Origin of the sequence: Phenylobacterium sp., assembly GCF_036501465.1 — a bacterium.
GTDB lineage: Bacteria > Pseudomonadota > Alphaproteobacteria > Caulobacterales > Caulobacteraceae > Phenylobacterium.
Map to the genome: position 1 here is coordinate 1 of NZ_DASYAF010000146.1, position 107,825 is coordinate 107,825.

Genomic DNA, 107,825 nt, shown 5'->3' on the forward strand with positions numbered 1-107,825 from the left:
CAGTGGCTGATCTTCTCCCCCTCGGCCTGCAGCGCGGCGACCACCGCCTTGGTGCCATGGGTGGCGTGGCCCTCCTCGTCGCCGGTGATCAGCAACGAGAGCGAGCCCTTCACGGCGCCGGCGTCGACGGCCTCGGCGGCGGCGGCGGCGAAGGCGGCGATGGCCGACTTCATGTCCACCGCGCCGCGGCCGATCAGCACCCCGCCCGTCTCGGCCGCGTCGAAGGCGCCGCTGGTCCACGCCTTCTCATCGCCCACCGGAACCACGTCGGTGTGGCCGGCGAAGCAGAGGTTGGGGCCCTGCGTCCCATAGCGGGCGTAGAGGTTCTCGATCTCGCCGAACTTCATCCGGCGGCAGGCGAAGCCCAGGCCGGCCAGGGTCTTCTCGACGATGTCCATGGCGCCGGCGTCGGCCGGCGTCACCGACGGGCGGCGGATCAGCTCTTTCGTCAGGTTGATCGCGTCGATCAATCTCGCCCCCGCGGCCGCGCGGCCCTATCTCAAGGGCCTCTCCTAGACGGAAACGACCCCATGCCCAAGATCGACATTGCAAGCGCGCCCACCCGTTTCGGCACGGGCTATCCGCCGCCCTATGACGCGCCCTGCCTGGACCGCAAGCGCTGGAAGCTGGGCGACGCGGCGGGGCTCACCCAGTTCGGGGTCAACCTGCAGCGGCTGGCGCCCGGCGTCTGGTCCAGCCAGCGGCACTGGCACACCGCCGAGGACGAGTTCGTCTGGGTGCTGGAGGGCGAGGTGGTGCTGGTCACCGACGAAGGTGAACAGATCCTGCGGGCCGGCGACTGCGCGGGCTTCCCGGCCGGCCAGCCCAACGGCCACCACCTGCAGAACCGCTCGACCCAGGAGGCGGTGATCCTGGAGGTCGGCTCGCGACGTCCGGACGACGACGGTTGCGACTATCCCGACATCGACCTGGTGCTGAAGCCGGGCGAGGTGGAATACAGCCACAGGGACGGCGCGCCCTACGCCGACATCCGGACGGCGCGGAGCCGCTGACGGCCGGCCGCTCAGAGCCCGCCTTGGCGGCGAAGGGGTAATCGGCCTAGTTATCCGCCGATGACGACCTCGCTCGCGCAATTCATCGACCTGCCGGTGATCCCCGAACGGCGGGGGAACCTGTCCTTCGTCGAAGGCGGCGTGCACGTGCCCTTCGATATCGCCCGGGTCTACTATCTGTACGACGTGCCCTCCGGCTCGGTGCGGGCCGGCCACGCGCACAAGGCGTTGCAGCAGCTGGTGCTGCCGATCAGCGGCAGCTTCGACGTCAAGCTGTTCGACGGGCGGGTGTGGGAGACGGTGACGCTGAACCGCCCGAGCCGCGGCCTCTACATCGGCCCGGGCATCTGGCGGGAGATCGAGAACTTCTCGTCCGGCGCCTTTTGCGTGGTGCTGGCCTCGCTGCGCTACGACGAGGCGGACTACTACCGCGAGATGGACGACTTCATCGCGTCGCGGCCGTGGAATCAAACTCCAAGGCGCGGCGAACCGTGATCAGGTTCTACGACCTGGGGCTTTCCGACCCCGGCCTGCGCGCCGAGCTGGACGCCGCCTGGGCGCGGGTGGCGGACTCGGGCTGGGTGATCCTGGGCCCGGAGCTGGAGGCCTTCGAGGCGGAGTTCGCGGCCTATTGCGGCGCGGCCCACGCCATCGGCGTCGGCAATGGCCTGGACGCCCTGGTGCTGGCGCTGCGCGCGGCCGGGATCGGCCCGGGCGACGAGGTGATCGTCCCCAGCCACACCTTCGCCGCCACCTGGCTGGCGGTGGCGGCCACCGGCGCCAAGGTCGTCCCGGTCGAGCCGGACCCGCGGACCTACACCCTGGATCCGGCGGCGGCCGCCGCGGCGGTGACGCCGGACACCAAGGCGATCGTGCCGGTCTCGCTCTACGGCCATCCGGCGGACATGGACCCGATCCTGGCGCTGGCCGAGAAGCACAACCTGTTCGTGCTGGAGGACGCCGCCCAGGGCCAGGGCGCGCGCTATCGCGGGCGGCGCGCCGGCTCGCTCGCCCACGCCACGGCCTTCAGCTTCTACCCGACCAAGAACCTCGGCGCGCTGGGCGACGCGGGCTGCGTCACCACCGACGATCCGGTGATCGCCGAGCGCCTCAAGATGCTGCGCAACTACGGCTCGCGGGAGAAGTACCGCCACGAGATCGCCGGGGTGAACTCGCGGCTGGATGAGCTGCAGGCGGCCTTCCTGCGCGCGCGCCTGACGCGCCTCGATGCGAACAATGCGGCGCGCAGGGCGCTGGCGGCGGACTACGGCCACGCGCTCGCAGGCGTTGCCGGCCTGACGCTGCCGGCGCAGGCCAACTGGGCCGAGCCAGTCCACCACCTCTATGTCGTGCGCACCGCGCGCCGCGACGAGTTGCAGGCGGGGCTGAAGGCCAGGGGGGTTGAGACCCTGATCCACTATCCCATCGCCTGTCACCGCCAGGGCGCGTTCGCCGACCTGGGCTTTTCGGCCGGCCAGTTCCCGCTGGCCGAACAGCTGGCCGACGAGGTGCTGTCGCTGCCGTTCTGGCCGGGGATGCCGAAGGGCGACATGGACGCCGTGGCCGCGGCGGTGCGCGAGGTGCTGGCCTAGGCTGTCGCCGCGTAGGCCGTCAGGAAGTTGGCGACGATGTACTCCACCGCCGCGTCCGACAGTTCCTGGTGGTTGGGCAGGAAGTAGCCGCCGCCGCCGTAGTAGACGCTGGAGATCACGCCCATCTCGTACAGCCGGGGCTTCATGGCCATGGCGCGCGCCTGGTCGTCCATGGCCACGATGAAGGCGTGCGGCACGACGCCGTCGGCCAGCGCGAGCCGGGGCTTGAAGCCGGCGGCGGCGAAGAGCCGGGCGTAGAGACCGTACAGCTCGCGCCTGCGCGCATAGGCGGCCTCGATGCCGGCCATGTAGTGGTCGACCAGCACCGGCAGTTCGCGGCGCGCCTGGTCGCTGAGCGTGCCCGTCCCGGCGACGGGCCGCGGGGATTTCAGCAGGCCGCCGAACGACAGCGGCATCGACTTGGGGAAGCTGTAGACGACGTAGTCGCCGAGCCGGCCGACGGTCCCGTCCGGCGTCCGGCTGCCCAGCGCATAGGCCACGTCCTCGATCACCGGCAGGCTGAGTGTGGCCAGCTCCGGCGGCAGGCTGGCGGGGAAGCCGAACTCGTGGATCACCAGGATGGCGCGGGTGGCCGGGCCGGGCGTCCGCGACCAGCGGCAGCGCGCCTCGATGCTCTCGGTCACGCAGGCGCTGATGTAGGGCCCGCCAGTGGTGGTGAGGATCAACACCTCGGCCTCGCGCGGCAGGGCCAGGTCGTCCAGCGCCAGGCCGATCGCCTCGCGGCCGCTGAGCGTCAGGGTGAAGGCCTGGCCCGGGCCGAACCAGCGGCTCCAGTCCATCCGGTGATCGGCGGCCGCAGCGCGGACGATCTCCAGGTTGCGCTGCAGGGCCGGCGCCTCGAACGGGCCCATGCCCAGGGTCGGGCGCTTGAACTCGTCCGGGAACAGCGCCTCAGGCGATTGCTGCGGGGTCGGGGTCACAGGATGAGGGTCACGGGCGCTGGATGAGCAGGTCTTCGCGCCAGCGGGCGAACGGCAGGGCTTCGGACTGCGGCAGCAGATAGGCGTCGAAGCCCGCGAGCCGCGCCCGGGTCACCAGGCCCAGCACCACCCCGTCGTCGATGCGGTCCTTCAGCAGCGGGAAGGCCGGCACGTCCGGCGGCTGGTCGGTATGCATGTAGGCGTGGTGATGGGCGACGCCCGCCTCGCTGGACAGGAACCGGCGCAGCTTGGAAAAATTGGGCATGTCGCCGACCAGCAGCGCGCCGCCGGGCTTCAGCCGCGCCAGGGCCGCGTCGATGAAGGCGAACGGGTTGGCGTCGACGATCACATACTGCAGCACGCTGTAGGCCAGGATCACGTCATAGGCCTGGTCCGCTTGCGGCGAGGCGGCGAGGCCTTCGGGAAAACGTCCGGCGACCCGGGTCACGGCGGGCGAGGGCGGCAGCAGCGCCATCATCTCAGCGTGGTCGACCAGGGTCAGCCGATGGCCCTGGGCCTCGGCCAGCGCGATCAGGCTGTGGGCGACGCCGCCGCAGCCCGGGCCGATGTCCAGCACGTCCGCGCCGGGAGAGCCCAGGCGCGGTAAGGCCTGGCGGATCGCCGCCCAGATCGCGTCGTCATAGCCGTCGCGGCTGGCGTCGACGCCGTCCATCTTCTGGTTGATCGAAAGGCTCGGATCGAGCGCAAGGTCGCGGAACCGGTCGAAGCCAAACCGCTCAGGGGCCTTTGCCAAGGCGTTCCGTCCGTTCTCCGATCGCGCCGTCACGGGCGCGGGGCCGATAGTAGCGGGGGCCGCCACGGCGACGCAACGGCGGCGCGGGGGCCGCGTCCGGCCGGGCCGCGATTCCGCTTGAACCCACGATCCGCCCCGTTCAGTTAGGCGGATCGAAATTCGAGGACACTCCCGCGTGACCGACGCCGCCATCAACGAGGCCTATCAGGCGATCCTGGACACCATCGTCGCCAAAGACCTGCAATCGGCCGAGAGGACCCTGGGCCAGCGCATCCGCGCAGCGCCGATCCCCGACCAGGAGCTGGGCGAGAACGTGCAGCTCTTCCAGACGGTGCGGGCGATGAAGCGCCTGCTCTACATGAACGAGCTCTATCGCCAGATCCTGCCGGTGCATGGCGTAGTGATGCAGTTCGGCGTGCGCTGGGGCCGCGATATCGCCGCCTTCGAAGCCTTCCGCACCATCTACGAGCCATTCAACATCTCGCGCACGGTGATCGGTTTCGACACCTTCGAGGGCTTCCCTTCGGTGGACGTGAAGGACGGTGGCCACGGCATGATGGTGGAACAGGGCCTGTCACTGACCCAGGGCTATCTCGACAGCCTGAAGGGGCTGCTGGCCGAACGGCGCGGCCTCGATCCGCTGCCGCACCTGGAGCGCACCCAGCTGGTGCAGGGCGACGTGACCGAGACCCTGCCGGCCTATCTGGAGGCCAACCCGGGGACCATCGTCGCCCTGGCCCACTTCGACCTCGACCTCTATGCGCCGACCAAGGCCGGCCTGGAGGCGCTGAAGCCCTATCTGACCAAGGGTTCGATCGTGGCCTTCGACGAGCTCAACAGCACGCTCACGCCCGGCGAGACCGAGGCGCTGCGCGAGGCCTGGGGTCTGGACCGCTATGCGATCCGCCGCTCGCCCCTGCACTCGGGCCAGTCGTCCTACATCGTGATCGAGTAGGCCGTGATCGCGGTCGTCCGCAGCCAGGCGCCGCCTGACCTGGGCGGCCATCTGTACGTCGATCCGGCCTTCCTGGCCTACCAGGCCGATGCGCAGGGCAAGGCGCTGGAGACCTTCACCGCCTTGGACTCGCACGGCGCGGCGGTGGCGAGCCTGACGCTGGCCGGCAAGGCCGGCGCCTGGGCCTCGCCGATCACCGGCGCGTTCGGCGGCGTGGCGGCGGCGCCTGGGGCCGGAACCCTGGCGATCGCCGCGGTGGTCGAGGCCGCCAGCGGCTGGCTGCGCGACCAGGGCCTGCGCGCCGAGGTCAGGCTGGCGCCGGACGGCTTCGCCGACGCGGCGGCCGGGGCGGTGGAGAACGCCCTGTTCCGCAGCGGCTGGCGGCTGGCGCAGGTCGACCTCAACTACCACCTGGCGGCGGCGGGCCCGGACGCCTTCTTCACAAGCCTCGGCGAGACCAAGCAGAAGGAGCTGCGCCGGCTGAAGCGGTCCGGAGCCGCCTTCGTCCGCCTGGATCCGGCCGACGGCGAGCGGGCCTATGCGGTCATTGCGGCGAACCGGGCGGCGCGCGGCTTTCCGATGACCATGGCCTGGCCGCAGGTGCGCGCCCTGGCCGAGGCCTTCCCGGACCAGACCGGCTTCGCCATCGTCGGGCGCGACGGCCAGGCGCTGGCGGGCGCCATCAGCCTGGAGCTGACGCCGGCCTGGACCTATGTCTTCTACTGGGGCGAGGCGCCCGACAGCCGCAAGGAGTCGCCGGTGATGCTGCTGGCCGAGGGCCTGGCCGCCGAGCGCGCCGCCCGCGGCGGCGTGCTGGACCTGGGGACGTCGACCCAGGACTCGCAGCCCAATCCCGGCCTGATCGGCTTCAAGGAAGGCCTAGGCTGCCGCGCCACCGCCAAGCGGACCTATGCGTTCGGTGCGACTTGATCGCCGGCGCGGCCGCCTCTAAGCGCTGAGCGTCCAGCAGGAGAGTTCATGACAGCCCAAGGGCCAGAGAAGCAGGGGCCAGAGAAGATCGTGTTCGTCGGCGGCGCCCCGCGCTCGGGCACCACGGTGACGCACGCCCTGCTCTGCACCTCCCCGCGCGTCAGTCCCTACAACCAGGAAATCAGCTTCTTCCGCGGCATCCCGCAGAGCTACCGCCTGGGCCAGCTCTCGTGGAAGGAACACACCTCCACCTTCTTCGCCGATCCGGAGGACTTCCGCCGCACCATGCGCGAGGCCGCCGACGTGCCGCTGCGGCGCATCTGGCAGGCGCTGGGCCAGACGCCGATCCTCTGCGTGAAGGACCCGCTGCTCACGCCCTCCTTCCACGACTTGCGCGCGCTCTATCCGGCCGAGGCCTCGTTCGTGGTGGTGATCCGCCATCCCTATGAGGTGGTCCGGTCGCGCCAGGAGGTGCACGAGCGCGGCGGGGCCAAGCAGCCGTTCGACCAGGGCCAGGCCGCCATGGTGGCGCGGGAGTATCTCTCCACCTACCGCACGGTGTTGTCGCAAAGCTTCGGCGGGCGGCTCTACATGTTCCGATATGAGGATCTGCAGACCGAGCAGATCCAGCTCGGCCTCGCCCAGTTCCTGGGGGTGGACGACCTCGATCCGGGCCAGATGTGGGGCGACGCGCCCGAGGCCGATTCCGATCCCTGGGGTTCGCCCAAGTACAACAAGCCCATCGACCTCTCGCCGCGGCTCACGCCGCTGGCGCCCGAACTGGCCCAGACCGTCAAGACGATCTGCGCGCCGATGATGGAGCGGTTCGGCTACGACTAGGCGGATTATGCCTCTGGCGATTCTGGCCGCTCGCCGGCGACCCACCGGCCGAAGCGCTCGACCTCGCGGGCCCGCAGACGGGCGTGTTCCGCAGACGCCAAGGTGGGCTCCAACGCCAGCGCCTCCTCGACGGCCCTGGCGAAGTCCTTGGGTTCGGCGACGTCCACCCAGCCTGGCAGCGGCAGGCTGAACCGCAACAGGTTGGCCAGGTCGGCATCGGCCGGGGCGATCATCGGCAGGCCCATCAGCATGGCCTCCAGGTTGGCCTTGCCGCCGCCGAACGGATAGCTGCCGACGTAGATGTCGGTCCCGTGCTCGATCAGGGCGGCGGGCAGGCTGGGGGCCATGCCGGCGAAGACGTAGCGGGCGGGGTCGACGCCGGCGTCGGCCAGGGCCTTGTGGACCTCCTGCTGGAGGTCGTCGCTCATCACCCCGATGTGGCGCATCTCCGCGCCGGGCAGGCTGAGGGCGGCGACCGCCCAGTCGGCCCAGCGGAAGCGGCCTTCGCCCACGTACTTGCGCTGGTCGCCGCAGGTGGCCAGGCGCAGGCGGCCGGGCGCGCGGGCGTGGGCGGGCGCCTCGGTGACCGTCGAGGTCATGCCGGCGTAGATCGGCTCCAGCCCCGCCGCCCGGCAGGTCTTGTGGCAGGCGTAGGTCAGGTCCGCGTGCGTCGACCAGGCCATGGCCGCGCCAAGGGCCGGCACGTGGTCGGCGTGGTGCAGGAAGTCGACGATCTCGCGGAACGGCCAGCAGGCGGTGATCGCCACCACGTCGAAGGGATGGCACATCAGCACGATGCGGCTGACGCCGGTCGCCTTCAGCATCATGAACAGCTCGATGGTCCGATCGACCAGGGTGCGCGCCTGGGCGACCAGCAGGGCCGCCTCGTCGAAGGGTGTCTTCAGGCCGCTGTTCAGCAGGCCCTGATAGCGGACCGAGCCGTCGCCCATGTTGGTCAGGATGACCAACGGCCGGTTGTCGGGCCCGAGCGCGTCGGCCACGTCGCGGGCCACGCGGGTGTGGCCGCCGGTGGCGTAGAACTGGCTGGCGACGATGGCGACCTTGGCGTTGGACTTGGGCGGCGGGACGGCCGCCAGCTGCAGCGCGCGGGCGACCCGCTCCAGGCCCGCGTCCAGGCCGCGGGTGAAGAGCCGGTGGCCGAAGTTCTGCGGCTCGCGGATGCGCGGCGTGAGCCCCGCCACCTTGCCCAGCGCCGCCTCCAGGGCCTCGACCGTGCGGGCGGCCATCAGCTCGGCCGCCAGCTCTGGCAGTTCGAAGCTGAGATCGTCCGCCATCTCCACCTTGGGCCCTAGTCCCTGAGCAGCTCGTTGATGCTGGTCTTGGCGCGCGTGCGTTCGTCCACCGTCTTCATGATCACCGCGCAGTAGGTGGACGGCAGCGTCGGGTCGTGCGGGTTCGGCCGGCTGCCGGAGACCACCACGGAATAGGGCGGCACCTCGCCGGTGGTGACGACGCCGGTGCGGCGATCGATGATCGGGGTCGTGGAGGTGAGGAAGGTGCCCATGGAGAGCACGCTGCCCTCGCGCACGATGACGCCCTCGGCCACCTCGGCGCGGGCGCCGATGAAGCAGTTGTCCTCGATGATGGTCGGATTGGCCTGCAGGGGCTCCAGCACCCCGCCGATGCCCGCGCCGCCGGAGATGTGGCAGTGCCTGCCGATCTGGGCGCAGGAGCCGATGGTGGCCCAGGTGTCGACCATGGTGGCCTCGTCCACATAGGCGCCGATGTTGACGAACGACGGCGTCATCACCACGCCCTTGGCGATGTAGGCGCCCTTGCGCACCACCACGCCCGGCAGGCAGCGGAAGCCCGCGGCCTCGAACTGGGCGGCGGTCCAGCCGGCGAATTTCAGCGGGATCTTGTCCCAGTAGGGGCCGGGCGCGTCGGCCTCGACGATCTGGTTCGGGGTCAGGCGGAAGTAGAGCAGGATCGCCTGCTTGGCCCATTGGTGGGTGAGCCAGGCCCCGTCCGCCTGCCGGCTCGCGACACGCAAGGTTCCGGCGTCCAGGCGCTCCAGGGTCTCCAGCACGGCCTCGCGGACCGGCCCCTGGGTCTGCTGGTTGACGGCGTCGCGGTCGTCCCAGGCCTGTTCGATCACGCGTTGCAGGTCGGCGGTCATGGTCTTGCTGGTCACTGGGCGGCGTCCTTCAGAAGGGCGTCCTCCAGGAAGGACGATAGGTTGGCGGCTTTGTAGCGCACGAACGGCTGGCTGGAAGCTTCGGCGTGCGGCCCGACCAGCACGGTGGTCATGCCGAGATCGAAGGCCGGCGCCAGGTTGTCGGCGCGGTCCTCGAAGAAGCAGGTCGCGGCGGGATCGACGGCGTGGTCGGCGACCAGCTTGGCGAAGGTGGCCGGCGCAGGCTTCGGCAGGTAGTTGGCCGAGCCGATGTGGAAGACCTCGTCGAACAGATACGACAGCCCGAGCGCCTGCATCACGCGGCGGGCGTGCACCTCATCTGAGTTTGTGAAGATCAGCCGGCGGCCCGGCAGGCGCTCCAGCGCCGCGATCAGCCGCGGATCGTGCGCCAGGCTCTCCAGCGACAGGTCGTGGAACATGGCGTGGTAGTCGGCTGGGTCGACGCCCCAGTGCTCGATCAACCCGCCAAGGGTGAGGCCGTACTGCGCCAGGTACTGCTTCTGTAGCCTGTAGGCCGGCTCGCGCTCCAGGCCGGTGATGCGCTGGACATAGTCGGTCATCCGGGCCTCGATCTGGCCCATGAAACCGGAATCCATCGGGTAGAGGGTGTTGTCGAGGTCGAAGAGCCAGGTGTCGATGTGGGTGAGATCGGCGCTCATTCGTTTATGAGCGTCCCCGCCCCGTGCTCGGTGAACAGCTCCACCAGCATGGCGTGCGGGCGCCGGCCATCGAGGATGACCACCGCCTCGACCCCCGACTGGACCGCGGCCACGGCGGTTTCCAGCTTGGGGATCATGCCGCCGGTGGCGACGCCGTCGTCGATCGCCGCGCGAGCCTCGGCGACGCTCATCTGGCGCACCAGATCGCCCTTGGCGTCCAGCACGCCGGCCACGTCGGTGAGCAACAGCATGCGCTTGGCGTTCAGCGCGCCGGCCAGGGCGCCGGCCACGGTGTCGGCGTTGATGTTGTAGGTCTGGCCGTCCTCGGTGACGCCGATGGGCGCGATCACCGGGATGTAGTCCTCGTCGGCGTAGATCAGCGCCTCGATCAGCTTTGGATCGACCCGCTTGGGATCGCCCACGAAGCCCAGGTCGACCTCGGCTTCGATCATCGAGTCCGGGTCCTTCTTGGTGCGCTTGACCTTTTCCACGGTGATCAGCCGTGCGTCCTTGCCCGACAGGCCCACGCCGCGCACGTCGGCCTCGCGACCGGCGAGCGTGATCCAGTTGGCGATCTCCTTGTTGATCGCGCCGGAGAGGACCATCTCGGCCACCTCCATGGTGGGGGCGTCGGTGACCCGCAGCCCGTCGATGAAGGTCGACTTCACCCCGGCGCGCTCCAGCATGGCGCTGATCTGCGGGCCGCCGCCGTGCACGATCACCGGATGCAGGCCCAGCATCTTGAGCAGCACGCAGTCGGCCGCGAACTGCTTGGCGACCTCTTCCTGGCCCATGGCGTGGCCGCCGTACTTGATGACCACGGTCTCGCGATCGTAGCGCTGGATGTAGGGCAGGGCCTCGGCCAGGGTGTGGGCGGTGGCCCAGCCTTGCGCTTGGGGGTCGTCGGTCACGGGCGCGCCCTGAAAGTTGGAGTTCGGGTGGTTGGAGGCCAAAGGTCGGGCGTCCCGATAGCGGAGTGTACGCCCCCTGTCACGCTGGCCTGTCATGGGCGGATGGCCGTGCTAAGCCAAGGCCATCGGTTGGGGAGCGGCGTATGCGGATCAAGGGCGTTGTGGCGGCGGTTGCGGCCGCGTTGGCGGTGCTGACCGGGACGCTGGCCGATGCGAAGGACGTGGCGGTCAGCGCCGAGCGGCTGCTCGACGTGGCCACGGGCAAGTATATCGAGCATCCCGTTGTCCTGATCTCTGACGGCCGGATCGTCGGGATCAGCAATCCGCGCGAGCCGCTGCGGCCCGGAACCACCCTTGTGGACCTGCCAGGCGTGACCCTGCTGCCGGGCCTGATCGACATGCACGTACACCTGACGTCCTCGCCCCTGTTCGGCGGCTACAACCGCTTGCAGATGACCGACAGCTTCTGGCCGATCCTGGCGACCACCCACGCCAAGGCGACGCTGGAGGCGGGCTTCACCACGGTGCGCAATGTGGGCTCGCGCAATTTCGAGGACGTGGGGCTGAAGCAGGCGATCGACGGCGGCTTCATTCCGGGTCCGCGGATCGTGCCGGCCGGCTACGCCATCGGCTCGACCGGCGGGCATTGCGACAGCAATTCCTTCCCGCCCTCCATGCACCAGAAGGGCGATGCGGTGATCGACAGCCCCGACGAAGGCCGCCGCCGGGTGCGCGAGATGCACAAGTATGGCGCCGAGGTGATCAAGATCTGCGCCACCGGCGGGGTGTTCAGCCACGGCGACACGCCCGGCGCCCAGCAGCTCACCCTGGAAGAGATCAAGGCCATGGTGGAGGAGGCCCACCGGGCCGGCATGAAGGTCGCCGCCCACGCCCACGGCGCCGACGGCATCAAGGCCGCGATCCTCGGCGGGGTCGACACCATCGAGCACGCCTCCCTGGTGGACGACGAGGGGATCCGGCTCGCGATCGCCCATGGCAGCTACTTCGGCATGGACATCTACAACACCGACTACACCCAGGCCGAGGGCAAGAAGAACGGCGTGCTGGAGGAGAACCTGAAGAAGGACCGCGACATCGGCGAGATCCAGCGGGAGAACTTCAGGAAGGCCCTGAAGGCCGGCGTGAAGATGATCTTCTCGACAGACGCCGGGGTCTATCCGCACGGGACCAACGCGCGGCAGTTCGCGGTGATGGTCCGCTATGGGGCCACGCCCCTGCAGGCGATCCAGACCGCGACGCTGAACGCCGCCCAGGCGCTCGATCGGGTGAAGGACGTGGGCCAGGCGACCCCGGGCCACTACGGCGACCTGGTGGGCGTGATCGGCGACCCGCTCTCCGACGTCACCGTCCTGGAACATCCGGTCTTCGTCATGAAGGGCGGCGAGGTGGTGAAGAAGGCGCCGTGAGGAGGCTGGCCGTCCTGGGGATCGCGCTCGCCGTCCCGCCGGCCTACGCGGCCTTCGTCTACGGCTGGAAGCTCGCCGAATTCATGGGCTTCGCGGTCCGCCTCGACCAGAACCTGCCGCTTCTCGCCTGGGCCCAGGTGGCGCTTACCGCCGCCCAGATGGTGGTGATCGCGGGCGGGCTGGCCATGACCTGGCAGTTCGCCTCGCTGGGCCGAAGGCGGGCCGCGGTGATCGCCATGACGGTGGCCTGGCTGACCGCCGCTCCGCTCTATGTGCTGCTGCTGTTCGCGCGGTCGGTTTGAGGCTTCAAAAACCTCACCCGCTTGTGGGGGAGGTGGCAGCGAAGCTGACGGAGGGGGCGTTGGCGACGTGCGTCGACCGTTCCGCCGCGGATGGGGCAGCGCCCTCTCCACCACTTCGTGGTCCCCCTCTCCCGAAATCGGGAGAGGTTTTTAGAGGGAGCGCGCCACCACTTCCTTCATGATCTCGGAGGTGCCGCCGTAGATGCGCTGGACGCGGGCGTCGCGCCACAGGCGCGCGATCGGGTACTCGTTCATGTAGCCCGCGCCGCCATGCAGCTGCAGGGCCGCGTCGCAGACTTCCCACTGCAGCTCGGTGTGGAACAGCTTGGCGGCGGAGGCTTCGGCGGCGGTCAGCTTCTTCTCCAGGTGCCGGGCGATCGCCCAGTCGATGTGCGCCCAGCCGGCCTGCAGCTTGGCCTTCAGGAAGCCCAGGGTGAAGCGGGTGTTCTGGAAGTCGAAGATGGTCTGCTTGAACGCCTTGCGCTCCTTGGTGAACTTCACCGCCTCGTCGAAGGCCCGCTGCGCGCCGGCCTGCCCGGCGATGGCGATCTGCAGCCGCTCCTGCGGCAGCTGGTTCATCAGGTAGGCGAAGCCCTTGCCCTCCTCGCCCAGGCAGTTGGTGATCGGCACCCGCACGTCCTCGAAGAACAGCTCCGAGGTGTCGGCGGAGTTCTGGCCGACCTTGTCGAGGTTGCGGCCGCGCTTGAAGCCGGAGCGGTCGGCCTCCACCAGGATCAGGCTGATGCCGCGCGAGCCCTGGGCTGGGTCGGTCTTGGCGACGACGACGATCAGGTCGGCGCTCTGGCCGTTGGTGATGTAGGTCTTGGAGCCATTGACGACGTAGTGGTTGCCGTCGCGCACGGCGGTGGTGCGCACGCCCTGCAGGTCGGACCCCGCGCCCGGCTCGGTCATGGCGATGGCGGTGATCACCTCGCCCGAGACCATGCCCGGTAGCCAGCGCCGCTTCTGCTCCTCGGAGCCGTAGTTGATGATGTAGTCGACGACGATGTCGGACTGAAGCGTGATGCCCGCCGACGAGCCCGCGTAGGAGAGCTCCTCGCCGATCACCGCGTTGAACCGGTAGTCGACGCCCAGGCCGCCGTATTCCTCGGGGACCTGTGGGCAGAGGATGCCCGCCTCGCCCGCCGCCAGCCAGAAGCCGCGGTCGACCACGCCCTCCTCTTCCCAGCGGTCGAGGTGGGGGATCAGCGCCTTGTCGTAGAACTTGCGGACCTGGTCGCGGAACAGGTTGAGGTCGGCGTCGTAGACGGTGCGGGTGTCGGTGCTCAGCATGGCCCCCGCTTTATCAAGCCGGTCATCGCGGCGAAAGCCGGGACCCATGGGGCGTTTTGAACTGGCGCGGCCCCCGGTCAGCGATCCGGCTCAGCTTGGGCCCCCGCTTTCGCCGGGATGAGCGGGCGTGAGATCCTCCCGAGGCGTCAGACGGCGCAGGCCTGCAGGATTTCCGCGCGCAGTTCCGGAATGCCCGTCCCCTTCTCGGCCGAGGTGGCGAGCACGCGCGGGAAGGCGGCGGGGCGCTTGGCGATCCGGGCCAGGGTCCGGGCCACCACCGCGTCGACCTCGGCGGTCTTCAGCTTGTCGGCCTTGGTGAGCACGATCTGGTAGGAGACGGCGGCGATGTCGAAGGCGTCCAGCGCCTCGGTGTCCACCTCTTTCAGCCCGTGTCGGGCGTCGATCAGCAGGAAGGCCCGCTTCAGGTTGGGCCGGCCGCGCAGGTAGTCGCGGCCCAGGTTCTGGAACTTCCTCACGTCCTTGCGGCCGGCGCGGGCGAAGCCGTAGCCGGGCAGGTCGACCAGCCGCAGCTTCCCATCGGCGACGAAGAAGTTCACCTCCCGGGTGCGACCGGGCTCGTTGGAGGCCCGCGCCAGGTGGAGGCGGCCGGCCACGGCGTTGATCAGCGAGCTCTTGCCCACGTTGGAGCGGCCGGCGAAGGCCACCTCCGGCAGGTCGGCGGGCGGCAGGCCCGCGATCTGCACCGCGCCCATCATGAAGCTGACGTCGTGGGCGAAGAGGACGCGGGCAGCCTCCAGCTCGTCCGCGGAGAAGACCGGCTCGGTCACCCCGCCGGGGCTTTCTTGCCGCCCAGCCGGGCGAAGAAGCGGTCGATCGGGTTGTCCACCTTGAAGCGGCGCATCATCACATACTGCTGCAGCGTCGTGAGCACGTTCGACCAGGTCCAGTAGATCAACAGGCCCACGGCGAACGGGGCCATGATGAACATGAAGAACAGCGGCATGAGCTGGAAGATGCGCTGCTGGGTCGGGTCCACCCCGGTCTGCGGCGACATCGAGGTCGTCAGGAACATGGTGAAGCCGTAGGCGAGCGGCAGGATGCCGATGTGCAGGCTGGTGTCGAGGATTCCACCGATCAGCGGCGCGTGCGCCGGGTTCCAGGGAATGGCGCCGAACAGGTTCCAGATGGTCGTCGGGTCGCGCGCCGACAGGTCGTTGAAGGCCAGGAACGGCGCGTGGCGCATCTCGATGGAGATGTTGAGCACCTTGTAGAGAGAATAGAACACCGGGATCTGCAGCAGGATCGGCAGGCAGCCGGCCAGCGGGTTGACCTTCTCGCGCTGGTACAGCGCCATGATCTCCTGCTGCTGCTTGGCCGGGTCGTCCTTGAAGCGGCGGCGCAGCTCCTCCATCAGCGGCTGCACCTTCTTCATCTTGGTCATCGACTCGTACTGCTTGTTGGCGATCGGGAAGAACGCCAGGCGCACGACGACGGTGAGCATCAGGATGGCCACGCCGAAGGTGCCGACCCGCTGGTAGATGAAGGTCAGGAACAGATAGATCGGCCGGGTCAGGAAGAAGAAGAACCGGCCCCAGTCGATGGCGTCGTCGAAGTGGGCGATGCCCAGGTCCTTTTCATAGGCCTGCAGCAACGGCAGCTTCTTGGCCCCGGCGAACAGATGCTGGGAGACGGTGATCTGGGTGTTGGGCGCGATGGTCCGGGCCGCGCCGGTGTAGTTGGCCTCGTAGACGTCCAGGTTGCCGGCCTTGGCGTCGCGATAGACGGCGTGAACCTGCTCGGCGGCCGCGGGGATCAGGGCGGTTAGCCAGTAGCGGTCGGTGATCCCCGTCCAGGCGCCGGCGCTGTCGAACTGCTGGGTCTGGCCGGCGTCCTTCGACAGGTCCTTGTAGGTGAAGGCGCGGTCGTGGCCGGCCAGATAGCCGATGACGCCTTCATGCACGACGCCGGTGCGGCCGGGCTCGGGCGGCACGCCCTGGCGCTGCACCGTGCCGTAGGGCGCGAGCGTCACCGCGCCCGCGCCGGTGTTGGCCACCGTGTCGGTGACCGTGAACATGTAATGCTGATCGACCTCGATCCGGCGCGTGAAGGTGAGCCCCGCGCCGTTGGAATAGGTCAGCGTCACCGGCGCGCCGGGGGCCAGGGTCGCGCCCTGGCTCAGCGTCCAGACGGTGAGCGGGCCGGGCAGGTTCGGCACGTTCTGGCCCACCCAGCCGAAGTCCACGAACCAGGGAAAGGCCGTGCCTTCGGGCTTCAGCAGCTCCTCGGGGGGCGAGTTCTTGTCGGTGGTCTGGGCGTATTGGGTCAGGAACAGGTCGTCGATGCGCGCGCCGCGCAGGGAGACCGAGCCCTTCAGCGACGGGGTGGCCAGCGGCACGCGCGGGCTGGCGGCCACGGCCGCGGCGCGGGTGGCGACCGGCGGGGCGCTGAGGGCGGGCGCGCCGGCGTGGGCGGCCGCGGCGGCAGGCGGATGGGCCTTCGCCTCGGCGGCCTTCTGCCTCTGGGCGGGCTCCAGCACGAAGACCTGGTAGACGATGAAAAGCGCGAGCGCGCACACGAGGAAGATGATCGTGTTGCGGCCGGAGTCGTCGTTCATGGAGCGGGCGCAGTCCGGGTAAGAAGCATTGGCCCTAGGTCGCAGGGCGGTCGCGGTCGGCGGCGAGCCTTATCAGCGCGCTTTTCATATCGTCAAGCAACCGAGGCCACGGGCGGGTGGTCACACCGCCGCGGGCGATGAACACATAGTCGAAACCTGGGGAGCCCAATTCAGGAAGCAAGAGGCGTGCGGCCTCGCGCAGGCGGCGCTTGGCGCGGTTGCGCTCGACGGCCCCGCCGATCCGCTTGGTGGCGGTGAAGCCGGCGCGGACCAGCGGCGGCGCCGCTTGCTGATCGGGGTCGCGGCGGCGCTCCTGCACCAGCACGGCGCCCCGCGCACAGGCGGGCGCACGGGCGCAGGCCAGGAAGTCCGGGCGTTTCTTGAGGCGTTCGATGCGGAAGGCGGCGTCGGACATCAGCCGACACCCTAGCTTAAGCGCGAGGCTTAGGCGCTGAGGCGCTTGCGGCCCTTGGCGCGACGACGGGCCAGGACCTTCTGTCCATTCTTGGTGGACATGCGCAGGCGGAAGCCGTGGCGGCGGGCGCGAACGAGGCGCGACGGTTGGAAAGTCCGCTTCACGGGGTGGCTCCGGGTCGAAAATCGAGCGGCGGTGGATAGTGGAAGAGGGCCGTGGTGTCAACTGACGGCTGTCCTCTTTACCGCATTCCTCGCGAAGGCGCGCACCCAGGTGTCATCCCGGTTTCGCCAGAGGCGAAGACCGGGACCCATAGACTCCGCCCTTCAGGGCGCCGCGCGGCGCGGACGCCGCGCTCCTTCCGGCGGCGCGGCGCTTATGGGTCCCGGACAAGCGCTGCGCGCTTTCCGGGATGACACGCCTGCGTGGCTCAGAGATCCGGCCGCACCACGGTCTTGCCGATCACCTGGCGGTCGGCGAGGGAATCGAAGGCTTTCCGCCAGTCCGCCAGCGGATATTCCGCGTCGACCCGCGGCCGGACTTTGCCGTCCTCGGCCAGCTTCCAGATGGCTTCGTGGTTCTGGGCGCCCTTTTCGGGGAACTGGCGGCCGTATTCGCCGGCGCGCACGCCGATGACGCTGAAGCCCTTGATGAGGGCGATGTTGACCGGCAACGTCGGCAGGCGGCCGGAGGTGAAGCCGATGGAGAGGATGCGGCCACCGAAGGCGATGCAGCGGAGGCTCTCGTCGAAGACGTCGCCGCCCACGGGATCGTAGATCACGTCGGCGCCCTTGCCGCCGGTCAGCGCCTTGACCCGCTCGCGGAAGCCCTGCGTGACGTTGACCGTGGCCTCGGGCGCGTACTCCTGCTCGATCACCGCCAGCTTGCGGTCGGAGGCCGAGGCGGCGATCACCTTGCCGCCCATGATCTGCGCCAGGTCCACGGCGGCCAGGCCCACGCCGCCCGCCGCGCCGTGGATCAGCACCCACTCGCCGGGCTGCAGGCGCGCGCAGCGCTCGAAGGCGACATAGGCGGTCAGGTAGGCTACCGGATAGCCGGCCGCCTGGCTGAAGCTCAGTGTCTCGGGCTTGCGGCGCAGGCCCGCCGCCGGCAGCACCGCATATTGCGCCATGCCGCCCCGCCCGCCGCCGCAGACCGGATCGCCGACCGCAAAGTCCGTGACGCCCTCGCCGAGCGCGGCGACCACGCCCGCCAGCTCCATGCCGGGGACGAAGGGGACCTGCGGCTTGTGCTGGTGCTCGCCTCGCGTCTGCATGAGGTCGGGGAAGTTCACCGCCGCGGCGCGGACCTCGATCAGCACCTCGCCGGGTCCGGGCCTGGGCGTGGGGATGTCCTTCACCAGGCAGCCGGCGTAGCCGGGCGCCAGACGCTCGACCACGAGCGCCCTCATTGGGGGGCCTTCATCAGGAAATCCGGCCTTCGAAGCCCTCGCGCACCAGGCCCGCCACCTCGCGGCAGGCGACGTCGGCGCAGGGGACCGCGCCGGTGAAGGCCGTGAAGCCGTGGGCCAGCGCGTCGTAGCAGCGGTAGACCACCGGAACGCCGGCCTCCTTCAGCCGGCGCGCATAGGCCTCGCCCTGGTCCAGCAGGGGATCGAAGCCGGCGGTCACCACCACAGCCGGCGCCAGGCCGGAGACGTCCTTGGCCCGCAGCGGCGACAGGCGCGGGTCGGCGGGGCTGTCGCCGGGGCCCATGTAGTGGCCCATGAACCAGTCCATCATCGCCCGGGTCAGCGGGAAGGCGTCGGCGTAGGTGGTCATGGACGCGCTCTCGCAGGCCACGTCCACGCAGGGGTAGATCAAGAGCTGCAACGCCGGCTGCGGCTCACCGGCCTTCTTCAACTCCTGGCAGACGACGGCGGCGAAGTTGCCGCCCATGGAATCGCCGCCGATCGCCGCCTGGGCCATGGGCGCGCCGAAGTCCGGCGCATGCTCGCGGCCCCAGCGGTAGGCGGCGGCCACGTCCTCCAGCCCGGCCGGGAAACGGTGCTCGGGCGCCAGGCGGTAGTCGACGCTGAGCACCGGCCCGTGGGTCGTCGCCGCCAGGATGGAGCAGAAGGCGTGGCAGGTTTCCAGGCCGCCGATCACCCCGCCGCCGAAGTGGGCGAAGACCATCAGCGGGGTCTCGGGGTTCTGCAGCGCCGGGCGGTAGGCGCGCGCCGGGATCATGCCGCCGGGGCCAGGAATGGTCACCGGCTGGAAGGTGACGCCGGGCTCCGGGTCGCCGGTCATCACCGCCAGCGCCGCGTCGTTGGCGCGCCTGGCCTCCTCCGGCGAAAGCGTGGTCATGGGCGGCGCGCCGCGCGACTGGGCGGCGAGGTACTGCAGGCGCGGGTCCAGGGTGCGGCCGCCCTGGTAGACCACGCCGCCGCCCGCCATCAGCCGCAGCATCGGCGTCGGCAAGCTCAACAGTTTGCGGACCACCATGCGCTGGGTGGCGGGGCTGGCCATCCTCTAGTCCTGAGCCTTGGGCAGGCCCTTCAGGCCCCCCAGGATCATGGTGACCACGAACTCGGTGGCGCCGGCGGTGTCCACGGGTCGGCGCTCGAGCATCTTCTCGCCCACGTCGCGGGCGATGGCGATGCAGGCGGCGGCCATGTAGTCGGGGTCGGCGAAGGGCCCCTTGCGCTCGGCGATATCCTCGGCGAGCGCGTCGCGGATCTCGGCGAAGACGGCGGCCATCTCCGGGGTCTCGCCATGCACGTGCGGATGGGGCTCGCCGGCCGGCCGCCGCTCGATCCACACCCGCTGCTCCTCGGCGATGAAGCTGAAATAGGCGCTGATCGCCTTGTGGACGAAGTCCTCGAAGGAATAGCCCTTGCCGCGCAGGCCCTTCAGGATCGGGGCGAAGCGCCGCGCGCCGTCGTCGGCCAGGGCGGCGAACACCTCCTCCTTGGAGCGGTAGTAGTTGTAGAAGGTGCCGGCCGCGAGGCCCGTGCGGCGGATGATGTCGCGCACCGTGGCGGTGTCATAGCCCAGCTCGCCGAACACCTCGCGCGCGGCGTCGAGGATCGCCTGGCGGTTGGCGACCTTGGTCTGCTCGCGCTTGCCGGGGTTGAGGTAGGCGACCTGTGACACGAAGGCGGGATCCGTCGACGGTGAGACTCAAAAAGTGACGCGCGTCACTGTACGGTTCCCACCGCCGAAATCAAAGGTCCGCTGAAGATCACACCGTGCGCTTGGCCCGGTCCTTCTCGTTGGCGGACTGGATCGAGGCCCGGGCCGCGGCCCATTCCTCGTCGCCCCATTCGGACAGCCGGGCGAAGCCGCCGGCGCCGCGCAGGTGGCCGCCGCCGTCGATGGCGATCGTTTGCCCGTTCACATAGGCCGAGCCGGGGTCCAGCAGGTAGACGGCGAGGTTGGCCAGCTCGCGCATCTCGCCGTTGCGGTTCAAGGGGATGGTCGCATCCTTCTTCTCGCTGGCCGTGCCCGCGCCGGGGTTCAGCCGCGCCCAGGCGCCCTCGGTCGGGAAGGGGCCGGGCGCGATGGCGTTGAAGCGCACGCCGCGGTTGCCCCACTCCACCGCCAGCGACTGGGTCATGACGTTGAGCCCGGCCTTGGACATGGCCGACGGCACCGTGAACGGCCCGCCGTGCCAGACCCAGGTGGTCAGGATCGAGACGACCGAGGCGTGCCTGCCTTCGGCGAGCCAGCGCTTGCCGCACTCTTGCGTGACGAAGAACGAGCCGCGGAAGACGATGTTGGCGATGGCGTCGAAGCCGCGCGAGGACAGGTCCTCGGTGCGGCTGATGAAGTTGCCGGCGGCGTTGTTGACCAGGCCGGTCAGCGCCCCGCCGTCGGCCCAGACGGTGTCGACCATGTCGGCGATCGCCTCCGGCACGCGGATGTCGCAGGCGATGCCCACGCATTTGCCGCCGCCCTGGCTGGCCGGATGGGCCTCCATCAGCTCCTTGGCGGCGTCTTCGACCACCCCGCCGCGCCGGCCGCAGATATAGACGTCGGCGCCCAGCATCATGGCCCCTTCGGCCATCACCTTGCCCAGCCCGGTGCCGCCGCCGGTGATCAGGATGCGCTGGCCCTTCATCAGGCCCGGCTTGAACATCAGGTCTTCGAGGGAAAGCTCGGCCATCGGGGCGTCCTCCTTTGTGGCTGGCCGCCAGCCAAGCGCCCTGACGCCGGGGCGGTCAAGGCGGCCCGCGGCGCGGCGTTTGCAGACCAGCTCACCCAGCGTGCGTCCGACCGGGGAAAGTGTCCCGGATTGGCGCTAAGAGCCGCGGACGGTTGGGGGACAATGGCCGTCCGCAAGGGCTTCGCCCAAGGGCCACGAGTACGGCCCGTGGACGACCACGCGGCGGCGCCCCTTCTTCGCCGAGGGGCGCCGTTTGCGTTTCGGGGTCAGACCTTCGCCTTCTCGATCATCGCCATGGCGGCGGCCGGCGCGCGCACCTTCCCCTCGTGGATCACGAAGGCGTAGACATCGCGCGGCTTGACCGGCGCGGGATCCTTCGGCGCGGCCATCTTCAGGTCGCTGGGCGCGCCGCCCGCGGCATAGGTGCGCAAGCGGCTCACCCAGGCGTCGAGGTCGGCTTCCTTGTAGGCGGTGGGATTGTCGTCCGAGCCGGTCTGCAGGCGGGCGTAGACGACCTCGCCGGAGACGTCGGCGATCATCGGATAGTTGAAGTGGTCGGCCAGGCAGATGGTCGCCCCGTGCTTGCGGGCCAGAGCCACGAAGGCCGGGTCGACGAAGCTCGGGTGGCGCACTTCCAGGACGTGGATGAGCGGCAGGCCGTCCTGCCTGGCGGGCAGCAGCTTCAGGAAGCCCTCGAAGTCGTCGGCGTCGAACTTCTTGGTGGGCGCGAACTGCCACAGGATCGGGCCCAGCCGGTCGCCGAGTTCGCTGAGGCCCTGGTTGAGGAACTTCGCGACGCTCTCGCCGCCGTCGGCCAGCGCCTTGCGGTTGGTGCAGAAGCGCGAGGCCTTGACCGCGAATTTGAACCCGTCGGGCGTGGCGGCCCGCCACTTGGCCCAGCTGTCCGGCTTGAAGCTGGAATAGTAGGTGCCGTTGATCTCGATGGCGGTGAGCTTGGCGGCGGCGTAGCTCAGCTCGTCGGCCTGGCGCAGGCCCTGCGGATAGAACACCCCGCGCCAGGGCTCGAAGGTCCAGCCGCCGATCCCGAAACGAAGCTTGCCGCTCTCAGCCATGAGGTCCTCCCGCGCGAGGGCGCACCCTAACGGCGGCCAGCCGCGTTCTCAAGATGTTCCAACCGGCTGTCCCGGCGAAAGCCGGGATCCAAGCGGCCGTTCCAAAGCAAAAGCGCTTCGGAGTGGTCCGAAGCGCCCTTGCAAACGACCCATCTCAACTTGGGTCCCGGCTTCCGCCGGGACGAGCGGGCAAAAGCGCAGGCCAAGCCTATTTCCGTAGCCCCGCCGTCTTGTCCCGCGCCGCCTTGAACTCCGAGCCCGCTTTCCAGGTCGGCCACTCGCGGCTGTTCGCCAGGTCCGTGCCGAGGTCGTAGAGGATCGACAGGTCCTGGGCCATGCCGGTCAGGTCCCAGTTGGGGTCGAACTCGTCGGCGGGCTGGTGGTAGCGGTCGCGGGTATAGGCCTCGGCGGCGGCGCGGCCGGCGGCGGTCCCGCCCTTCACCAGGTCCAGGCCGGAATGGAAGCTGAGCGCCGGCGTCCCCTGCTTGGCGAAGGAGAAGTGGTCGGAGCGGAAGAAGCTGCCCGCCTCGGGCCGCGCGTCCGGGGTGAAGTAGCGGCCGTGTTCCTTGGCCACCTTGATCAGGTCGTCCTGCAGGGTGAGGCCGCCGTCGCCGGAGACGCTGATGTCCTTGGCCGGGCCGTTCACCGCCCCGCCGTCGGTGTTGATGTCGGCGACCGTGGTGGCCAGCGGATAGAGCGGGTTGGTGGCGTAGTATTCGCTGCCCAGCAGGCCCTTCTCTTCCGCCGTCACCGCCATGAACTGGACGGTGCGCTGGGTGCGCGGGCTATGGGCGAAGGCGCGGGCGAGCTCGATCAGGCCGGAGACGCCGGAGGCGTTGTCCACCGCGCCGTTGTAGATTCGGTCGCCCTTGGCGTCGGGCAGGCCGATACCCAGGTGGTCCCAGTGGGCGGTGTAGATGATCCGCTCATTGGGATGCTTGGTCCCCGGCAGCACGCCCACCACGTTGTGCGAGATGACGTGCTTGGCGGCCACCTTGAAGCTGGTCGAGAAACTCACGCCCTTCAGCGTCACCGGGTGGAAGGCCCGCGTCTGGGCCTCCTTCTTCAGGGCCTCGAAGTCGAGCCCGGCCTTCTTGAACAGACTCACCGTCTGGTCGCGCTGGATCCAGGCCTCGATGGGCGCGTGGTCCTTGGTCGGATCCTTGCGGATGATGTCGAAGACGGCGTTGGTGTTGGAGTTCTTGACCGTGTTCCAGCCATAGCTGGCCGGGCCGGTCTCGTGGATGACGATGAAGCCCAGGGCGCCCTGGCGCGCCGCCTCCTCGTACTTGTAGGTCCAGCGGCCGTAGTAGGTCATGGCCTTGCCGCCGAAGACGCCGACGCCGGTCTCGTAGTCGGGGTCATTGACTAGGACGAGAGCCAGCTTGCCGTGCAGGTCGACGCCCTTGAAGTCGTCCCAACTTCTTTCTGGAGCCTTGACGCCATAGCCCACGAAGACCACCGGGGCGTCCTTGATGTCGATGTGGTTCACGCCGGTCTCCGGCGCGCGGATGGCGATCTGGTCGCCCTGTTTCCAGCTCTCCGTCTGGCCGCCCGCCTTCACGGTGAAGCTGACCGGGCCAGTGATATCGAACTCGGCCAGCGGCACGTTCTGGGTCCAGGACCGGGCGCCGGTCTTCAGCTTGTCGCCGCCGGGCTGCAGGCCGACGGCTTTGAACGCCTTGGTGATGTAGGCGACGGTCTTGACCTCGCCCGCCGTCGCCGGCCCGCGGCCCTCGAAGGCGTCGGACGACAGCACCTTGATGTGCTCGGAAAGCAGCTTGGGATCGAACTTGGAGTCGCTCGGAGAGGCGGCGTAGGCGGCGGCGGACAGGGCGCAGACGGCGGCGGCGCTCAGGAGAAGCTTTTTCATCGAACTCTCGGGATAGGGGATGATTTGGCGCGGACCGTAATGGTCCGGGGCCGATCCGGCTAGCGTCGCCCCGAGATGTAGGCCTCGACGCCGTCCAGCACGCGCTGCAGGCCGAACTCGAAGTTGCTCTCGCGGTCGCCTCTCGGGATCTGGCCGGCCTTGTAGGCCTCGCCGATGCGCACGGTGGTGGGATAGCGCGAGGGGTCGATCAGGCCGGCCAGCAGGGGGCCTTGCTGCGACCACCATTCCTCGTCGGTCATGCCGCTCTCGCGTTCGGCCTCGGCGGCGTCCAGGGCGCCGCGCACCGCGCCGCGCACATAGTTGGCGACCAGGGCGGTGACCTGGTCCATCTCGCTCTCGCTGAGGCCGATGCCGTCGACCGCGCGCAGGGCCGCCTCGGCCTTGGCCAGCACATTGGGGCCGAGCGGCGGGCGGCGCATGCCGGCCTGCAGCAGCCAGGGGTGGCGCTGGGCGATCAGCCAGCGCTGGCGCGCCAGCTGCGTCACCTGGGCGCGCCAATCGCCATCGCCGGCCTTGGGTTCGGCGATCTCGCCCACCACATGGTCGAGCATCAGATCGAGCAGCTCGGCCTTCGAGGGGACGTAGGTATAGAGCGACATGGGGGACAGCCGCAGCATTTCGGCCACCCGGCGCATGGACAGGGCGTCGAGCCCTTCGGCGTCGGCGAGCGCGATGGCCGCCTGCACCACCGCCTCGACGGAGTGCCGCGGCTTTGGCCCGCGGCGCGGCGCGGCGTCGGGATCCGGCGCGCCCCACAGCCGCGCCAGGCTGCGCGCACGGCTCTCCGGCCCAGGGGCGTCGGAATCGCCACGGTCGGGAGGCTGCGCGGACATGCGGCCAAACTACACGGCGGAAAATACTTTACAACATACGGAGTTTATATCAGAGAAGCGCCGGCGAGGCGCCCGGCGTAGAGGCGCCCGTGTGGGATGCCGTCCGGGAATGTGCGCATGCGACGGGCTGCGGGGCGAAGCCTGCGGCGCCGTCATCACTGGGCTTGTGTGTTCATGTCGCTAGACCTCCGTCGCGGGGCGCCGCACCCAAGGCCGGGCCTGCATCCGAACTTGCATCCGTTCGGGGGCGGCGCGGCGACTAGGGACAGCCGCCCCGTCCTCCCCGTTGTGATCCGGTCCCCTCGCGCCCGCATGCGTTCCACCGCACCCGCCGTACTCCTTGCCTGCCTCGCCCTGGGCGCCTGCGCCCACGTGCGCCCGGCCGACACCGCCATGCCCGCCGCCTTCGAGGGTGCGAAGGGCGGCCCGGACCGCGTCCCGCCCGGGTCGATCGACCTGGACCGCTGGTGGCTGTCGTTCAACGATCCGCAGCTCACCCAGCTCGTCGACCAGACCCTGGCCCGCAACCCGGACGCCCGCAGCGCGGCCGCGCGCCTCACCGAGGCCCGCGCCAACCGCCTGGAGTCGCTCACCCACTACCTGCCGCAGGGCGATGCGTCGGGCGGCTCCAAGCGCACCGACACCCACCAGCTGGCCGGCACGGTGTTCAACTTCCCGGGCTTCTCCTCCAGCGGCGTCTCCGACGCTTCGCAGGCGGGGCTGAACGTCTCCTGGGAGGTGGATGTGTTCGGCCGCTTCCTGGCGACCCGCAAGGCGGTGAACGGCGACCTGGCCGCCGCCCGCTTCGACTACGAGGGCGCGCGCGCCAGCCTGGCGGCCAATGTGGCCGACAGCTACTTCCAGGCCCGCGGCCTGGCCATCCAGCTTGCCGACGCCCGCGAGAGCCAGCGCATCGAGCAGGAGCTCTACGATACGGCGACCAAGCGCGCCCAGCTGGGCCTGGCGGCGACCTCCGACGCAGACCGCGTGGCCGGTGACCTGGCCCAGGCCAAGGCCCAGGCCGAGGGGCTGGAGGCGCAGCTGCAGGTGGAGCGCCGCACCCTGCTGATCCTCGCCGGCCGCATTGTCGAGCCCACCAGCCACGTCACCGTCGACGCCAGCGTGGGCGCCCTGCCGCCGGTGCCCGACAGCCTGCCCAGCGACCTCCTGAAACGCCGCCCCGACGTGCGCGAGGCCTCGGCCAAGGTGGCCGCCGCCTCGGGTCGCAAGCAGACCGACATCCTGGCCTTCCTGCCGACCGCCGACTGGACGCCGGGCCTGGCCTGGCAGAAGCAGTCGCAACCCGGCTTTTCGGTCACCGCCCAGTCGGTGATCAACGGCTTCTCGATCACCCAGCCGATCTTCTCGATCCCGCGCCTGCTCACCGAGCTGAAGGCGCAGGACGCGCGGACCGAACAGGCGGTGATCGCCTACGAGAAGGCCGTCCAGACCGCCTTCGCCGATTCCGAGTCCGCGCTCGTCAACCTCGACGCCGACCGCAAGCGCGTGGCGCTGCTGACCGACGGCGAGGCCCGCGCCTCGCGCGGCTACAAGGCCATCAAGTTGGGCTATGACCGGGGCCTCAACGACCTGCAGACGACGCTCAGCGCCGAGCAGTCGTGGCGGGCCACCCGCGCCCAGCTCACCGCCGCTCAGGTCCAGGCCGCGCGGCGCACCATCCAGGTCTACAAGGCGCTCGGCGGCGGCTGGCCCGCCGAGCGCTTCACCACCGACAAGCAGGCCCGCTGAACGAGACCCGCATGAAGCGCATCCTCCCCCTCATCCCGCTGCTGGCGGCGCTGGCCCTTACCGGGGCCCTGGCCGGCTGCAGCAAGCCCAAGCCCAAGACCACCGCCGAACAGAACGCCCGCGCCGTGCGGGTGGTGAGCCTCGGCGCGCACCCGATCTCCGGCGCGCTCGCCGCCTCGGGCGACCTGGTTCCGCGCGAGGAGGCCGCCGTGCTGCCGGAAGTGGGCGGCTATCGCGTGTCCAAGGTGCTGGTCGATGTGGGCGACACGGTGAAGAAGGGTCAGACCCTGGTGGAGCTGGATCCGGCGCTGATCCAGGCCCAGCTCGCCCAGGCCGAGGCCAACGCCGCCCAGTCCCAGGCCAATGCCGCCCAGGCCGCCGACCAGGCGAACCGGGTGAAGGACCTCGACAACGCCGGCGTGCTCTCGCAGGAAGCCATCGACCAGCGCCGCTTCCAGGCCCGCGCGGCCCAGGCCGGCGCCGCCGCCCAGGCCGCGGCGCTGAAGGACCTGCGCACCCGGCTTTCCAAGCTGCAGGTCACCGCGCCGGTCTCCGGCGTGGTGCTCGAGCGCACCGTGCGGCCGGGCGACCTTTCCGCCCTCAGCGGAACACCCTGGTTCCGGCTGGCGCGCGACAACGAGATCGAGCTCGCCGCCCAGCTTTCCGAACCCGACCTGTCCAAGATCCGCCCCGGCCAGCACGCCCAGGTGACCCTGCCGTCCGGCCTGACGGTGCAGGGGACGGTGCGCCTGGTCAGCCCGCAGATCGATAACACCACCAAGCTCGGCATCGTCCGCGTCCAGCTGCCGGTGAACCGCGACATCCGCGCCGGCGGTTTCGGCCGCGCGGTGTTCGACGAGGTCAGCGGCGACGTGCTGGCCGTGCCGGAGACGGCCGTGCGCTACGACGCCGACGGCGCCAGCGTGATGGTCGTGGGCTCCGATAACCGCGTGCACCACGCCGCGGTGGTCACCGGCCAGCGCGGCGGCGGCTACGTCCAGCTCGTCAAGGGCCCGCCGGCCGGTTCGCGCGTCGTCGAGAACGCCGCGGCCTTCCTGCTGGACGGCGACCTGGTCAAGCCCGCCGATCAGGCCGGCAACCTCGCGCCCACCGTGGCCTCGGCCAACCCCGCGCGTCCCAAGGTCGCCCAGCGATGAGCGAGAAGCTCGAGACCCGCCACTTCGCGATCTCCGCCTGGGCGATCCGCAACCCGATCCCGGTGGCGGTGCTGTTCATCGGCCTGATCATGGCCGGGCTGATCACCTACACGGGCCTGCCCATCAAGCAGTACCCGAACATCGAGCTGCCGGTGATCGCGGTGACCGTCACCCAGAACGGCGCCGATCCGGGCGAGATGGAGACCCAGATCACCCGGCCCGTGGAAGACGCGGTCGCCAGCGTCAGCGGCATCAAGACCCTGCAGTCCAGCGTCACCGACGGGGTGTCCACCACCTCGATGCAGTTCGAGATCGGCGAGGACCTGCAGAAGAAGACCGACGAGATCCGCACCAAGATCGCCTCGGCCCGGGCCATCCTGCCGCGCGACATCGACGAGCCGATCGTCCAGCGGATCGAAATCGACGACACCGCGCCGATCATGACCTATGCGGTCGCCGCGCCGGGCATGAGCGACGATGCGCTCTCCTGGTTCATCGATGACGAGATCTCGCGCACCCTGCAGACCGCCAAGGGGGTGGCGCAGATCAGCCGCGTCGGCGGGGTCAGCCGCGAGATCAATGTGGTGGTGAACCCCGACCGCCTGGCCGCCCGGGGCCTGACCGCCATGGCGGTGAACAATGCGCTGCGCGGCTTCGTCACCGACAGCCCCGGCGGGCGGGTGAACGTCGGCGGGCGCGAGCAGACGCTGCGGGTCTATTCCAACGCCGCCAGTGTGAGCCAGATCCGCGACCTCACCATCCCCACCGGCGGCGGGCGTTTCGTGCGCCTTTCCGACGTGGCCGACGTGGGCGACGGCGCCTCGGAGGTGCGCGGCTTCGCCCAGCTGAACGGCCGGCCGGTGGTGGGCTTCCAGGTCTCCAAGACCAAGGAAGCCTCCGACGTGGTCACCGAGGACGAGGTGGTCAAGGCGGTCGCCCAGATCGAGAAGAAGCATCCCGGCGTGAAGATCACCAAGATATTCTCCTCGGTGGACGACACCCGCGAGAGCTTCAAGGCGACCCAGCACGTGCTCACCGAGGGCATGTTCCTGGCGGCGCTGGTGGTGCTGATGTTCCTGCGCGACTGGCGCGCGACGATGATCACCGCGGTCGCCATGCCGATCTCGCTGATCCCGACCTTCTTCGTCATGAAGCTGGCCGGCTTCTCGCTGAACGTGGTGACCCTGCTGGCGCTGACCCTGGTGGTTGGAATCCTGGTCGACGACGCCATCGTCGAGATCGAGAACATCGAGAAGCGGGTCGCGCGCGGCCTGCGGCCCTTCCAGGCGGCGTTGGAAGGCGCCGACGCCATCGGCCTGGCGGTGGTGGCGACCACCATGGCCATCGTGGTGGTGTTCACTCCCGTCAGCTTCATGCCGGGCATCCCCGGCCAGTTCTTCAAGGAGTTCGGCCTCACCGTCTCGGTGGCCGTGCTGTTCTCCCTGGCCGTGGCCCGCCTGGTGACGCCGCTGATGGCGGCCTACCTGCTCAAGCCCACCGCCACGCCGCATGAGCGCAAGCCGTTCGAGGGCTTCTACCGCAACGTGCTGGAATGGGCGCTGGCCCACCGGATCATCGCCGCGATCATGGGCTTCGTCCTGTTCATCGCCTCGCTGACCCTGTTCCCCCTGTTGCCGCAGGGCTTCCAGCCGGCCGGCGACCCGGACCTGCTCTATGTGGACATCCAGGGGCCGCCCGGCTCCTCGGTGGCGGACATGCAGGACACCGCCCAGCGGATCAACGCCCTGTTCGGGCCGCAGCCCTATGTGCGCGGCGTCTTCGTGCAGATCGGCTCCAACGTCACCGCCTTCGCGCCCGGCTCGGGTGGTGGCGGCGGCGGCGACCTGAGGAGCGGCACCGCCACCATCCTTCTGAAGACCGGCTCCCGACCTAGCGGCGACCAGATCCGCGCCCAGCTGCGCGACCAGCTGAGGGCGATCCCCGACGCGCGCCTGACCTTCCTCGACTTCCAGGGCGTGGCCGGCTTCCAGCAGATCCTCACCGGCGACAATCCGGACAACCTGAACCGCGCCGCGCTTGAGCTGGAACGGGAGATGCGCGGCCTGCCGGAACTGGCCGACCCGCACCCGTCCAAGCCGCCAGAGGCGCCGCAGATCGTCATCAAGCCGAAGACCGAGGAGGCCGCCCGCCTGGGGATTTCCTCCGACACCATCGCCACCATCGTGCGCGTGGCCTCGGTGGGGGACATCGACGCCAATGTCGCCAAGTACAACGAGGGCGAGCGGCGGATCCCGATCCGGGTGCGTCTGCCGCTCGACGCCCGCGCCGACATCCAGCGCATCGCCAACCTGCGGGTGCCCACGGCCAACGGCTCGACCACCACGCTGGACAGCATCGCCGACATCAGCTTCCAGGCCGGCCCTGCGCGCATCAATCGCCTGAACCGCGAACGCCAGCTCACGGTGCTGGCCGAACTCAACGGCGTGGAGATGGGCCAGGCGCAGAAGGCGGTGAACAACCTGCCGATCATGAAACACCTGCCGCCCGGCGTGCGGCCGGCCGCCATCGGCAACCAGGAGGCCATGGCCCAGCTGTTCGGCGGCTTCCTGCTGGCGATCTTCGCCGGCGTCTCGATGATCTACGGCGTGCTGGTGCTGCTGTTCCGCAGCTTCTTCAAGCCGGCGGTGATCCTCTCCGCCCTGCCGCTGGCGGTGGGCGGCGCCTTCCTGGGCCTGCTCGCCTTCCACCTGTCGCTGTCGATCCCCTCGCTGATCGGCTTCCTGATGCTCCTGGGCCTGGCGGCGAAGAACTCGATCCTGCTGGTCGAATACGCCATCGAGCGCGAGCGCGAGGGCATGACCCAGCATGACGCGATCATCGAGGCCTGCCGCGAGCGGGCGCGGCCGATCATCATGACCACGGTGGCCATGGCCGCCGGCATGCTGCCCACTGCCTTCGCCCTGGAGAAGGGCTCGGAGTTCCGCCAGCCCATGGCCGTGGCGGTGATCGGCGGCCTGATCACCTCGACCATGCTGTCGCTGGTTCTGGTGCCGGTGGTCTATCGCTTCGTGGACGACTTCGAGCAGTGGCTGAAACCCCGGCTCGCCAGGATGATCACCCCGCGCCACGCCGTGCCGCAACTGGCGCCGGAGGACCGGCTCTAGGCCCTCGGGGGTCTTGCGTCCCGCGCGCGTCGCCCCCGTGCGCCCAGCGCCAGGGGGCGGTTCAGCGCCGCCCGGTACTCGTCACGCTTCTCGTGGATCGAGGCGATGACCAGGCCCATGGGCACGCCCAGGTCGACCAGCAGGCTTTCGGATAGCTGCAGGCTGGCCTCGATGGTCTCCGGCACCGCGTCGGTGACGCCGAGCTCATAGAGGCGTGCGGCGTGGCGGGCGTCGCGGGCGCGGGCGACCACCATCAGGTCGGGCCGCAGGTCGCGGGCCGCGGCCACCACCGCCTCGGCGCCGTCGGGGCTGTCCATGGTCACCACCAGGGCCGGCGCGCGGTCGAGGCCGCAGCGGCGCAGCAGCTCCGGCCGCGCGGCGTCGCCGAAGTAGAGCGTCTTGCCCTCGCGCCGCGCCGTCTCCACCAGCCGGGTGTCGCGCTCGATGGCGGTCCAGCCGATCTCGTGGCGGCTCAACATGTCGGCCACCAGCCGGCCGACCCGGCCGTAGCCGACGATCAACACCGCGGGTTCGCCCTTGTCCGCGTCACCTGCATCCGCCTCCAGCCCGGGTGGACGCTCGGCGGGCAGGGTCTCGCCGCCGCGGCCGAGGCGCGCGCCCAGCGCGGTCAGCGCGGGGATGGCGAACATCGACAGCGTCACCGCGGTCAGCGACGCCTGGCCGGTCCCCTGCGGCAACAGGCCCGCGCCGATCGCCTGGTTGACGACGATGAAGGCGAACTCGCCGCCGGCCGCCAGCGCCAGGCCGGCCTCCAGGGCGCCGCGCGCCTTCAGCCCGAACAGCCGCGAGAGGCCGGCGACCGATACGGTCTTCAGCGCCACCAGGGCCGCGGCGATGCCCAGCACCAGCAGGGGCTCGCGGACCAGCAGCGACAGGTCGAGCCCGATGCCCATGGACAGGAAGAACAGCCCAAGCAGCAGGCCCTTGAACGGCTCGACGGTCACCTCGACCTCGTGCCGGTATTCGGTCTCGGCCAGCAGCAGGCCGGCCACGAAGGCGCCCAGGCCCATGGAAAGCCCGGTGGCCGCGGCGATCAGGCCCGCGCCGATCACCACGAGCAGGCAGGCGGCGACGAACAGCTCCTCGCTCTTCGCCCGGGCCACCGAGCGCATCATCGGCCGCAGCAGGAGACGGCCCGCCAGCGCCAGGACGATCAGGCCGATGGCGCGCGGCGCCAGCGCCTCCAGCACCTCGGGCCCCAGCCCGTTCGCCCCGCTGCCCAGCACGCTCAGCACCACCAGCAGGGGCGCGACCGCCAGGTCCTGGAACAGCAGCACCGAGAAGACGGCGCGGCCGGCCGGCGAGGCCAGCCGCTTGCGCTCCGCGAGCGCCGGCAGGGCCACGGCCGTGGACGACAGCGCCAGCGCCAGGCCCAGCACCGCGGCCACCAGCGGGCTCAGGCCCAGCACGGCCATCCCGCCCGCCATCAGCAGCGCCGCGCCGACCAGCACCTGGCCAGCGCCCAGGCCGAAGACCATCCGGCGCATGGCCCGGAGCCGCTCCCACGACAGCTCCAGCCCGATGGTGAAGAGCAGGAAGACCACGCCGAACTCGGCGAGCTGGGCCACCTCCTGCGGCCGCGCGACGGTGAAGGCGTCCAGCCAATGGACCTGGCCGGCCAGCGCGCCCAGGCCGCTTGGCCCCAGCACCACGCCGGCCCCCAGGAAGCCCAGGATCGGCGAGACCTTCAGGCGCTTGAACAGCGGCACGACGATCCCGGCGGTGACCAGGAACAGGACCAGGTCCTTGTAGTCGCCTGGAGAAACGAAGGGGGGCGAGACGGCGTGCGGGTCGCTCATGGCAGCAACTTAAGGGCCTAGCCGAGTTTCTGGAACGGGGCCTATCGTGGCCGCTTGGGCGAGACTCGGAGGGGACTTAGGGAATGGCGGTCTTTTCGGTGGAGACCGCGCTCAGCGCCCCATTCCAGGTGATCCGGCGAAAGCCGCTGGCGCTGCCGGCCTGGGGACTGGTCTACCTGCTGTTCGGCTTCGCCCCGTCGACGGTGATCTCGTCCCGGCTCGAACCGGTGTTCCTCGCCCAGAGCCTGCATCCGGGCTCCGGCGATCCCCAGGCCTTCCTCGACGCCCTGACACCCATCGCGGCCTGGCTGCCGCTGATCTGGCTTTCGGCGTTCGTGACCACGGCGGTGATCTATGGGGCGGTGTTCCGCGCGGTGCTCACGCCCGACGACGACAGGTTCTGCTACCTGCGGCTCTCGACGCGGGAGATGTGGCTGGCGTTGACCACGTTCGGCCTGGTGATCGTTCTGGGACTGGGGTTCGCCGTGCTCACCGCGGTGCTCTCGCTGGTCGCGGCCAACGCACCGCCGATCACGAGCTTGCTGGCGGTGATCCTCACCGTCGTGGCGCTCGTCTGGCTCGCGACGCGGTTCTCGCTCTCGACGGTGATCGCCTTCGCCGAGAAGCGGTTCGTCTTCGTCGATTCCTGGCCCCTGACGCGCGGTCATGCGCTGACCCTGTTCGGCGTGGCGCTGGCCATCCTGGTGATGCTGATGATGGGTCAGATCGTGTTGGCCATCCCGCTCGCCCTGGGGTTCGACGTGAACGGCGTCTACGATCATATCGCCAGGGACCCCGCCTTCCTCGCCCGCAACGCGCCGATCATCGTGGTGACCGCGATCCTGATCGGCCTGGTCGGGGCGGTGACCCACGCGATCCTGGGCGCGCCCTGGGCCAGCATCTACCAGCAGATCACCGGCGGCGGGCCGCCGAAGCGGCCGGCGCACAGCGTGGGCGAGGCGGTCCCGCTGGACGACTAGGGGCCTAGACTTCGCCCTTGAGAATCCGGGCGAAGAGCTCGGGGTCGACGTTGCCGCCGCTCACCACCACGCCCGTGGTCTTGCCCTTGGCGGCGACCTTGCTGGTGAGCAGGGCGGCCAGCGCCACCGAGCCACCGGGCTCCATGACCAGCTTCAGGGTCGCGAAGGCGTAGCGCAGGGTCTCGGCCACCTCGGGGTCGGTGAGGCCCACGGCGCCGGCCAGGTTGCGCTTGAGGATCGGGAAGGTGATGTCGCCGGTCGACGGGCTCTCCAGCGCGTCGCAGAGGGTGCGCACCGTGGGTTTCACGCTCACGCGCTCGCCCTTTTCCAGCGACTGGGCGAGGTCGTTGTAGAGGCTGGGCTCGGCGCCCCACAGCGCCGTGCGCGGCGACAGTTCCTTGCTGACCAGCGAGATGCCGGAGAGCAGGCCGCCGCCCCCCACCGGCGAGACGATCTGGTCGAGGTCCGCGCCCGCCGCCCTGGCCTGGGCCAGCAGCTCCAGGCCCACCGTGCCCTGGCCGGCCACGATGTGCGGGTCGTTGTAGGCGGGCACAACGGTCGCGCCGCGTTGCTGGGCGATCTCGGCGGCGATGGCCTCGCGGCTCTCGGTCAGGCGGTCGTAGAGCCGAACCTCCGCCCCATAACCCCTGGTGTTGGCGACCTTCAGGGCCGGCGCGTCGGAGGGCATGACGATCAGCGCCGGCAGGCCCAGCAGCTTCGCCGCGAGCGCCACGCCCTGGGCGTGGTTGCCGGAGGAGAAGGCCACGACGCCGGCCTGTTTCTGCGCGCCTTCGAGCTGCACCAGCCGGTTGTAGGCGCCGCGGAACTTGAAGGCGCCCACCCGCTGCTGGGTCTCCAGCTTCAGCAGCACCCGGCCGCCGACCCGCTCGTTCAGCGCCGGGCTTTCCACCAGCGGGGTCTCGACGGCCAGGCCCTTGATGCGCGCGGCGGCGGCCTGGACATCCTTGAAGGTGACGGAGGGAACGGGGATCGCGTTCATTTCGCAAACACCATGGCGTCATCGGCAAAGGCCTTGAACTCCAGCGCATTGCCGCTGGGGTCGAGGAAGAACATGGTCGATTGCTCGCCGGCCTCGCCTTTGAAGCGGGTGTGCGGCTCGATGACGAAGCTTGTGCCGGCCGCGGTCAGCCTGGCCGCCAGCGCGTCCCACTGAGCAGGCTGCAGGATCGCGCCGAAATGGCGGACCGGCACCTCGTGGCCGTCGACGGCGTTGGTCGCCTTGTGGCCGATCTCCGAAGGCGCGAGGTGCGCCACGATCTGGTGGCCATGGAAATCGAAGTCCACCCATTCGTCGCTGGAACGGCCCTCCGGGCAGCCCAGGAGGTCGCCGTAGAAGGCGCGCGCCTCGGCAAGGTCGCGGACGGGAAAGGCGAGGTGGAAGCGCGGGATGTCCATGGCCCAGCAGATAGCGCGCCGCTCGCCTTTGCGCGAGGGGTTGAGGCGATGAGCGGCTTGGTCTAAACGACCGCCGGCTCCGGTGCGCCTGAGCCTTGCAGCATGATCCAAGCCAGTCGCCGAGCCCCTGTCGAAGGGCGGCTGGTTTCCTCCGGCAGGGAGAGGGATCGTACCCGATGGCCAATGTGACCGTGATCGGCGCCCAGTGGGGCGACGAGGGCAAGGGCAAGCTCGTCGACTGGCTTTCCAACCGCGCCGACGTGGTGGTGCGCTTCCAGGGCGGCCACAACGCGGGCCATACGCTGGTGGTCGGCAACCAGGTCTACAAGCTGTCGCTGCTGCCGTCGGGCGTGGTGCAGGGCAAGCTGTCGGTCATCGGCAACGGCGTGGTCGTCGATCCCTGGCATCTGCTGGGCGAGATCGAGAAGCTGCGCGGCCAGGGCGTGGAGATCGGGCCGGACCTGCTGGTGCTGGCCGACAACGCCTGCCTGATCCTGCCGCTGCACCGCGACCTCGACCAGGCGCGCGAGGCCGCCGCGACCCAGAAGATCGGCACCACCGGGCGCGGCATCGGCCCGGCCTATGAGGACAAGGTGGGCCGCCGCGCCATCCGCGTCGCCGACCTGGCCGACCGCGAGGCCTTGGAAGCCAAGATCGACCGGCTGCTCTCGCACCATGTCCCGCTGCGCCGGGGCCTCGGCTTGCCGGAGGTCGATCCGGCCGCCCTGCTGGCCGAACTGGAGACGCTCGCCCCGAAGATCCTGCCTTTCGCCAAGCCCGCCTGGCGGCTGCTGGACGAGCAGGTGAAGCGCGGTCGCCGCGTGCTGTTCGAGGGCGCGCAAGGCGCGCTCCTGGACGTCGACCACGGCACCTATCCGTTCGTCACCTCGTCCAACACCGTGGCCGGTCAGGCGGCGGCGGGCTCCGGCCTGGGGCCCAAGGGGCCGGGCTATGTGCTGGGCATCGTCAAGGCCTACACCACCCGCGTGGGCGAAGGCCCGTTCCCGACCGAACTCACCGATGAGGTCGGCAAGCACCTGGGCGAGGTGGGCCGCGAGGTGGGCACGGTGACCGGCCGTTCGCGCCGCTGCGGCTGGTTCGATGCGGCCCTGGTGCGCCAGTCGGTGGCGCTGAACGGCATCAGCGGCGTCGCGCTGACCAAGCTCGACGTGCTGGACGGCCTGCCGACCCTGAAGATCTGCACCGGCTACCGCACCGCCGACGGCCAGGAGATCGACTACCTGCCCGCCGGGCTGAAGGCCCAGGCGGCGCTGAGCCCGGTCTACGAGGAGATGGACGGCTGGAGCCAGACCACCCATGGCGCGCGCTCCTGGCGCGACCTGCCGGCCAATGCGGTGAAGTACGTGAGGCGTGTCGAGGAGCTGATCGGCGCGCCGGTGGCGCTGCTCTCCACCAGCCCGCAACGCGAGGACACCATCCTGATGCGCGACCCGTTCCAGGATTGATCGCGCACTGACTAAACCACTGGTTGAAAAGGGCTTCACGTCAAGGCGTTGTTTACATGCAGGAGCGATACCTTCGGTCTCTGCCCGGAGCGCCCCCTTGTTCAACGCCGACGCCAAGATCATCCAGCGGATGTGCCCGCTGCTTCAACGGGTGATGATCGTCGATGCGCACCCCGCCGGCGCCAAGCTGGTCGGCGACCTGATGCGCGACATCGCGCGCTCGCAGATCTGGGTGGCCGAGACCAACGAGAAGGCGCTGCGCCTGGCCGGCAGCTACGATCCGCACGTGATCTTCGTGGAGATGGGCCCGGCGCCGCTGGACGGCATCGCCTTCACCCGCCAGCTGCGCCGCAGCCACATCGCCGCCCGCTACGTCCCGGTGATCATGGTCACCGGTCAGGCCACGGCCGCCGGCATCCTGGGCGCCCGCGACGCCGGCGTGCACGAGTTCCTGCGCAAGCCCTTCACGCTGAAGGACCTGCTGCGCCGCCTGGAGGCGGTGACGCTGCGCCAGCGCGACTGGGTCGAGGCGGTGAACTATGTCGGCCCGGACCGCCGGCGGTTCAATTCCGGCGACTACCAGGGCGCGCTGAAGCGCCGCTCCGACAGCCGCGCCACGCCCGACAGCGAACGCCTGGCCCAGGCGCTGAAGATCCTGCGCTCCGCCATCGCGGCCGTGAACGCCGATCCGATGCAGGCCATGCGCGCCATGCAGGCCCAGGTGGGCGAGCTGCGCAAATGCGGCATGAGCGTCGCCGACCTGAAGCTCACCACCGCGGCCATCGACTTCGGCCAGCACCTCGATGCGATCGAGAAGAAGGGCGCGCCCTACGACGGCGCCGAACTCGAGGCCAAGGCCGCGACCCTGCTCGCCTACATGCCCAAGGACGCCGAGGCCTTCGCGGCCTAAGCTGAGGCGCTCCCTTCTCCCCTCGCGGGAGAAGGCGTCGGCGACAGCCGACGGATGAGGGGCGCACCGCTTGCTTCATCATCGACGCGTCGCCGACAGGTCACCGAAACCCCTCAACCGACCTGCTTCGCAGGCCACCTTCTCCCGCAAGGGGAGAAGGAAGCTTTCGCGCCTGCCCAATCCCGGTCTATCCCTGCGGGCTCAGTCGGGTCGGGGATTCCGTATGCTGCGTTCCAAGCTCTTCGCGCGCGCCGTCGCACTGGCCGTCGCCGTGGGCTCGCCGGCCCTCGCCCAGCAACAGATGGACCCCACCTTCGCCGCGCACCAGAAGGCCTGGACCACCAAGCCGGAGTTCTCGAGCCCGCTCGTCGACCACCTGCCGGCCTCGACGCCCGGCGGCGTCCCCAGCCCGCGCGACGTGCTGGGCCACGACATCGGCGCGCCCAAGGTGCTGGACCACTACGCCGACCTGTTGAAGTACTACCGGGCGCTGGCCGCCAAGTCCCCGCGGGTGAAGATCGTCGAGACCGGCAAGACCGAGGAAGGCCGGCCCACCGTCGTGGTGCTGATCTCCGCCGAAGACAACATCAGGACCGTCGAGGCCAACCGCGCCAACCTGGCCAAGCTGGCCGACCCGCGCGGGCTCTCCGAGGCCGACGCCAAACAGATCATCGGCAAGACCAAGCCGATGTACGTGCTGATGGGTGGGCTGCACTCGGCCGAGACCGGCCCGCCGGAGATGCTGATGGAGCTGGCCTATCGGCTGGTGACGGAAGACAGCCCGGTGATCGAACGCATCCGCAACAACGTCATCGTCGGCATCAATCCGGCCACCGATCCCGACGGCCGCGACCGCTACACCGACTGGTACCTGCGCAACAAGATCGACGACACCGACGACCTGAACCCGGTCCCCGGCGCGCCCTACTGGGGCAAGTACATCTTCCACGACAACAACCGGGACATCAACTACACCGGGTTCAGCGCACGGAATCTATTGGACTTTTATCTCCAGTGGCATCCGCCGGTGATGCACGACCTGCACGAGTCCGTGCCCTTCCTCTACACCTTCTCCGGCCAGGCGCCGCAGAACCCGACGCTGGACCCGATCCTGTTCGGCGAGATGCCCTGGATCGCCAACTTCGAGATGAGCCAGCTGACCAAGTACGGCATGCCGGGCGTCTGGACCCACGGCTACGTGGACGAGTGGTCGCCCGGCTACGTGGGCTTCATGTCCACCAACCACAACGGCCTGTTCAAGATGTACGAGACCTTCGGCAACGGCGGCGCCACGACCGAGCTGCGCCACGTGAGCCCGGTGCGCGGGCCGGGCCAGGGCGGCGGCGACGACAACGACCAGACCAAGCGCGACTGGTTCCGGCCGAGCCCGCCCTACAAGGTCGTCGAATGGTCGATGCGCAACAACACCAACTACATGGAGACCGGCGTGCTGACCGGCCTCACCGCGGTGGCGCAGAACCCCGAGACCATCGTCGAGAACTTCTACCGCAAGAGCCGCAACTCGATCGAGGCGGGCCGGAAGGACGCGCCCCACGCCTTCCTGATCCCCGGCGACCAGCCGGACATGACCAAGGCCGCCCTGGTGGTGAACCTGTTGCGGATGCAGGGGATCGAGGTCGGCCGCACGACGGCCGAGGTGACGCTGAAGGAGGGCAAGTTCCCGGCCGGCTCGTTCATCGTCAAGCGCGACCAGCCCTATGGCCGCCTGGCGAAGATCCTGCTGGAGAAGCAGGTGTTCCCCGACAGCAAGCTTCGGACCTACGACGACAGCGCCTGGACCATGGGGATGATGGCCCATGTGAAGGTGACGCCCAGCGCCGACCTGAAGGCGCTGGATGTGGCCGCGACGCCGGTGGACAAGGACGTGGTCACCGGCTCGATCGACGCGGCCGGCGCGCCGCTCTACGCCGTGCTCGACCACGGCGCGATCAGCCTGGCGACCCTGCGCTATCGGCTGAAGGGCGAGCCGATCAGGATCGCCGAGGCGGCCTTCAAGGCGGGGCCGACCGACGTGCCGGCCGGCTCGTTCATCGTCGAGGGCAAGGCCTATGAGGCGCTGAAGGCCGCGGTGGTCCCGCTGGGCCTGAAGGCGGTGGCGCTGAAGGAGAAACCCGGTGTCGCCACCCACGAGGCGGCCAACCCGCACGTGGCGGTCTATTCCACCTGGGGCTCGACCCAGAACGTCGGCTGGGTGCGCTACGCCTTCGACCAGTTCGAGACGCCCTACGACCTGATCTTCAAGGACGAGGTGAGGAAGGGCGGCCTGCGCGCCAGGTACGACGTGATCGTCGTCCCCAGCCAGGGGCGGTCGACCAAGAACCTGGTGTTCGACATCCCCGTCACCGGCAAGCCGCTGCCCTACACCAAGACGCCCGAGTTCCCGACCCAGGGCGCCTATGGCTCATCGCCCGACATCCGCGGCGGCATGGGGCTGGAGGGCGTCAGCGAACTGCGCAAGTTCGTGGAGCAGGGCGGGACCCTGATCACGCTCGGCGACTCCAGCGCCCTGCCCGGCGAGTACGGCATCGCCCCGGACGTGGAGGTGAGCCGCGCCGCCGCCGGCTTCTACGCGCCGGGCCCGATCGTCGCCGCCAAGATCGAAAAGCCCGCCAACCCGATCTTCTACGGCTACACGGGAACCGAGACGACGGTGCGCTGGGCGTCCACATCGTTGCTGTCGCTGCCGATCCGCGACCAGCAGGACGTGCTGATGAGCTTCCCGGGCGGCGACAAGGCGGTGCAGTCCGGCCTGATGAACGGGGCCGCCCAGATCAAGGACCGCCCGGCCATCGTCGACCTGCCGGTCGGCCAGGGCCAGGTGCTGATGTTCGCCACCAACCCGGTCTACCGCTGGCAGAACTTCGGCGAGTTCCGCATGCTCTACAACGCGCTCTTCTCCTATCGCGACCTGCGCCAGGGCCTGGGCGGCGCGCCGGTGATCCCCGACCCGAACGCCAAGGCGGACGAGAAGAAGGACGGGGACAAGAAGGACGAGGCGGAGAAGAAGGCGGCGGGCTGACGCCGTCGCCTAAGGCGGCGCGCCTTGCGGTTGGGCCTGCGGCGGGTTCAGGGGCGCGATCGCCGAGATGTGGCCGCTGTCGAGGTTGAAGCGCACCTTCTCGCCCACGGTGGCGGCCGAGAGCATGGCGGTCTTGGCGACCGGGAAGGGCTGGGTTCCGGCCGGCCAGTTGATCGCCTCGACCGGCTCGTAGGCGATGGTGATCCGCCCGGTGGCGACGTCGATGGCCTTCACCACCCCGGTGAACTGCAGCTGATTGACCGGCGTTTCAGGCTTGCGCGGCGGGGCGGGCCCACCGGCGGACGGCGCACCGCCGGAGCCGCCGCCGCCACGACCGCCACCGCCGCGGCCGCCTCCACGTCCGCCGCCGCCGCCGTACTGAGCGTGGGCGGCGCCGGCAACCGTCGCCAGGATCAGGGCCAGGGCGGTGCGTCTGAGCATGGTCCGCTCTACCGCAGGATTGAGCCGGGCGCATCACGATCCGGCCACGCGCGGTGCAATAAAGTCCGGACGCGGCTTAGCCGTCGGTCTTCGCACCGGAGGCGGGTCGGGGCGAAAGCTCCTGCAAGGTCAGGGTCGCTTTGCCCTCCGGCTTGAAACTGATCGACCGTTCGGCGCCCTGGTCACGCACCCGGATCGTGTAGGTCTCGCGGGAGTCGCCGAACTTGCCGGCCTGGCGGCGCAAATAGGTCATGCCGTCGCGCAGGCCCGCGGCATAGGCGGCGGAGTCCGGCCGCACGCCCCTCACCGCCTGGTCGGGCGCCGCGCGGGTGGCGTCGTAGTCGAAGCCGATGTCGAACGCCGGCACGGTCAGGGTGCGGACCTCGAAGCCGGGGAAGGCGTTCGCCGGCAGCAGGGCCGGGCCGCCCCGGTCGATCACCGCGGCGATCTCCGGGCGCGGGTCCAGGCCGAAGCGCAGGGCGGTCTCGACGAACAGCTGCGGCGCCTTGGGCGCGCGCGGGCCCAGGCGTTGGGCGCGCTCGCGCATGGCGCGCACCACATAGTCGAGGCCGACGCGGCCATGCGACCGTTCGCGCAGCCGCTGGTCCCAGACGGCGGCCAGGATCGCGCCGCGCTGGTAGGGCAGCTTTTCCACGGACCGGTCCTTCCAGAAGCCCTCGACGATCTGGGCGCCGGGCGCCGAGCGCGCCGGCGAGCCGGCATAGGCGAGCAGGGCCTCGTTCCAGTCGCCGGCGAAAGCCTTGGCGTCGAACTCACCGGAGCGGAGCAGAAGCCGGCGGCCGAAGAAGTCGGTGAAGCCTTCGGAGAACCAGTAGTCCGCCCGCTCCGCGTCGCCCGGATGCATGCCACCCAGCCGATCGGGGTTCCAGGTGTGGAAGTACTCGTGCGCCAGGGTGACCTTGAGCGTGCTCTCGCGGACGTTGGCGGTGGTCATGATCGAAAAGGCGTCGCCACGGCCTTCGCCCTGGGTGGACTGGTGGTTGGGCGTCGTGGCGAGGGGCGCCAGGGCCACGAGGAACGGGCCCTCCTTCGCCCGCCAGAAGGCCCGCTCGGCGCGGACGATCCGCGTCGCGGTGTCGGCGAAGGCGCCGCCGGAAAACGGAAAGGCGCCGATCACGGCGATGCGCAGAGGCCCTTGCGCATCGCGCCGATAGATCGACAGCTCCGGGCCGCCGACGGCGACGCTTTCGCGAAGCTGGTCCAGGCTCATCGGCCGCCCGGCGGGGTGCTCGAGGTCGGAGGCGAAGGGGAAGCCCTTGGGCCCCGCCCAGCGGAAGCGCGCCTTGCGGCGATCGTCGTCGGGCCGGACGAACAGGGCTTCGCCATAGGCCCAGAACCACTGCGGGCGGACGGCGGGCTTGTAGGGGTCGAAATTCACCCCGTCGGGGTCCTGCGGGAAGGCCGAGACCACGCGATAGCGGACGGTCAGCGGCGCAGCCGGCCGCGACCGGACGATCCGGACCGCGGGCGCGGGGGTCGAAACCGACTGCGCGCCGTCGACCTGAACGTCGTCCAGATAGCGCCACAGATCGGACGTCCCGGCCTCCCGGTCGGGCAGGTCCAGCCGGGTGACGCCGCTGGAGTCCGCGGTCAGCCGCAGCGAGACGTCGAGGGCGATCAGCGCCCCGTCCTTCAGCTCCGGTGACAGGGTGTAGTCGAGGGTCGGGGGCTGACGTGCTGCGGCCGGACAGGCCAGGGCGGCGGCGGCCACGAGGCCCGCGCCCATAGCCTCAGGGAGCTGGAGCCGATGACGCATTGCCAAGCCCTGCAGCCGGGGAGCCCGGTTCTCCCGCCGCCAGTTTGGGGCGCACGGCCGGCGTCTCAACTTAATCATCCGTAATAGTAATAGGATGCGCCCGGGCGCCGGGGCGGCGGCCAAACGAAAAGGGCCGCCTTTCGGCGGCCCTCTCGTCGGTCTGCGGACCGTCGTCAGGCGTCGACCAGATGCTTTTCGGCGGCGGCGGCCTTCATCGACTTCTGCAGCTTCTCGAAGGCCCGGACCTCGATCTGGCGGACCCGCTCGCGGCTCACGCCATATTGCGAGGCGAGCTCCTCCAGGGTCGTCGGTTCGTCCTTCAGCCGCCGCTCGGTCAGGATGTGGCGCTCGCGGTCGGTGAGTTCCGTCATCGCCTCTTCGAGCAGGCTCATGCGGATGGTCTTCTCCTGGGCGTCGGCGACCACGCTCTCCTGTGAGGGCGTCTCGTCGTCGGCCAGCCAGTCCTGCCATTCGCTCTCGCCGTCGGCGCGCATCGGCGCGTTCAGCGAGGCGTCGCCGCCGGACAGCCGGCGGTTCATCGACACCACTTCCTCGTCCAGCACGCCCAGCTTGGTGGCGATGGTCGAGACCTGGTCGGGGTGCAGGTCGCCTTCCTGCAGGGCGGAGATCTCGGACTTCGCCTTGCGCAGGTTGAAGAACAGCTTCTTCTGCGCCGCGGTGGTGCCCATCTTCACGAGCGACCAGGAACGCAGGATGTATTCCTGGATCGAGGCTCGGATCCACCACATGGCGTAGGTCGCCAGGCGGAAGCCCTTGTCCGGATCGAACTTCTTCACCGCCTGCATCAGGCCGACGTTGCCTTCGGAGATCACCTCACCGATCGGCAGGCCGTAGCCGCGGTAGCCCATGGCGATCTTGGCCACCAGGCGCAGGTGGCTAGTCACCAGCCGATGGGCGGCTTCGGGGTCTTCATGCTCCTGCCAGCGCTTGGCGAGCATGAACTCCTCGTCCTTCGCCAGCATCGGGAACTTACGGATTTCAGACAGGTAACGGCTGAGTCCGCCATCAGGCGACATCACAGCCAGGGCGCTAGCGGCCATTGGTATTATCCCCTTCCTTCCCGGACGTCTGAACCGGCGCCATTCGGCGCACAGGGTCCATCGCCCCCCTTTGGCTTCTAGATAGGAACGAAACCGAGGAGCGAAAGGCCGCGTTTGGGAGACGGCTCAAAAATATCCGACTGCTCTAGTAGGACTTTCTAATCCTGCAGAACGTTCTCATCAAGGCGATGGTTTCTCACAAGGTCTGCAGCATTCCTGCACGGACCCGCGGCGTCCTGCGACAAGACGCTGCGAGCGGTCAGGTTCCTGAGGTGAACAGCTTGCGGAACTCGATGCGCCAGGTGCGGCCCAGGGGGTCGAGGTAGGCCGGCTGGAAGTTGAACGGGGTCGCGCCGGTGGGGTCGGTCACCTTCTGGCGCTGGTCGAAGAGGTTGGAGACCGAGACCGAAATCCGCACCCCCTTCAGCCAGGGCTGTTCCTGGACCAGGGTCTTGCGCTGGTTGAGGTCGGCGAACACCCGCGCGCCCACCTTGAATAGGTCCGAGAAGTTGAGGTCGCCGCCGTTCGCCGCCCCGCCGATCACGCTTGAGCCTTGCTTCCAGTCGGCGTTCAGCTCCGCGCCATAACCGCGCTCGGCGATGTTGATCTGGGCCTGGACCTCGTTGCGCACCTGGCCGGCGCCGCCGTTGAGCGGCGCGCCGTTCAGGAAGTCGATCTGCGGCCCGCCCGGGCGCACCAGGAACTGGTCGGCGAAATAGACGGTGTGGAACAGGCTGATGCGCAGCCGCCCGTCCTGGTTCCCGCCGCCGCCCCGGCCGCCGCCACGACCGCCGCCGAAGCCGCCGCCGCCGGGCCCGCGCCCACCGCCGAAGCCCCCGCCGCCCGCACCATCCGGTCCGCCGGCGGGCCTAACGAAGACCGCGCCAGGCGTCGGGCCGCCAGGGCCCGCCGGCTGCGCGCCTTCGGGCGGCGCGCCAGGAGCGCCCGGTCCGGCCGGGCCGCCGGGGGCCGGGGCGTCCGGCGCTGCGCCAGGCGGCGGGCCGTTCGGGCGACGGCCCAGCTGGCCGGCGATGCCGGCGCGGCGCAGCTGCTGGAAGACCGCGTTGCGCGGCGGCGGCTGGGCCTGGATCTTGGGGCCGATCGGCATCGACCAGTCGAAGCCCCAGCGGAGCGAACTCACCTGCTGGCTGGTGAAGTTCACCGGCCGGTAGTCCACCTCGGTCAGGTCGCCGTCGGCGTCGCGGAGGAAGCGGTCGGGGAAGGCCGCCTCGATGGCGGCCGTGGCCGCCGGGAAGCTGGTGATCGGGTTCTTGTAGCGGATCTGGTTGTAGTCGGCCCGAACGATGAACTGCCGGGCCTGCCACGGCTGCCAGGTGATACGCACCGAGTTGCGGTAGCGGTCGTCGGCCACCAGGGCCGGGTTGCCGCCGGTGACCTCGGTCACGTCCACCGTCTGGCCGGTGGCGAAGTCGAAGATGCGGGTGTTGGGCGTGAACAGCAGCGGCGCGCTGGTCTGCTGCTGGCTGGGCGCGGCCTGGTCGTGCAGGCGGTTGACCAGGATCGACAGCCCCTGGACCGGCGTCCAATGCAGGCCGTAGCCCAGGGTCTGCAGGGTCCCGAAGCCGGAGACCTGCTGCAGGCCCACGTGGGTGTTGACCGTCACGTCGCCAAACATCGGCAGAACCTTGTTCCTGGCGCTGGTCAACGGCACGTCGATGCTGCCCTGGAAGTTGCCGCCGCCCTGGGTGAAGGTCGCCTGCTGGGCCAGGCCGCCGCGCGTGGAGAGCGAGTCGAAGCTGGAGCCCGTGGCGCCCAGGCGGACGCTGGTGCGCACCTCGCCGGCCGGGATGGTGAAGATCGGCCCGGAGGCGATGAACTGGGCGTTGAAGGTGTCGGACTTCGAGCGGCTGTCGTCCCGCGGGCGCGCCGTCAGCAGGTTGGCCGGCAGGGCGCCGAGCGGGTTCACCGCCCCGGCCAGGACCGCGGCCTGCAGCGCGGTGGCGTCGAGGCCGACGTCGTTTTCGTTGCGGGTGTCGGCGTGGTCGTAGTTGCCGGTCATCGCCAGCCGCCAGCGGGAGATGTCGCGGTTCAGGCTGAAGCCGAGATGCCCCGTCCAGACCTGGGAGTCCTGGTCCAGCGGCCCGAAGCCGGTGGCCAGCCGGTCGACCGCCTGGGGCCCGGCGGGCGACGGCGCGAGGAAGCCGACCTCGGGCAGGCCGCGCTCCGCCTCGGTGGTAGTGGCCTCGAAGGTGCCGTTTATGGTGGCGGAAATCCCGGCGAACACCGGCCGGGTGTAGACGCCGTTGAGGGCGATCTTCTGGCTCTCCGGGACCAGGGTCCGGAACGGGCGCGGGTCGGCGGGGTTTCCCGCCAGATCGACGGTGGGGCTGCCCGGCAACGGCAGGATGCCCCGCTGCGCCTCGGTGAGCGACGCCACCGGCGTGTATTTCAGGTCGAGGTTCAGCCGGCGCTCGCCGGTGATCCGGGTGACCCCGGCCTCGGCCTGGCCGCTGGCGCCGCCGCCTTCGGTGGCCATGCCGCCCTGCAGGTCGGCGAGCACCGCGTCGACGTGGTCCTTCAGCACGATGTTGACCACCCGCTGGTTGGCGGTGAAGCCGTACTTCAGCGCCGCCTCCTCGGGCAGGATATCGACGCGCAGGATCGCCTCGGTGGGCAGGTTGCGGATCTCGTTGATGCCGCTGATCCTGCGCCCGTTGACCAGGATCGCCGGGCCCTCGCCGCCGCGCCCGGAGTTGGAGCCGATCTCCGGCGCCAGCTCGCTCAGCAGTTCGGTGATGGTCGAGACGCCGTAGGCCTGCACGTCCTCCGGCTGCAGCTGCAGGTCCGGCTTGATGTCGCCGACCACCGCGCCGGGCTCGATCTTCGGCGGGGCGGTGACCGTGACCTCCGAGACCGTGGAGCCGGACTTGGGCGCGGGCGCCGGCGCGGCCGCCGCGGCGCCCGCGCAGGCCATCAGCGGCGCCGCGAAGCCGGCCGTGGCGCACAGGATCAGGCGCAGGGGCGAGGTCGGGGGTCTCAGGATCACACGTCGCTCTTCCGCTCGCGAAGCCGCGCGCGGCTCGCCCTGGTCCCCGAAACTCATGGCCGCAGAGGTGGCCTTGGAGCCCGGCCAAAAGAGGGCGCCATTGTTGCGTGGCGATTGCCCCGCTTCCGGCGCGTCCTGCGCGGTTGAAATATCAGAGGTCTTCGAGAAACGCCTGAAGCGCCGCCATGTCGGCCGGTGGCGGACTCTCGAAACGCAGTGTCTCGCCGGTTACCGGATGGCGAAAGCCCAGCACCGCGGCGTGCAGGGCCTGGCGCCTCAGCCCGGCCTGGGCGATCGCCGCGCGCACCCGCTCGGCCGGCGGGCCGGAGCCGTAGAGCGGGTCGCCCAGGCAGGGCGCGCCGATCGAGGCCAGGTGGACGCGGATCTGGTGGGTGCGCCCGGTCTCCAGCCGGCAGGCCAGCCGCGCCGCCAACGGCCGCTCGGCGGGACCGTAAGCGCGCTCCGTCACATAGTGCGTCACCGCGTGACGGCCGCCGGACTTCACGATCGCCATCTTCTTGCGATCCGCGCTGGAGCGGCCGATGGCGGCTGCGACGCTCCCCCGGGCCTGGCGCGGCGCGCCGCGGGTCAGCGCCACATAGACCCGATCGATGTCGTGGGCCGCGAACAGGGTCGACAGTCCGTGGTGCGCCGCGTCGGTCTTCGCCGCCACCACGATCCCCGAGGTCTCCTTGTCGATCCGGTGGACGATCCCCGGTCGCGCCACCCCGCCCACGCCGGACAGGCTCGCGCCGCAATGGGCCAAAAGGGCGTTGACCAGGGTGCCGGTCTCGCTGCCGGGCGCGGGGTGGACGGCCATGCCGGCCGGCTTGTCGACCACGATCAGGTGCGCGTCCTCGAACAGCACCGTCAGCGGAATGGCTTCGGGCGCCGGCTCGGCGGCCACGGGCGGCGGGACGTCCACGCGATAGGCCCCGGCCTGGGCCCGGGCCGAGGCGTCGGCCACCGCCGCGCCGTCCAGGCTGACCCGGCCTTCGGCGATCAGCGCCTGCAGGCGCGCGCGCGACAGCTGTGGCAAGGCAGCGGCCAGCGCCTTGTCGACGCGCCCGCCGGCCGCCTCGGCGTCCACCGTGGCCCAGCGGACCTCGCCGGCCTCGTCTTCGTCACTGTCGGCGTCCGGCCCCGACCCTTCAGTATCCATGCGCCTTGCTGACGGCCTCCTCGCGGCCGGTGATCGACCCCGAGGAGAACAGATACGACTTTAGCTGCGCGCCCGCCTGCTTGTCGTTGCGGCGGATCCACTCCAGCACCATGGCGGCGTGCTCCAGCTCCTCGCCGGCATTGTGCAGCAGGATGGCCCGCAGGCTCGGGTCGTCGCAGTCGTCGGCCCGCTGGCGGTACCAGTCCACCGCCTCGAGCTCCTCCATGAGGGAGGCGATCGCGTAGTGCAGGTTGAGGGTCTCGCGCCGCAGCTTTTCGCGCGGGACATGAAGGCTTTCACTGGGCACGGTGTGGGAGGCTCCTGTGCTATGCTGCCGACTCTGAGACGCGCAGGGCGGGCGTGAGCCGGGGACGACCGATGCGAGTGGATAGACGCAAGGCGCTCGCCCTCCTTGGCCTGGGCGCCGCCAGTTCCCCCCGAGCCGCCAACGCGCGTGACAAGGTATCGTTCCAGCACGGCGTGGCCTCGGGCGATCCGCTGCAGGACCGGGTGCTCATCTGGACCCGCATCACCCCGCGCGGCGGGCCGGACACGATCCGCTATAACTGGCGGCTGGATCCGGTCGACCGCAAGGGCGGCGGCAAGCGCGGCTCCGGGGTGACCGGCGCCGACCGCGACTTCACCGTCAAGGTGGACGTGGTCAATCTGGAGCCGGGGCGGGCCTATCAGTTCCAGTTCGATTGCGAGGGCGTGGCCTCGCCGATCGGCCGCACGGCGACCCTGCCGGACGGGGCGGTGAAGGACGTGGTGCTGGCGGCCTGCACCTGCGCCCTCTATCCGAACGGCTACTTCAACGCCTATGGCGCCATCGCGCGCCTGCCGCGCGTCGACGCGGTGATCCACCTGGGCGACTACATCTACGAATACGGCGGCCCGGGCTCCTACGGCATGGATTCCCCGGTGGCGAACGAGCGGCCGCACGACCCGGGCCATGAATGCATAAGCCTGGCCGACTATCGTCGCCGTCACGCCCAGTACAAGACCGACCCCCAGCTGCAGGCGGCCCACGCCCGCGCGCCCTGGATCTGTGTCTGGGACGATCACGAGACCGCCAACGACAGCTGGATCGGCGGGGCCGAGAACCACCAGCCGGCCACCGAGGGCGACTGGAACGTGCGCAAGGCCGCGGCGATCAAGGCCTATTACGAATGGATGCCGATCCGTGAGCCGCAAGGCGGCGGCTTCGCCATCTACCGCAGCTTCGACTTCGGCGACGTGGCCAGCCTGTTCATGCTGGAGACCCGGCTGACCGCGCGCGATCACCAGCTCTATCCCGAGCAGGAGCTGCCGCCCCAGCCCACGGCGCGCGACGTGGCGGTCTGGCGCGAGAAGCTCGACAACCCGGCGCGCAAGATGATGGCCCCGGCCCAGGAGGCTTGGCTGGGCCGCGAGATGGCCGCCTCGGTGAAGTCGGGCGTCCCCTGGCAGGTGCTGGGCAACCAGGTGGTGATGGCCCGGCTCTTCACCCCGCCGGTGCGCCGCTACATGACGCCCGAGGCCTATCAGGCCGTGCGCGCCGAGCTGCCCAAGCCCGCGCTCGAGCGGCTGCGCAAGCTGGAGCAGAACGCCGCCCTCGGCCTGCCCTGGGGGGCCGACATGTGGGACGGCTATCCGGCCGACCGCCAGCGGCTCTACGCCCTGATCGAGAAGGCCAGGGCCAACATGATCGTGGTGAGCGGCGACAGCCACGCCTTCTGGGCTAACGAACTGTGGACCGCCGAGACCGGCGGCAAGCGCGTGGCGGTGGAGTTCGGCACGGCGGGTGTCACCAGCCCGGGCCCGGGCGAGGCCTATCCGCAGGTCCCGCTGGGCGAGGCCTTCGCCAAGTACAACCGCGAGGTCCTGTTCAACCAGCAAACCGCCAAGGGCTTCATGCTGCTGACGCTCACGCCCACCGTCGCCACCGGCGAGCTGATCGCGGTCAGCTCGATCAAGGACAAGGGATACGCGACCCGCGTGCTGGCCGCCTATCGGGTCACCCAGAGCCGCGACGGCATGTCGGGGCTGAAGCCGCTGGAGGGCCGGTCGGCCTAGCGCCGCGAGAGCGCCAGCTTCACGCCGAAGCCCAGGAACACACCGCCGGTGATGCGGTCCAGCCAGCGGACCACGGCGGCGCGCTGCAGCAGGCCGCTGATCGGCCGCGTCGCGCCGATCAGCACCGCGAACCAGACGAAGCTCATCAGCACGTGCAGCGCCGCCAGCAGGAAGATGAAGGGCCCCGGCGCGACCCCGGCCGGCAGGAACTGCGGCAGGAAGGAGATGTAGAAGACGCCGATCTTCGGGTTCAGCAGGTTGGTGAGAAGCCCCTTCCGCAACCAGCCCAGATCGCCGGCGCCCGAGGCGGCGGCCTCGCCCATCTCGAAGCGGTCGCGGGGCTTGCGCAGCAGGCCGATCCCCAGCCAGACGAGGTAGGCCGCGCCGGCCCACTTCAGCGCCGTGAACGCCAGCGCCGAGGCTTGCAGCAGGGCCGCCAGGCCCAGCGCCACGGCCGCGCCCCAGACTAGGCAGCCGGCGCCGATCCCCAGCGCCGCCAGCGCCGCGCGCTTCGCGCCCTCGACCGCGGCGGTGCGCAGCACCAGGGCGGTGTCGAGCCCGGGCGTGATGGTCAGCAGGCCCGCGGCGACGGAAAAGGCGATCAGCGCCTGGACGAGGCTCATGGGCGTTCCTTGAGCTTCCGGTCCTCGATCACCCGGTAGAAGCAGGATCGCGCGCCGGTGTGGCAGGCGCCGCCGTCGCCGCCGGGGCGCACCTTCAGCCACACGCAATCCTGGTCGCAGTCGATGCGCGCCTCGATCACCGCCTGCACCTGGCCGCTGGTCGCGCCCTTATGCCAGAGCTCGCCCCGCGAGCGGCTCCAGTAGTGCGCCTCGCCGGTGGACAGCGTCTTCTCCAGCGCCTCGGCGTTCATCCAGGCGAACATCAGCACCTCGCCGGTGTCCGCGTGCGTCGCCACCGCCGCGATCAGGCCGTCGGCGTCGAAGCGGGGGCTGAGCGTTTCGCCATGCTCCAGGGCGTGGGTGTCGGGGGCGGTGGGGAAGGCCATGCGCTCCATATGGCGCCGCTCCCCCGCCGCGCGCTAGCCTTCCGCGATGAGTCTGAAGGACCGGATCAAGGGCCGCGTGCTGGCCATGGACGCGGCGGTCCGGCCCTGGGCCGCCCGCTCGCGGGGCAACGCCTTCGCCTATGAGTTCCTGCTGTTCGGGCTGAAGCAGGCCTGGGCCTGCCTGTTCGGCGGGGCGATGCTGGGGCTGATCATCGCCACCCACTACCTCTGGCCGGCGCATGCGCCGCTCGCCCGCTACGACTTCCTGGTGCTGGGCGCGGTGGCCATCCAGGCCCTGCTGCTCGCCACGCGGCTGGAACGCTGGGACGAGGCGGCCGTGATCGCGATCTTCCACCTGGTCGGCACCGGCATGGAGATCTTCAAGACCGCCCACGGCTCATGGATCTATCCCGAGCCCAGCCTGCTGCGGATCGGTGGCGTGCCCTTGTTCTCGGGCTTCATGTATGGGGCGATCGGCTCCTACATCGCCCGCGCGCTTCGCCTGTTCGAGATCCGCTTCATCCGCTGGCCGCCGCACGGGTTGGCCTGGACCCTGGCGGTGGCGAGCTATGTCAACTTCTTCACCCACCACTATGTGGTCGACATCCGCTGGGGGCTCTACGCGGCCTCGGCCCTGCTGTTCGCCCGGTCCTGGTTCACCTTCACGCCCGACCGGAAGCCCAGGCGGATGCCGGTGCTGCTGGGCCTGGTGCTGGTGGCGCTGTTCATCTGGTTCGCCGAGAACATCGGCACCTTCACCGCAGCCTGGATCTATCCGAACCAGCGGCGCGGCTGGCATGCCGTGCCCATCGACAAGCTGGGCGCCTGGTACCTGCTGATACTGCTCAGCTTCGTGCTGGTGACCATCGTCCACCCGCCCCGCGCGCCGGGCGAGGGCGAGCCGACCAACCCGCTGACCAGTTGAACCGTCTTCCTCCGGTCAGCCGCGAGGCTGATGAGGACCCAAGCTGAATTTCAGAACGAGGCGAGGCCGCATGGGTCCCCCGGATCGCCTCTTCGGGCGACCGGAGGATGACGCAGTGTGTGGGGTCTATTTCCGGTTCGCGAAGTCCAGGAAGCGCTGGCGCAGCGTCGGGTCGGTCTTGAAGACGCCGGTGAACTGGGTGGTGATCGTCGAGACGTGCCGGTGGTGCACGCCGCGGGTCGACATGCACTGGTGGTTGGCGTCGATCAGCACCGCCACGCCGGCCGGGCGCAGGCTGTCGGTGATGGCGTCGCAGATCTGCTGGGTCATGGTCTCCTGGGTCTGGAGACGCTTGGCGAAGATCTCGACCACCCGGGCGATCTTGGAGATGCCGACCACGCGGTTGGTGGGCATGTAGGCCACATAGGCCTTGCCCAGGAACGGCGCCATGTGGTGCTCGCAGTGGCTCTCCACCTCGATCTCGCGCAGCATGACGATGTCGTCGTAGCCCTGCACGTCCTCGAAGGTGCGGCTGAGCTCCTTGGCCGGATCGGCCTCGTAGCCCTCGAACCATTCGGCATAGGCGTCGACGACGCGCTTTGGCGTGTCGATCACGCCTTCGCGGCGCGGATCGTCGCCGGCCCAGGCGATCAGGGTGCGCACGGCGTCCATCGCCTCTTCGCGGGAAGGGCGCTTCACGGGGTCAAGATCAAGGTCGGCGTTGGAACCGACCAGGGTTCGGTCGCGGATAGCGTCCATGATGAGGCTAGGTTCTTTCCAGGGCTGAGTTGCGCCGGGACGAAGGTCCCGGAAATGACGCGTGGCCACCCTTCGTTTGGATGGGGAAACGCCGCAGGGGTTCCCGTGGCTTCCCGATCCGCCCATCTGTATATGGGCCGGACCCGAACCTGGGCAACTGTCACGCCACCTCAGAAAAGATCGATGCCGCTTCAGCTCTACGACACCATGGCCCGCAAGAAACGGCCCTTCGTTCCCGCCGATCCCAAGCGGGTGACGATGTATGTCTGCGGGCCCACGGTCTACAACTACGCTCACATCGGCAACTTCCGGCCGGTGGTGGTGTTCGACGTGCTGTTCCGGCTGCTGCGCCGGCTCTATGGCGAGTCTGCGGTGGTCTATGCCGCGAACGTCACCGACGTGGACGACAGGATCAACGCCAAGGCCATTGCGGAAGGCGTGCCGATTTCGACGGTCACCGATCGCTACCTCACGGCCTACAACAGCGACGCCGCGGCCTTGGGCGCGCTGCAGCCGACCGCCCAGCCGAAGGCGACGCAGACCATGGATGCGATCATCGCCATGATCGGCCGGCTGGTCCACAACAACGCCGCCTACGCCGCCGAGGGCCATGTGCTGTTCGACACCCAGGCGTTCGGCGACTACGGCAAGCTCTCCGGCCGCCCGCTGGACGAGATGATCGCCGGCGCCCGCGTCGAGGTCGCCCCCTACAAGCGCCACCCCGCCGACTTCGTGCTCTGGAAGCCCTCCAAGCCCGGCGAGCCGGTGTGGGACAGCCCCTGGGGCCCCGGCCGGCCCGGCTGGCACATCGAGTGCTCGGCGATGATCGAGCAGGAGCTGGGCCTGCCGATCGACATCCACGGCGGCGGCATCGACCTGGTCTTCCCGCACCACGAGAACGAGCTGGCCCAAGGTGTCTGCGACCACGATCACGCGCACGACGGGGAGTACGCCAAATACTGGCTGCACAACGGCTTCCTCAACATGGGCGAGGAGAAGATGTCCAAGAGCCTGGGCAATGTGACCCTGGCCCACGACCTGTTGAAACAGCAGCCGGGCGAAGTGATCCGCTGGGCCTTGCTGGGCGCGCACTATCGCCAGCCGCTCGCCTGGACGGACGATGCGCTGATCCAGGCGCGCAACTCGCTGGATCACCTTTACGGCGTGCTCGGCCGCGCCCGGCACATCGAGGCCGGCGGCTCCGGCGCGCTGGCGGAGGACCAGCTGGAGCCCTTGCTGGACGACCTCAACACGCCCGCCGCCATGGCGCTGATCAAGAAGCTCGCCACCGAGCTGGACGCGGCGGTGCGCAAGGGCTCCGGCGAGGCCGGGCCGCTGAAGGGCGACCTGATGGCGATCGCCTCGGTGCTGGGCTTCCTGCAGGCCGACCCGCAGGCTTGGTTCGAAGGCGGGGCCGACGAGGACCTGAAGGCCCGGATCGATGGCCTGGTCGCCGCCCGTGACGCGGCGCGCCGGGCCAAGGACTGGGCCGAGGCCGACCGCCTGCGAGCCGAACTCGCCGCGCTGAACGTCGAAGTCATGGACGGTCCCGCCGGCGCGACCTGGCGCATGAAGGAGCAGGCCTGATGCCGATTACGCCCCCGCCCGCCCTGAGGGCCGGCCCGTTCGGAACCCGTGGCGGTCCGCCCCTGGACCCAGCGCCCAGGACCAACAAGCCGCCGCCGCCGAAGCCGCCGCGCGGCCTGCGCATCGAGCACCGCGTCGGCATCCAGGCGCCGGCCGAGGTGATCTGGGCGGTGATCTCCGACCTGGCTTCCTGGCATGAGTGGTGCGTGCTCTATCCGAAGGCTGCGGGCCAGATCCGCATCGGCGGAACTCTGGATATCACTTTGGCGCTGCCCGGCCGGCCGCCGGAGGAGATCCACCCCACGGTGCTGGAATGGGTGCCGGGCGAACAGCTCCACTGGCGGCTGACCATGCTGGGCGGGCTGGTGAAGACCACCCGCTACTTCGAGATCGAAGCGCTGGCGGCGGAAAGCTGCATCGTCTCCAACGGCGAGCTGATCGCCGGCTTCCTGGGGCCGCGGCTCGGCAAGCGGATGGCCGGGACCCTCTACCGCGCCTTCGTCGATATGGACGACGCTCTGAAGGCCCGCGCCGAGGCGATCTGGCAGGCGCAGAAGGGCTGAGCCCCGCGAGTTGCCCGGCCGATTGCGCGGTGTACTGTCGGCCGGCGATCGAGGGAGGATGTCGTGAGCGTGAGGACGTGGGTGCTGGCGGGCGTGGCCGTCGCAGCGATGGCGGGCGTCGGCTGGGGCGGAGCCGCCGCCGGCAAGGCGAAATTCGGGACCTGGGGCTACGACGCCACCTCGATGGATGCGTCGGTCAAGCCCGGCGACGACTTCTTCCGCTACGTGAACGGGGCCTGGCTGAAGCGCACGCAGATCGCGCCTGACAAGACCGCCGCCGGCGTCGACCAGACACTGTCCGACGAGGCCGAGCGGCAGGTGCGCGAGATCGTCGAGCGCCTGGCCAAGGATCCGACAAAGGCAGGCCCCGGCGGCCAGCGGGTCGGCGACTTCTACGCCGCCTGGATGGACGAGAAAGGGATCGAGGCGCGCGGCACGGCGCCGCTGAAACCCTACCTCGCCCGGATCGCGGCGGTGACGTCCAAGGCTGGCGTCGCCAAGCTGTTCGCCGAGACCGGCTATGAGAGCCCGGTCAACATCGGGATCAATCCCGACCTCGACAATCCGAACGTCTATGTGGTGGGCGTGGACCAGGGCGGCCTGGGGCTGCCCAACCGCGACTACTACCTGCGCGAGGGGGCCAAGTACGACACCTTCCGCAAGGCCTATCGGGACTACGTCGTCAAGATCCAGACCCTGGCCGGGATCAAGAACGCCGCGGCCAAGGCCGACGCGATCATCGCGCTGGAGCACAAGATCGCCGAGGCGCACTGGGCCCCGGAACGCACCCGCGACATCGAGCAGATCAACAATCCGATGACGGTCGAGAAGCTGCAGGCGCTGGCGCCGCAGTTCCCGTGGGCGGCGATGATGGCCCACTCGGGCCTGGGCGCGCCGAAGAAGGTGCTGGTGGTCGAGCCCAGCGAGGTGAAGGCCGCGGGCGACCTTTTCGCCTCGACGCCGCTTTCGGTGTGGAAGGACTATCTCGCCTACCACTTCGTCCGCACCCATGCGCAGTACCTGCCGCACGCCTTCGACCAGGCGACCTTCGACTTCTATTCCAAGACCCTGCGGGACGTGCCGCAGCAGCGCGAACGCTGGAAGCGCGGCGTCCAGCTGGTCAACCGCGACCTGGGCGAAGAGGTGGGCCGCATCTATGTGGCCGAGCATTTCCCGCCGGAAGCCGAGCGCCAGACCGCCGAACTGGTCGCCAACCTGACCACGGCCTATGGCGAGCGCTTCAAGTCCGCCGCCTGGATGGATGAGCCGACGCGGAAGGCCGCCCTGGTCAAGCTCGGCACCTTCGACCCGCGTCTGGGCCACCCGAAGAAATGGATCGACTATTCCAAGCTGAAGGTCTCGCGCACCGACCTTCTCGGCGACGCGGTGCGCGCCGAGCAGTTCGAGTGGAACCTGGAGCTCAGCCGCTATCCGAAGCCAGTGGACAAGGGCCTCTGGAACATGGTCCCGCAGGAGGTGAACGCCTACTACAACCCGCTCGCCAACCAGATCACCTTCCCCGCCGCGATCCTGCAGCCGCCCTATTTCGACCCGGGCGCCGATCCGGCCGCCAACTATGGTGGCGAGGGCGGAGTGATCGGCCACGAGATGGGCCACGGCTTCGACGACGAGGGCCGCCACTTCGACGAGACCGGCAAGGTCCGCGACTGGTGGACGGCCGACGCGGCCAAGGCCTTCGGCGCGCGCGCCGCCATGCTGGGCAAGCAGTTCGACAGCTACGAGCCGGTGCCCGGCGTGCACATCAACGGCAAGCTGACCATGGGCGAGAATCTGGGCGACCTGGGCGGGCTGGAAGCCGCCTACGCCGCCTGGCGGCGCTATGTGGCCCAGCACGGCGAACCGGCGGTGATCGACGGCTTCACCGGCGACCAGAGGTTCTTCATCGCCTACGCCCAGTCCTGGCAGACCAAGACCCGCGAAGGCGCGCTGCGCCAGCAGTTGCTGACCAATCCGCACAGCCCGGCCGAGTACCGGGTGAACGGCATCGTGCGCAATGTCGACGCCTGGTACGCCGCCTTCAACGTCAAGCCGGGGGACAAGATGTACCTGCCGCCGGACCAGCGGGTTCACATCTGGTAGCGCCTCAGGTCGCGACAGAACCTATCGTAGTACGATACGTTTGCCTCCTGTAAGGAGGTTCCCATGACCCTACCCAAAGGCCTGCGCAGTCCCATCGACATCGGTGTGGTGATCTTGCCGGTGCTGATCTTCATCGGCATCTGCTTTGCGGTGTTCCGCGCCGTGCTGGACCTGGCCCAGATGCCGCCGGGTTAGGTCTGGCGTCCCAGCAAGGGGTCCGACAGGCTGGCCCGTCCATCCTCGCCGTGGCCGGCGAAGCGGCGGCCGAAGCTGGGCGCCTCGGCGCAGGTGACTGAAAGGTCGTACCAGTGATGGCTGGCCTTCAGGTCCCAGGCGTCGGTGACCTCGGCGCCGGCCGCCAGGCGATGCAGCCGGGCCGGCGCCTCGGAATAGGCGTTGGGCTTCACGTCGAGGGTGAGCGGCGTCCTGCCGGCGTTCCTGAGGGTGACCATCAGCTTGCCGGCCTTGGGGTCGAATCGCGCCCAGGCCTCGGCGCCTGAGGCCCCCGCCTCGCCGCGGAAGCCGCGTAGGAAACCGTTGGGACCATAGAGCGTCAGGTCATAGCGCCCCTCGGCCGGCGCGAGGTCGACGAGGCGCTTGCCGGCCTCCACCGCATAGTAGCGGGGCTCGCCGCCGCGTGGGCTGCGCAGGTCGAAGGCCGCGCCGGCCGCGCCGGTGTTGATGAGCGTCAGCTCAAGCCCGTCCGGCTTCACGGCGCTCGCCACCTCGAAGGCGTAGGGCAGGGGCCGCGCCGGCCGCTGGCCCGGCTCCTGGCGGGGATGCGGCTCGGGGACTTGCGGAACGGTCGGCTGCGGCAGGGTGGCCTTGGCCTTGGCCGCGCGCGCCGGCAGGCCTGAGGCGTCGGGCAGCTTCTGGACCGCACGGTTCGGGGTCTTGAAGTCGAACAGGCTGGTGAGGTCGCCGGTCACCGCGCGCCGCCAGGGCGAGATCTGCGGCTCCATCACTCCGAAGCGCGCTTCCAGGAAGCGGATCACCGAGGTGTGGTCGTGGAGTTGGGAATTGACGTAGCCGCCCTTGCTCCAGGGCGAGACCACCAGCAGAGGCACGCGGGGGCCCAGCCCCACCGGCTCGCCGTGATAGTCCTCGTGGTCGGTGGCAACGGTGCTCTTTCCGACGGCGACTCCGACCGGCGGGATCGGCGGCGGCATGTGGTCGAAGAAGCCGTCGTTCTCGTCGTAGTTCAGGATGAAGACGGTCTTGGCCCAGACCTTGGGGTTGGAGGCCAGGGCCTCGATCATCCTGGCGGTGAAGTAGGCGCCGTCCGAGGGCGCCGCCTGCGGGTGCTCGGAGAGCTTGTAGTTGGTGACGATCCAGCAAACCTGAGGAAGCTTGTCGGCGGCCACGTCCTTCTTGAACTCGGCGATCAGGTGGTCGCCGTCGCTCTCCTTGGCGTTCTCCTTGGTGGAGCCCGGCGACCAGGCGCGGCCGCGCTGGTAGAGGATCGAGTCCGGGCCGATGCCGCGGAAGTTGACGAAGTAGGCCAGGCCGTTGTCGCCGTAGTTCTCGTATTCCTGGTAGACCTTCCAGGAGACGCCGGCCGCTTGCAGCCGCTCGGCGTAGGTGGGCCAGTTCACCCCTTTGAACTTCGGGGAGTCCTCGGCCGGGTTCGCGTTGTTGTTGGTCTCCTCCGGTGGATTGGCGACGACGTAGCGGGTGTCGTTTCCGGCCGAGAGCCCGCTGGTCCCCGAAAAGAGGAACATGCGGTTCGGATTGGTCGGGCCGAAGATCGAGCAGTGGTAGGCGTCGCAGATCGTGAAGGCGTCGGCGAGCGCATAGTAGAAGGGCAGGTCCGCGCGGGTGAAATAGCCCATGGTCAGCGGCGTCTTGGTGGGGACCCAGGCGTCGTAGTGCTTCCAGCGGGCGTGGCTGCCCTTCCAGCTGTGGTCCAGGTCGCGCATGGTCTCGGCGCGGGTCGTTCCGGTGTCGAGATGGAAGGGGCTGACAGCGCCGTCGCCCTCTTTCTCCGGCTGGTTCCAGACGCTGTGGCCGCTGGGCAGGTCTATGACCCGTGGGTCGCCATAGCCGCGCACGCCGCGCAGCGTGCCGAAGTAGTGGTCGAAGCTGCGGTTCTCCTGCATCAGGATCACCACGTGCTGGACGTCGCGGATGGTCCCGGAGACCCGCGCGGCCGGCAACGCCAGAGCTTCGCGCACCCCCGGCGGCAGGGCGGCCCCGCCCACCGCGCCCGCCGCCAACTGAAGGAACCGCCTGCGCCCGCCGCCCCGATCCGTCACCACGCCCTCCTCAGATGCCAAGTCCCACCATCTCGCGATCGGACAATAGCTGATCTGTGACGCATCGCCGATTATCTGACGGGTGAATTCCTATAAAATAGATAGAGTTTTAAAACGCGCGCCCGGCGATGGCTATGCGGAAGGACCTCAAGGGATGCGCTCCAAGACTCTCATCCTCGCCGCCGCGAGCCTGGGCCTGGCGGCGACCGCCGCCCCGGCGAAACCCGCGACGCCGCCCGCGCCCGACCCGCGCGACGCCGAGATCCAGGCCCTGAAGGACGAGGTCAAGGTCCTGGAGACCAAGGTCGATGCGCTGGAGGCGCGGGCCGCCCAGGCCGCCACGCCACCTGCCGCGCCGCCGGTGGTCCAGACCCCCGCCCCGCCGTCCTTCCCGACCGCTGGCGGGGCGACCATCGTGGCCGGGCGTCCGTCGATCGCCAGCGCCGACGGCCGCTTCACCGCCAACCTGCACGCGCTGATGCAGCTCGACGCCGCCGACTACGCCCAGGCGACGCCCGGCCCGGTCGCCAGCGATTTACGGCGCGGCGCAGCGGCCGCCGACACCGCCCATGCCCGCGACCTGAGCTCCGGCAGCGATTTCCGCCGCGCCCGCTTCGGGGTGGACGGCCGCGCCTTCGGCGACTGGGACTACAACCTCCTCCTGGAATTCGGCGGGGCGGGCGAGGAGGACGCCGGCCACGTGCAGGAACTCTGGGTCCAGTACTCGGGCCTGAGGCCCTTCCACGTCCGCATCGGCGCCTTCGCCCCCTCGCTGGGCCTCGAGGATCAGGGCTCGACCAGCGGCTCGCTGTTCCTGGAGCGGCCAGCGGCGGCCGACATCGCCCGCGGCGTGGCCGGCGGCGACTTCCGTGAAGGCGCCGAGGTCTGGGGCGGCACGGACTGGTGGTATGTCAACGCCGCGGTCACCGGCCGGGTGGTCGGCGTCGTGAACTCCCAAGCCACCGGCGTCGCCCAGCCCTTCGACGCCCCCTTAGGCTTCCTCGGCCGCCTCGGCTTGCTGCCGGTCCACACCGGTCTCGCCATGCTGGAAGTCGGCGTCCACAGCTCCTACGTCGAGCGGCCGGCCGACACCGGCGGGCCGGATACGCCGGCCGGCGCCGCGCGCTATGCCATAACCCTGCAGGAGCGGCCGGAGCTGCGGGTCGACGGCACGCGGCTGATCTCCACCGGCGGCCTCGACGCCCGGCATCTGACCGAGGTTGGGTTCGAGCTGTCGGGCGAACTCGGCCCGCTGTTCCTGCAGAGCGAGTACGAGCGCTTCAGGCTCGAGCGGCTGGATCCCGTGGCCGGCGCCGCCGACCCCAGCTTCCACGGCTACTATGTGGAGGGCTCCTACATCCTCACGGGCGAACGGCGGCGGTTCAACACCGCCACCTGGGCCTGGGACGCCCCGTCGGTCGACCATCCGTTCAGCTGGCGGGACGGGACCTGGGGCGCGCTGGAGGCGGCGCTGCGCTATTCCGACGTCGACCTCAACGATCACCCCGGCGCGCCGGGGACCGCGCCCGGCCGCGGCGCTGTGCGCGGCGGCGACCAGCGGATCTGGTCGGGCGGCCTCAACTGGCATCCGAACAGCTTCGTGAAGTTGATGCTGGACTATCAGGACGTGCGGATCGACCGCCTGTCGCCGTCGGCCACGACCTTCTCGACGCCGGTGGGCGCGCAGATCGGCCAGCACTACCACGTGGTCGCGCTGCGCTCGCAGTTCGCCTTCTAGACCCCCGCCGGCTGGTCTATCGTTCGGCAAGGCTGATGCCGAACGCTGGCGGAGACGATGATGACCACGAGACGGCTGATCGGGCTGGCGCTCATCGGGACGGTCGTGCTTTTCGGCTCGTCCGAGGCCTGGGCCGCCGACACCCAGGTCGCCGTGGCCGCCAATTTCACCGAGCCGGCCAAGGCGATCGCCCAGGCCTTCAAGGCCGCCACCGGCCACACCGCCAGCCTCAGCTTCGGCTCGTCCGGTCAGTTCTACGCCCAGATGTCCCACGGGGCGCCGTTCGAGGTCTTCCTCTCCGCGGACACCGAGCGGCCGGCCGCGGCCGAGCGCGAGGGCCTGGGCGTGGCCGGCACCCGCTTCACCTATGCGGTGGGCAAGCTGGTGCTCTATTCGAAGACACCGGGACTGGTCGACAGCGCGGGCGCGGTGCTGAAGGGTGGGAAGTTCGCCAAGCTGGCCATCGCCGACCCCGCCACGGCGCCCTACGGGACCGCCGCCGTCCAGACGCTCACCAAGCTCGGCCTCTATGAGGCGCTGAAGCCGAAGATCGTCCAGGGCTCGTCCATCGCCCAGGCCTACCAGTTCACCGAGACCGGGGCGGCCGAGCTGGGCTTCGTGGCCCTTTCGCAGGTGGTCAATGTGCGGGGTGGATCGCACTGGATCGTGCCCGACGCCGATCACGCGCCCATCGCCCAGCAGGCGATCCTGATGCAGCCGGGCCGCGACAGCGTCGCCGCCAAGGCCTTCCTGGCCTTCCTGAAAGGCCCGCAGGCCGTGGCGATCATCAAGAAGTACGGCTACGACGTCCGATAGGCTCAGGTCAGGGGAGCGGCGAACTGGACGTCGAACTCAGCGAAGTCGTGACAACGACGCTCAGGCTCGCGGGCCTGACGACGGTCCTGTTGCTGCTTGTCGCCACGCCGATCGCCTGGTGGCTGGCGCGCCGCCGCGCCTGGTGGAAGGAGGCGGTCGCCGCCCTGGTGACCCTGCCGATCATCCTGCCGCCCTCGGTGCTGGGCTTCTACCTGCTGATCGCGATCGCGCCGCAGAGCCCGCTGATGGCCCTCCTGCATCCCTTCGGCGTCCGCACGCTGGCTTTCACGTTCGAGGGCCTGGTGGTGGGCTCGATGGTCTATTCCCTGCCGTTCGCCGTGCAGCCGATCAGGAACGCCTTCGAGGCCATGGGCCCCAGGCCGATGGAGGTGGCCGCCACCCTGCGGGCCGGGCCGCTGGATGCTTTCGCGACCGTCGCCCTGCCGCTGGCGCGGCGCGGGTTCCTGACCGCCGCCATCCTGGTCTTCGCCCACACCATCGGCGAGTTCGGGGTAGTGCTGATGATCGGCGGCGGCATCCCCGGCAAGACCGAGGTGATCTCGGTGCGCATCTACCAGCTCGTGGAGAACCTGCAGTACGGCGACGCGCACCGCCTGGCGGCCGCGGTGGCGGTGTTCGCCTTCGCCGCCCTGCTGGCGCTGCTGCTGCTCGACCGGCGGATCGACGAGGCGGTGAAGTGAGCCACCAGGGCGACAGCGGGGTCGCCGGCAGGTTCTCCGGCGCGCTGGGCGGCTTCCGCCTGGACGCCGATTTCGCCTTTCCGGGCGAGGGAATCACCGCGCTTTCCGGCCCCTCGGGCTCGGGCAAGACCACCCTGCTGCGCGCCATCGCGGGCCTGGCGCGGTTCGAGGGCCGCCTCATGGTGGGTGGCGAGGTCTGGCAGGACGCCGGGACTTTCGTGCCGACGCATCGCCGGGCCGTGGGCGTGGTGTTCCAGGAGGCCAGCCTGCTGCCGCACCTCAGCGTGCGCGGCAACCTGGCCTATGGTTCGCGCCGGGCGAAGGGCGAGGGCGGCCTCGCCGATGCGGTCGACCTGCTGGGCCTTGGCGCCTTGATGGACCGCCGCCCGGCCGGCCTTTCCGGCGGCGAGCGGCAGCGCGCAGCCCTGGCCCGCGCCCTCGTCACCCAACCCCGCCTGCTGCTGCTGGACGAGCCGCTGGCCAGCCTGGACGCCGCCGCCAAGGCCGAAATCCTGCCCTACCTGGAACGCGTCCATCGCAGCCTGAAGGTCCCGGCGCTCTATGTGACCCATGACCGCGGCGAGATCGCCCGCCTGGCCGACCGGGTGCTGCACATGCAGGGCGGACGGATCGTCACCGCGCCGCCAGCCGCCGAACCGAGCCTCGCCGGCCTGGACGCCGCCGCGCGCGACGCCCTGGCGCTGGCGGCGTTGCGCGCCGGTCTGGGAGATAGCGCGCCATGACCGAGACCCCGAAACTGCTGTCCCGCGGCCAGCTCAGCATCGTCAACGGCGAGGGCGACGACGCGGTGCAGGCCTATATCGCCGTCATGCCCGGCTGGAGGGCCGACGTCTGCCGCCGGCTCGACCGCATCGTCACCCGCACCGCGCCCGACCTGCGCAAGGCGGTGAAATGGGACGCGCCGATCTATGGCCGCGCCGGTGGCCGCAGCTGGTTCCTCAGCATCACCGGCTACGAGAACCTGGTGCGGGTCGCGTTCTTCGACGGCGCCGTGCTGCGCCCGCCGCCGCTTGGGACGACCAAGATCAGGGACGTGCGCTACTACGACATCCACGAAGGCGGGCTCGATGAGGCGCAGTTCGCCGGCTGGGTCGAACAGGCCGCCGTCCTGCCCGGCTGGGCGCCCTAAACCTGAGCCTCGAACGCCCGGGCGTAGCGCAGGCCGATCACCAGGAAGATCAGCCCGCCCAGGGTCACCACCGCCGCATGCAGGGCCCAGAAGCCGCTGGCCGGCAGGGTCTCGTAGAGCGAACCCATCCGCCCGCTGATGATGCTGCCCGCAAAGACCGCGAGGTTGTAGACCCCGATCATCGCCCCGGTCAGCGCCCTGGGCGCCGCCTTGGCGTAGAAGCCGGTGACCGTGGGCGTGAAGTAGAGCCAGCCCAGGTTCGACGAGAGGTGGAAGAGCACCGCCCAGGCGAGCGGCGTCTTGCCGTGGCTGTCGGTGATCAGGCCCGCGCTGGCCAGCAGCATCGTCGAGGCGCCGAAGATGAAGCAGCCGATGGCGATCTTGATGAAGTCGGTCGGCTCGCGCCCGCGCGCCGCTTGCCAGCGCCAGAACAGCAGCATCGGCGGCAGGCAGATGAACGGCGACAGCCCGTCCAGCGACTGCAGCCAGGGCACCGGCACGGTGAAGCCGCCCACCTGCAGCTCGATGTGGTCACGGACCCAGAGGTTGTAGGTGTTCCAGACCTGGCTCTGGGCGATCCAGAACAGCGCCGCCACCGGCACCAGGGCCGTCAGGCGCCAGACCACGCGGGTTTCCGATGGCGTCAGGGCGACGGGCTTGGCGCCGCGGGGCCGGGGCGCATGGGCGGGGAGCTGGCCTTGGCCGATCAGGTAGACGATCAGGCCGGTCAGCATGCCGACACCGGCAAAGCCGAACGCGAAATGCCAGCCATAGGCCGCGCCCAGCGCTCCGCTCACCAGGGGCGCGATGAAGGCTCCGAAGTTGATCATCGAGGCATAGAGCTGGAAGGCGACGCCGCGGCGCCGGTCGTCGGGGTCGTAGAGCTCGCTGACCTGCGGCACCAGGTTGCCGCGGAAGATGCCGGCCCCGAAGATCAGCAGCAGCAGCGCCAGCAGGAACGACTGGTCGAAGGCCATGCAGAAGTGGCCGGCGGTCATCAGCACGGCGCCCAGGGTGACGCCGCGCCGGCGCCCCAGCACCTGGTCGCCCAGCCAGCCGCCGAGCGCCGGGGTGATATAGACGCAGGCCACATAGAGGCCGAAGACCTGGGTCGCCAGGCCCTGGACGGTGAGATGGCCGAACACCGCCTCCACCGCCGCGCGAAAGCCCGCGAAGCCCACGATCTGTTCGACCCGGCCCGGCTTGAACAGCTGCTCGGCCATGTAGAGGGTCAGCAGCGCCTGCATCCCGTGGAAGGAGATGCGGTCCCAAAGCTCGGTTCCGGCCAGGACGAACAGCCCGCGCGGGTGGCCGAACAATTCGCCCTTCGGCGCCGTCGCGACCTTGGTCTCGCCCGTGATCGCGCTCATGCGGCCTCCCCGAACCGCACGACGCTAGGGGAAGGCGGCCGTCTGGCAAGGGGACAAATTCGCCCGGGGGTCAGAACGCTTTGGTCAGTCCGCCGAAGAACCCGCGCCGGGGGCCGAACTGCGGCGCGCCGACGCCGATGCCGGTGCCGTCGCGGATCTCATATTCCTTGTCGAAGACGTTGATGATGTCGAAGCGCGCGGTGATCCGGCCGACCGCCGGCAGGGTGAACGTCTCCGACGAGGTCAGGTTGACCTGGGTGTAGTTCGGAACCCGATCGCCGTTCGGAACGGCGCCGTCCTTGCGCAGGCCCGAGCCGAAGAGGGCGTCGAAGCCCACCCGCGGACCGCCTTCGATCTGGTAGTCGGCGCCGAACGAGGCGGTGATCGACTGGTCGTGGTCCAGATAGATGAAGTGGTCCTGGATGAAGGCCAGGTCGCCCGGGTCGAAGTTGAACTGGCTGGAGATGATGTCCTTCCCCTGGGCCTTGGAGAACGACAGGTTGCCGTAGGCGCTGAATGGGCCGTGCGCATAGTTGGCGGTGAGTTCGACGCCGCGCGCGAAGCCCTTGGCATAGTTGAAGGGGGTCAGGATGATCGGCGCGCCGAACTGGCCCTCGTCGATCAGGTTCTTGGCCTCCTTGTCGTAGGCGGCGATGCCCACGATCAGGCTGCCGAACAGCTTCTGCTGCGCGCCCACGTCGTAGTAGTTGTCGCGCTCGGAGCGGGGCAGGTCGTTCTCAGTCCCCGGCTGCTCGGCGCTGGTGCCGACGAACTTGGCCACGGCGGTCGAGGCGATCAACTCGAACGGCGGTGGGGTGAAGTACCTGGAATAGCCGGCGTGGAAGGTGGTCCCATCCATCGGCTTCCAGACCAGGTTCACCCGCGGCGAAAGCTGGTTCTCGTGGCGGAAGCTGTCGAGCTGGTCGAAGCGCAGGCCGTAGTTCAGGGTCACCGTTTCGAGCAGCTTCCACTCGTCCTCCAGGTAGGCGGAATAGGTCCAGGCCGTCGCCTTGCTGTTATCGACGACGGTGACCGGCCCGGCGCCGATCTGGGCGCCGCTGTCGTCCACATTGAACACCTGCGAGTTGGTCTTGCTGGTGGAATGGTCCGTCGAGATGATTACCCCGCCGCGCAGGGTGTGGGCGTCGGTGAGCTTGTAGACGCCTTCGAGCTGGGTCCCGAAGCTGAGGTCGGTCTTGCCGGCCGCCTGGGCAATGCCGTTGAACAGCAGTTCGCCGGTGACATCGGGCGTATATCTGAGGTCCGAATATCGGGTGAAAAACGACGCCTGGCCGGTGAACTTGTCGGTAGTCTTCTGGTAGCTGACGATGGCGTAGCTGGTGCCTTCGCGTTGGCGCTCGTTGAGGTTCTGCGACGGGAAGGCGGTGATCCCGTTGACGCTGAAGCCGGTATCCGGCTGCAGGCCGGACGAGTTGGGCAGCTGGAAGGTCTCCTGGCTGGTGCCGGCGATCAGCGAGACCCGGCTGGTCTCGTCGATGATGTGGTCGAGGAAGCCGAAGGCCTGGTACTGGTCGGAATGGTCGTGGATCGGCGTGCCGCGGCCGTCCGGGCTCTCGATGCCAACGTCGGTGCCGGTGTAGCTGCCGGAGAAGAAGCCGCTGGTGGCGCCGGACGTGCCGCCGTACTCGATCGACGGCTCGATCATCCCGTGGCTGCCGCCGTAGAGGCTCACCTCGCCGCCGTTCTGGAAGCCGGACTTGGTGGTGATGTTGACGATGCCGGCGGTGCGCAGGCCGTACTGGGCCGGCAGGGCGCCGGTGATCAGGTCGATGTTGCTGGCCAGCCTGGGCGACAGGGCCTGGCCGAACACCGACAGGCCCTCCGGCAGGACGACGTTGTTCAGCCGGTACTGGATGTTGGCGTGGTCGCCGCGGATGTGCAGCTGGCCGAAGCTGTCCTGCGCCGCGCCCGGCGCCTGCAGGATCACCTGGTTCAGTTCGGTGTTGGCGCCGCTCGGCAGGTTGTTGATGAAGGCCTCCGGCATCGAATAGCTGGTGGCGCCAAGCTGCGGTTCGACCTCGGAGCGCGCGGCGTCGAGCCGCTGGGCGGTGACCACGATCTCGGAGACCTGGCTTTGGGATGCGGCGGGCGCCGGCGCCTGCTGGGCGGACGTGGGGTGGGCGAGGACGGACAGGCTCGCGGCGGCGAGCCAGAGATTGCGCTGGGGCATGGAAATCCTGTCGGGAGCCGTGAGGCGTCTCGGTTGGGGGTGGACGTGGACGTCCCGCGCGGTAGAGGGATGTGTTATGATATATCATTACGGAGTCAATATGGGATTTGACTCCGCCGCCCGCGGCGCCGATCTAGGGGCGGTGATCGACGACCTCTACTCGGCGAAACTGCTCAAGCTCGCGGCGAACCTGCCGCGGGTCGGGCGCCTCAGCGCGCCCGACGCCAGCGTCGAGAAGGTGGCCAAGCTGTGTGGCAGCCGGGTGGTGGTGGACGTGGTGGTGGCCGACGGCCGGGTCGCCGACTTCGCCCAGGACGTGAAGGCCTGCGCGCTGGGCCAGGCCGCCGCCTCGGTGCTGGGCGCCCATGTGATCGGCGCCAGCCTGGACGAGCTGGAAGTGACCCGTAACCAGTTTCGCGCTATGCTGAAGGCGGGCGGACCTGCGCCCGACGGACGTTTCTCGGACCTGGCCATGCTCGCGCCTGTGAAGGACTACCCGGCCCGCCACGCCTCGACGCTGCTCGCGTTTGAGGCGGTGACCGAGGCTGTCCGCACGGCCATCGGCCTCGCTCCCGACACCACCGGTGGGCGAACTAGCCCCGCCGGCGCAGCTTGATCCTCCGCTGGGCGCAGCGTAATCGCTGGCCCGACTGCGGAAGACCGAAGCCGGCATGACCCTCTACGAACGCTGCGTCAGGGCGCTGCTGCGCGCCTACAAGCTGACGCTTTCGCCGCTGATCGGGCGGTCGTGCCGGTTCGTTCCGACCTGCTCGGAATACGCCGCCGAAGCCCTGATCGGCCACGGCCCGTGGCGCGGGAGTGCTCTCGCCGCCAAGAGGCTGTGCCGTTGTCATCCCTGGAGCGGCAAATCGGGTTACGACCCGGTTCCGCCCCCGCGCCGAAAGGGGCCAAGCGGCCCGGCGCGCAAGTGGACCTGTGAGACATGATCGACCTGATTTTCCCCGACGGCTCCAAACGCCAGTACGACGACGGCGTGACGGGCAAGGCCGTGGCCGCCTCCATCGCCCCCTCGCTCGCCAAGCGCGCCGCGCTCATCAAGCTGGACGGCGAGCTGCTGGACGTGGACCGGCCGCTTTCCAAGGGCGGCCATTTCGAGATCCTCTCCCGCGACGCCCGCGAAGCGCTGGAGACCCTGCGCCACGACACCAGCCACGTGATGGCTGAGGCGGTGCAGGAGCTGTTCCCCGGCACCCAGGTGACCATCGGCCCGTCGATCGAGGACGGCTTCTACTACGACTTCGCGCGCGACGAGCCGTTCAGCCTCGACGACCTGGCGGCCATCGAGCAGCGGATGAAGGAGATCGTCGACCGCGACGAGCCCATCGCCCGCGAGGTCTGGAAGCGCGACGACGCCATCGCCCACTTCAAGGGGATCGGCGAAGTCTACAAGGCCGAGATCATCGAGGGCATCCCGGCCGGCGAGGAGGTTTCGGTCTATCGCCAGGGGAACTGGAAGGACCTCTGCCGCGGGCCGCATTTCCCCTCGACGAAGTTCGTCGGCAAGGCCTTCCGGCTGACCAAGCTGGCCGGCGCCTACTGGCGGGGCGATCACCGCAACGCCCAGCTGCAGCGCATCTACGGCACGGCCTGGGCGTCGGATGAGGAACTGGCCGCCTACCTGCACCGCATCGAGGAGGCCGAGAAGCGCGACCACCGCAAGATCGGCCGGGCCATGGACCTCTTCCACCTGCAGGAAGAGGCCAAGGGGATGATCTTCTGGCACCCCAAGGGTTGGACCCTGTTCCGCACGGTGGAGAGCTACATGCGCCGCCGGCTGGACGACGACGGCTATGTGGAGGTCAAGGCGCCCCAGCTCATGGACCGCGAGCTGTGGGAGAAGTCCGGCCACTGGCAGAAGTTCGGCCACGCCATGTTCACCTGCCAGACGGAGGAGGACGAGGTCCTGGCGGTGAAGCCGATGAACTGCCCGGGCCACGTGCAGATCTTCAACTATGGCCAGAAGTCCTACCGCGACCTGCCGCTGCGCATGGCCGAGTTCGGCGCCTGCCACCGCTATGAGCCGTCCGGCGCCCTGCACGGCATCTTCCGGGTGCGCGCCTTCACCCAGGACGACGCCCACATCTTCTGCCGCGAGGACCAGATCGAGGCGGAGTCGACGAAGTTCGTCCGCCTGCTGGAGAGCGTCTACCGCGACTGCGGCCTGGAGCTGCACGCGGTAAAGCTGGCGCTGCGGCCCGAGCTTCGTTTCGGCGACGACGCGGTCTGGGACGTGGCCGAGAAGAAGCTGGAGCGCGCCGCCTTGGCCGCCGGCATCCCGCAGGTGGAGATGCTGCCGGGCGAGGGCGCCTTCTACGGGCCCAAGCTGGAATTCCACCTGCGCGACGCCATCGGCCGCACCTGGCAGTGCGGCACCCTGCAACTCGACTACGTCCTGCCGGAGCGCCTCGACGCCGAATATGTGGCCGAGGACGGCTCCAAGCAGCGGCCGGTCATGCTGCACCGGGCGATCTGCGGTTCGCTGGAGCGCTTCATCGGGGTGATGATCGAGAACTACGCCGGGGCCTTCCCGCTCTGGTTGGCTCCCGTTCAGGTGACGGTGGCCACAATCACCTCCGACGCCGATGACTACGCCCGCCAGGTGGCGGCGGAGCTCAAGGCCAAGGGGCTGCGGGTGGAAACGGACCTGCGCAACGAGAAGATCAACCTGAAGATCCGCGAGCACAGCCTTGCGAAGGTTCCGGTGATCGCCGTGGTCGGCCGCAGGGAGGCGGAGGAGCGCCGCGTCGCCTTGCGCCGCCTGGGCTCCGACGGGCAGGAGATCCTCGACCTCGCGGAGGCCGCGAACCGGCTTGCCAGCCAGGCCAACCCACCCGATCTTGCCCGCAGCGCCGAAACCCGCGGCGTCCAGGAGAGCTGATGAACGGCGCCGCCGGACCCATCGCCGCCCCAGAGGTCGCCAACGACTCCGCGCCCGCGCCGGCCTTCCTGGCCGCCCAGCGCCGGGTCTCGGTGATCATGGTGGTCTACATGACCGGGGCGGCGCTCGGCGAAAGCATCGCCTGCGCGCTCCGCGACCCGATGGTGACCGAGCTGATGATCGTCGACAACGGCTCGACCGCCGACGACCTCATCTACCTGCGCGCCCTGGCCGAGCGGGACGGCCGCGTCGTCCTCAGGACCGGCCACGGCAACGTCGGCTTCGCGCGCGGCGCCAACCTGGGCGCGCGGGCCGCCACCGGCGAGGTGCTGATCTTCCTCAACCCGGACGCTTTCCTGCAACCGGGCTGCGTGGCCGAACTGGTGGGCGAGATCGAGGAGCGGCCGGTGCCGACCCTGGTGGGCGGCCGGGTGCTGAACGCCGACCGCACCGAGCAGCGCGGCGCGCGGCGCGGCGAGATCACCCCGATGACCGCGCTGATGTCGCTGAGCGGACTGGCGCGCCGGACGCCGGCCTGGAAGCGCTTCGAGGTGCACTGGGAGAACGAAGCCCTGCCGGAGCACGCGGTGCCGGCGCCGACGGTCTCCGGCGCCTGCTTCTGCATGCGGCGCGCGGACTTCGACCGCGTCGAAGGCTTCGACGAGGGCTATTTCCTGCATGTGGAGGACGTGGACCTCTGCTGGCGAGTGCGCCGGGCCGGCGGTCAGGTGCTGTTCCATCCGCGCGCCGAGGTGGTTCACCTGGGCCACACCAGCCTGACCAACCCGATCCGGGTGGAGTTCCACAAGGGCGTCGGCCTGGCGCGCTATTTCCGCAAGCGGGCCAAGGGCGTGGGCCAGCGGCTGGTGGCCTGGACCCTGTCACCGGTGGTGGTGGTGGCCGCGATCGTGCGTCCGCTGCTCTGGCGCTTCCGGGGCCGCGCCAACTAGGCGCGCGCGAACCGGTTCGCCCATGCGCTCTCCTTTCGTGCGTCGTCTGGCGGGCTGGGCCCCTCCGGCCGTGCGCCGGACCCTGGCGGGCGCGCTCACCGACCTGAAGAGCCTGCCTCACCGTCTCGCCGATCCTGCGCGCCGCGCCGAGCCCTGGGCCTTCGTGCACAACGTCGGCGACGGCGACTTCGTGGCCGTGGGCCGGCAGCTCGTGCGCCACCTCACCGACCACGCGGGCCTGAAGCCGTCGGACCGGGTGCTGGACATCGGCTGCGGCAACGGACGGGTGGCCGAGCCGCTCGCCGATCTGTTGGGAATAGGCGGTGGTGGCTATCTCGGCTTCGACATCTCCCGCGCCGGGATCGCCGCCTGCCGCCGCCGGTTCCGCGGCCGGGCCCACATGGGTTTCGAGCACCTGGACGTCTGGAACGGCGAATACAACATGGGCGGCAAGCTGGCGGAGGCTGAGGTGGTCTTCCCCGCCGCCGACGCCAGCATCGACCTGGCCTTCGCCACCTCGGTCTTCACCCACATGCGGATGCCGGCGATGCGCCGCTATCTGGCGGAAGGCGCGCGGGTGCTGAAACCCGGCGGGCGGTTCGCCTTCACGGCCTTTGCGCTGTCGCCTGGGCGCGAGGCTTCGGAGGTGTTCGCCTTCGAGCCGTTCGACGCGACCTCCAAGGTGATCGACCCGCGCTACCCCGAACGCGCCATCGGCCACTGGCGCCCGGCCATCGAGGCGGCGGTCGCCGAGGCGGGCCTGACGCTGCGGACCAGCCTCGCCGGCCTATGGGCGCCGCCAGCCGACTACGACGGCGGCCAGGATCTGTTCGTGGCGGTGAAGGCCTAGGACGGCGCAACGCGGGCGCTCAGCCAGAAACGGCCGGCAATGATCCCGCCGACTTTGGGCTCGGTTCGCAAGGTCGAGGTGTCCATGACCACGTCCAGGGTCGCGCCATCGTAGGTCTGGACCACGGCCCAGACGAAGTCATGCTTCCCGCTGGCGACGTTTGCGCGATGGCCGATCTTCAGCACCTTGCCCGCGAAATCGGCGTAGGCCACCGGGCGCCTGGCGTCATTCGCCATGGCGCCTCCGGCCCGCTCGAAGAACGAGCCGCTGGGGATGAAATAGTTCGCTGCGAGCCGGACCTTGGAGTTGGCCTTGGTCTGCGCCGCATAGAATGCGGCTTCATCGGGAAAGACGTCGGGCTCGAAACTGAAGGCGGCGATGTCGACGGTGAGCTTCGCCCCGGGTTTGAACGCCGCCGCCTGAGTGGGATCGGCAAGATCGAGGATGAGAGGTGTCTGTTCTCCAGCGAAGCGGGCGGCCACGCCGATCTCGAACGGCGCGAAGTCTGGGTCCGAGTTGTCAGCGACGACCTCGATGCTCGTTCGACCTTCTCCCGAGAATCCCGGGTTGATCGTGATGATGTCGGCGGCCTGGCCCTTGCGGCGTAGCGCGATCCGAAGGTCCGCACCGGAAGGGTCCGAAATAATGCACAAAACATCGGAGGGATTGAGTGGCGTGGCCTTGCAGGTCCGCATGAATTTGCCAGCCCACGGCCCGACCTCGGCGGACGACTCGATGGGGAAGTCGAAGCCAACCATCGAAAAGTGCGAAACCGCGAACATGTCTGCGTCCCCAACCCAGGGTCAGGCTAGTCGCCAAGGGCTGTAGGTGGAAGCCGCCGTCAGGCCTTAAGCGGAAACACCCCCGCGCGGCTGACCGAGGCGGCGGGGGGCTTGCAGAGGACGCCGGCCATCCACTTGGCCGTGTCGATCAGGCCGGGAAGGTCGTAGCCGGTCTCGTAGCCGGCGCGCTCCAGCATGTAGACCAGGTCCTCGGTGCCGATGTTGCCAGTGGCGTCGGGCGCGAAGGGGCAGCCGCCCAGGCCGCCGCAGCTGGCGTCCAGCACCTCGACGCCGGCCTCGACGCTGGCGAAGGCGTTGGCGAGGCCGGTGTTGCGGGTGTCGTGGAAGTGCATGCGCAGCCGCTGGTCGGGCGCTGCCGCCCGCGTGGCCTGGACGCGGCGTTTCACCAGCCAGGGGTCGGCGACGCCGATGGTGTCGGCGAGCGCGATCTCGGCCACGCCGGCTTCCGCCGCCGCTCGGACGATCCTCAGCACCTGGTCTTCCGAAACCTCGCCGTCGAAGGGGCAGCCGAAGGCCACCGAAATGGTCACGGTGATCGGCGGCCCGCCCTCAGCCTTTTGCCGCGCGGCGATGGCTTGCATGGCTGCGGTCTGCTCGGCGGCCGATGCGCCCTGGTTACGGATGCCGAAGCCGTCGGTGGCGCAGACCACCACATTGGCCTCGTCGCAGCCGGCTTCGACGCAGCGGTCCCAGCCGCGGGCGTTCAGCACCAGGCCGATGCGCGAGCGACCGGCGCGGTGCGGCAAGGCCTCGCTGATCTCCTCGGCGCCGGCCATCTGCGGCACGCGCTTGGGATTGACGAAGGAGACGGTCTCGATGCGCCGCGCGCCCGCGGCTTCCAGCCGGCCGATGAACTCCAGCTTCTGGTCGACCGCCAGCAGCGCCTTCTCGTTCTGCAGCCCATCCCGTGGGCCCACCTCGACGATTTCGATCCTTCGGCTCATGGCGCGGTTCCCTACGGCTGGCCGGGGGCGAGCGGACTGTTGGCGTCGGCCTGATAGATGCGCAGCGTCATCTTCTTCCCGTCGGAATAGTCCAGGCCGCCCACGGTCCCCACGATATGGGCGTGGGCATGATAGGCCGGAAGGGCCGCGCGGAAGGCGGCGTCCTGGCGCTGCTCCACCACGGCCGGGCGATGCTCGTAGATCGCCTGGGCGGCGTCCTGCGGTCCGGCGATCTCGGTGGGGGTGCCCAGCGCGAACACCAGGCTGGGCTCGGCGTAGCCGGTCACCGTCACCGGCGCGTCGGCGATGCCCTGGGACGGCAGCAGCTGCGCCCTGGCCATCACCTGCTCCACACGCTGGGAAAGCCACAGCGGATAGAGCCGCGGCGCAAGGCCCGCCGCCAGGATCCCATGGCCCAGCAAGCCGAAGCCCACCGCGACCGCTGCGGCCTGCGGCGGCGCCTTCCTGACCAGCATCCAGCCGCCGGCCAGCCCCGCCGCGGCGAGCGCCAGGGCGGCCGGGACGGCGGCGGCCAGGTCGCTCGGCGCGCCATAGGCCTTCACCAGATAGAAGGCCCCGCCGGCCAGCAGCACGCCGAACAGCCCGGCCAGCGCCGCGCCCGTCCAGCGGGTCTTGGCGCCGATCGGCTGGGCCAGGGCCGCGGCCGCCAGCCAGGCTGCCGCGCCGTACATCGGCAGGGTGTAGTGGACCAGCTTGGTCGGCAGGGCCTCGAACACCAGCCAGCTCGGGACCAGCCAGGCGATGGCGAAGCGCACCCCTGGCTCGCGCCAACGCCGCCAGGCGGTGACCGCAGCGGCCGGCAGCAGCAGGGTCATGGGGAACATCAGCACCGGGGCGAGCAGGGCGTAGTAGCCGGGCGGCGCGCCATGGGTCTCCTGACCGCCGGCCAGCTTGGGCGCCAGGTCGCCTCCGATCGCCTTGCTCCAAAAATTGCCGTCGGTGGCCACCGTGACTGCCCAGGCCCAGGGCCCGCAAACGGCGACCAGGATGATGATCCCCCAGCTCCAGTTCAGCCGGCCGAGCCAGCGGGCCTTTCGATCCAGGGCGATCAGGGCCAGGATGGTCAGCGCCGCCACCATCGGCCCGACCGGGCCCTTGTCGAGGGTGGCCAGCGCCATGCCGATCCAGAAGAACAACCACGCGCGCCGGCCGGCCAGTGGGCCGCCGTTGGCCTCGGCGTAGAGCCGCGCGAGCGCCGCCAGCGCCAGCGTCGTGGTTCCGCACAACACCGCGTCGGTCTTGGCGATCAAGGCCTCGGTCGACAGCATGAAGGTCGCGCTCAGCATCGCGCCCGCGAGCAGGCTGGCGGGGCGTCCGAAAAAGGCCGCAGCGCCCCAGGCGCAGGCCGCTGCCGCCAGCATGGCGCCCAGCAGGCTCGGGATCCGGTAGGCCCAGATCTGCCGGTCCTCGGGATTGGAGAAGGCCGCGACGCTCAGCGCCTGCAGCCAGTGGATGCCCACCGGCTTCTTGAACCTGGGCTCCTCCTGGAAGCGGATCACCGTGAAGTCGCGGCTCTCCAGCATCTGGGCGGTCGCCTGGGCGAAGCGGCTCTCGTCGCGGTCCAGCGGCGGCACGGCGATCAGGCCCGGCAGGCCGGCCAGGAAGGCGATCAGCGCCGCCAGCGCCGGCCCCCGCCAGCCGCGGCTCGCGCGGTCCAGTCCGTCCTCAAACCTCATGCGACTCGTTTAGCACGATCCTTTCCATCGCCGGCTTTTCCGCTATGGGAGGCCGGGCATGGCCCGATCCGCTGCCTCCAAACCTCCCGGAATCCCCGACATCTCGGTCGTCGTGCCCGTCTTCGACGAGGAGGGCGCCGCGCCGGCGCTCGCCCGCGAGATCGCCGCCGCCTTCAAGGGCCGCAATCACGAGATCATCTTCGTCGACGACGCCAGCCGCGACGGCACGCGCGCGGCGCTGAAGGGGCTCTCGGCCGAGATCCCGCAGCTGCGCGTGCTGGCCCATCGCAAGAATTCCGGCCAGAGCCGCGCCATCCGCTCGGGCATCCTGGGCGCGCACGGCGCGGTGATCGTCACCCTGGACGGCGACGGCCAGAACGATCCGGCCGACGGGCCCGCCCTGGTGGACGCGCTGATGGCCGGGCCGCCGGAGCTGGCCCTGGTCGGCGGCGAGCGGGTGAAGCGCCAGGACAGCGCCGCCAAGAAGGTCGCCTCGCGGATCGGCAACGGAGTGAGGAAACGCCTGCTCAAGGACACCGCCAACGACACCGGCTGCGGCCTGAAAGCCTTCCGCCGCGAGGCGTTCCTGCGGCTCCCCTACTTCGACCACATCCACCGCTATCTGCCGGCGCTCATGCAGCGCGAAGGATATCTGACGGCTTTTCTGCCCGTGAACCACCGCCACCGCCAGACCGGGGCGTCGAAGTACACCAACCTCGGCCGCCTGTGGGCCTCGCTGTCGGATCTCCAGGGCGTCATCTGGCTGCAGAGCCGCGCGCGCAATCCGGGCGGGGTGGACGAGGTCTAGGCGGCTAGGCGCCGCTTGCGCCGATGTCCACGACGATCGCGGGTTCTAGGCCGCCGCGCTCGCCGGCAGTTGGATCAGCGCCTCGAACCGCTCGCCCCGCCGTGCCGCCTGCAGGGGCGCGGTGTCGGTGTAGACCACCTCCTCGATGATCTTGCCGTCCTTCAGGGTCAGCTTGTCGACGCCGCCGAACGCCACCTCGCGGTCGCCGATCCGGTTGGTGGTCCGCCACTCGATGACGATGACGTCGCCGCGCCGCGTCCAGCCCACCAGGTTCCAGACCAGGTGCGGCGACTGTGCCTTGGTGAAGTCGTTGAGCGCGCCGATCTCGCGGCCCGCGATCACCCGGCCGGCGAACGGGTAGTGCAGCGTCCCGTGCGGATGCCACAGGGCGAGGAAGGCGCTGGCGTCCCGCGCGGCCCAGGCGGCGGCGAAGCGGTCGACGAAGTCTTGGGCGTCCTGGTCGGTCATCATCGGTGGCTCCTGTGTCAGGACCCGATCTAGGCTGGGCCAGCCGGCCGGTCTGGCGGCTTTCGGCCCGGGTCATCCGCGACCCGGATGGCTCAGGTGAAGGCCGACAGGATCAGGGCCACGACCGAAACGTCAATGAACCGCTGGAGAACTTGCAGCATGTGGCGCGCCTATGGTCGAACTCTGGGTCGAAAGCCTCAAGCGTCGTTAAGCAAGACCGGCGCCAGAGCGGGACGCGCGGACGATGGCCCTCTTCTTCGACGCCGAATGGTTCGACGCTCGCCTCGGCGAGCGCGGGCTTTCGCGCGCGGTGATGGCGGCCGCGGCAGGGCTGAGCGAGGCGGACCTGGCGCTGGTTTTCAAGGATCAGCGGGAAGTTTCGGCCGCCGAGGTGGCGGCTTTTGCCGAGCTGCTGGGCGCCTCGGCGGCGGAGGCGGCCTCCCGCGCCGGGATCTCGACACCCGGGCCCGGCGCCGATGACGCTGCCGCACGGATCGCGGCCCTGGAACGGCGGGTGGCAGCCTTGGAAGCGGAGCTAGCGCGATTGCGCGGAAGCTAGACGTCCGTCTTCGTCGCCCGGCCCTTGGGCGCGCGGCGGTCGCGGCTGCCGGACCATTCGGTCCGGTTGTAGGTCGTCTTGGCCTGGTCGTGGACATTGGCGCCGGCGCGCAGGCCGCGGCGTTCGCCGATGATCTGGGCTTCGATGGTGGCCGTGCTGGCGACGGGCCCTTTCGGCGGGATGGTGCGCGGCGGGCTGACCGGGATCGGCAGCTGGGCGGCCTCGGCCTCGGCGACCTCGTCTTCGTCGTCCTCAGGCCGGGTGGGCGCGGCCTTGTCCATCCGGCGGATGGAGGGCGATCTGCGGGGCGGCTCGATTGAAGACGTCATAGGGAAGCGACTCGCAAGTTCCGCGCCAGCCTAGCTCTTTCCGGCCAGCTTCTCGATCTGCGCCTGCATCTCCTCCATCTGCTTGCGAAGCGCGCTCAGCGCTTCGTCGGAGGCCGACGGGGCGGGCTCGGCCTTGCGCTGCGCCGGCGCCGGCTCCTCGGCCTTGGCCGGGGCGTAGGCGAAGGGGGAGAACATCTTCATCGCCCGGTCGAACAGGGCGAGGTTCTGGCGCACCTGCTCGTCGAAGACGCTGGCGCCGGGCGTGTGGCCAAGCGCGGAGAACTGCTTGCGCATCCGCTCCTGCTGCTCGGTGAAGCTGGACAGCGACAGCTCGAGATAGGACGGCAGGAAGGCCTGCATGGAATTGCCGTAGAAGCCGATCAGCTGGCGCAGGAACTGGATCGGCAGCAGGCTCTGCCCCTGGCTCTCTTCCTCGAAGATGATCTGGGTCAGGACCGAGCGGGTGATGTCCTCGTTGGTCTTCGCGTCATAGACCACGAAGTCCACATTGCGCTTCACCATGTCGGCGAGGTGTTCGAGGGTGACGTAGCTGGACGAGGCGGTGTTGTAGAGCCTTCGGTTCGCGTACTTCTTGATCACCACCCGTTCGCCCGGCGGCGAACTGTCCTGAGAATCGGCCATCCCAGTTCCTTTACCGGCCCGCGACGTGCGGAGCTTTGTTCTGCGCCGCAGTATCGCGGATGCGAGCGGAATGGCAATCGGCGGCGAAATCACCTGCGCACTTGCGAAAACGGCATGCGCTCCCGATAGATGAGCAGGGGCCCGCTGCTTATCCGAAGGGACTGCGCCATGAGCGATCCTGCCGCTGACATCGTCATCGTTTCCGCCGCCCGCACGCCCGTGGGTTCGTTCAACGGGGCGCTTTCCAGCCTGCCCGCCCACGAGCTGGGCCGGATCGCCATCCTGGCGGCTATCGATCGCGCCGGCATCAAGGCCGCCGACGTGGACGAGGTGGTGATGGGCCAGGTGCTGCAGGCCGGCGCGGGCCAGGGCCCGGCGCGGCAGGCGGCCGTCAACGCCGGCATCCCGGTGGAGAGCCCGGCCTGGAGCCTGAACCAGCTCTGCGGCTCGGGCCTGCGCGCTGTCGCCCTGGGCGCCCAGCAGATCCTCGACGGCTCGGCCGAGATCGTCATCGCCGGCGGCCAGGAGAGCATGAGCCAGTCGCCGCACGCGGCCAATGTGCGCAACGGCCATAAGATGGGCGACCTGTCCTTCGTCGACACCATGATCAAGGACGGGCTGTGGGACGCGTTCCACGGCTACCACATGGGCCAGACGGCCGAGAACATCGCCGCCCGCTGGCAGATCACCCGCGAGGACCAGGACAAGTTCGCCGTCGCCTCGCAGAACAAGGCCGAGGCGGCCCAGACCTCCGGCCGGTTCAAGGACGAGATCGCGCCCGTCACCATCAAGGGCCGCAAGGGCGACACCGTCGTCGACCAGGACGAATACATCCGCCACGGCGCGACGCTGGAGGCCATGGCGGCCTTGAAGCCGGCCTTCGCCAAGGAGGGCAGCGTCACCGCCGCCAACGCCTCGGGCCTTAACGACGGGGCCGCGGCCCTGGTGCTGATGCGCGCCGACGAGGCCAAGAAGCGCGGCCTGAAGCCCATGGCCCGCATCGCCTCCTGGGCCCACGCCGGGGTCGACCCGGAGATCATGGGCACCGGCCCGATCCCCGCCAGCCGCAAGGCGCTGGAAAAGGCCGGCTGGTCGGTGGGCGACCTCGACCTGGTGGAATCCAACGAGGCCTTCGCAGCCCAGTCGATCTGCGTGGTGCGCGACCTCGGCCTCGATCCGGCCAAGGTCAACGTCAACGGCGGCGCCATCGCCATCGGCCATCCGATCGGCGCGTCCGGCGCGCGCATCCTGACCACCCTGCTGCACGAGATGGGCCGCCGTGACGCCAAGAAGGGCCTGGCGACGCTCTGCGTCGGCGGCGGCATGGGCGTGGCCATGTGCGTCGAAAAGCTGTGATGACCGTTTGAGATGAACGGCGAGCGCCGGATCAACCGGCGCCGTGCGATTTGGAGGCGACAGGATGGCGAGAGTGGCTTTGGTCACGGGCGGGACCCGCGGCATCGGTCGGGCGATCGTCGAGCGGCTCTCCGCCGACGGTATCAGGGTGGCCGCGGGCTACTCCGGCAACGACGAGGCCGCCGAAGCCCTGAAGCGCGAGACCGGCGCCATGGTGATCAAGGGCAACGTCGGCGTGATCGAGGACTGCCGCCGTGCGGTGGAGGCGGTGGAGGCCGAACTCGGCCCGATCGAGATCCTGGTCAACAACGCCGGCATCACCCGCGACGGGGTCTTCCACAAGATGACGCCCGAGCAGTGGAGCGACGTGATCCGGGTCAACATGGACAGCCTGTTCAACATGACCCGTCAGGTGATCGAGGGCATGCGCGACCGCGGGTGGGGCCGGATCGTCAACATCTCCTCGATCAACGGCCAGAAGGGCCAGATGGGCCAGACCAACTATTCCGCCGCCAAGGCCGGGATGATCGGCTTCACCAAGGCCCTGGCGCTGGAGAACGCCAGGAAGGGCGTGACGGTGAACTGCATCGCGCCCGGCTACATCGACACCGAGATGGTGCAGGCGGTTCCGGAGAAGGTGCTGGAGGGCATTATCGCCCAGATTCCGGTAGGGCGGCTGGGCCGCGGCGAGGAGATCGCCGACATGGTCGCCTTCCTGGCCGGCGAGCGGGCCGGATATGTGACCGGAACGACACTATCGCTGAATGGCGGACAGTACCTCGTCGGCTAAGGCGCAGCTGTCGGGGGAAGGCCGCGGCCACGTCCAAAAAGCGCCCCACTCGCCCGGCATCCCGTTCGGTGTGATGACGGCCAAGCCCACGGCTTCCTCGAGGCGCCTACCGCCTGCCGGCTTGGCCGGCGGCTACGCGGCCGCGTCCGCCGCCTTGGTCCTGTCCATGGCCTTGGCGCTTGGATTGCCGTCGCCCGCCGCGGCCGGGCCGCTGGACAAGCTGCGCCACGGGCTGCTGGGCGACCATTCCAGCGATGGGCGGCAGTCGTCCACGCCGGTGGTGGCGCGCTACGTCTCGGAGGACGGCGACGTCTTCACCCTGGATCGCAGCCAGCCCAGGCCGCTCCTGAAGTTCGAGAACACCGGCGAAGTCTGGGTGCTGCGGCCGCAGCCCGCCTCGCGCGGCGACATCATCTTCAAGAACGAGGTGGGCGAGCCCCTTCTGCGCGCCACGCGCCTGGGCGGAATGACCCTCTTCACCGACCACCGGCCGGAGGGCGAGGCGGCCGCCTTCCTGGGCCCCGCCGCGCCGCTGCACATCACGGTGCTGAGCCCGCAGACCCTGAGCGTGCGCCTGCTCCAGGCCAGTATCCACGTGGGCCATCTGCTGCATCACACGGTGGTTTTCGAGGCCGAGGACATTTCGCCGGCCTCTTCGGGCCTGGTCGCCGACGCCGCCCTGGTCACCACGCTGGCGGTCGAGCGCAGCGTCGACAAGCCGGAGGCGCAGGGCTTCCTCGCCAGGCTGAAGCGGGTGTTCATGATCGAGGGCCACAAGCCTTCGGCGCAATTCGATCCGACTGGCACCCTCACCATCACGCTCGCGCCCGACCAGGGTGTCGCGGGCCGGCCGTCGTCGGACCGGATCATCCGGATCGCCGAGACCTTCCGCTGAGCCGCAACGCCGCTCAGCCCTTGAAGCCGTCCTTGGCCGCGCGCACCGCGCCGAAGGCGGCATAGTCCGGCTGGCCGCCGGCGCCGACCCGCGCCGCCAGCTTCGGCGCGCGCAGGAAGGGATTGGTGGCCTTCTCCAGGGCGATGGTGGTGGGCACGGTGGGCTCGCCGCGCTCGCGCATGGCGAAGATCCGATCCGCCCGCGCCTTCAGCCCGGGATCGTCGTCCACCGAGAGCGCGAAGCGGGCATTCGAGGCGGTGTATTCGTGGGCGCAGTAGACCGTGGTCTCGTCCGGCAGGGCGGCCAGCCGCTGCAGACTGGTCCACATCTGCTCCGCCGTGCCCTCGAACAGTCGCCCGCAGCCCAGGGCGAACAGGGTGTCGCCCACGAAGGCGATGCGGTCGGCGGCGTCGAAATAGGTGATGTGGCCCAGGGTGTGGCCGCCGGTCTCCAGCACCTCGAAGCGGGTCTGCCCCAGCATGACGACGTCGCCGCCCGCGACTTGGCGGTCCAGCGGCGCGATCCGCGTGACCTCGCCCGGCCCGACGATCGAGCAGCCGGTGGCGGCCTTGATCTCGGCGTTGCCGCCGGCGTGGTCGGGGTGCCAGTGGGTGTTGAGGATCAGGTCCAGCGTCCAGCCCAGCTTGTCCAGTTCGGCGAGGATGGCGCCGGCGTCCGGGGTGTCGATGGTGGCGGCCAGGCCCGTGGCCTCGTCCTTCGCCAGGAAGCCATAGTTGTCCTCGAGGCAGGGGAACTGATGAACGGTGAGCGGCATGATGGGCTCCTGCCTTGGTGGGCTGCGCACGATTTAGGTTGGCGAGAACGGTTCGTCGAGCATAGCCATGCGTCATGCGCCGCGACGTGCTTGAGCTTCGCCAGTTCTACGCCTCCGATCTGGGCAAGGCGGCGCGCGCCATGGTCGGGCGCAAGGTGATCGAGGCGTGGGGTGACGCGCGCGGCCTCGACGTGCTGGCGCTGGGCTATGCGACGCCCTTCGTGACCGAGGCCCGCCGCGCCGCGCGGCGTGTGGTGGGCGCCATGCCGGCCCAGCAGGGCGTCGAGGTCTGGCCGGCGGGCGAGGCCAATCTCACCACCCTTGTGGGCGAGGACGCCCTGCCGTTCCCCAACGCCCTGTTCGACCGCATCCTGGTCGCCCACGGGGTGGAGGAGAGCCCTGATCCCCTGGCCTTCCTGCGTGAGGTCTGGCGCGTGCTGGCGCCGTCCGGGAAGGTGGTCGTCGTGGTGGCCGCGCGCAACGGCCTGTGGGCCAACACCGAGAAGACGCCGTTCGGCCAGGGTCGGCCCTACAGCCGCGCCCAGATGGCCGAGCTGCTGCGCGAGGCCGAGCTGGAGCCGTCGGGCTGGACCCGGGCGCTCTATGTCCCGCCGGTGGGCTGGATGGCCGGCTGGGCCGAGGGCTTCGAGCAGACCGGCTCGCGCCTGTGGCCGGGCTTCGCGGGCCTGCTGCTGATGGAGGCGGTGAAGCAGACCTTCGCGGTGAAGCCCAAGGGCCACGCCCAGCGGGTGCGCCGCGCGCGGCCGATCCTGGCGCCGGCGCCCAGCGGCGCGGGCGCCACGCGATCGCCGGTTTCGCAGGCGCCGAAGCGTCTGTCGCAGCGCAACCCCTTGGAGCGCGGCTGGGAAAGCCTTAGCGTCGAAAACCTTGCCGCTGGGCTCAAAGGGAAGGGAAAGGCCGCCCCATGAAGATGATCGTGGCGATCATCAAGCCGAGCCGGCTCGACGCCGTGCTCGACGCCGTCACCGAGGCGGGCGCCTCGGGCCTGACGGTCACCGAGGTGCGCGGCTACGGCCGCCAGCGCGGCAAGACCGAGGTCTATCGCGGCGCCGAATACGAGGTGAAGCTGCTGCCGAAGGTGAAGCTGGAGATCGCCGTCCCGTCGGATATCGCAGACGCGGTGGTCGAAGCCGTCTCGCGCACCGCCAACACCGGCAAGATCGGCGACGGCAAGGTCTTCGTCATGGACCTCGAACAGGCGCTGCGCATCCGCACCGGCGACCGCGACGCCGCCGCCATCGCCGGCTAGGGCGGCGCCCCTACGGCCGCCGGCCCGACTCGCGCAGGCGGATCAGTTCGTCGGGGCTCAGCTTGCCGCTCGTCTGGTTGGCGGTGCGGATGAAGCTGGAGCTGACGCCGCGGTCGCGCAGCTTGATGATCTCGTCGACGCTCAGCCGGTCATAGCCCAAGGCGCGCAGCTCGCCGACGAAACCGCCGGAGACGCCATGGTCGCGCATGCGCTCCAGGTCCTCAGGCGATAGGCGATAGCCGGCCTGGACCACCTCGGCCACATAGCCGGCGCTGACCCCGTGGTCGCGCATCCTGGCCACCTGTTCGGCGCCGAGATTGCGATAGCCGGCGTCGGCCAGACCCTTCAGGTAGCTGGCGGACACCCCGTGGTCGCGCATGTGCACCAGGTCGTCCGCCTTCAGGCCCGTGAAGCCGTAGGACCGCAGTTCGGCGACATAGGTGGTCGAGACGCCGTGGTCGCGCATGCGGATCAGGCTCTCCACGTCGCCGACCCGATAGCCGGCGGCGTCCATGGCGGTCAGGTATTTCAGGTTCGCCGCATGGGTGGCGGCGCGCACCAGGCTCCTGGCGTCGGGCGTCGCGTAGCGCTGCCGCTTCAGCTCATCGAGATAGGCGAAGCCCATGTCGCTCATCGCCAGTTCGAACTGCGGATAGGCCTCCAGCGGCCCGGCCACGCCGCGCTTGTTGAGCGCCGCCGGGAAGGCGGCGTTGGCGGCGTATTCGCACGTGCCGACGCCCCGGCCTTCGCTGGTCACGCCATGGCAGCGGAAGTCGCCGGCGTCGCGATGCAGGATGAAGCTCACCTGGCCGCCGGCGCCGGAAAGCTGGACGGTGGAGAGGCCGGAAAGGTCCGCGGCGGGGATCGTGCGGCCCCACCAGTGATTGCCGTGCAGGCTGGTGTAGCCCATCTCGAAATCGATCGAACCGGCCGCCGCGTCGGCGGCCTTGGTCCTGTCGATGCGCCAGTCGAGGTGCGACGGCACGGTGTCGTCCTCGCCCCAGCTCCAGTCGTGAGTATAGGTTCCGGCCGGCGGTGCGGGCGGCGCCACCGGAGCGGGCGGCGCGGGTGGCGCAGGCGGAGCCGCGACGGCGGCGAGAGCGACGAGGCCGGCGGCGGCCAGAGCCCCGGCGAACAGAGTGGTCTTGGACATCGTTGGGCCCTTCCCCAAAAGGACAATCGGTCAGGATGAAGGGGGAAGCGGCCCGCAAGGTCACCTTAATTCGCGGACAGGTTTCGGCGGGCCGGGCTAAGCTGGCCGCGGAGGGACCCGCCATGACCCTGGACGCCTCGCTCGCCTCGCCGCCCGCCATCGAGGCCGGCGCGCCGATGATCGCGCGGACCGAACGGATCGCCATCGAGCGTCCGCCGACGGAGGTTTTCGCCTATGTGGTCGAAGGCCCGCTGGCGCGGATGATCCCGGTCACCCGGCGTCTGCCGGGGGTCAGCGGGACGAGCCTGCTCACCGCCGGCCCCTGGGGCGGCGTGGGCCAGCGCCGCCACGTCCATCTCACCGACGGCTCGCAGACCACCGAACAGGTGCTGGAGGCCGTCCCCGGCGAACGGTTCCGCTACGAGGTCTGGGACTATTCCACCGCCGCGGCCAGGCCGATCGCCTACGCCCTGGGCGATTTCCGGTTCGCGGCGGCCGGCGCCGGCGCGCGCACCGATCTGGCCTGGACCTACGCCTTCCGCCTGCGGCCCGACGTCTTCCCGGGCAATCTCGGCGGCCTCGGCCGTAGGCTCATGCGGCTCGCCTTCATCGACACCGCCTACGCCCAGCTGATGCGGGCCTCGCTCGCGGCGATCAAGGCGCAGGTGGAGGGCTAGGGGCCGGGCCCGGGCAGGCCTTTCCGCGCTGGCGCATGTCGGCCGCCGTCGCCTCGTCCTCCGCCAGCGCCTCGCAGGCGTCGGTGACCAGCGGGCCATCGGAGGTCGAGAAGCTGATCCGGCCCGGCATCGCCGGCAGGCCGGATAGCCCGATGAAGGTGTCGCCCGCCGGGTCCTCGCCCAGCGAAAGCCCATACTCGCGCCCCGGCTCGACCAGGCAGACGGTCCGCACCGTGCGGTGGTCATAGCTCAGCGTCATGGCGCGCACGTCCCCCGGGCAGGGGTTCGGCAGGGGCGGCGCGGCGTCGAACTTGCCCCTGCACGCGATCGGCCGGTCGAAGGTCGCCGCCACGACCAGCAGCCCCGGCCGCACCACCGCGCCGCGGGCGGGGAAGGAGCGCACCATCTTTGGCCGGTCCGCGCGCGCGCCGGGCTCCGGCGGCAGGCACTTGGCGGCGGTCACCGTCAGCTCCGAGATCGCCCGGGTCGCGGTGACCACCAGCTCGGAAACCGAAGGCGTGGGCGGCTTGCGCGCCGGCTCCGCGGCGGCCGCCGACCCTGCGAGCGCCCAGGCGGCGCCGAGGCCGATCCAGCCCAGTCGTCCGGGTCCCTTCGCCATGACCAGCCTCGTCACGCCCGCTGTGGGATACAGACGTATCCTGCGTCCGGGGATGGCGCGCCGCAAGCCTTCCGCGGCGCCCTTAAGCCTTCGTCCGCCTGCGCCGCGGCTTCGCCGGCGCCTCCGGTCTCGGCAGCGCCACCTCGCCGAACAGGTCCTTGGGCGTTTCGGCCGAGCGGTCCTCGGCCCGGCGGCTGAGCAGGAACAGCGCCGTCTCCGAGCGCCAGTTCTCGACCATCCCGTCCGGGCGGATCGGCCGCGCCCGCTGGCCCGCCGACAGGGCCGCGCAGGCGTCCACCCGCAGGTCCAGCTCGCGGCAGAGGTCGGTGAAGTCGCGCAGGGTGCACAGGTGGATGTTGGGCGTCGACCACCAGGGGTCGGGCAGCGCCCGAGTCTCCGGCATCCGCCCGCGCGCCATCAGCGACAGCCGCATCCGCCAATGGCCGAAGTTCGGCACCGAGACGATGGCCTGCTCGGCGATGCGCAGCAGTTCGGAGAGCACGTGGCGGGGCTCGCGCATCTGCTGCAGGGTCTTCGACAGGATCGCGTAGTCGAAGGCGCGGCTGGGGAAGTGGTCCAGGTCGCGGTCGCCGTCGCCTTGCACCACCGCCAGGCCCTTGGCCAGGCACGCCGCGACGCCCGCCGGGCTGATCTCCAGCCCCTGGCCGTCGACGCGCTTCTCACGGGTCAGCAGCTCCAGGAGCTCGCCGTCCTCGCAGCCCACGTCCAGCACCCGCGCGCCAGGCCGCACGAGCCTGAGGATCTCGGCGAAGTCCTCGCGCCCAGTCTTGATATTCGGGCCCACCTAGAGCCCCCGCGCCTGGGCGGCCGAGGCGAAGAAGCCGCGCAGCGCCGCGTCGAACTGCGGCTCGTCGAGGAAGAAGGCGTCGTGGCCCTTGTCGGTCTCGATCTCGGCGAAGCTGGCGCGGCAGCCGGCGGCGTTCAGCGCGCGCACGATGTCGCGGCTCTCGCCGGTCGGGTAGAGCCAGTCGGAGGAGAAGGAGAGCACACAGAAGCGCACGCCACGCGCCTTGGCGAAGGCGTTCGCCAGCACGCCCTCGTGCCGCCCGGCCAGGTCGAAGTAGTCGAGCGCACGGGTGATGTAGAGGTAGGAATTGGCGTCGAACCGGTCGACGAAGCTGGTCCCTTGGTGGCGCAGGTAGCTCTCCACCTGGAAGTCGGCGTCGAAGCCCCAGGAAAGCCCGTCGCGCTGCAGCTCGCGGCCGAATTTCCGCTGCAGCGCCGTTTCCGACAGATAGGTGATGTGCGCGGCCATGCGCGCCACCGCCAGCCCCTTTTCCGGGCGCAAGCCGGCGGCTTCATAGTCGCCGCCCCGCCAGTCGGGGTCGGCCATGATCGCCTGGCGGCCCACCTCGTGGAAGGCGATGTTCTGGGCCGAATGGCGTGGCGCGGCGGCGATGCACACCGCGCTGAACAGCTTTTCCGGATAGTCGGCCGCCCATTGCAGCACCTGCATGCCGCCCATGGAGCCGCCGACCACGGCGAACAGGGTCTCAATGCCCAGGTGCGCGATCAGCATCGCCTGGGCGCGGACCATGTCGGCGATGGTGATCACCGGGAAGCTGAGCGCGTAGGGCTGGCCGGTCTTCGGATTGGTCGAGGCCGGACCGGTCGAACCCATGCAGCCGCCGATCACATTGGTGGCGATGATGAAGTAGCGCTGCGGATCGAGCGTCAGGCCGGGCCCGATCACCCGGCCCCACCAGCCCGGTCGCCCGGTTACCGGGTTGACCGAGCCCGCGTGCTGGTCGCCGGTCAGCGCGTGGCAGACCAGGACGGCGTTGGTCCTGGTCTCGTTGAGGCGGCCGTAGGTCTTGTAGCCGATCTCCAGCGGCGACAGCGTCGCGCCTGAGTCCAGGCGCAGCGGCTTGCTCGCCGCGGAACGCCAGGTCCCGCCGCCGGTCTCGATCTCTGGCCCGATCTGCGGCTTGGGGTCCGCGCCTGCGTCCATCGGCGCCTTGGAACCGCCAAGCCCCATGCGTGTCAATGGCTGGGGCTGTTGGGACAAAGGCGCGCGGCGCCTTCGCAGGGCCTCCGAGCGCGGCTATGAGGGGGCGGGTTTGGGAGCGTCCATGCATCGGCTGATCCTCTTGCGGCACGGCAAGGCGGAGGCGGAATCCGCCAGTGGCGAGGATTTCGACCGCCGTCTCGCTCCGCGCGGCGTGGCGGAATCGGCCCAGATGGCGGCCCAGCTCGTCGACATGGGCTTCTTCCCCGACCTGGTGCTGGTCTCGACTGCGGCGCGCACGCGCGAGACCTGGGCGGCGGCGGAAGCCTGCTTCCCCCAGGCCCGCGCCGTCTTCGAGCCCGAGCTCTATCACGCCGATTCCCGCGGCGTTCGCCGCGAGGCCGAGCGCGCCGGCGCCGGGGCCGGCACGGTGATGGTGGTGGGCCACAATCCGGGCCTGCAGGAGCTGGCCGTCCAGCTGTTGATGGAGGGCCATTCGCCGCCCTCCCTGGTGGCCAGGGCCGCGCGCCAGTTCCCCACCGCGGCGGCGGCGGTGTTCCTGTTCGACGGCGAGGGCCGGCCGGCCCTCGACGGCCTGTTCTTCCCCGACCACGACTAGGCCCAGGGTTCGGGCCGTGAGCCGCATCTACAAGATCCTGAGCCGGGCCGAATGGACCGCCGCTGAGGCCGCCGGGCGGTTCGAAGGCTCGGCGGTCGATCGGAAGGACGGCTTCATCCACTTCTCCACCGCCGCCCAGGCGGGCGAGACGGCGCGCCGCCACTTCGCCGGCCAGGCCGACCTGGTGGTGCTGGCGCTTGAGGCCGAAGATCTGGGCGGCGCCCTGCGCTGGGAGCCCTCGCGCGGCGGCGACCTCTTTCCGCACCTGTACGGGGTGCTGGATACAGGCCTGGTGCGCGCCGTCACCGCGGCGCCGCTGGGCGCGGACGGCGTCCCGGACCTGGGCGCGCTGCCATGAGCCTGCATGGCCTCGCCACCCGCGCCCTGCGCGCCCTGGACCCGGAGGACGCCCACGGCTGGGCGATCCGCGGGCTGAAGCTGGGGCTGGGGCCGGCCGGCGGGCGCGACGATCCGATCCTGGCCACCGAGCTTGCCGGCCTGACGCTGGCCAACCCGGTGGGCCTGGCGCCCGGCTTCGACAAGGACGCCGAGGTGTTCGCGCCCATGCTGCGCGCCGGCTTCGGCTTCGTGGAGTGCGGCACGGTCACGCCCCTGCCGCAGGCCGGCAATCCGCGCCCGCGCCTCTTCCGCCTCTCGCAGGACCGGGCGGTGATCAACCGGATGGGCTTCAACAACCAGGGGCTGGAGGCGTTCGCCGGCCGGCTCGCGAAGCCTGCGCCCGGCGTGGTCGGCGCCAACATTGGAGCCAACAAGGACTCCGAGGACCGGATCGGCGACTATGTGACGGGGCTGCGTCGACTCTGGGGCCTCGCGAGCTATTTCACCATCAACGTTTCCTCGCCCAATACGCCCGGCCTGCGCGCCCTGCAGACCAAGGCCGCGCTGGAGGAGCTGCTGGGCCGCCTGGCCGAGGCGGCGGCCGCCCTGCCGGCCCAGGGCCGCGTCCCGATGTTCCTGAAGGTCGCGCCCGACCTGGAGGCCGGCGAGGTCGAGGCGATCGTCCAGGCCTGCATCGCCCAGGGCCTGTCGGGCGTCATGGTCTCCAACACCACCGTCTCGCGCCCGCCGCTGAGGTCCCGGTTCCGCGAGGAGGCCGGCGGCCTGTCCGGCGCGCCGCTGGCGGCGCTCTCGACCCGGGTCCTCAGGGACTTCGCGGCCGCCGCCGCCGGCCGGCTGGCCCTGGTCGGGGTCGGCGGCATCGCCACGGGCGCCGACGCCTACGCCAGGATCCGCGCCGGGGCCTGCGCGGTGCAGCTCTATTCGGCGCTGGTGTTCGAAGGCCCGGGCCTGGTGACCCATATCAAGCGCGATCTGGCTCAGCGGCTTCGCGCCGACGGTTTCGGCTCGGTGACCGCCGCTGTGGGCGTATCCTAGCGCCGGCCCGGGGCTTGCAGCCCTGCGGTCGCGTTGCCGAAGCGGCTGTGCTGGATTAACTCGGAAGGACGATGGCGGACTCCGCCCCTACGCCACAGGCGCCCGACCGGCCGACCCGTCGCCGCTTCTTCTGGCCGGGCGGCCTTTCCGCGCGCCTGCTCACGCTGACCATCCTGTTCGTCGCCTTCGCCGCCGCCTTCGCCCTGCCGCCGGCGCTCGCCTCGTTCGAGGACCAGTGGCTGCTCGACCGCATCCGCGCCGGCGAGATCGCGTCGCTCGCGCCGGAAGCCACGCCCGACCGCAAGGTTTCTCAGCCCATCACCGCCCAACTTCTGGAAGGCGCGGGCGTGGTGCGCATCGCCATCCAGGCCGACGGCGTTCGCCGGCTGGTGCTGGGCGGCACGACCTTGGCCCACACGCCCTATCTGGTGGACCTGCGCGGCCAGGCGCCGGTCTCCTGGCTGTTCGCGCCCTTCCAGACCCTGTTCGGCGGCGACGGCCGGTTCGTCCGGGTGATCGCCAGCCCCACCTTCCTCAAGGCCGACTTCGTGGAGGTGGTGGCGCCCGACGCCGAGCTGAAGCGCGGCCTGATCTCCTACCTCTGGAAGCTGGTGTTCGTGGCGGCCTTCGTGTCCACCGCCGCCGGAGCCCTGGTCTATCTGACGCTGAATTTCTTCCTGGTGCGGCCCATGCAGCGGATCACCAAGGCGATGGAGCGCTTCCGCGCCGACCCGGAGGATCCCGAGGCCCACGTGCCGCTCTCCGGCCGCCGTGACGAGGTGGGCCGCGCCGAGGCCGAGCTCGACCGCATGCAGGCCGATCTGCGCGTGGCGCTGAACGCCCGCGCCAGGCTGGCCGCGCTCGGCGAGGCGGTGGCGAAGATCAACCACGACCTGAAGAACATGCTGACGAGCGCCCAGATCGCCTCGGAGCGGCTGGCGGCGCTGAAGGACCCCAAGGTCTCCCAGGCCCTGCCCAGGCTGGAGCGGGCGTTGGACCGGGCGGTGAAGCTCGCCTCGGGCGTGCTGACCTATGGCAAGAGCGAGGAGGCCGCGCCAGAGCCCCGGCCCGTGGCCCTGGCCGCCGCGGTCGCCGCCGCCGCCGACGAGGCGCGCCTGGCCGAACTGCAGGTGCGGCTTTCCAATGAGGTCGGCAAGACCGACCAGGTGGTCGCCGACCCCGACCAGTTGCACCGCATCCTCGCCAACCTGCTGCGCAACGCCCGCCAGGCGATCGAACACCAGGAAGGCCGCCGCACCCCGGGCCGGGTGAGCGTGAGCCTTGCCCGTGATGGCGACCTGAGCCTGATCCGCGTGGCCGACAACGGCCCCGGCCTGCCGGAGCGGGTGCAGGAGCGGCTGTTCCAGCCCTTCGCCGGGTCAGGCCGGCCGGGCGGCACGGGCCTGGGCCTGGCGATCGCGCGCGAACTCGCCCAGGCGCATGGCGGCGACCTCACCTTGGTGGCGACGGGGCCCGCGGGCTCGACCTTCGAACTGCGGCTGCCGGGCGCCCCGCCGCCGGCCCACGCGCGCCGGCGCCCCGCGGCCCGCGCTAAGACCTAGGACCGCGGAAGCGGCGGCTAGTATCCCCGCGCCACGCCTTCGCGCCTGGGGTCTGCGCCGCCCTTGAGGCCGCTCGGCGTCCGCTCGATCGCCTGCTCGCCGGAACCCTCGCCGAACCCGCCGCCGCGCAGGGTCACGCCCTTGGCGGCCAGCGCGGCCACCACGCCCGGCGGGAATTTCGCAGGCTCCGAGGCGTAGAAGCTGTCCAGGCCGATCAGGTTGGGCAGGGCCACGGCTTCCTGCGGCGGGAACTTCCAGTCCAGCAGCCCCACCAGGACCTTGAGGTTGAAGGCGATGATCGAAGGGCCGCCCGGCGACCCGGCGCCGGCGACGAACCGGCCCTGCTTGTCCAGCACGATGGCCGGGGCCATGGACGAGCGCGGCCGCTTGCCGCCGGCCGGCGCATTGGCCGCCGGCGCGCCATCCTGGTCCTTCGGCTGGAAGGAGAAGTCGGTGAGCTGGTTGTTGAGGAAGAAGCCGCCGACCATCTTGCCGTCGCCGAAGATGCTCTCGACGGTGGTGGTCATGGAGACCGCGTTGCCGTCCTTGTCGACGATCACCATGTGGGTCGTGCCGCCGGGCTCGCGGGTCCGGTCGGGCGCGCGGACGCCGGCGCCCTTCGGGTTGCCTGGCCCCGGCGGCGGGCCCGCCCTATCGGGCTGAATGAGCTTTGCGCGGGCGTCCAGGTAGTCGGCCGCCAGCAGGCCTTCCATCGGCACCGAGACGTAGTCCGGATCGCCGTAGTAGCGGTCGCGGTCGGCGTACATCAGCCGGCTCGCCTGGCTGAACAGATACCAGCCCTGGGTGTCGTTCGGGTGCTTGTTGATGTCGGTGCGCTGCAGGATGCCCAGGCCTTCCAGCACCGCCGGGCCGCCGGAGGGCGCGGGCGGCACGCAGACGGTATATTCGCGATAGGGGCGGCAGACCGCGGGCGTGGCCTTGGGCTTGTAGCTCGCCAGGTCCTGCAGCGTCATGCTGCTGGGGTAAGGGCTCTGGCGCAGCTTGGCGACGATCTCGGCGGCGATCGGGCCTTCCAGGATGGCCTTCGGCCCCTCGGCGGCGATCTTGCGCAGGGTGGCGGCGTAGGCCGGGTTCTTCATCAGGTCGCCGGCCTGGACCTTGGTCCCGTCGGGCTTGGTGAAATAGGCGACCGCGTCCGGCTGGCTGGCCTGCGGCGCGCGCGAGGCGGCGGAATCGGCCATCCGCTTGGGCACGTGGAAGCCGTCGGCGGCCAGGTGCTCGGCGTCGCCGAACAGGTCCTTCCAGGCCAGCTTCCCGTGCTGGCTCTGCGCCAGGTAGAGCATGGCGATGGCGCCCGGCACGCCCGCCGAGCGGCCGCCGACGATCGCCTGGCCCTTCGGCATCGGTTTGCCGTCGGGGCCATAGAACAGCTCGGGCGTCGCGCCGGCCGGCGCCTTCTCGCGGCCGTTGTAGGCGGTCACCTGGTGGGTCTTGGCGTCGTAGTAGGTCATGAACGCACCGCCGCCGAGGCCGGAGCTCTGCGGCTCCTCCAGGCCCAGCACGGCCTGCACCGCGACCGCGGCGTCAACGGCTGAGCCGCCGGCCTTCAGCACCTTCAGGCCCGCGTCCACCGCGTCCGGCTCGGCGGCGGCGATCATCGCGGTCGGGCCTTGTTCGGGCGCGGCCGGAGCCTGGGCGGGCGCGGCGGTCATCGCCACCAGGGCGGCGAGGCTGACCGGCAGGAGGCGCCGGGAACGGACGGAAGCGGCGGGGGTCACGTCAGACAGGTCTCCATGGGCGACAGCCACGCCTTCGCACGCGCGCGGCTGCGTCCGCAAGCGGTGGGGCGCCGATCAGCCGTAGGTCTTCACGTACCAGTCGTCGACAAACGACAGGGCCTCGAACTTGCGGCGGTAGCCCTTGCCGCTGAGGAAGGCGAAGATTTCGTCGCGCTTGGGCGTGTGGTTGTGCTCGACGCTGATCAGCCGCACGTCGTACCGGTCGAAGTCGAAGGCCTGCAGGATGTCGAGCTCGGAGCCTTCGGTGTCGACCGAAAGATAGTCGATCCGCCGCGGCGCGTTCCAGTGCGCCAAAAGGTCCATCAGCGAGACCGTCTCGACCTCGTAGCGCATGCCGTCGCGGCGGGTGTCGGCCAGGTTGTCGCTGTCGCTGAAGGCGTCGATGGTCGCATGCGCCGCGATGGCTGGCTGGTTGAACAGCAGCCGCTCGCCGGTTCTGGTCCAGACGCAGCGGTCGTCGATGAAGCAGTTCCGGGCGGTCCTGAGCGCCGGATAGTAGATGTGCGCCGGCTCGGCCAGGATGCCGCTCCACCCCAGCGCCCGCTCCAGGTAGCAGCTGTTGGAGAACTTGATCCCGTTCGCCGCGCCGAACTCCACGAAGAAGCCGCCCCGGCGGCCGGGCAGCTCGAAGGTGACCCATAGGTCCTGGAGGAACTGGCCGTAGCTGTCGGCCGCATGGCGCAGGCAGTGGGCGAGGAAGCGGTGGGATTCGCTGTCGGGGTGGCCCGCGGTCTCCTCGCGCATGGCGACCAGCACGTCCAAAGCCTCGGAGAAGCTGATCTGCACCATGCCGGCCCCGGCGCTCCCTCGCAGCTTGCGCGCGCCAGCAATAGCCGCCGGCCGCCGGCCAGGGAAGTTGCCGCTACGGCATGCCGCAATAGGCGCCTTTACCCTTCGCGTACCGCTGATAGCCTGAGACCGGTGTTCAGTGGGAGGCTGGCATGGGCAACGGTCGGAAAATCATTCTGTTGATGGGCGCGACGGCGCTGGCGGGCGCTGCGGTCGCCCAGCAGCACAAGGCGGCGCCCGCGAAATCCGCGCCGGCGAAACCCGCGGCGGCCGCGGCGGCCCCGAGCGGGCCGCAGAAGGTCACCGGACCGGTCGCGGTGTACTGGATGAGCGCCGCGACTCAGAGCGGCTTCGGTATGCCAAGCGCGGGCGGCGGACGCCCCTCGGTCATGGAAATGATGCGCATGATGCAGGGCGGCGGCGGGGCGAACCATCAGCTCACCCTGCAGCTCGGCTCGTCGCAGTCGCCGTCCGGCGAGCCGCAGGCCGAGCACGATCCGCCGTCGGGCCTGGGCCTGGGCATGAGCGTGCCGCTGGTGACGCCGGAAAAGGCGAAGGTCGTCGCGGTGCGCGAGGAGCCGGAAAGGGCCGAGATCCCGCGCGAGTACCAGAAGCCGAAGGGCAAGATGCTGATCTTCTGGGGCTGCGGCGAACACGCCCAGCCGGGCCAGCCGGTGGTGATCGACTTCTCGCAGATGACGCCGGACAAGATCTCCGCAGGCCAGATGCCGGCCGGCTTCGAGGTGTTCCAGCACATGATCACCTCGCGCATGCAGCCGCCTTCGCCGAGCCGCAACAACACCTATGGCGACTGGCCCAATTCCAAGAGCCGGGTGGCGGTGACTCCGCAATCGTCCCTGGTCGGCGATCATGTGATCAAGGGCGACTACAGCCCGGAAATCCGCTTCAGCCTTGACCAGAACCAGGACTTCCTGGGCGGGCTGAACCTGACCCAGAACGCCAAGCTGCCCAGCGGCGCCGTCCAGCTCGCCTGGAACAGCGTGCCGAACGCCGAAGCCTATGTGGCGAGCTTCATCGGCGCGGCCGGCGGCGGCCGGGGCGACGACGGCGCCACGGTCGTGATGTGGATCTCCTCCGAGACCGAGGCCATCGGCTTCGCCGTGCCGGACTACATCTCCAACCCCGAACTCGCCCGCCTGGTGCGCGCCAAGACGCTGATGGGTCCGGAGACCACCAGTTGCCAGGTGCCGAAGGAGGCGGTGGACGTCGGAAAAACCGGGCTGGTTCAGATGGTGGCCTATGGCCACGAAGCCAATTTCGCCTATCCGGAGCGGCCGAAGGACCCGAAGGTCCCGTGGAACATCGCCTGGGAGGTCAAGGTCCGCTACCGCTCCGCCACCGGCGGCCTGCTCGGTCAGCCGATGCCGGGCGCGGGCGGTCGCGGCGGCCAGCAGCAGGCGGGTCAGGGTCAGCAGCAGGCCCCGCCGGACCCCGCGGCCGCGCGCCGCCGGGCCATCCTCAACGGCATCGGCGGGCTGATCCCGCACTAGGCGCATGGCGCTCCGCCTGCGGCGAATTTCCGGCCGCAGGCGGCTTGCGCTTTGCGCGTCCCGCGACTAGGTTCCGCGCCCTCGCCGTCAGGCGGCGCGCGCCCGTAGCTCAGCTGGATAGAGCATCAGACTACGAATCTGAGGGTCGGACGTTCGAATCGTTCCGGGCGCGCCAATTTCTTCAATAAAATCAGACTCTTTCATAAGAGCCCACAGCGAAGACCGTTTTTGAGCTGCGCTTAAGACGGGGATTAAAACGGGGTCTTGGCGTCAACCAGCGCGGAATGCGGCAACGCCCCCGCGACGGCGCCCTGGCGGAGGGTCAGCGACGAGAGCGCCGCCGACGCCGGCGAACCGCTGCGGGTCACATGGTTGGGCCCGAGCTTCCTGGAGATTCCAACCGCCGGTCCGGCAGCGCGACGCCAGCCCCGCGCGCGCTTGAAGGGCTCCAGCGGACTTTCCGGGTTCTTGGCCATCGCGGTCGTCTTAGATCAGGCGGGCGGTGCATAGGAACACCGAAATCAGCGGCGGCTCGCCCTGGTCTATCCTTATTCTGTATTACAAATAATATACTCGGAGGCGAGCTCGAGCATGACTTAATGTCAGTCCGACGGAAGGTGGCCGAACGGGAGGCTTTGGATGCTCGCAGCGCTTGCCGCGGCCATTTCCATCGGCGCGGCCGCTCCGCCGCCGCCGCCGCCGCCCCGTCCGCTCTGGGACCAACTCGAATCCGGTCGCTACGCCGTCGGCTTTACATCGACCTACGTCTTCGACAAGAGCCGGGAATGGCGCGTCACCCGCCCCTTTGGCAAGCCGTTCACGCCGGACACGGCTGGACGCCCGATCCGCATCGACATCTGGTACCCGGCATTGGTCCGCCCTGGCGCCAAGCCCATGCGATTTGGCGACTACCTCAAGGTCTCCGGCGGTCCCGCATTCGCGGACTATGACAGGCAGGTGCATGGACGCGACGAGCTGCTCGCCGAACTCGCCGTCGCCCCGGACAGCGCCGCGCAGCTGCAGCGGCTCCTGCAAACGCCCGTGCCGGCCTACGCCCACGCGTCCCCCGCCAAGACGAAATTCCCGCTGGTTTTCTGGATAGGCGGCCAGAACGACGACCTGCAGAGCGGCTCCGTGATGGCGGAATTCCTCGCGAGCCGCGGCTACGTTGTGGCTGAGGTCGCGCTGCAGGGGCGGGTCGCCAGCCAACCCACCTTGCGCCGGCGTGCGCCGGATATCGAGACGACCGTCCGAGACTATGAGTTCGCCTGGTCGGTGCTGCGGCGCGATCCCAGGGTCGATCCGGCCAGGCTGTCGCTCATCGGCTACAGCCTTGGCGGTATCGAGGCCGTGCTGTTTGCTGACCGCAACCAGGACGCCTCGGCGGTCATCGCGCTGGACGGCACCTATGGCTTCCAGGGGGCGGGCGACGTGCTGACGTCGTTCTACGACTACGATCCGTCACGGATGCGGGCGGCGATGTTCGACCTGCGCAAGGCGGCCGGCGAGCAGGACACCGTCCTCGACCTCAGCCCGCTGGCGGCCATGCGCTATGCCGACCGCTACCAGGTCACCGTCACGCGCATGCACCACAGCGATTTCACCAGCTTCGCCACCATCGCCCCGAAGTTCGGCATCGGCTCTGAGCCGGACGCGACGGATGTCGCCCGCGGCTGGTCCCGCGCAACTGGCGCCGTCGGTTTCCAGGCCGTCAACCGCATCGTGGTCGCGTTCCTGGACCTGCAGTTCAAGCCCTCGCCCGAGGCGCGGCCGCGGTTCGAGGCGGCGGTGCAGCGCGCGCCGGGCGGCAAGCTGGAAATCGAACCGGCGGCCGAGGCGCCGCCGTCGCCGACCGACTATGTGACGCTCATCCGCGCCAAGGGGTTCGACGCGACGGTGGCGCTCGTCGCGCGGCTCCGCGCCGCAGCGCCGGCCGACGCGGTGGTGGTGGACTGGGCCCCGCTGAACAATCTCGCCTACGACCTGCTGGCGCAGAAGGATTTCACCGCCGCCATCGCGATCTTCCGCCTGGCGGCAGCGGCCTTCCCGACCTATGCGGATGCCGCCGACAGTCTCGGTGATGGCTATCGCGTGACGGGCGACAAGGCGCGCGCCAAGGCCGCCTATGAACACGCCGTCGCGCTGGTCGCCTCGGACGCGCGCTACAAGAGCGAGAGCGACAAGAAGACCTTCGTCAAGGACGAGGAGTCGAAGATCAAGGCCCTCTGACCGGCGGTCCATCACGGCGAAGCCGGCGACCACGCCGCCCAGCGGGAAGCCGGCGTTCTGGACACAGACACAGACATCCCGCCGCTCGCCGCCGGCGATTTCCGCCACCAGGGTGTTGAGGGTCGGCATCATCATCCCCACGCCAAGGCCCGTCACCACACGCGCCGCCGCGAGACCCAGGAGTCCAGGCGCAACCGAGACGCCCAGCATACCCACGATGATCAGCGCCAGGGCCAGGAGCACGGCCATGCGCCGGCCGATGCGGTCCGCCAGGGGCGCGAGCGTGACGGTCCCCAAGGTCATGCCCGCGAGGCCGGCGCTGAACACCATGCCCAGCTGGATCGGATTCAGACCCCAGGCGCGCGCCAGGGCCGGCGCCGCAAACGAGATCAGCAGGACGTCGAAGCCGTCCACCAGGTTGATGCCCGTGGAAAGGGCGGTGGCCCGGACCGCCCCACCGGGGTGGCCGGTGACGGAAGCACGCGGCCGGTCGGTCGATCGAATTTCCGCTTTCGCCTTCCCGGACCTGCATCGACAGAGTCCACAATGCGCCAGTACACCACCGCCCCCGGCGAAGAGATCGACCGGCGGGCTGCCGCCGGCGGCGCCGCCGCGACGTTCCCCTTTCGCCCGTTCCCTTAGAATGCGGGCGCACCCGCGTGCGACAACATGTTGAACATTTGGCGGGGGCGTTGCGAAAAACTCATCAGAGAGCGGCCACGCCTGAACACAATCTGCAGGGGAGTGGCCAGCAACCGGGGCTGAGGCGCGATCATGAACGGCCCGCGAAACGCCGCGGCGGACCTTTCTCTACGGTGCGAAAGCGGGTGAGGCGGGCGTGGCCGCGCTGGAGGGCGAGACTCCGAAGCGGCGACGGAAGGCCGTGCTGAATGAGCCCAGGCTGACATAGCCGACGCTGAGGCAGGCCTCAGTCACCGAGATCGGTGATGCGCCGAGCAAGGCGAGCGCGCGTTCCAGCCGCCGGCCCGCCAGCCACAGTCGCGGAGTTTCGCCAAAGGCTTCCCGGAATCGGCGGTTGAAGTGAAACGGCGCCATGCAGGCTTCGCGGGCCATGTCGGTCATCGACCAGCCTCGCGCCAGGTCGCTTTCGACGGCGTCTCTCGCCCGGAGCAGGCGGCGATGGATCTCGGCGCGGGTCGATCCGCGAACCGCCGGCAGGCGCTCGCGCTCATCGTGGAAGCCCACCAGCGCCTCGGCCGTGCGGGCCGCCAGCAGCTCGAACATCCAGGTTTCCACGACCCCGGCGTCCAGGGCGTCGGAAAGCACCGCGAGCGCCGCACCGAGCCGACTGTGTCGCGAGGCCCAGCGCGGCGCGAAATCAATCGGGCCGGAAGGGTCATCCGGATCGTCGAGCTGGGCTTCGTCAGAAGTGCGGAAGTCCCGCAGGGCGGCCTCCACCAGGCCATGCCGGAAGACCGGACATAGGGTCCGGCTGGGCGCTTCGCTGTCGATGGTCATCGAATATTCGGCGTCCTGGGGAAACAGCAACAGGCTGTCAGGCCGCACCAGGCGCCGCACGCCGCCCGCCCGCCAGGCGACCTCTCCATGCCGGACCGCCTTGATCGAGATGGGTCCGGCAAAGCTCGCCACATGGTGACGGGTGTTGGCGCCGCTCAGCAGGATGTTGCGGGTCCCGAACGCACTGGCGTCGGCCCGTCCCAGCACGGGGGTGTTGTCATCCGTCGCCGGCAATTTCGCAATCCGCGAGAAGCGCGGCGCAAGCCGTCGCAGCAAGATCATCCGTTGGAGTTCGCCGGGAGGTCAATGTGGCGTTTGTGAAGGGTGGCGGAGACATTGAGGTCGTCCGGCGTGGGCTGCTCATGCTGGCGTTCGGCGCACCGACCCTGGTGGCGTTCGCCCCGGGGGACTCCCGCGCCGCCGACCTCGGCTTCGACGAGTTCCTGCGGACGGCGGGCGAGGACCTGGCCCGGCGGCTTCCGGCGCAGACGGTGGCCGACCAGGACGCCTATGTCCTTGCCGCGGCCGCACGGCTACGCCGCCTGACATCCCCACCGGCCGTGCAATGGAACGACCAATACAAGCTCGACATCAAACCTGTCGGACAGACCAAAATCTTCTCGGTCACCATGCTGCGCGCCAAACCCAACATGGTGCAGCCGCCGCATAACCATCCGCAGTACAGCGTCGCGACCATGGGCCTCACCGGCGAGGTGCGGGTCCGCAACTTCGAACCCGTGGGCGAGCTTCCGCCCTACAGTTCCAAGGCGCTCTTCCAACTTCGCCAGACCCGGGAACAGCAGCTCCGGGCGGGCGACATCAGCACACTCTCGCCGCATCACGACAACTTCCATACCTTCGAGGCGGGGCCAGGCGGCGCCACCTGGATCGATGTCAGCACCCCACATGCGACCGAGGGCGCCGGCGACTTCTCCTATCTGAGATTGACCGATCCTGCCCCGGCCCACAGCGGCGACCTTCTGGAAGGCCGATGGGGGCTCAAGGACTAGTGTCGCATCGTCGGCGTTGTGAGGCGGCTCGACACCGCCACATCACGACAGCCTCCACGCGTTCGCGGCGAAGGGCCGGCGCCGCCCCGGGGTCTCAGGGGCCAGGCGGCCCAAGCAGGACGTGAGCCACGGCCAGCCAGGCCGGGGCGCGGGTCAGTTCGATCGCCATGGCTGCTGCCTGGCCCATCGCCAGGAGCGGCAGGCCGAACCGGTAGACGGCGTGGACCCGGCGCTCGAGCCAATGATCCCGCAGGGCCGCAGTGAGGATGATGGCGTCCACCGCCACGTACCAGGTCTTGTCGGGCAACAGCCAGGCCGGAAACCGGGCGAAGGCGGCGGCGGTTAGGCCGCAGGCGGCCATCAGCATCAGGCGGCGATGGTAGTCGGCGCGCCGTCGCCAAAGCAGGGCCAGACCGAAGGTCGCCGTGAAGGCCAGCATGTCGAACAGCGGCACGATGAGCGAGGCGTCGCCGTGCATCGCGCCCTCCGCCCGATGTATCCGCGACATGGTCAGCGCGGTGTCCACGCCGACGACGGGGACAAGGCCGCCCAGGACAAGGCCGAACCACCCCAGGCGTCGATGCCAGGCGACGCGATGTGCGAACGCCAGGGCGGACTGGACGATGAACAGCACCATCCAGGCGGAAAAGACGGCGACATGGACATAGAGGATCCATGGGCGCGGCGTCTTGGGATGGATAAGCTTGCTGGAAACCGTGTGGGAAAAGCCAAACGCCACGACCGCGATCAACAGCAAGGCGACGACGACATAGAAGGCGCTCCGCGCCGGACGGGCCTTTGACCTTGGCTGGACTTGCACAGTCATCTGGGGCGCCGCCTCGTGGCCGGGAAGAAGGGGTGAGCCTGGACCTGCGCGGTCTCCGCCGGCAGTGCCGGACGTCATGACCCGGTACCGTGACTTTCGGCACATCACGCGGTGCAAGGCCGGTGCTAGGCTTCGCCGATGCGTCTGACGCCGCGCTATCCGGGCCTGTCATTGGCGATCGGCGCCACCACCTGGTTCGCCGTCGGCGCGCAGCATGCGATCCTGATCGTCCTGGCGCACGGCGACCGGCAGCACCATGCCCCGCCGCCGGCCTGGTGGCTGCTGTTCGGCGTGTTCGGGCTGGCGATGTTCGTGGCGATCCAGCTGCGTCTGTCCCGCGCTCTTCAGACCTTGCTGATCGGCCTCGAGGCCGCCTCGGTGGTCGCCATGGCCGGGCTCTTCGACCATGGGGGGCCGGGCTCCTTGCTGGTCACTGTGGCGTTGCAGCTGTCGCTGCTCAGGGGCGCTCGCTCGGCCCTCGCCTGGATCGTCGTGCAGTCGATCCTGTTGCGACTGGCGCTGTGGTCGTCGATGGCCGACGTCCGATGCTGGCTGGAATGGGGGCTGGACCTGGCGTTCCAGGTGATCGCCGTGGGCGCTGTCCAGCTGCTGCGGCGCGAGGCCGAGACCGGGCAGGCGCTGAGCCGCATCAATGCCGAACTGCGCGCGACCCAGGTGCTGCTGTCCGAGAGCGCCGCGGCGGCCGAGCGCGTCCGGATCTCCCGGGACCTGCATGACGCCTGGGGCCACGACCTCACGGCCCTCAGCCTCCAATTGGAATATGCGGTCCATGTCCTGCCGGAGCCGGGCCGCCAGAAGGTCGCCGTCTCCCGGGACCTGGCCAAGGCCCTGCTGGCGAAGGTGCGCGATGTGGTGGGGACGCTGCGGCGCTACGAGGGATCGCAGATCAGGCCGGTGCTGGAGGCGCTGGCGGCGGGCGCGCCGCAACTCGCCATCCATCTCGACGTTCCCGCGACCTTGGCGCGGCAACCGTCCGACGTGGCGCAGACCCTCATGCGCTCGACGCAGGAGATCATCACCAACACCCTGCGCCACGCGGGCGCGCAGAATCTCTGGCTCGCCCTGCGCGACGACGAGGAGGGCGTATGGCTCGACTGCCGCGACGACGGGTCGGGAACGGATCGTCTGAAGCTCGGGCTTGGCCTGACTGGGCTCAGCGAACGCTTCGAGCAACTGGGCGGGCGGATTGCGTTCCAGACGGCCCGCGGCGGCGGGTTCCGCGTCGCCGGCTGGCTGCCGCCGGCGCCGCCGTTTCCATGATCCGCGTCCTCCTGGTCGACGACCAGACCCTGGTGCGCGAGGGCGTGCGCGGCCTGCTCTCGCTGTTGCCGGACATCGAGATCGTCGGCGAGGCCGTGGACGGGTTGGAGGCCCTGCGCTTGATTCCCGAGGCGCAGCCCGACGTGGTCCTGCTGGATATCCGAATGCCCGGCCTGGATGGCCTGGGGGTGCTGCGCCAGCTGGCAGGCCCCGCGCGACCGTTCTTCCTGCTGCTGACGACGTTCGAGGACACCGAACGCTTCGTCGAAGGCTGCCTCGCCGGCGCCCGCGGGTTCCTTCTCAAGGACGTGTCGCTTGACGCCCTCGCCGCGGCGATCCGCACGGTGGCGAGCGGTCGGACGCTTCTCCAGCCCATCATCACCCAGACCTTGTTGCGGAACCTGCGGAGCGAGGCCTTCGCCTCTTCCGGCGAGGTCCTCCTGGAGCCTTTGACCGAGCGGGAGCGGACCGTGGTTCGCCTGATGGCCGGCGGCTTCAGCAACCGCGAGATCGGCGAACTTCTGGGACTGGCCGAGGGGACGGTCAAGAACCACGTCTCAAGCCTGCTCCTGAAGCTCGACGCCCGCGACCGCACCAGCGCCGTGCTGAAGGCCATCGCCGGTCAGCTTGCCTGAGGCGTCCCACCGCAGCGCGCCGGAGGCGGCGAATGTCACTTGGCCTTCCAGGCCGACCAATCTTTCACCTTGGTCCCTGGCCTGGCGGGGACCGCCGGAGGCCGAGCTGCAGGTAGCTTCCGGCCCGCCATCTGATCTCCAGGGGTTCGCGCGCATCGGCGATGGATTCGGCGGCGACTTCCCCGCCCGTTCCATAGTTGATCTCGGTGTCCGGCCGCTTGGGCACGCCGACCACGGCGATGATCCGATCTCCCGCCGCGACGAGGCGAGCGGTGATCGTCTGACTCTGGAAGGCGAGCGTCCGGGGGCGGCCAGGCTGCAACAGCCGCCGGTGGCTCCGATCCTCCATGTAGCTGACTCGACCGAGGTAGGAAGCCAGGGGTAGCACCCGCCCGTCGGCGCGCTGGTCGTAGAAATCCACGGCAAGGTCGAAATCCCGCTTATTGGCGACGATCGCGAAACGGCCCTCGAATAGGCCGTCCACCTCCGTGGGCCTGGTCATGGGCGCGGTGGTGAAGACCAGGGCGTTTCGGGTGTCGAGCCCGTTCGCGGGCGCGGGCCGGTCCACGTCGTTGCGGTCGGCGAAATCAACGCTTAGCCGCAGCTGCGGCTGCGCGCCTGGCGCGGTCTGACTGAACAACCGGCGCTCGCCCTCGCGCCGGTCGGTCAGATAGAGGCGCAGGCGTGCATCGGCCATCGCGTCCAGGCTGGGGACGTGCCGCCACCGGTTCGCGCCCATCACCTCGAAATTGATCCGGTCGCTCAGAATCGCGGGCAGAGGCGCGCCATGGAAGACGTGGTCGAACCACTTCAGACGCACATCCTGGAGATCGATCAGCGCCGCCCGGTCGACCTCATAGCCGTCCACGATCGGCAGCACGCCGGTCTGCATGGCGGTGTGGTGATAGGGGCCGACCAGGAGGCGGTGATCGGCCGAGGGACGGTAGCGGTAGTGCTGCTCCAGGTAGTACAGCGCACCGACCATGCCGCCGTCATAGTAGCCGGTCTCGACGAAGACCGGGATGTCCACCTTGGCGAACTCCTCCCGGTAGGGGATCAATCGCTGCCAGTAGGCGTCGTAGCTCGGATGGTCCAGCCAGGTGTCGAACACCGGATTGGGGGTTCCGTCGATCTTGTCCAGGTCCCGATAGGGCCGGCCGCTCGCGTACCACTTTCGCCCGAGCGCCTCCCAGCGGGAGGTCTCGCCATAGGTCCGGTCGTCGAGGCCCTTGTTGTCGGTGGTGTAGAACGGCCAAGGATAGATGAAGCTCTGGAAGACGTTGCCCTGCATGGGGGTGTCGATGCCGGGGGCGTTGCTGGCGTTGGTGGCGATGGCCTTCAGCGCCTTGGGCCTGTGCTTGGCGGCCGCCCACTGCGTGGAGGCGTTGTAACTGCCGCTGAACATGCCGACCCGGCCATCGCTCCAGGGCTGCTTGGCCAGCCAGTCGATCACCGTCGCCGCATCGGCGCCATCGTGGACATACGGGACCACCGGGTCGGGGCTGCGTCCCTTGCCGCGGGTATAGGCGACCACGCCGGCATAGCCGTAGGCCGCCATCTTCACCGCATCCGAGAAGCTCCAATTGTCGTTGGCGTAGATCGTGAAGTTGAGCAGGGCGGTGCGCTTGCGCCGGTCGTCCCCCTTGGGCCTGACGAGCATCACCGCGATCTTCGCGCCGTCCGGGGTCGGGACCAGCAGGCGGTCATCGACGCGGAAGCGGCGTTCGGCGTCCGCGCGGATCAGCGGCGCCGAGGCTGGCCAGAGGTAGCGCCAGGTCGCGAGCGCCTGGTATGCGGTGACCCAATCCGCGGCCGAGGCGCAGGTTGTCCGTTGGGGCTGGCCACAGGCCCGCGCCAGCGGCGCATAGGTGGCTTCCAGCTGGTCCAGGTTGGCGCCGTACCAGGGCAGCACGTCGGCCATCCGCTTGTCGGGCAGGCTGGCGTAGAGCTCCGCGAACGCTCGATCCAAAGCCTTTGAGGGCGATGCGCCGGCCCGCTCATGCTGCTTCGCGCGGCTGTAGATCCGCCAGGGAACCAGGGCGTCGGCGCGCCCCGGCTGGCTGGAGCGATAGAGCGTCTCCAGCCGCGCCATCGTGGCGTCGGCCTCCGCATAGAGACCGGCGGCGAGCTGCAGGCGGTAAAGCCGGGTCAGGTCGGCCGGCAGTTTCTCATCCGGGTGGGCGGCGATCAGCGATCGCGCCGTGGCGGCGACCGCAAGATCCGCCGTTTCGATGGGCGCGGGCGCCTGAGCGCGCAGCGTCAAAGGGAGCGCCACCGCGGCGCAAACGCTCACGGCCAGGCCGAGGCGTCGGGATTTCATTCCGGTGTCCATGGCGCGGACGATAGGGGCAGGGCCACCGGACCGACGGAAAATCGGCCAGCGGTCGCTGCGGTGCGGTGAACAGGCCTTTCGGCGCGGCTAAATGATCCGTTCGCGCAGCAGCCGCGCGCCCGTGCGGCTCGTAGCGATGGGCGCGCCGCTCTGCATGTGCAGCAACATACGCCCGCCACCGGCCGGCTCCGCGCGGTCGACGTAGCCCAGGTTGACGATCCACGAGCGGTGCACGCGCAGGAACCGGGCCGCATCGAGCGTCCGTTCAAACTCGGCCAGCGTCATCCGGACGAGGTGCTTGCCGTCGAGTAGGGTGACCTCGGCATAGTCGTCGGCGCCGGCGATGCTCACGACCTTCTCGAGATCGATCGGGCGGATGTCCTCGCCGCTGCGGATGAAGTAGTGCGGTTGTTCAGTCTCGTGGGCCTCCCGGCCTTCGAGGCTGTCGCTGCGGGGGACATACGGCGCGACGGCCGCGCGGGCTGGACTCACGTGCAGTTGCAGATAGCTCAGCGCGGCGATGACCCCATAGATGGTGAGGTTCTCCAGCGACTGCCAGGCCACGCCCTTGAGGGGGAAGGGCTGCACCGTGAACTCTATGGGAGATATGCCGGTCGCCAGGCCGAGCAAGATGAACAGGAGCCACATGGAGAGCAGGCAGAAGGCTAAGCAAAGGACGACGTGGCCGGCGATCTGGATGAGCACATCCTTGCCTGCCAACCGGCGGATCATGATGCGCCGGGCCAAGGCGCCGAAAACGATCACCGGCACAGTATTGGCCGCGCCATCCAACACCGCCGAGCCGAAGCTCAAGTCCAGCGCCACCCAGACCGTCAGGGTATAGGCCACGAAGATCAACGCGACCACGACCAGGTCGAAGCCCCGTCGGCCGGGCACAAAACTTGACCTATCTATCTCCACGGATCGATCCGTACTGCCACCGAAGCGCCGCCTGTTCATAGAGGCCTCGCGGACGGGGCTCCAGTCCGTTTGCATGTGGATCGACGGCTGAGGACGTCCGAGAACCCTGCGCTGCGGCTCGCCCGATTGGCGCCCGGTCATCTGGATCATCGGCGGCGTTACGGGTGGCTCGACGAGGCCTTCGCCGTCCTCTCCGGCCCCGAGGGTGGTGCGCTTCAGGCCGATACGTTGGCCTTGGCCCGGCGACCGCCGTCACGCCCACAGGTCGGTGGATAGGTACTTCAAGCCCGAGTCGCAGACTATGATCGCGATCGACCCACCCCGTTCGGGTCCGTTCAGGAGCTGAAGGGCCGCGGCGAGGTTCGCGCCGGACGAGAAGCCCGCCACGATGCCTTCCTCTCGCGCCAGCCGCCGGGACGCCTGCATCGCTTCGGAGTCGGTGACCTGCAGGAAGCCCGTGGGCTCCGCCGCCGCCATCAGCGGAAGTTCGGCCATCGCATAGCCGCCGCCCTGGATACGGTGGTTGGGGTCCTTCACCGGCTGGCCAGCAAGCACCGCCGCGCCGGCCGGTTCCACGACATAACCCCGGATATCTGGGCTCAGCCTGCGAAACCCCGCCTGGAGACCGGCGAAGGTCCCGCCGGAGCCGACGAAGTCGCAGAAGGCGGTGATCGCGCCGCCGCTGGCCTGCCAGATTTCGCTCGCGACAACCTCGTAGGCCTTGGCGTTCCCCGCGCGGACGAATTGGTCGAGCCGGAAGGCACCGCGCTCGGCGGTGATCCGGCGGGTTTCCGCCTCGACCAGGGCCAGGTCGACCCCCGACACCTGGCCCGGGACGGAGTCCGGAGCCTGGGGGACGAGGATGACCTCCGCCCCGACCGCGCGCATCATCTGGGCGCGTTCGACGGAGTTGCCTTCCGACATGACGGCGACGAACGGCCGTTCCTGCACGCAGCAGACGATTGCGGCGCCCATGCCCGCGTTGCCGCTGGTGAGTTCGACGACCGGCTGGCCAGGCTGCAGTTCACCCGACGCTTCGGCGTCGTCCAGGATGTGGCGCGCCATCCTGTCCTTCTTGGAGAAGCCGGGGTTCAGCATTTCCAGCTTCGCGAATACGCACCCCTCTAAGTCGCGGGTGATGCGCGCGAGGTCGACGAGCGGCGTGCCGCCGATGGCGTCAACCACGGAGCCTGCGAGGGCGTAGTACGTTCCGGCCATACCGATCATCGGTCTTTCCCCTCAGAAGGCTGTGACCAGCGCAGATGCGGTCACCGTCTGCCCGTCACGGTGCAGAATCAGGCTTCGCCGGGCGCCTGGCGGGCCGTGCAGAGCCTGGAAAATCGCTCCCCAGCTTGCCCCCTCCAGCGGCATGCCGTCGATGCTGACGAGCTTGTCGCCGACCTGGACCCCGGTCACGGTCGGCCGCCCGTCCTTGCTGGCCACCCCGGCGACGAAGTACGCGCCGGCGCGCGCCCGCAGGGTCAGGCCCACCTGGTTGAGCTCGTCGCGGTCCGGGGCCGCCTGGCGCAGCCAGTAGAGGGTGCGATTGGGGTAGTCGATCGTCAGCCGGTAGCCCTTGAGGACGTTGCCGCCGATCCAGCCCAGCACGGGCACGGCGTTCTTCTTCGAGTACCAATCGAACAGTTCGAACGGGAAGGCGTCGGTGGGGCCGGGGCCCAGGGCGTCCACCTGATTCAGGGTCAGGGCGCCCATGCGGAGCGTCGGCACACGGACCATGAGGCCCGCAGCCTCGAGATCGCCGACCATCATCATGTTGCTGGGTCCCACCGCGCCAGTCCCGCGCGCCCAGTCGGGGCGATCCGACAGCCAGTCCTTCACCGCCGTCTGCCGAAACCAGCTCCAGGCGGAGCCGTTGTCGACCGTGATGGCGTAGGGCCTCCCGTCGATGACGGCGTCCACGGCGAGCAGGCCCGTCTCAGGGTCGAGATGGAATGGAGTCGCGACGCCCGCGGGCTTCACCGCGCCCGGCCGCGCCAGCGTCAGGGTCCGCCGAGCGT

General features: G+C 69.9%; 102 protein-coding genes, 1 tRNA gene and 1 pseudogene. 49 read left to right on the forward strand and 55 right to left on the reverse strand.

Annotated features, from left to right (window positions below; translation table 11 throughout):
- Positions 1-470: M20/M25/M40 family metallo-hydrolase (locus tag VGL85_RS15640; RefSeq protein WP_331589889.1), on the reverse strand; the 470-nt coding region annotated here is incomplete at its 3' end.
- A gap of 60 nt (positions 471-530) precedes the next feature.
- On the opposite strand from VGL85_RS15640, the gene VGL85_RS15645 reads away from it, so the two are divergent.
- From VGL85_RS15645 to VGL85_RS15655, 3 genes are read left to right on the forward strand one after another with little or no spacing between them, the layout of a single operon-like run.
- Positions 531-1,013: a cupin domain-containing protein gene (locus VGL85_RS15645; protein ID WP_331589890.1), complete on the forward strand. Its 483-nt coding sequence runs from the start codon at positions 531-533 to the stop codon at positions 1,011-1,013.
- 60 nt (positions 1,014-1,073) lie between these two features.
- On the forward strand, positions 1,074-1,508 hold the full coding sequence (locus VGL85_RS15650) for an FdtA/QdtA family cupin domain-containing protein (protein WP_331589891.1): 435 nt from the start codon (positions 1,074-1,076) through the stop codon (positions 1,506-1,508).
- Positions 1,505-2,605: a DegT/DnrJ/EryC1/StrS family aminotransferase gene (locus VGL85_RS15655; protein ID WP_331589892.1), complete on the forward strand. Its 1,101-nt coding sequence runs from the start codon at positions 1,505-1,507 to the stop codon at positions 2,603-2,605. The genes VGL85_RS15650 and VGL85_RS15655 overlap by 4 nt, the downstream gene beginning before the upstream one ends.
- Here the strand turns inward: VGL85_RS15655 and VGL85_RS15660 are convergent.
- Both VGL85_RS15660 and VGL85_RS15665 read right to left on the reverse strand, forming a co-directional pair.
- Positions 2,602-3,546, reverse strand: coding sequence for a DegT/DnrJ/EryC1/StrS family aminotransferase (locus VGL85_RS15660; RefSeq protein ID WP_331589893.1), 945 nt, complete (start codon positions 3,544-3,546; stop codon positions 2,602-2,604). The genes VGL85_RS15655 and VGL85_RS15660 overlap by 4 nt on opposite strands.
- Positions 3,547-3,556: 10 nt before the next feature.
- Complete coding sequence (locus VGL85_RS15665) at positions 3,557-4,300, reverse strand: class I SAM-dependent methyltransferase (RefSeq protein WP_331589894.1); 744 nt, start codon at positions 4,298-4,300, stop codon at positions 3,557-3,559.
- 175 nt (positions 4,301-4,475) lie between these two features.
- Here VGL85_RS15665 and VGL85_RS15670 point away from each other — a divergent pair, with 175 nt between their 5' ends.
- The 3 genes from VGL85_RS15670 to VGL85_RS15680 are packed head-to-tail and all read left to right on the forward strand — an operon-like array spanning position 4,476 to position 7,025.
- Positions 4,476-5,255: a crotonobetainyl-CoA--carnitine CoA-transferase gene (locus VGL85_RS15670; protein WP_331589895.1), complete on the forward strand. Its 780-nt coding sequence runs from the start codon at positions 4,476-4,478 to the stop codon at positions 5,253-5,255.
- 3 nt (positions 5,256-5,258) lie between these two features.
- On the forward strand, positions 5,259-6,185 hold the full coding sequence (locus VGL85_RS15675; RefSeq protein WP_331589896.1) for a hypothetical protein: 927 nt from the start codon (positions 5,259-5,261) through the stop codon (positions 6,183-6,185).
- Positions 6,186-6,233: 48 nt separating this feature from the next.
- Complete coding sequence (locus VGL85_RS15680; RefSeq protein ID WP_331589897.1) at positions 6,234-7,025, forward strand: sulfotransferase; 792 nt, start codon at positions 6,234-6,236, stop codon at positions 7,023-7,025.
- 5 nt (positions 7,026-7,030) lie between these two features.
- Here VGL85_RS15680 and VGL85_RS15685 read toward each other — a convergent pair whose 3' ends face one another.
- From VGL85_RS15685 to argB, 4 genes are read right to left on the reverse strand one after another with little or no spacing between them, the layout of a single operon-like run.
- Entirely contained in the window at positions 7,031-8,320 is a 1,290-nt protein-coding gene (locus VGL85_RS15685; RefSeq protein WP_331589898.1) for a hypothetical protein, read from the reverse strand.
- A gap of 14 nt (positions 8,321-8,334) precedes the next feature.
- Positions 8,335-9,165: a 2,3,4,5-tetrahydropyridine-2,6-dicarboxylate N-succinyltransferase gene (gene dapD, locus VGL85_RS15690; protein ID WP_331589993.1), complete on the reverse strand. Its 831-nt coding sequence runs from the start codon at positions 9,163-9,165 to the stop codon at positions 8,335-8,337.
- Positions 9,166-9,176: 11 nt separating this feature from the next.
- Positions 9,177-9,842 (reverse strand): pyrimidine 5'-nucleotidase, encoded by a 666-nt coding sequence (locus tag VGL85_RS15695; RefSeq protein WP_331589899.1) that lies wholly within the window; start codon positions 9,840-9,842, stop codon positions 9,177-9,179.
- On the reverse strand, positions 9,839-10,753 hold the full coding sequence (argB, locus tag VGL85_RS15700; RefSeq protein WP_331589900.1) for an acetylglutamate kinase: 915 nt from the start codon (positions 10,751-10,753) through the stop codon (positions 9,839-9,841). Before argB ends, VGL85_RS15695 begins: the two co-directional genes overlap by 4 nt.
- 143 nt (positions 10,754-10,896) lie before the next feature.
- On the opposite strand from argB, the gene VGL85_RS15705 reads away from it, so the two are divergent.
- Together VGL85_RS15705 and VGL85_RS15710 are read left to right on the forward strand one after the other, a co-directional pair.
- On the forward strand, positions 10,897-12,180 hold the full coding sequence (locus VGL85_RS15705; RefSeq protein ID WP_331589901.1) for a metal-dependent hydrolase family protein: 1,284 nt from the start codon (positions 10,897-10,899) through the stop codon (positions 12,178-12,180).
- Complete coding sequence (locus VGL85_RS15710) at positions 12,177-12,482, forward strand: hypothetical protein (RefSeq protein WP_331589902.1); 306 nt, start codon at positions 12,177-12,179, stop codon at positions 12,480-12,482. The genes VGL85_RS15705 and VGL85_RS15710 overlap by 4 nt, the downstream gene beginning before the upstream one ends.
- 150 nt (positions 12,483-12,632) lie before the next feature.
- Here the strand turns inward: VGL85_RS15710 and VGL85_RS15715 are convergent, their stop codons facing one another.
- From VGL85_RS15715 to VGL85_RS15770, 12 genes are all read right to left on the reverse strand, one after another.
- Positions 12,633-13,775, reverse strand: a complete 1,143-nt coding sequence (locus tag VGL85_RS15715; protein ID WP_331589903.1) for an acyl-CoA dehydrogenase family protein — start codon at positions 13,773-13,775, stop codon at positions 12,633-12,635.
- 146 nt (positions 13,776-13,921) lie between these two features.
- Entirely contained in the window at positions 13,922-14,563 is a 642-nt protein-coding gene (gene yihA, locus VGL85_RS15720; RefSeq protein WP_331589904.1) for a ribosome biogenesis GTP-binding protein YihA/YsxC, read from the reverse strand.
- A complete protein-coding gene (yidC, locus tag VGL85_RS15725; protein WP_331589905.1) occupies positions 14,560-16,350 on the reverse strand; it encodes a membrane protein insertase YidC in 1,791 nt (596 codons plus the stop codon). Before yidC ends, yihA begins: the two co-directional genes overlap by 4 nt.
- A gap of 34 nt (positions 16,351-16,384) precedes the next feature.
- The gene (gene rnpA / locus VGL85_RS15730; protein WP_331589906.1) at positions 16,385-16,765 is read right to left on the reverse strand and encodes a ribonuclease P protein component; all 381 of its coding nucleotides are present in this window, start codon (positions 16,763-16,765) and stop codon (positions 16,385-16,387) included.
- A 29-nt stretch (positions 16,766-16,794) separates the two neighbouring features.
- Positions 16,795-16,929 carry a 50S ribosomal protein L34 gene (gene rpmH, locus VGL85_RS15735; protein WP_111457208.1) on the reverse strand — a complete coding sequence of 45 codons (135 nt, stop codon included), beginning with the start codon at positions 16,927-16,929 and terminating at the stop codon, positions 16,795-16,797.
- A 266-nt stretch (positions 16,930-17,195) separates the two neighbouring features.
- Positions 17,196-18,176, reverse strand: coding sequence for an NADPH:quinone oxidoreductase family protein (locus VGL85_RS15740; RefSeq protein ID WP_331589907.1), 981 nt, complete (start codon positions 18,174-18,176; stop codon positions 17,196-17,198).
- A 13-nt stretch (positions 18,177-18,189) separates the two neighbouring features.
- Positions 18,190-19,236, reverse strand: a complete 1,047-nt coding sequence (locus tag VGL85_RS15745; protein WP_331589908.1) for an alpha/beta hydrolase — start codon at positions 19,234-19,236, stop codon at positions 18,190-18,192.
- A gap of 3 nt (positions 19,237-19,239) precedes the next feature.
- Positions 19,240-19,863, reverse strand: coding sequence for a TetR/AcrR family transcriptional regulator (locus tag VGL85_RS15750; protein WP_331589909.1), 624 nt, complete (start codon positions 19,861-19,863; stop codon positions 19,240-19,242).
- Between the two features lie 88 nt (positions 19,864-19,951).
- Positions 19,952-20,875: an SDR family oxidoreductase gene (locus VGL85_RS15755; protein ID WP_331589910.1), complete on the reverse strand. Its 924-nt coding sequence runs from the start codon at positions 20,873-20,875 to the stop codon at positions 19,952-19,954.
- 266 nt (positions 20,876-21,141) lie between these two features.
- Positions 21,142-21,948, reverse strand: coding sequence for a DUF72 domain-containing protein (locus tag VGL85_RS15760; RefSeq protein ID WP_331589912.1), 807 nt, complete (start codon positions 21,946-21,948; stop codon positions 21,142-21,144).
- A 208-nt stretch (positions 21,949-22,156) separates the two neighbouring features.
- On the reverse strand, positions 22,157-23,821 hold the full coding sequence (locus tag VGL85_RS15765) for a M28 family metallopeptidase (protein ID WP_331589914.1): 1,665 nt from the start codon (positions 23,819-23,821) through the stop codon (positions 22,157-22,159).
- Positions 23,822-23,880: 59 nt separating this feature from the next.
- Positions 23,881-24,675: a TetR/AcrR family transcriptional regulator gene (locus VGL85_RS15770; protein WP_331589915.1), complete on the reverse strand. Its 795-nt coding sequence runs from the start codon at positions 24,673-24,675 to the stop codon at positions 23,881-23,883.
- A 312-nt stretch (positions 24,676-24,987) separates the two neighbouring features.
- Here VGL85_RS15770 and VGL85_RS15775 point away from each other — a divergent pair, with 312 nt between their 5' ends.
- From VGL85_RS15775 to VGL85_RS15785, 3 genes are read left to right on the forward strand one after another with little or no spacing between them, the layout of a single operon-like run.
- Positions 24,988-26,424, forward strand: a complete 1,437-nt coding sequence (locus VGL85_RS15775) for a TolC family protein (protein ID WP_331589916.1) — start codon at positions 24,988-24,990, stop codon at positions 26,422-26,424.
- Between the two features lie 11 nt (positions 26,425-26,435).
- On the forward strand, positions 26,436-27,581 hold the full coding sequence (locus tag VGL85_RS15780; RefSeq protein ID WP_331589917.1) for an efflux RND transporter periplasmic adaptor subunit: 1,146 nt from the start codon (positions 26,436-26,438) through the stop codon (positions 27,579-27,581).
- Positions 27,578-30,706: an efflux RND transporter permease subunit gene (locus tag VGL85_RS15785; RefSeq protein WP_331589918.1), complete on the forward strand. Its 3,129-nt coding sequence runs from the start codon at positions 27,578-27,580 to the stop codon at positions 30,704-30,706. Before VGL85_RS15780 ends, VGL85_RS15785 begins: the two co-directional genes overlap by 4 nt.
- Here the strand turns inward: VGL85_RS15785 and VGL85_RS15790 are convergent.
- Positions 30,703-32,526 carry a cation:proton antiporter gene (locus VGL85_RS15790; RefSeq protein ID WP_331589919.1) on the reverse strand — a complete coding sequence of 608 codons (1,824 nt, stop codon included), beginning with the start codon at positions 32,524-32,526 and terminating at the stop codon, positions 30,703-30,705. The genes VGL85_RS15785 and VGL85_RS15790 overlap by 4 nt on opposite strands.
- An 83-nt stretch (positions 32,527-32,609) precedes the next feature.
- Between VGL85_RS15790 and VGL85_RS15795 the strand changes: the two genes are divergently transcribed.
- On the forward strand, positions 32,610-33,506 hold the full coding sequence (locus VGL85_RS15795) for a hypothetical protein (protein WP_331589920.1): 897 nt from the start codon (positions 32,610-32,612) through the stop codon (positions 33,504-33,506).
- 4 nt (positions 33,507-33,510) lie between these two features.
- Here VGL85_RS15795 and VGL85_RS15800 read toward each other — a convergent pair whose 3' ends face one another.
- Together VGL85_RS15800 and VGL85_RS15805 are read right to left on the reverse strand one after the other, a co-directional pair.
- Positions 33,511-34,506: a threonine/serine dehydratase gene (locus VGL85_RS15800; RefSeq protein ID WP_331589921.1), complete on the reverse strand. Its 996-nt coding sequence runs from the start codon at positions 34,504-34,506 to the stop codon at positions 33,511-33,513.
- Positions 34,503-34,922, reverse strand: a complete 420-nt coding sequence (locus VGL85_RS15805) for a VOC family protein (protein ID WP_331589922.1) — start codon at positions 34,920-34,922, stop codon at positions 34,503-34,505. Before VGL85_RS15805 ends, VGL85_RS15800 begins: the two co-directional genes overlap by 4 nt.
- 176 nt (positions 34,923-35,098) lie before the next feature.
- On the opposite strand from VGL85_RS15805, the gene VGL85_RS15810 reads away from it, so the two are divergent.
- From VGL85_RS15810 to VGL85_RS15820, 3 genes are all read left to right on the forward strand, one after another.
- The gene (locus VGL85_RS15810; RefSeq protein WP_331589923.1) at positions 35,099-36,388 is read left to right on the forward strand and encodes an adenylosuccinate synthase; all 1,290 of its coding nucleotides are present in this window, start codon (positions 35,099-35,101) and stop codon (positions 36,386-36,388) included.
- Between the two features lie 97 nt (positions 36,389-36,485).
- Complete coding sequence (locus VGL85_RS15815; protein ID WP_331589924.1) at positions 36,486-37,298, forward strand: response regulator; 813 nt, start codon at positions 36,486-36,488, stop codon at positions 37,296-37,298.
- Between the two features lie 223 nt (positions 37,299-37,521).
- Positions 37,522-40,338 (forward strand): M14 family zinc carboxypeptidase, encoded by a 2,817-nt coding sequence (locus tag VGL85_RS15820; RefSeq protein WP_331589925.1) that lies wholly within the window; start codon positions 37,522-37,524, stop codon positions 40,336-40,338.
- Positions 40,339-40,347: 9 nt separating this feature from the next.
- Here VGL85_RS15820 and VGL85_RS15825 read toward each other — a convergent pair whose 3' ends face one another.
- From VGL85_RS15825 to VGL85_RS15850, 6 genes are all read right to left on the reverse strand, one after another.
- The gene (locus VGL85_RS15825; RefSeq protein ID WP_331589926.1) at positions 40,348-40,779 is read right to left on the reverse strand and encodes a copper-binding protein; all 432 of its coding nucleotides are present in this window, start codon (positions 40,777-40,779) and stop codon (positions 40,348-40,350) included.
- Positions 40,780-40,855: 76 nt separating this feature from the next.
- Positions 40,856-42,526, reverse strand: a complete 1,671-nt coding sequence (locus tag VGL85_RS15830) for a M61 family peptidase (protein ID WP_331589927.1) — start codon at positions 42,524-42,526, stop codon at positions 40,856-40,858.
- A 203-nt stretch (positions 42,527-42,729) separates the two neighbouring features.
- A complete protein-coding gene (gene rpoH, locus VGL85_RS15835; RefSeq protein ID WP_414695277.1) occupies positions 42,730-43,617 on the reverse strand; it encodes an RNA polymerase sigma factor RpoH in 888 nt (295 codons plus the stop codon).
- A gap of 259 nt (positions 43,618-43,876) precedes the next feature.
- Entirely contained in the window at positions 43,877-46,624 is a 2,748-nt protein-coding gene (locus VGL85_RS15840) for a hypothetical protein (RefSeq protein WP_331589928.1), read from the reverse strand.
- A 151-nt stretch (positions 46,625-46,775) separates the two neighbouring features.
- Positions 46,776-47,786 carry an RluA family pseudouridine synthase gene (locus tag VGL85_RS15845; RefSeq protein ID WP_331589929.1) on the reverse strand — a complete coding sequence of 337 codons (1,011 nt, stop codon included), beginning with the start codon at positions 47,784-47,786 and terminating at the stop codon, positions 46,776-46,778.
- A complete protein-coding gene (locus VGL85_RS15850; protein WP_331589930.1) occupies positions 47,776-48,093 on the reverse strand; it encodes a ferritin in 318 nt (105 codons plus the stop codon). The genes VGL85_RS15845 and VGL85_RS15850 overlap by 11 nt, the downstream gene beginning before the upstream one ends.
- Before the next feature lie 71 nt (positions 48,094-48,164).
- On the opposite strand from VGL85_RS15850, the gene VGL85_RS15855 reads away from it, so the two are divergent.
- Positions 48,165-49,841, forward strand: a complete 1,677-nt coding sequence (locus VGL85_RS15855) for an alkaline phosphatase D family protein (RefSeq protein ID WP_331589931.1) — start codon at positions 48,165-48,167, stop codon at positions 49,839-49,841.
- Here the strand turns inward: VGL85_RS15855 and VGL85_RS15860 are convergent.
- Positions 49,838-50,464: a LysE family translocator gene (locus VGL85_RS15860; protein ID WP_331589932.1), complete on the reverse strand. Its 627-nt coding sequence runs from the start codon at positions 50,462-50,464 to the stop codon at positions 49,838-49,840. The genes VGL85_RS15855 and VGL85_RS15860 overlap by 4 nt on opposite strands.
- A complete protein-coding gene (hisI, locus tag VGL85_RS15865; RefSeq protein WP_414695279.1) occupies positions 50,461-50,859 on the reverse strand; it encodes a phosphoribosyl-AMP cyclohydrolase in 399 nt (132 codons plus the stop codon). Before hisI ends, VGL85_RS15860 begins: the two co-directional genes overlap by 4 nt.
- 37 nt (positions 50,860-50,896) lie before the next feature.
- Here hisI and VGL85_RS15870 point away from each other — a divergent pair, with 37 nt between their 5' ends.
- Entirely contained in the window at positions 50,897-51,775 is an 879-nt protein-coding gene (locus VGL85_RS15870; protein WP_331589933.1) for a DUF817 domain-containing protein, read from the forward strand.
- 126 nt (positions 51,776-51,901) lie between these two features.
- On the opposite strand, the gene folE is transcribed toward VGL85_RS15870, so the two are convergent.
- Positions 51,902-52,534 (reverse strand): GTP cyclohydrolase I FolE, encoded by a 633-nt coding sequence (gene folE, locus VGL85_RS15875; RefSeq protein ID WP_331589934.1) that lies wholly within the window; start codon positions 52,532-52,534, stop codon positions 51,902-51,904.
- A 183-nt stretch (positions 52,535-52,717) separates the two neighbouring features.
- Between folE and cysS the strand changes: the two genes are divergently transcribed.
- The 4 genes from cysS (at position 52,718) to VGL85_RS15895 (ending at position 56,979) form a co-directional block, all read left to right on the forward strand.
- Positions 52,718-54,121, forward strand: coding sequence for a cysteine--tRNA ligase (gene cysS, locus VGL85_RS15880; protein ID WP_331589935.1), 1,404 nt, complete (start codon positions 52,718-52,720; stop codon positions 54,119-54,121).
- Positions 54,121-54,684, forward strand: a complete 564-nt coding sequence (locus VGL85_RS15885; protein ID WP_331589936.1) for an SRPBCC domain-containing protein — start codon at positions 54,121-54,123, stop codon at positions 54,682-54,684. Before cysS ends, VGL85_RS15885 begins: the two co-directional genes overlap by 1 nt.
- A gap of 63 nt (positions 54,685-54,747) precedes the next feature.
- Positions 54,748-56,784, forward strand: coding sequence for a M13 family metallopeptidase (locus tag VGL85_RS15890; protein ID WP_331589937.1), 2,037 nt, complete (start codon positions 54,748-54,750; stop codon positions 56,782-56,784).
- A 63-nt stretch (positions 56,785-56,847) separates the two neighbouring features.
- Positions 56,848-56,979, forward strand: a complete 132-nt coding sequence (locus VGL85_RS15895; protein ID WP_331589938.1) for a hypothetical protein — start codon at positions 56,848-56,850, stop codon at positions 56,977-56,979.
- On the opposite strand, the gene VGL85_RS15900 is transcribed toward VGL85_RS15895, so the two are convergent.
- Entirely contained in the window at positions 56,976-59,039 is a 2,064-nt protein-coding gene (locus VGL85_RS15900; protein WP_331589939.1) for a phosphocholine-specific phospholipase C, read from the reverse strand. The two genes, VGL85_RS15895 and VGL85_RS15900, sit on opposite strands and share 4 nt — an antisense overlap.
- A gap of 154 nt (positions 59,040-59,193) precedes the next feature.
- Between VGL85_RS15900 and VGL85_RS15905 the strand changes: the two genes are divergently transcribed.
- Genes VGL85_RS15905 through VGL85_RS15925 form a run of 5 tightly spaced genes read left to right on the forward strand, consistent with a single transcriptional unit; the run spans position 59,194 to position 63,444 of the window.
- A complete protein-coding gene (locus tag VGL85_RS15905; protein ID WP_331589940.1) occupies positions 59,194-60,777 on the forward strand; it encodes an OprO/OprP family phosphate-selective porin in 1,584 nt (527 codons plus the stop codon).
- Positions 60,778-60,834: 57 nt separating this feature from the next.
- Positions 60,835-61,593 carry a molybdate ABC transporter substrate-binding protein gene (gene modA, locus VGL85_RS15910; protein ID WP_331589941.1) on the forward strand — a complete coding sequence of 253 codons (759 nt, stop codon included), beginning with the start codon at positions 60,835-60,837 and terminating at the stop codon, positions 61,591-61,593.
- A 47-nt stretch (positions 61,594-61,640) separates the two neighbouring features.
- Positions 61,641-62,294, forward strand: a complete 654-nt coding sequence (gene modB, locus VGL85_RS15915; RefSeq protein ID WP_331589942.1) for a molybdate ABC transporter permease subunit — start codon at positions 61,641-61,643, stop codon at positions 62,292-62,294.
- Complete coding sequence (locus tag VGL85_RS15920; protein WP_331589943.1) at positions 62,291-63,037, forward strand: molybdenum ABC transporter ATP-binding protein; 747 nt, start codon at positions 62,291-62,293, stop codon at positions 63,035-63,037. The genes modB and VGL85_RS15920 overlap by 4 nt, the downstream gene beginning before the upstream one ends.
- The gene (locus VGL85_RS15925; RefSeq protein WP_331589944.1) at positions 63,034-63,444 is read left to right on the forward strand and encodes a DUF1801 domain-containing protein; all 411 of its coding nucleotides are present in this window, start codon (positions 63,034-63,036) and stop codon (positions 63,442-63,444) included. Before VGL85_RS15920 ends, VGL85_RS15925 begins: the two co-directional genes overlap by 4 nt.
- Here VGL85_RS15925 and VGL85_RS15930 read toward each other — a convergent pair.
- Positions 63,441-64,814: a peptide MFS transporter gene (locus tag VGL85_RS15930; protein ID WP_331589945.1), complete on the reverse strand. Its 1,374-nt coding sequence runs from the start codon at positions 64,812-64,814 to the stop codon at positions 63,441-63,443. The genes VGL85_RS15925 and VGL85_RS15930 overlap by 4 nt on opposite strands.
- Positions 64,815-64,884: 70 nt before the next feature.
- A complete protein-coding gene (locus VGL85_RS15935) occupies positions 64,885-67,005 on the reverse strand; it encodes a TonB-dependent receptor (protein WP_331589946.1) in 2,121 nt (706 codons plus the stop codon).
- A gap of 142 nt (positions 67,006-67,147) precedes the next feature.
- Here VGL85_RS15935 and VGL85_RS15940 point away from each other — a divergent pair, with 142 nt between their 5' ends.
- From VGL85_RS15940 to VGL85_RS15960, 5 genes are all read left to right on the forward strand, one after another.
- Positions 67,148-67,621, forward strand: coding sequence for an iron-sulfur cluster assembly scaffold protein (locus tag VGL85_RS15940; RefSeq protein WP_331589996.1), 474 nt, complete (start codon positions 67,148-67,150; stop codon positions 67,619-67,621).
- 55 nt (positions 67,622-67,676) lie between these two features.
- On the forward strand, positions 67,677-67,952 hold the full coding sequence (gene yidD / locus VGL85_RS15945; RefSeq protein WP_331589947.1) for a membrane protein insertion efficiency factor YidD: 276 nt from the start codon (positions 67,677-67,679) through the stop codon (positions 67,950-67,952).
- Entirely contained in the window at positions 67,949-69,904 is a 1,956-nt protein-coding gene (thrS, locus tag VGL85_RS15950) for a threonine--tRNA ligase (protein WP_331589948.1), read from the forward strand. The genes yidD and thrS overlap by 4 nt, the downstream gene beginning before the upstream one ends.
- Complete coding sequence (locus tag VGL85_RS15955) at positions 69,904-70,854, forward strand: glycosyltransferase family 2 protein (protein ID WP_331589949.1); 951 nt, start codon at positions 69,904-69,906, stop codon at positions 70,852-70,854. Before thrS ends, VGL85_RS15955 begins: the two co-directional genes overlap by 1 nt.
- 70 nt (positions 70,855-70,924) lie before the next feature.
- On the forward strand, positions 70,925-71,704 hold the full coding sequence (locus tag VGL85_RS15960) for a class I SAM-dependent methyltransferase (protein ID WP_331589951.1): 780 nt from the start codon (positions 70,925-70,927) through the stop codon (positions 71,702-71,704).
- Here the strand turns inward: VGL85_RS15960 and VGL85_RS15965 are convergent.
- The 3 genes from VGL85_RS15965 to VGL85_RS15975 are packed head-to-tail and all read right to left on the reverse strand — an operon-like array spanning position 71,701 to position 75,148.
- On the reverse strand, positions 71,701-72,486 hold the full coding sequence (locus VGL85_RS15965; protein ID WP_331589952.1) for a hypothetical protein: 786 nt from the start codon (positions 72,484-72,486) through the stop codon (positions 71,701-71,703). The genes VGL85_RS15960 and VGL85_RS15965 overlap by 4 nt on opposite strands.
- Before the next feature lie 59 nt (positions 72,487-72,545).
- Positions 72,546-73,451, reverse strand: a complete 906-nt coding sequence (locus VGL85_RS15970; RefSeq protein ID WP_331589953.1) for a hydroxymethylglutaryl-CoA lyase — start codon at positions 73,449-73,451, stop codon at positions 72,546-72,548.
- Positions 73,452-73,462: 11 nt separating this feature from the next.
- The gene (locus VGL85_RS15975; protein ID WP_331589954.1) at positions 73,463-75,148 is read right to left on the reverse strand and encodes a glycosyltransferase family 39 protein; all 1,686 of its coding nucleotides are present in this window, start codon (positions 75,146-75,148) and stop codon (positions 73,463-73,465) included.
- A 58-nt stretch (positions 75,149-75,206) separates the two neighbouring features.
- Here VGL85_RS15975 and VGL85_RS15980 point away from each other — a divergent pair, with 58 nt between their 5' ends.
- Positions 75,207-75,956 carry a glycosyltransferase gene (locus tag VGL85_RS15980; RefSeq protein WP_331589955.1) on the forward strand — a complete coding sequence of 250 codons (750 nt, stop codon included), beginning with the start codon at positions 75,207-75,209 and terminating at the stop codon, positions 75,954-75,956.
- A 45-nt stretch (positions 75,957-76,001) separates the two neighbouring features.
- Here the strand turns inward: VGL85_RS15980 and VGL85_RS15985 are convergent, their stop codons facing one another.
- A complete protein-coding gene (locus tag VGL85_RS15985; protein WP_331589956.1) occupies positions 76,002-76,427 on the reverse strand; it encodes a nuclear transport factor 2 family protein in 426 nt (141 codons plus the stop codon).
- A gap of 241 nt (positions 76,428-76,668) precedes the next feature.
- On the opposite strand from VGL85_RS15985, the gene VGL85_RS15990 reads away from it, so the two are divergent.
- Positions 76,669-76,983 (forward strand): helix-turn-helix domain-containing protein, encoded by a 315-nt coding sequence (locus VGL85_RS15990; RefSeq protein ID WP_331589958.1) that lies wholly within the window; start codon positions 76,669-76,671, stop codon positions 76,981-76,983.
- On the opposite strand, the gene VGL85_RS15995 is transcribed toward VGL85_RS15990, so the two are convergent.
- A complete protein-coding gene (locus VGL85_RS15995; protein WP_331589959.1) occupies positions 76,980-77,264 on the reverse strand; it encodes a hypothetical protein in 285 nt (94 codons plus the stop codon). The genes VGL85_RS15990 and VGL85_RS15995 overlap by 4 nt on opposite strands.
- A gap of 78 nt (positions 77,265-77,342) precedes the next feature.
- Positions 77,343-77,954: a polyhydroxyalkanoate synthesis repressor PhaR gene (gene phaR, locus VGL85_RS16000; RefSeq protein WP_331589961.1), complete on the reverse strand. Its 612-nt coding sequence runs from the start codon at positions 77,952-77,954 to the stop codon at positions 77,343-77,345.
- A gap of 168 nt (positions 77,955-78,122) precedes the next feature.
- On the opposite strand from phaR, the gene VGL85_RS16005 reads away from it, so the two are divergent.
- From VGL85_RS16005 to VGL85_RS16015, 3 genes are all read left to right on the forward strand, one after another.
- Complete coding sequence (locus VGL85_RS16005; protein WP_331589963.1) at positions 78,123-79,310, forward strand: acetyl-CoA C-acetyltransferase; 1,188 nt, start codon at positions 78,123-78,125, stop codon at positions 79,308-79,310.
- A 64-nt stretch (positions 79,311-79,374) separates the two neighbouring features.
- Entirely contained in the window at positions 79,375-80,100 is a 726-nt protein-coding gene (locus VGL85_RS16010) for a beta-ketoacyl-ACP reductase (RefSeq protein ID WP_331589964.1), read from the forward strand.
- A gap of 166 nt (positions 80,101-80,266) precedes the next feature.
- Positions 80,267-80,995: a DUF4908 domain-containing protein gene (locus VGL85_RS16015; protein WP_331589966.1), complete on the forward strand. Its 729-nt coding sequence runs from the start codon at positions 80,267-80,269 to the stop codon at positions 80,993-80,995.
- A 13-nt stretch (positions 80,996-81,008) separates the two neighbouring features.
- On the opposite strand, the gene gloB is transcribed toward VGL85_RS16015, so the two are convergent.
- Positions 81,009-81,770 (reverse strand): hydroxyacylglutathione hydrolase, encoded by a 762-nt coding sequence (gloB, locus tag VGL85_RS16020; RefSeq protein WP_331589967.1) that lies wholly within the window; start codon positions 81,768-81,770, stop codon positions 81,009-81,011.
- A 74-nt stretch (positions 81,771-81,844) separates the two neighbouring features.
- Between gloB and VGL85_RS16025 the strand changes: the two genes are divergently transcribed.
- Together VGL85_RS16025 and VGL85_RS16030 are read left to right on the forward strand one after the other, a co-directional pair.
- Positions 81,845-82,699, forward strand: a complete 855-nt coding sequence (locus tag VGL85_RS16025) for a class I SAM-dependent methyltransferase (protein WP_331589968.1) — start codon at positions 81,845-81,847, stop codon at positions 82,697-82,699.
- On the forward strand, positions 82,696-83,040 hold the full coding sequence (locus VGL85_RS16030; RefSeq protein ID WP_331589969.1) for a P-II family nitrogen regulator: 345 nt from the start codon (positions 82,696-82,698) through the stop codon (positions 83,038-83,040). Before VGL85_RS16025 ends, VGL85_RS16030 begins: the two co-directional genes overlap by 4 nt.
- 10 nt (positions 83,041-83,050) lie before the next feature.
- Here VGL85_RS16030 and VGL85_RS16035 read toward each other — a convergent pair whose 3' ends face one another.
- Positions 83,051-84,193 carry a hypothetical protein gene (locus VGL85_RS16035; RefSeq protein ID WP_331589970.1) on the reverse strand — a complete coding sequence of 381 codons (1,143 nt, stop codon included), beginning with the start codon at positions 84,191-84,193 and terminating at the stop codon, positions 83,051-83,053.
- A gap of 122 nt (positions 84,194-84,315) precedes the next feature.
- Here VGL85_RS16035 and VGL85_RS16040 point away from each other — a divergent pair, with 122 nt between their 5' ends.
- The gene (locus tag VGL85_RS16040; RefSeq protein ID WP_331589971.1) at positions 84,316-84,870 is read left to right on the forward strand and encodes an SRPBCC family protein; all 555 of its coding nucleotides are present in this window, start codon (positions 84,316-84,318) and stop codon (positions 84,868-84,870) included.
- Here VGL85_RS16040 and VGL85_RS16045 read toward each other — a convergent pair.
- The 3 genes from VGL85_RS16045 to metX all read right to left on the reverse strand — a co-directional run bounded on the left by VGL85_RS16045 (position 84,848) and on the right by metX (position 87,461).
- Entirely contained in the window at positions 84,848-85,489 is a 642-nt protein-coding gene (locus VGL85_RS16045; protein ID WP_331589972.1) for a hypothetical protein, read from the reverse strand. The genes VGL85_RS16040 and VGL85_RS16045 overlap by 23 nt on opposite strands.
- Positions 85,490-85,571: 82 nt before the next feature.
- The gene (metW, locus tag VGL85_RS16050) at positions 85,572-86,294 is read right to left on the reverse strand and encodes a methionine biosynthesis protein MetW (RefSeq protein ID WP_331589973.1); all 723 of its coding nucleotides are present in this window, start codon (positions 86,292-86,294) and stop codon (positions 85,572-85,574) included.
- Positions 86,295-87,461 carry a homoserine O-acetyltransferase MetX gene (metX, locus tag VGL85_RS16055; RefSeq protein ID WP_331589974.1) on the reverse strand — a complete coding sequence of 389 codons (1,167 nt, stop codon included), beginning with the start codon at positions 87,459-87,461 and terminating at the stop codon, positions 86,295-86,297.
- Between the two features lie 121 nt (positions 87,462-87,582).
- Between metX and VGL85_RS16060 the strand changes: the two genes are divergently transcribed.
- The 4 genes from VGL85_RS16060 (at position 87,583) to VGL85_RS16075 (ending at position 91,034) form a co-directional block, all read left to right on the forward strand.
- On the forward strand, positions 87,583-88,077 hold the full coding sequence (locus VGL85_RS16060) for a histidine phosphatase family protein (RefSeq protein ID WP_331589975.1): 495 nt from the start codon (positions 87,583-87,585) through the stop codon (positions 88,075-88,077).
- Between the two features lie 16 nt (positions 88,078-88,093).
- Complete coding sequence (locus tag VGL85_RS16065) at positions 88,094-88,435, forward strand: DUF952 domain-containing protein (protein WP_331589976.1); 342 nt, start codon at positions 88,094-88,096, stop codon at positions 88,433-88,435.
- Positions 88,432-89,472 (forward strand): quinone-dependent dihydroorotate dehydrogenase, encoded by a 1,041-nt coding sequence (locus tag VGL85_RS16070; RefSeq protein WP_331589977.1) that lies wholly within the window; start codon positions 88,432-88,434, stop codon positions 89,470-89,472. Before VGL85_RS16065 ends, VGL85_RS16070 begins: the two co-directional genes overlap by 4 nt.
- A 71-nt stretch (positions 89,473-89,543) precedes the next feature.
- Positions 89,544-91,034: a HAMP domain-containing sensor histidine kinase gene (locus VGL85_RS16075; protein WP_331589978.1), complete on the forward strand. Its 1,491-nt coding sequence runs from the start codon at positions 89,544-89,546 to the stop codon at positions 91,032-91,034.
- 17 nt (positions 91,035-91,051) lie between these two features.
- On the opposite strand, the gene VGL85_RS16080 is transcribed toward VGL85_RS16075, so the two are convergent.
- Together VGL85_RS16080 and VGL85_RS16085 are read right to left on the reverse strand one after the other, a co-directional pair.
- The gene (locus VGL85_RS16080; RefSeq protein WP_414695283.1) at positions 91,052-92,707 is read right to left on the reverse strand and encodes a gamma-glutamyltransferase family protein; all 1,656 of its coding nucleotides are present in this window, start codon (positions 92,705-92,707) and stop codon (positions 91,052-91,054) included.
- Between the two features lie 141 nt (positions 92,708-92,848).
- The gene (locus VGL85_RS16085) at positions 92,849-93,583 is read right to left on the reverse strand and encodes an FkbM family methyltransferase (RefSeq protein WP_331589980.1); all 735 of its coding nucleotides are present in this window, start codon (positions 93,581-93,583) and stop codon (positions 92,849-92,851) included.
- A gap of 152 nt (positions 93,584-93,735) precedes the next feature.
- On the opposite strand from VGL85_RS16085, the gene VGL85_RS16090 reads away from it, so the two are divergent.
- Complete coding sequence (locus tag VGL85_RS16090; protein WP_331589981.1) at positions 93,736-95,094, forward strand: hypothetical protein; 1,359 nt, start codon at positions 93,736-93,738, stop codon at positions 95,092-95,094.
- 98 nt (positions 95,095-95,192) lie between these two features.
- Positions 95,193-95,269 (forward strand) — tRNA-Arg (locus VGL85_RS16095).
- A 76-nt stretch (positions 95,270-95,345) separates the two neighbouring features.
- Here the strand turns inward: VGL85_RS16095 and VGL85_RS16100 are convergent.
- Entirely contained in the window at positions 95,346-95,570 is a 225-nt protein-coding gene (locus VGL85_RS16100; RefSeq protein ID WP_331589982.1) for a hypothetical protein, read from the reverse strand.
- Between the two features lie 163 nt (positions 95,571-95,733).
- Here VGL85_RS16100 and VGL85_RS16105 point away from each other — a divergent pair, with 163 nt between their 5' ends.
- Positions 95,734-97,323 (forward strand): hypothetical protein, encoded by a 1,590-nt coding sequence (locus tag VGL85_RS16105; protein WP_331589983.1) that lies wholly within the window; start codon positions 95,734-95,736, stop codon positions 97,321-97,323.
- A 30-nt stretch (positions 97,324-97,353) separates the two neighbouring features.
- Here the strand turns inward: VGL85_RS16105 and VGL85_RS22180 are convergent.
- Both VGL85_RS22180 and VGL85_RS16110 read right to left on the reverse strand, forming a co-directional pair.
- A pseudogene (locus VGL85_RS22180) lies at positions 97,354-97,737 on the reverse strand (MFS transporter); the annotation flags it as partial.
- A gap of 396 nt (positions 97,738-98,133) precedes the next feature.
- Entirely contained in the window at positions 98,134-99,036 is a 903-nt protein-coding gene (locus tag VGL85_RS16110; RefSeq protein ID WP_331589984.1) for an AraC family transcriptional regulator, read from the reverse strand.
- Between the two features lie 74 nt (positions 99,037-99,110).
- On the opposite strand from VGL85_RS16110, the gene VGL85_RS16115 reads away from it, so the two are divergent.
- Complete coding sequence (locus VGL85_RS16115; protein ID WP_331589985.1) at positions 99,111-99,812, forward strand: hypothetical protein; 702 nt, start codon at positions 99,111-99,113, stop codon at positions 99,810-99,812.
- A gap of 94 nt (positions 99,813-99,906) precedes the next feature.
- On the opposite strand, the gene VGL85_RS16120 is transcribed toward VGL85_RS16115, so the two are convergent.
- Positions 99,907-100,638, reverse strand: coding sequence for a hypothetical protein (locus VGL85_RS16120; protein WP_331589986.1), 732 nt, complete (start codon positions 100,636-100,638; stop codon positions 99,907-99,909).
- Between the two features lie 138 nt (positions 100,639-100,776).
- Here VGL85_RS16120 and VGL85_RS16125 point away from each other — a divergent pair, with 138 nt between their 5' ends.
- Positions 100,777-101,919 carry a sensor histidine kinase gene (locus tag VGL85_RS16125; protein WP_331589987.1) on the forward strand — a complete coding sequence of 381 codons (1,143 nt, stop codon included), beginning with the start codon at positions 100,777-100,779 and terminating at the stop codon, positions 101,917-101,919.
- Positions 101,916-102,554 (forward strand): response regulator transcription factor, encoded by a 639-nt coding sequence (locus VGL85_RS16130; RefSeq protein WP_331589988.1) that lies wholly within the window; start codon positions 101,916-101,918, stop codon positions 102,552-102,554. Before VGL85_RS16125 ends, VGL85_RS16130 begins: the two co-directional genes overlap by 4 nt.
- A gap of 64 nt (positions 102,555-102,618) precedes the next feature.
- Here VGL85_RS16130 and VGL85_RS16135 read toward each other — a convergent pair whose 3' ends face one another.
- The 4 genes from VGL85_RS16135 to VGL85_RS16150 form a co-directional block, all read right to left on the reverse strand.
- Complete coding sequence (locus VGL85_RS16135; protein ID WP_331589989.1) at positions 102,619-104,874, reverse strand: CocE/NonD family hydrolase; 2,256 nt, start codon at positions 104,872-104,874, stop codon at positions 102,619-102,621.
- A 99-nt stretch (positions 104,875-104,973) separates the two neighbouring features.
- Positions 104,974-105,957, reverse strand: a complete 984-nt coding sequence (locus VGL85_RS16140; protein ID WP_331589990.1) for a LytTR family DNA-binding domain-containing protein — start codon at positions 105,955-105,957, stop codon at positions 104,974-104,976.
- A gap of 102 nt (positions 105,958-106,059) precedes the next feature.
- On the reverse strand, positions 106,060-107,034 hold the full coding sequence (locus VGL85_RS16145) for a cysteine synthase family protein (RefSeq protein ID WP_331589991.1): 975 nt from the start codon (positions 107,032-107,034) through the stop codon (positions 106,060-106,062).
- Between the two features lie 12 nt (positions 107,035-107,046).
- The coding region (locus VGL85_RS16150) for a hypothetical protein (protein ID WP_331589992.1) at positions 107,047-107,825 on the reverse strand (779 nt) is incomplete at its 5' end.

Excerpts from the sequence above, each read along its gene's own strand:
- VGL85_RS16130 (WP_331589988.1), top strand. The coding sequence starts at position 101,916 with ATGATCCGCGTCCTCCTGGTCGACGACCAGACCCTGGTGCGCGAGGGC.
- VGL85_RS16125 (WP_331589987.1), top strand. The coding sequence starts at position 100,777 with ATGCGTCTGACGCCGCGCTATCCGGGCCTGTCATTGGCGATCGGCGCC.
- VGL85_RS16075 (WP_331589978.1), top strand. The coding sequence starts at position 89,544 with ATGGCGGACTCCGCCCCTACGCCACAGGCGCCCGACCGGCCGACCCGT.
- VGL85_RS15790 (WP_331589919.1), bottom strand. The coding sequence starts at position 32,526 with ATGAGCGACCCGCACGCCGTCTCGCCCCCCTTCGTTTCTCCAGGCGAC.
- VGL85_RS15965 (WP_331589952.1), bottom strand. The coding sequence starts at position 72,486 with ATGTTCGCGGTTTCGCACTTTTCGATGGTTGGCTTCGACTTCCCCATC.
- gloB (WP_331589967.1), bottom strand. The coding sequence starts at position 81,770 with ATGCCGCTCACCGTTCATCAGTTCCCCTGCCTCGAGGACAACTATGGC.
- VGL85_RS15685 (WP_331589898.1), bottom strand. The coding sequence starts at position 8,320 with ATGGCGGACGATCTCAGCTTCGAACTGCCAGAGCTGGCGGCCGAGCTG.
- VGL85_RS16030 (WP_331589969.1), top strand. The coding sequence starts at position 82,696 with ATGAAGATGATCGTGGCGATCATCAAGCCGAGCCGGCTCGACGCCGTG.
- VGL85_RS16100 (WP_331589982.1), bottom strand. The coding sequence starts at position 95,570 with ATGGCCAAGAACCCGGAAAGTCCGCTGGAGCCCTTCAAGCGCGCGCGG.
- VGL85_RS15760 (WP_331589912.1), bottom strand. The coding sequence starts at position 21,948 with ATGGCTGAGAGCGGCAAGCTTCGTTTCGGGATCGGCGGCTGGACCTTC.
- thrS (WP_331589948.1), top strand. The coding sequence starts at position 67,949 with ATGATCGACCTGATTTTCCCCGACGGCTCCAAACGCCAGTACGACGAC.
- VGL85_RS16005 (WP_331589963.1), top strand. The coding sequence starts at position 78,123 with ATGAGCGATCCTGCCGCTGACATCGTCATCGTTTCCGCCGCCCGCACG.
- VGL85_RS15695 (WP_331589899.1), bottom strand. The coding sequence starts at position 9,842 with ATGAGCGCCGATCTCACCCACATCGACACCTGGCTCTTCGACCTCGAC.
- VGL85_RS15775 (WP_331589916.1), top strand. The coding sequence starts at position 24,988 with ATGCGTTCCACCGCACCCGCCGTACTCCTTGCCTGCCTCGCCCTGGGC.
- folE (WP_331589934.1), bottom strand. The coding sequence starts at position 52,534 with ATGGACGCTATCCGCGACCGAACCCTGGTCGGTTCCAACGCCGACCTT.
- yidD (WP_331589947.1), top strand. The coding sequence starts at position 67,677 with ATGACCCTCTACGAACGCTGCGTCAGGGCGCTGCTGCGCGCCTACAAG.
- VGL85_RS15805 (WP_331589922.1), bottom strand. The coding sequence starts at position 34,922 with ATGGACATCCCGCGCTTCCACCTCGCCTTTCCCGTCCGCGACCTTGCC.
- VGL85_RS15785 (WP_331589918.1), top strand. The coding sequence starts at position 27,578 with ATGAGCGAGAAGCTCGAGACCCGCCACTTCGCGATCTCCGCCTGGGCG.
- metX (WP_331589974.1), bottom strand. The coding sequence starts at position 87,461 with ATGGACGCAGGCGCGGACCCCAAGCCGCAGATCGGGCCAGAGATCGAG.
- VGL85_RS16085 (WP_331589980.1), bottom strand. The coding sequence starts at position 93,583 with ATGGTGCAGATCAGCTTCTCCGAGGCTTTGGACGTGCTGGTCGCCATG.
- VGL85_RS16120 (WP_331589986.1), bottom strand. The coding sequence starts at position 100,638 with ATGACTGTGCAAGTCCAGCCAAGGTCAAAGGCCCGTCCGGCGCGGAGC.
- VGL85_RS15905 (WP_331589940.1), top strand. The coding sequence starts at position 59,194 with ATGCGCTCCAAGACTCTCATCCTCGCCGCCGCGAGCCTGGGCCTGGCG.
- VGL85_RS15990 (WP_331589958.1), top strand. The coding sequence starts at position 76,669 with ATGGCCCTCTTCTTCGACGCCGAATGGTTCGACGCTCGCCTCGGCGAG.
- VGL85_RS16070 (WP_331589977.1), top strand. The coding sequence starts at position 88,432 with ATGAGCCTGCATGGCCTCGCCACCCGCGCCCTGCGCGCCCTGGACCCG.
- VGL85_RS16035 (WP_331589970.1), bottom strand. The coding sequence starts at position 84,193 with ATGTCCAAGACCACTCTGTTCGCCGGGGCTCTGGCCGCCGCCGGCCTC.
- VGL85_RS15825 (WP_331589926.1), bottom strand. The coding sequence starts at position 40,779 with ATGCTCAGACGCACCGCCCTGGCCCTGATCCTGGCGACGGTTGCCGGC.
- VGL85_RS15980 (WP_331589955.1), top strand. The coding sequence starts at position 75,207 with ATGGCCCGATCCGCTGCCTCCAAACCTCCCGGAATCCCCGACATCTCG.
- hisI (WP_414695279.1), bottom strand. The coding sequence starts at position 50,859 with ATGGAGCGCATGGCCTTCCCCACCGCCCCCGACACCCACGCCCTGGAG.
- VGL85_RS15645 (WP_331589890.1), top strand. The coding sequence starts at position 531 with ATGCCCAAGATCGACATTGCAAGCGCGCCCACCCGTTTCGGCACGGGC.
- VGL85_RS15955 (WP_331589949.1), top strand. The coding sequence starts at position 69,904 with ATGAACGGCGCCGCCGGACCCATCGCCGCCCCAGAGGTCGCCAACGAC.
- rpoH (WP_414695277.1), bottom strand. The coding sequence starts at position 43,617 with ATGGCCGCTAGCGCCCTGGCTGTGATGTCGCCTGATGGCGGACTCAGC.
- yidC (WP_331589905.1), bottom strand. The coding sequence starts at position 16,350 with ATGAACGACGACTCCGGCCGCAACACGATCATCTTCCTCGTGTGCGCG.
- VGL85_RS15715 (WP_331589903.1), bottom strand. The coding sequence starts at position 13,775 with ATGCTGAGCACCGACACCCGCACCGTCTACGACGCCGACCTCAACCTG.
- phaR (WP_331589961.1), bottom strand. The coding sequence starts at position 77,954 with ATGGCCGATTCTCAGGACAGTTCGCCGCCGGGCGAACGGGTGGTGATC.
- VGL85_RS16135 (WP_331589989.1), bottom strand. The coding sequence starts at position 104,874 with ATGAAATCCCGACGCCTCGGCCTGGCCGTGAGCGTTTGCGCCGCGGTG.
- VGL85_RS15930 (WP_331589945.1), bottom strand. The coding sequence starts at position 64,814 with ATGAGCGCGATCACGGGCGAGACCAAGGTCGCGACGGCGCCGAAGGGC.
- VGL85_RS15650 (WP_331589891.1), top strand. The coding sequence starts at position 1,074 with ATGACGACCTCGCTCGCGCAATTCATCGACCTGCCGGTGATCCCCGAA.
- VGL85_RS15925 (WP_331589944.1), top strand. The coding sequence starts at position 63,034 with ATGACCGAGACCCCGAAACTGCTGTCCCGCGGCCAGCTCAGCATCGTC.
- VGL85_RS15770 (WP_331589915.1), bottom strand. The coding sequence starts at position 24,675 with ATGTCCGCGCAGCCTCCCGACCGTGGCGATTCCGACGCCCCTGGGCCG.
- VGL85_RS15810 (WP_331589923.1), top strand. The coding sequence starts at position 35,099 with ATGGCCAATGTGACCGTGATCGGCGCCCAGTGGGGCGACGAGGGCAAG.
- VGL85_RS15885 (WP_331589936.1), top strand. The coding sequence starts at position 54,121 with ATGCCGATTACGCCCCCGCCCGCCCTGAGGGCCGGCCCGTTCGGAACC.
- VGL85_RS16090 (WP_331589981.1), top strand. The coding sequence starts at position 93,736 with ATGGGCAACGGTCGGAAAATCATTCTGTTGATGGGCGCGACGGCGCTG.
- VGL85_RS16060 (WP_331589975.1), top strand. The coding sequence starts at position 87,583 with ATGCATCGGCTGATCCTCTTGCGGCACGGCAAGGCGGAGGCGGAATCC.
- rnpA (WP_331589906.1), bottom strand. The coding sequence starts at position 16,765 with ATGTCCGACGCCGCCTTCCGCATCGAACGCCTCAAGAAACGCCCGGAC.
- VGL85_RS16080 (WP_414695283.1), bottom strand. The coding sequence starts at position 92,707 with ATGACCGCCGCGCCCGCCCAGGCTCCGGCCGCGCCCGAACAAGGCCCG.
- VGL85_RS15765 (WP_331589914.1), bottom strand. The coding sequence starts at position 23,821 with ATGAAAAAGCTTCTCCTGAGCGCCGCCGCCGTCTGCGCCCTGTCCGCC.
- VGL85_RS15870 (WP_331589933.1), top strand. The coding sequence starts at position 50,897 with ATGAGTCTGAAGGACCGGATCAAGGGCCGCGTGCTGGCCATGGACGCG.
- VGL85_RS15755 (WP_331589910.1), bottom strand. The coding sequence starts at position 20,875 with ATGGCCGAGCTTTCCCTCGAAGACCTGATGTTCAAGCCGGGCCTGATG.
- VGL85_RS16010 (WP_331589964.1), top strand. The coding sequence starts at position 79,375 with ATGGCGAGAGTGGCTTTGGTCACGGGCGGGACCCGCGGCATCGGTCGG.
- VGL85_RS16045 (WP_331589972.1), bottom strand. The coding sequence starts at position 85,489 with ATGGCGAAGGGACCCGGACGACTGGGCTGGATCGGCCTCGGCGCCGCC.
- VGL85_RS15820 (WP_331589925.1), top strand. The coding sequence starts at position 37,522 with ATGCTGCGTTCCAAGCTCTTCGCGCGCGCCGTCGCACTGGCCGTCGCC.
- VGL85_RS15860 (WP_331589932.1), bottom strand. The coding sequence starts at position 50,464 with ATGAGCCTCGTCCAGGCGCTGATCGCCTTTTCCGTCGCCGCGGGCCTG.
- VGL85_RS16025 (WP_331589968.1), top strand. The coding sequence starts at position 81,845 with ATGCGCCGCGACGTGCTTGAGCTTCGCCAGTTCTACGCCTCCGATCTG.
- VGL85_RS15780 (WP_331589917.1), top strand. The coding sequence starts at position 26,436 with ATGAAGCGCATCCTCCCCCTCATCCCGCTGCTGGCGGCGCTGGCCCTT.
- VGL85_RS16105 (WP_331589983.1), top strand. The coding sequence starts at position 95,734 with ATGCTCGCAGCGCTTGCCGCGGCCATTTCCATCGGCGCGGCCGCTCCG.
- VGL85_RS15705 (WP_331589901.1), top strand. The coding sequence starts at position 10,897 with ATGCGGATCAAGGGCGTTGTGGCGGCGGTTGCGGCCGCGTTGGCGGTG.
- VGL85_RS15855 (WP_331589931.1), top strand. The coding sequence starts at position 48,165 with ATGCGAGTGGATAGACGCAAGGCGCTCGCCCTCCTTGGCCTGGGCGCC.
- modA (WP_331589941.1), top strand. The coding sequence starts at position 60,835 with ATGATGACCACGAGACGGCTGATCGGGCTGGCGCTCATCGGGACGGTC.
- VGL85_RS15985 (WP_331589956.1), bottom strand. The coding sequence starts at position 76,427 with ATGATGACCGACCAGGACGCCCAAGACTTCGTCGACCGCTTCGCCGCC.
- VGL85_RS15975 (WP_331589954.1), bottom strand. The coding sequence starts at position 75,148 with ATGAGGTTTGAGGACGGACTGGACCGCGCGAGCCGCGGCTGGCGGGGG.
- VGL85_RS16040 (WP_331589971.1), top strand. The coding sequence starts at position 84,316 with ATGACCCTGGACGCCTCGCTCGCCTCGCCGCCCGCCATCGAGGCCGGC.
- cysS (WP_331589935.1), top strand. The coding sequence starts at position 52,718 with ATGCCGCTTCAGCTCTACGACACCATGGCCCGCAAGAAACGGCCCTTC.
- VGL85_RS16015 (WP_331589966.1), top strand. The coding sequence starts at position 80,267 with ATGGCCTTGGCGCTTGGATTGCCGTCGCCCGCCGCGGCCGGGCCGCTG.
- VGL85_RS15935 (WP_331589946.1), bottom strand. The coding sequence starts at position 67,005 with ATGCCCCAGCGCAATCTCTGGCTCGCCGCCGCGAGCCTGTCCGTCCTC.
- VGL85_RS15895 (WP_331589938.1), top strand. The coding sequence starts at position 56,848 with ATGACCCTACCCAAAGGCCTGCGCAGTCCCATCGACATCGGTGTGGTG.
- VGL85_RS15745 (WP_331589908.1), bottom strand. The coding sequence starts at position 19,236 with ATGGCCAGCCCCGCCACCCAGCGCATGGTGGTCCGCAAACTGTTGAGC.
- VGL85_RS15795 (WP_331589920.1), top strand. The coding sequence starts at position 32,610 with ATGGCGGTCTTTTCGGTGGAGACCGCGCTCAGCGCCCCATTCCAGGTG.
- VGL85_RS16145 (WP_331589991.1), bottom strand. The coding sequence starts at position 107,034 with ATGATCGGTATGGCCGGAACGTACTACGCCCTCGCAGGCTCCGTGGTT.
- VGL85_RS15995 (WP_331589959.1), bottom strand. The coding sequence starts at position 77,264 with ATGGACAAGGCCGCGCCCACCCGGCCTGAGGACGACGAAGACGAGGTC.
- VGL85_RS15740 (WP_331589907.1), bottom strand. The coding sequence starts at position 18,176 with ATGAGGGCGCTCGTGGTCGAGCGTCTGGCGCCCGGCTACGCCGGCTGC.
- VGL85_RS16140 (WP_331589990.1), bottom strand. The coding sequence starts at position 105,957 with ATGATCCAGATGACCGGGCGCCAATCGGGCGAGCCGCAGCGCAGGGTT.
- VGL85_RS15800 (WP_331589921.1), bottom strand. The coding sequence starts at position 34,506 with ATGAACGCGATCCCCGTTCCCTCCGTCACCTTCAAGGATGTCCAGGCC.
- dapD (WP_331589993.1), bottom strand. The coding sequence starts at position 9,165 with ATGACCGCCGACCTGCAACGCGTGATCGAACAGGCCTGGGACGACCGC.
- VGL85_RS15845 (WP_331589929.1), bottom strand. The coding sequence starts at position 47,786 with ATGGATACTGAAGGGTCGGGGCCGGACGCCGACAGTGACGAAGACGAG.
- VGL85_RS15830 (WP_331589927.1), bottom strand. The coding sequence starts at position 42,526 with ATGGGCGCGGGCCTCGTGGCCGCCGCCGCCCTGGCCTGTCCGGCCGCA.
- VGL85_RS15970 (WP_331589953.1), bottom strand. The coding sequence starts at position 73,451 with ATGAGCCGAAGGATCGAAATCGTCGAGGTGGGCCCACGGGATGGGCTG.
- VGL85_RS15680 (WP_331589897.1), top strand. The coding sequence starts at position 6,234 with ATGACAGCCCAAGGGCCAGAGAAGCAGGGGCCAGAGAAGATCGTGTTC.